We start from the raw sequence: 115,343 nt of genomic DNA, 5'->3' as shown, positions 1-115,343 counted from the left end.
AAAAGCATCTGACTACTTAAAAGTAACAGCAGCGTTACCTAAATCACTAGCTGTACTCTGTATGACGATATCTGGTTTTGTATTAAATCCGATTCTTCACATAGATTTAACAAGTGTTTCTTTAGCAGGTGCATTATTATTGCTTTTGTTAACTGAGGATGAGTACAAACCTGAAGAGGTTTTTAAACAGGTGGAGTGGGGAACATTATTTTTCTTTATCGGTTTATTTATGTTAATTGGAGGTCTTGAAGAGGTTGGAATAATCGATGAATTAGCTAGGGGCCTAGTGTTTTATACTGAAGGTGATTTACCGAAGACTTCTATGTTAATTCTTTGGATGACAGGAGTGTTATCAGGTTTTGTAGATAATATCCCGTTTGTAGCGGCAATGATCCCAGTTATAACAGAATTCCAGGATTATGGTATGACAAATCTCGATCCTTTATGGTGGTCATTGGCACTAGGTGCTTGCTTAGGTGGAAATGGAACGTTGTTAGGTGCAAGCTCAAATTTAGTTGTCGCAGGATTAGCAGCCAAAGAAAAAGAGCATATAAGCTTTATTGAGTTTCTAAAGGTAGGTTTCCCAATAGTGATCATATCTCTTTTTATTTCATCTATTTATATCTATTTTAGATATCTAATTCATTTTACAAATTAAATACAGTTACATAAATATAAACTTATCGCTCAAACTAAGTAATAATAAACTGCATGCTGATAAGGAGGCCATATTATGGAGTGGTTTCTAACCATTGTGGCTCGTACACTTTTTCTTTATTTCTTAATCGTTATTATTTTTCGTTTAATGGGTAAAAGGGAGATTGGAGAATTAAGTATACTCGATTTAGTGGTTTTTATTATGATCGCTGAAATGGCTGTTACAGCTATTGAGGACGAAAAAGATCCATTAATTCATACAGTTGTTCCAATGACCTTATTAATGATTATTCAAATCTCTCTCGCCTACTTGTCTTTGAAAAACCAAAAAATTAGACATCTATTAGATGGAAAACCAACAATCATCATAAATCGGGGAAAAGTGGATGAGCATGCCATGAAAACACAACGTTATAATTTTGATGATTTAATGACACAATTACGCGATAAAAATATTAGTAATGTGGCCGACGTCGAATTTGCCATTTTAGAGCCAACTGGCAAACTTTCAGTAATAGAAAAACAAAAAAAGCAAAAAAAGCAACCTGAGCTGCAGGTGCCACTAATTGTTGATGGACAGATAAATGAAGACAATTTAAAAGTAATTGACAAAAATAATCTATGGTTAAGGCAGCAGCTTCGTAAATTAGGATATAAAGATATTAGTGCAATATCATTATGTACCTTTGGAAAAGGGATTTTTTTTATTGATATAAAGGATGAAAAAAAATAGAATATCCTATTTACTGAGGATAGGGATAAAACCATACTTTTTTTCGCCTGTTTATTAACCTGTTGTTTTCAATTTACTACTATTTTTAAAAGTAACAGGATACAAAAAATCGACAGCTAGGTCATATAGCTGTCGATTTTTTGTATTGGCAATTATTTAACAGGTATTAATTTTGCTAAAAATCCACCAACATAAGGTATCCGTTTCACTTCATCTTTTTCCACTAAATTCAAAACAAATAACAGCAAGCAGTAGATGATGGATGTAACTGTTAATGCTGATATTAACCGAAGAATACTTGAAGAATTAAGGATTACATTTTCGTAAAATAGGTAACCAGCTACTCCAGAAATGACCATAGTCAAACCACTTTTTATATAATCCTTCACATATATAGTGAATGGTATAACCTTCATTACAGTTGCGAAATGTAATAATGTAACAAGCATGATACCAATTACTATTGCTAAAGCTGCTCCCATAATTCCCAATGAAGGTCTTGTTGCTAAGGCAAAGATTAAAGCGGTTTTTACTGCAGATCCTATTAGGCTATTGATCATTGCTGCTTTAGCTAAGTCCAATGCTTGTAAAACAGCTTGTAATGGGCCTTGGAAATAGTAGAAAATAAAAAATGGCGCCATTACTTGAACGAAAATGGCTGATTTACTACTACCATACATAACAGTCATCAATGGTTCAGCAAAAACATATAACACAACACAAGAAAGACCACCACTTACAATCGATAATCTAATCGCCTGCTGAAGTCGATGCTCAACAAGCTTAAGTTGATTTTGCGCCATTGCTTCACTAATTGCAGGAACCAATGAGGTAGAAAGAGAATATGTAATAAAAGAAGGTAACATAAGTAATGGTAGTGCATAACCAGTTAGTCCACCATATTGACTTGTTGCAACAGCTGTTGCAACACCGGCTATGGCTAGACTATTTGCTACAACGATAGGTTCAAAAAACCATGCAATGGATCCTATGAATCTGCTTCCAGTAGTTGGTAATGCAATACTCATTAATTGTTGAAAAGTATCTTTACCATTTTTAGCAGATTTAAAAAACTTTCTTCGGATTCTCATTTTTTTCTTGAGCTTAAACATGGTTAAAAGGTAAATAAGAGAAACTAATTCTCCGATGACAGCAGAAATCATAGCACCAGCCGCCGCATATTCAATTCCGTATGGTAGGAAAGCACTTGTTAAGATGGCTACTAATGAAATCCTAACAATTTGTTCTAATACTTGAGAAACAGCAGCAGGGCGCATGTTTTGTTTTCCTTGAAAATAACCGCGAATAACTGACGAGATCGCAACAATTGGTACAACTGGTGCAATCGCATATAATGGCCATACTGTTCGACTATCCCTAAATAATTCAGCTAGGTAAGGTGAAAGAAAAAACATTGTTGGAGTGAAGATTAAGCTAAGCAAACCTGTAATAGACAATGAAACAACAAGAATTTTCTTTATCTTTCTTTGATCTCCCTGAGCTTCAGCTTCAGCAACTAATTTTGATATCGCTACAGGTAAGCCAAGTTGTGTAATGGTAATAGTTAAAACGAGTGTAGGAACAGCCATCATATATAAACCTACACCTTCTTCACCGATAAATCTTGCAACAACAATTCGATTAATAAAGCCTAAGACACGTGTGATAAATCCTGCTAATATTAAAATAAGCGTTCCTTTTAGAAACGTTTGCTTTGACATTCCTTTCCCCTGCCTTCTCAAATAACGTGTAATGCTATACAATTACTATATGCACAGGATTAGGCCAAGCATGACAAGTTCTGTATAGAATATATGAACACTGAAAGTTTACATAAGAATTTTTAATAAGGAGAGGTTATATGGACAAGCAACCATTTGATAGTTTTAGAGATCATGTAAAGCCAGCGATAAGAAGCAAGCTAGAGGAATTTATATTGTTAGGCTATCGTGATGTGTCAGAAGAGAAGGTATGGAACTTCTTGAAAAATAAAAAATGGAGAAAAACTCCTGAATTGTTTGTCCATGAAGTTGTTCGTGATGTTTTGTCACTTAAAGTAGGTGACTTCATGAACTATGCAACAGTCGAATCGTTTAAAAAAGATAACTGGTTTGATAGTGATGAAGGAAAAGATCTACTAAAAGGTCTTATTTAGCATTGCTTCCATTCAATATAAAAGCGTATAATTTTTTAGTGTAGAAGTTAACAGTCAAAGATTTTTTACCATACTATTTCAATTACAATATTTTTATGTGATTTAAGGAGGATACATAATGATAAAGCGAGGACGCATTATTGCGTTTTTTCTACTAGTCCTTGTTGTGGGAAGCTTAATTGGTATGAACACAAACAAAGTGACAAATAACATTATTTTAGGGTTGGATTTACAAGGTGGCTTTGAAATCCTTTATGAAGTTTTACCAGCAAATGATGGTGATGAAATAAATAGAGAAGTTTTAGTAAGTACTGTAAATGCTCTACAAAGACGTGCAAACGTTCTTGGGGTAAGTGAACCAAATATTCAAATTGAAGGTGAAGACCGTATTCGCGTTCAGCTTGCAGGAGTTAGTGACCAAAATAAAGCTCGTGAAATATTATCTACACAAGCAGAATTAACATTTCGTGATTATGAAGATAAAGAAATGTTAAATGGCTCTGATTTAGTTGAAAGTGGTTCTAAGCAGTCATTTGATGAAAATGGTGCTCCAAATGTAGCAATTAAGCTTAAAGAAGCGTCAAAGTTCAAAGAAGTAACACAAGAGATTGTCGGAAATGCCCCATATAACCAACTAGTAATTTGGTTGGATTATGAAGAGGGTGATTCTTATCAAGAAGAAGTGACAAAAGAAAATCCTAAGTTTCTTTCAGCACCAAATGTAGATCAAGTTTTTAATCAAACAGATGTAACAATAACAGGAAACTTTACAATTGCTGAAGCACAGGATTTAGCAAATCTACTTAATGCGGGATCACTTCCAGTAAAGTTAGACGAGCTATATTCAACATCAATTGGTGCACAATTTGGAGAGCAGGCACTTGACCAGACAGTACTTGCTGGGATAATCGGGATTTCTGTTATCTTCTTATTTATGCTTTTTTTCTATCGTTTACCTGGTATTATTGCAGTTATCACATTATCAACATACATCTATGTTATTCTTCAGGTCTTTGATTGGATGAACGGTGTATTAACATTACCGGGAATAGCGGCACTTATCCTTGGGGTAGGTATGGCAGTTGACGCAAATATTATTACATACGAACGGATAAAAGAAGAATTAAAGCTAGGTAGAACAGTTCGCTCAGCCTTTAAGGCCGGAACGAGACGTTCATTTGCAACAATCTTTGATGCAAACATAACTACGATGCTTGCAGGAGCTGTTTTATTCTTCTTCGGTACAAGCTCTGTTAAAGGTTTTGCAACAATGTTAATCATTAGTATTGTTGTTAGCTTTTTAACGGCTGTTTTCTTAACACGAATTCTACTTGCGTTATTAGTTGAAAGTCGTTGGTTAGATAAAAAGAAAGGTTATTTTGGTGTTAAAAAAGAACATATACTTAGTATAGAAGATACTGATGATGATACGATTGCTCCAACTCAATTTGATAAAGTTGATTTCTTAAAACACCGTAAAAAGTTTTTCATGTTATCTTCGGTTTTAGTTGTAGCGGGTTTTATCATTCTACTTATTTTTAAATTAAACTTAGGTATAGATTTTGCTAGTGGTACACGAATAGAGGTTTTAGCAGATAAAAGTTTAACAGCAGAAGAAGTAGAAACAGAAATGGCTAAACTAGATATAGAGGTTGATGATGTTGTTCTTGCTGGAAACGAAAACGAGGTTGGTGTTGCTCGTTTTAAAACGGTTTTAGATCAACCAAAAATTGCTGAAGTGAAAAATCACTTTAAAGAAAAATATGGCTCAGAACCAAATGTTAGTACTGTATCTCCAACAGTTGGTGAAGAACTAGCTAGAAATGCAATGCTAGGAGTTCTTATTGCGTCAATTGGTATTATTATTTATGTATCAATTCGCTTTGAGTTTTATATGGCATTAGCATCGATTGTGGCGCTGTTACATGATGCATTCTTTATTATTGCCTTCTTCAGCATTACTCGACTAGAGGTTGATATTACGTTCATTGCAGCAGTCTTAACAATAGTCGGTTACTCGATAAATGATACGATTGTCACCTTTGACCGGATTAGGGAACTTCATAAGAAGAAAAAGGTTAAGACAATCGAAGATTTACAATTTATTGTTAACAGAAGTTTACAGCAAACATTTACAAGATCAATCAATACTGTTCTTACGGTTGTAATAGCAGTTATAGCTTTAATGATTTTCGGTAGTTCATCAATAACAAACTTCTCCATTGCCTTGTTAGTAGGATTAGTTTCTGGAACATATTCATCTTTATTTATTGCTGCACAGCTATGGTTAATTTGGAAAGGGAAGCAGCTAACTAAGAAAAAAGATGTTCCATCTAATATAAGTGATGAACCACAAATCTAAATAATTTTTAGGGTCACCCCTCTTTTAAATGTAGAAATAGTGATGAAATTAGCTCACTAAACAATACATATAGAGGGGATGACCCTTATTTATTCATAAGAGTTGGTTATTATATGGATAACAGTTAAAGAGGTGGAATAAATGAATAACAAAGATCGTTTTAAGCAAGCTGAATTTGCAGCAATGATAGGGGTTGTAGGAAATATCATTTTAGCAATTATAAAGGGAGTAGTTGGTGTTATATCTGATAGTCGCGCTTTGATCGCTGATGCCGTTCATTCAGCATCAGATGTTGCTGGCTCCCTAGCTGTTTTTATAGGTGTGCGTGCTGCCAAACAACCCCCTGATGAAGACCATCCTTATGGTCATGGTAAGGCGGAATCAATTGCTGCAATAATTGTAGCTGTTTTGTTATTTTTAGTTGGCTTAGAAATTGGAAAATCTTCAATTGAAGCATTTTTTCATGAAATTGAAGCACCAAAGCTTCTTGCTATTTATGCTGTTATCTTTTCAATTGTTGTAAAAGAATGGATGTTTCGATACAAGTTTAAATTGGGTAAAAGAATAAAAAGTGATGCAATCATTGCAAATGCTTATGAACATCGCTCAGATGTTTATTCTTCAATAGCTGCTTTAATTGGAATAGGTGCAGCTATTGTTGGTCAGGAGATAGGTATAGATTGGCTTGTGTATGCTGATCCTGTTGCAGGATTATTTGTTGCCATTTTAGTCATTAAGATGGCGTGGAAACTTGGTTCAGAATCTATCCATACAACTTTGGACCATGTATTACATGATGAAGATATTACTGAACTTAAAGCTACGGTAAGTCAGATAAGTGGAATCAAAAAAATTGATGAACTATTTGCACGTGAACATGGGCATTATGTCATTATAGATATAAAAATATCAGTTGATCCACATATAACCGTAGAAGAAGGTCATAACATTGGAAAGCTAGTGAAAGAGAAGTTAATGAGTGAACATGAGCATGTACAAAATGTACTTGTGCATATTAATCCATATTCACCATAAAAAGTTTGGAGGAATTTAGATGAAACGTCAGTGGAGTCTTGTTGTAGCTATCATTTTTGCACTAATTATTGCACTTTTTGCCGTAATAAATGTTGAGCCTGTTCAGGTTGATTATTTGTTTGGAACATCTGAATGGCCATTAATTTTAATTATACTAGGATCTGTCCTGATGGGAGGATTCATTATTGCATCTGCAGGTGTTGTGCGAATTTTATCTGTACAGAGAAAACTTAAATCAACAGAAAAAGAAAATATAAAATTAAAAGAAGAGCTAGAATCCTTAAAAGGAGAACAAGTTTCTTTACCAAATAATGAAGTTCAGAACGAGGAAGAAAAGCAATCTGAGAATTCCTAAATTGAATCTACAACAGTTGGAATATAATACTTAAATTGAAACCCCTTGATCACTCTTGTATAATGGGATGGTTGAGGGGTGAAACTATGTTAAAAGCAAAAACAAGATGGTTGGTACAACCAACTGATGAATCTTTGATTAATACATTAGTAGAAGAATTATCGATTACTCCACTTGTAGCGTCATTACTCGTTAATCGTGGAATTCATTCAACCCATGGAGCTCGTGAATTTTTACAAATAGAAAAACAAGATTTTCACGATCCTTATTTATTAAAAGATATGGACAAAGCTGTTCTCCGAATAAAAACAGCTATTGAAAATAATGAAAATATCCTTGTGTATGGAGATTATGATGCTGATGGTGTTAGTAGTACTACAGTATTGTTAACAACTTTAAGAAAAATTGGAGCACAAGCTGACTTTTATATTCCAAACCGTTTTACTGAAGGTTATGGTCCTAATGAGGCTGCGTTTAGACAAGCACATCAAAAAGGCTTCTCATTAATCATAACTGTAGATACAGGAATAGCAGCAATCCATGAAGCTGCCATTGCTAAAGAGCTTGGAGTTGATTTAATTATTACTGATCACCATGAACCAGGTCCAATTCTTCCGGATTCATTTGCAATTATCCATCCAAAACAACCAGGATGCTCTTATCCTTTTAAAGAATTAGCTGGAGTTGGTGTAGCTTTTAAATTGAGTCATGCGCTTTTAGGAGAAGCTCCAACAGATTTATTAGAGGTGGCTGCGATTGGAACTATTGCTGACCTTGTTACTCTTCACGGTGAAAATAGATTAATTGCAAAAAAAGGAATTCAACAACTAAAGTCAACAAAACGTATTGGATTAAAGGCGTTGTTGAAAATTGCAAATGTAGATCAAAAAGATATAACTGAAGATACAATTGGCTTTGCGATCGGCCCAAGAATTAATGCTGTAGGTAGGTTACAGTCAGCTGATCCTGCTGTTGATCTCCTTTTGTCAGATAATGAAGAAGAAGCTTTTATGATTGCAGAAGAAATTGATTTATTAAATAAAGAAAGACAAAAGTTAGTTAATACAATGACTGAGGAAGCAATCGCAGAAGTGGAAAATAAATTTCCTATTGAAAATAACCCTGTCTTAATTATTGCAAAAGAAGGCTGGAATCCAGGAGTAGTAGGAATTGTTGCATCTCGACTTGTAGAGCGTTATTACCGACCAACAATCGTGTTAAGTATCGATCATGAAAAGGGAATTGCAAAAGGCTCAGCCCGAAGTATTACTGGCTTTGATTTATTTGAAAATTTATCTACATGTAGAGAGATCTTACCACATTTTGGCGGACACCCAATGGCCGCTGGTATGACTTTACAGCTAGAAAACGTTGATATCCTTCGAGAAAGATTAGTAGAGCTCGCTAAAAATCAATTAACGGATGAAGATTTTACTCCAGTAACTAAAGTTGATGTGAGCTGTATGCTAGAAGATATTTCTGTTAAATCTATAGAAGAAATGCAACAGCTGTCACCTTTTGGAATGAATAATCCAAAGCCGATTGTTCAAGTTGAAAATGTTACACTAGCAAATATTAGAAAAATTGGCGCAGATCAAAACCATTTAAAATTAGTTTTTGCACAAAAAGAACATCAGCTTGATAGTGTTGGATTCGGATTTGGACATATACATGATGAACTATCACCTGCAGCAACACTATCAGCAATAGGTGAGCTAACAATTAACGAATGGAACAACCACCGTAAGCCTCAAATCATGCTACAGGATATTAAGGTAGATGAATGGCAACTTTATGATTATCGTGGTACTCGTAATGTAGAAAAGCTTATCAAAACAGCTAATTCTGAAAATCTTACCTTTATAACTTTTCAACCTTTTACATTTGAATCAATGAAAAGTAAAGTGTTACTAAATAGCATTCATTTAGTTGAAACAATAGAAGATGCAGAAAAACTTAATGTGAAAAATAAAAATATTGCTTTAATAGATATACCTGTATCATCAGAGCATATCGAATCACTCTTTTTACAAGGAAAGCCAGATCGTATTTATTCTGTTTTTATGCAAGAAGCCGATCATTTCTTTGCTACAATTCCTACTCGTGAACACTTTAAGTGGTATTATGGCTTTTTATTAAAAAAAGGAACATTCAACTTAAACGAACAAGGAGAATTACTAGCAAAACATAAAGGATGGTCAAAAGAAACAATTGAGTTTATGTCACAGGTGTTTTTTGAGCTGAAATTTGTTACAATAGAAAATGGTGTTATTTCGACAAATTCCTCGTCTCAAAAAAGAGATTTAGGAGAATCGGAAACCTATGTACAAAAACAGATGAAAATAGAGTTAGAAAAAACGTTATTATATACATCATATATGCAGTTAAAGCAATGGTTTGAAGAACGATTTCAATCGGCTGATCAAGATGCACATATGAATGTATAAGGAGGACATTGGAAAAATGGATTTAAAGCAATTCGTAACAGTCGTACCTGATTATCCAAAACCAGGAATCCAATTTAAGGATATTACAACTTTAATGGATAACGGAGATGCGTATAGATATGCTACAGATCAAATTGTAGAATATGCTCGTGAAAAGCAAATTGATCTTATCGTTGGTCCTGAAGCTCGTGGGTTTATAATCGGATGCCCAGTAGCGTACTCATTAGGTGTAGGTTTTGCTCCTGTTCGTAAAGAAGGGAAATTACCTAGAGAAGTAGTTCGTGTAGAATACGGCCTTGAATATGGTAAAGATGTTTTAACAATCCATAAAGACGCTATCAAACCAGGTCAACGAGTATTAATTACAGATGATTTACTTGCAACAGGAGGAACAATTGAAGCTACGATCAAGCTTGTTGAAGAGCTTGGTGGAGTTGTAGCTGGGATTGCTTTCTTAATAGAACTATCTTATTTAGATGGACGTAAGCTATTAGATGGTTATGAAGTATTAACGTTAATGACTTACTAATTGTTTGAAAATTAAATAATAAAACAGAGAAATTTTTTCGGTGTTTTCTAAGTGGAATATCGAAGAATTTCTCCTTTCTTTTAATTTTTAAAGAGCACTCTCATGGGTGCTTTTTTTATAAAGGCTCTTTTAATTTATTGGCTCTGTTAAACATTGTTGTTGATTTCCGTTACAGGCATTCGCTTTCCGCGGGCGGTCCGGGAGCCTCCTCGGCGCTAGCGCCTGTGGGGTCTCCCTTTGACACGCTTCTCTAAGCAGGAGTCTCATGCCTTACACTCCAATCAACAGTGTGCTAAAAATCAACATTAAGCTTTAACATAGCTAATTTATTATATGGTTTGGAGATCAACATTTTAGAATAAGAGCCGATATGAATAACAATACTTCTCTTATTTACATAAGGTTGTTTCACCATCATGATTCTCCTCATTCGTTTACCTTTCATTAGAGAATACATGACTTTATTTGTAGCTACCTTTAAAAGTGAGGAAAATAGTATCTAATTATTCTTCGAACCAGTATTTGGTTTCTTAAAAAGAATGAATTCTCTTTACATCTTCTCAATTTTTATTGATAATAGTTACAATATAGTAAAATTTCTAAAAGTAGGATCTAAGGACTATTCTTCATAATTAAAACCCAATTGAAAAGCTTGGTTAAATATATTCAGGTTTACAAGACGTATTCACTCCGAATTAATGGAGTTCAAATAAAGTTTTCATTATAAAAAAGGTGATTTCATGGCTAACGAACAAGTTTTATCTTCTGAACAAGTAATTGAAAAGGCAAAGCGGTATTTATCAACTGAGGATACTGCTTTTATTCAACGAGCCTACGACTATGCAGAAGAAGCACATCGAGAGCAATTTCGTAAATCGGGTGAACCATATATTATACATCCCATTCAAGTAGCAGGGATATTGGTAGACTTAGAGATGGACCCTTCAACAATTGCTGGAGGATTTCTGCATGATGTTGTAGAGGATACTGAAATAACGCTAGATGACTTGCGTAAGGAGTTTAGCGACGAAGTAGCCATGCTCGTTGATGGAGTAACAAAGCTAGGTAAAATTAAATATAAATCAAAAGAAGAACAACAAGCAGAAAATCATCGTAAAATGTTTGTTGCGATGGCCCAAGACATACGAGTAATCTTGATTAAGCTTGCTGATCGTCTTCATAACATGAGAACGTTAAAACATTTACCACAAGAAAAGCAAAGAAGAATTTCAAATGAAACATTAGAAATCTTTGCTCCTTTAGCACACAAATTAGGTATTTCTAAAATCAAATGGGAACTAGAAGACACATCATTACGTTATCTTAACCCTCAACAATATTATCGAATTGTTAATTTGATGAAAAAGAAACGACAAGAACGTTTAGAATATTTGGATGAAGTGATTAATGAGGTTCGAGATCGTGTTGATGATGTAAATATTGAAGCGGATTTTTCAGGAAGGCCTAAACACATTTACAGTATTTATCGGAAAATGGCACTTCAAAATAAACAATTCAATGAAATTTATGATTTATTAGCTGTAAGGATTGTCGTTAATAGTATTAAAGACTGCTATGCAGTGTTAGGGATCATTCATACATGTTGGAAGCCAATGCCTGGTCGTTTTAAAGATTATATTGCCATGCCAAAAGCTAATATGTATCAATCACTTCATACAACTGTTATTGGGCCAAAAGGAGATCCTCTTGAAGTTCAAATTCGTACGATTGAAATGCATCAAATTGCTGAGTACGGAATAGCAGCACATTGGGCATATAAAGAAGGAAAAGAAGTTGACGAGAAATCAACTTTAGAGAAAAAACTAACATGGTTTAGAGAAATTTTAGAATTTCAAGATGATGTAACGAACGCAGAAGAATTCATGGAATCATTGAAAATTGATTTATTTTCAGACATGGTCTTTATCTTTACACCAAAAGGAGATGTAATTGAACTTCCTTCTGGATCAGTTCCGATTGATTTTGCTTATCGTATTCATTCTGAAATTGGTAACAAAACAATTGGTGCAAAAATCAATGGTAAAATGGTCACATTAGATTATAAGCTAAAAACAGGAGATATTATTGAAATCCTTACGTCGAAGCACTCTTATGGACCAAGTCAAGATTGGTTAAAGCTAGCACAAACTTCTCAAGCAAAAAACAAAATTCGCCAATTCTTTAAAAAGCAACGACGTGAAGAGAATGTTGAAAAAGGTAAAGAAATGGTTGAAAAAGAAATTAAGAATTTAGATTTTGATGTAAAAGAAATCATGACGATTGATAATCTTCAGCGTGTAGCAGAGAAATTTAACTTCTCAAATGAAGAGGATATGTATGCTGCAGTTGGGTATAACGGTGTGACTGCATTACAGGTTGCTAATCGTTTAACAGAAAAGTGGCGTAAAAAGCGTGATCAAGAAGAACAAGAGAAAAATGTTCGTGAAGTAATAAATGAAGCTAAGCAAGTAACATCAGTAACATCAAGAAGACGTGATGCCGGTGTACAAGTTAAAGGTATTGATAACTTGTTAATCCGCTTATCAAAATGCTGTAACCCTGTACCAGGTGATGAAATTGTAGGATTCATTACAAAAGGTCGAGGTGTTTCTGTTCATAGAGATGATTGTACAAATGTTCATACAGATGACGCAAAAGAACGTTTAATAGATGTAGAATGGGAAAATCAACCTTCTACAAGTCGAAAAGAATATAATGTGGAAATTGAAATCCTTGGTTATGATCGCAGAGGTTTATTGAACGAAGTACTTCAGGTAGTTAATGAAACAAAGACAAATATTTCATCTGTATCTGGAAAGTCTGATCGAAATAAGGTTGCGACAATTAATATGACCATATCGATTTCAAATATTAATCATTTGCATAAAGTTGTAGAAAGAATTAAGCAAATTTCTGATGTTTATTCTGTACGAAGAATGATGAATTAAGGAAAGGTAAGGTATTGTTCGTGAAAGTTGTGATACAAAGAGCTAAAAAGGCAAGTGTTACCGTTTCTGGTGAAGTAGTAGGATCTATTGATAACGGTGTTATGGTCCTAGTTGGGGTTACACATGAAGACACTGAAAGCGATGCTGAATATCTTGCAGATAAAGTTGCTCATTTACGAATATTTGAAGATCGTGATGGGAAAATGAATGATTCTTTATTAGATGTTAATGGACAGGTTCTATCGGTATCTCAATTCACTTTATATGGAGATTGTCGTAAAGGTAGACGTCCAAATTTTATGAGTGCTGCAAAGCCAGATATTGCAAACGAACTTTATACTCTATTTAATAAAAAGTTAAAAGACAAAGGACTTCAAGTTGAAACAGGTACTTTTGGTAGTATGATGGATGTTCAATTCACAAATGTTGGACCTGTTACATTAATTCTTGAAAGTAAATAAAGGTTGTTTTTGTAAAGTCAAGCCTGTGGGGGCCCGACCTTTTCTCTAAACACGCAGGTGTCTTCCGCTGCATTACACTATAGTGAGAAAAGAGCCTTAAAATAATCAAAATAAAAAAGGTTACTCGTTCCATTTGGAATGAGTAACCTTTTTTGTATAAGACGACAAATGATCTATTTAAAATATTGTGTTAGTCCATTATAGATACCTTGTGCTGCTCGTTCATGGTACATGGAAGAAGCAATTGTTAATTCCTCTGTTCTGTTACTTAAAAATCCTAATTCTAGTAATACAGCAGGACCTTTGTTTTCACGGATAACGTGGAAATTACCAAATTTCACTCCTCGATCTCTAAGTTTTGCTTGTTTTACTAATTCAACATTCATTTTTGATGCTAATGGTGCATCCTTTAATGAGTTGTAATAATAAGTTGTTGTACCAGAAGCACTGCTATCAGTTGTACTGTCAAAATGTATGCTGATAAATGCTTGGGAATTTCTGTAGTGTGAAGTACTTACTCTTGAGTTTAAACTAATATAAGTGTCATTTGATCGAGTAAGAAATACATTTGCTCCTGCAGACTTTAATTTATCGTATACAAGTTTTGCAGTTGATAAAGTTATATTTTTTTCGAACGTACCTCGTGACCCAACGGCACCACTATCTTGCCCACCATGACCTGGGTCAATGACGATTGTTTTGTTTTTTACATATTGTTCAGAACCAGGTTTAGTAATAGGAGAATTGACTCCTATTGTTTCAATAACCCAACCTGCAATATACGCAGTCTTGTTATTGCCAACATTAATTTTGTACCATTCTCCAGATTTTCCTATAATGTTATAGGTTTCTCCTAATTTTGCTCTTTTGACGATTGAGTGACTTGTTGATGCTCCAGAACGGATATTTGTTCCATCAAAAATAATTTTCACCTGTTCTGTTGAAGAAGCTGGTGTTTCCTTAACTGGAGTCGGTGTTGCTGTTTTCGTCACATACCAACCTGCTACCCAACCAACCTTGTTCGCTCCAAAGCTAATTTTGTACCATTTATTTTTTTCCTCTAAGATGGTAACCTTTGTTCCTTTTGTGACAGCCGCAATAACTTTGCCACTTAATGATCCATTGTCCCTTACATTCAAGGAAGTAGCTGTTACTGTTCCATTTGACGTTGTATTTGTTGGTGTCTGTGGAGTAGTGGTTGTTTCTTTTGGCGTTTCTGCAGGGTTTGACGCACTTACTTTTATGTAATCACTATGAACCCAGCCTTTGATGCTATTTGTCTCAACATATGCCCAATCACCCTGTTCCTTCGTGATAACAACAGCTGCATTTTTCTTTAAGCTACCAATTTTTGCTCCTTTTGTCGAAGCAGAATTCCTAACATTAAGAGAGGTAGCAGTAACTGTAGCTGTTTTTTTAACAGAAGGACTAGTACTTGGATTGCTACTGGGTGCTGTATTTTTAATTGTTACAAATTGGGAAGATACCCAGCCTTGTTTACCAGAATATGAAATTTTAACCCAAGCTCCACTCTTCTCTAAGTAAGTGGCTGATTTTCCATTATCAAATACACCGATTACCGAAAAAGTTGTTCCAGGACCTGAGCGAAATCTCAAACCTGTCGCATTTGATGTGACAGTTGAACTTTTCGAAACATTTTCTGATGATGCTGGTTTTTGAGAGGCAGTTTGTTTCTTCTCGGTTACAAGCCACCCTGCTACCCAGCCTGTCGAATTGCTAGATAATTTAATTTTAATCCACTCGTTTTTCTTCTCTACCACATCATATGTTTGTCCCGATTTAACTTTGGCTATAACTGAATATGTAAGACCAGCACCACTTCGAACATTTAATAAATCAACCTTTATAGTGACCTGATCATTTGTAGCAGATGTTTTCACAGTCATAAACAATGAAGAAGTTAACAGTACTGTTAAACAGATGGATACTGTTAAAAGTTTGCGAATCAATGATAAATCCTCCTTTATTAAAATGCTAATATAACCATTTCTCTACTTATATCGACATTCCTTTTAAAATTTGAAATAAAATCTTCCAATATAGGAAAAGATATTTAAGAAAATAACTTCATTTAAGCTTTTTGTTGATTTGTGAAGAGTTTCTTCGAGGAAACTAAATTATCTGGAGAAATCATACTAAAAATATGGAGGAGAAATGAATATGAGAAATAGTGAAAAAGGTGACATCTCTCATTCAACACGTGATGTGTTTGGAGTAAATCTTCATGATTTTATGATGAAAGAACAAAATGATACTTCATATGAGCTTGCTTCAGAGTTCGGTATATCACTTGGAGATGTTAAGAAATTAAAAAAACATTTAAATCGTTCTTGACAATGTACTGCAAAGATACGTATGATAAGATAAAATTCGATAATAACTTTTATGTTGAAATATACATATCTTTTATGAACCATTGAGGGAGAAAAGTAAGTAAGAATACACATGACTAGAGAGGAAATGTCTTAGGCTGAAAACATTTCTACATGATGACTTATTGAAAAACACTCCTTAGGTTTCTCTCTGAAAAACATCATGTTTAGTAGGAGCTGAACGTTACAGGCGTTAACTGTTTGAGTGGAGATAGATAATACTATTTCAACTAGGGTGGAACCACGGGTATAACTCTCGTCCCTACATTATTGTAGAGACGGGAGTTTTTTTGTTGTTTTGAACCATTTCGAAAAATAAAAACTACAGCTCGGGTAACTACCCAGATCATATAGCATTTGTGTATTGGAGGAGAAAAGTAATGTCATTCCAGATTCCTAGAGGTACTCAGGATATATTACCTGGAGAAGTTGAAAAGTGGCAGTATATTGAAAATACTGCTCGTGATTTATGTAGTAGGTATCAGTATAAGGAAATACGTACACCAATATTTGAACATACAGAATTATTTTCACGTGGTGTTGGTGAGAGTACTGATATTGTTCAAAAAGAAATGTATACCTTCCAAGATCGAAAGGGAAGAAGCATTACACTAAGACCAGAAGGAACGGCATCAACTGTGCGTTCGTTTGTTGAAAAGAAGCTTTATGCTAATCCATCACAGCCAACAAAGCTTTATTATATTGGACCAATGTTTCGTTATGAACGCCCACAAACAGGTCGTTTTCGTCAATTTGTTCAGTTCGGTATTGAAGCACTTGGTAGTAATGACCCGGCAATTGATGCAGAAGTTATTTCACTTGCAATGAATTTATATGGAACACTAGGTCTTAAAAGCTTAAAGCTAGTGATCAATAGTTTGGGTGATACTGCAAGCCGTACAGCTCATCGTGAAGCTTTAATTGCCCATTTTGAACCTCGGATTAATGAATTTTGTTCAGATTGTCAAAATCGATTGCAACAAAATCCATTGCGTATTTTAGATTGTAAAATAGATCGCGATCATGAGTTAATGAGTTCAGCTCCTTCTATTCTTGAATTTTTAAATGAAGAATCTAAGACTTATTTTGAAAAAGTGCAACAATACTTAACAGCAAATGGAATTTCATTTGAAGTTGATCAGAATCTTGTTCGAGGGCTTGATTATTATAATCATACAGCGTTTGAAATTATGAGTGATGCAAAAGGATTTGGTGCAATTACTACTCTTTGTGGAGGTGGTCGCTATAATGGACTTTCTCAAGAGATTGGTGGTCCAGAGACACCGGGCATTGGGTTTGCACTTAGTATTGAGCGTCTATTATCAGCACTAGAAGCTGAAGGTGTAGAGTTACCTATTTCATCAGCAATAGACTGCTATATTGTGACAATGGGAGATCAAGCAAAAGATCGTGCTGTTTCATTGCTTTATGACATGAGAAATGCAGGTTTTAAAGCGGAAAAAGACTATGAAGATAAAAAGATGAAAGCTCAATTTAAAGCAGCAGATCGCCACAATGCAAAATTTGTTGCCGTTTTGGGTGATGATGAGTTAGAAAAGAATGTGATTGCAGTAAAAAATATGGATACAGGTGAGCAAGAAGAGATCGGAATAGATCGATTAATTTCATATTTAAAACAAAATTCTAAGTAATGTATTGAAAGGTGAGGGTTACATGTTTGGTCGTACATATTATTGTGGAGAAGTACCTGAAACTTCTATTGGAGAAAAAGTTATATTAAAAGGTTGGGTTCAGAAACGTCGAGATCTTGGAGGAGTCATTTTTATTGACCTTCGTGATCGTACTGGAGTTGTTCAAGTTGTTTTTAACCCCGAAATTTCTGAAGAAGCATTACAAATAGCTGAAAGAGTTCGAAGTGAGTACGTATTAGATATAACTGGGAAGGTTGTTCTTCGAAGTGAAGAAACAATTAACCCGAATGTACCTACAGGTAAAATTGAAGTGATTGTTGAAAGTGTAACAATCGTAAATGCTGCAAAAAATCCACCTTTCTTGATTGAAGATAAGTCAGAGGAAGTATCAGAGGATGTTCGTTTAAAATATCGTTATTTAGATTTAAGAAGACCAGCATTATTTAATACAATTCAAATGCGTCATAATGTCACAAAATCAATGCGTAATTTCTTGGATGAAAAAGGATTTTTGGATATTGAAACACCTATTTTGACGAAAAGCACTCCTGAGGGAGCTCGTGATTATTTAGTGCCAAGTCGTGTTCATGATGGTGAATTTTACGCATTGCCACAATCGCCACAAATTTTCAAGCAATTATTAATGGTTTCCGGTTTTGATAAATACTATCAAATTGCTCGTTGTTTCCGTGATGAAGATTTAAGAGCAGATCGTCAACCTGAATTCACGCAAATAGACATTGAAGCATCTTTTATGAGTCAAGATGATATTATGGCTATGACAGAAAAAATGATGGCAAGAATTATGAAAGAAACAAAAAATATTGATATTGAATTACCACTTCAAAGAATGTCTTATGATGAAGCGATAAATCGATTTGGTTCAGATAAGCCTGATACTCGTTTTGGTTTAGAGCTTGTTGATGTTGCTGAGGTAGTTAAAGACAGTGGCTTAAAAGTATTTAACACAGTAGTAGCAAACGGTGGTCAAGTAAAGTCTATTAATGTTAAAGGTGCTGCTGATAAATATTCAAGAAAAGATATGGATGCTTTAGCAGAATTCGTGGCACCATATGGCGCTAAAGGTTTAGCTTGGTTAAAGGTTGAGGAAGATGGATTGAAAGGTCCAATAATCAAGTTCTTTACAGAAGAAGAACAAAAAGGACTTCTACAAACGTTAGAAGCTACAGTGGGAGATTTATTAGTATTTGTTGCTGATAAAAAATCTGTTGTTGCTGACGCTCTAGGTGCTCTTCGTATGAAGCTAGGAAAAGATTTAAAACTTATTGATGAAAGTAAATTCAATTTCTTATGGGTAATTGATTGGCCATTACTTGAATATGATGAAGCAACAAAACGTTATTATGCTGCACATCATCCATTTACAATGCCAGCTAGAGAAGATATCGGATTATTTGAAACAGATCCTGGAAAAATGAAAGCACAAGCATATGACATTGTTCTTAATGGTTATGAGTTAGGTGGAGGATCAATTCGTATATTTGAAAAGGATATTCAGGAGAAAATGTTTAAGCTACTTGGTTTCTCTGAAGAAGAAGCAAAAGAGCAATTCGGTTTCCTGCTTGAAGCATTTGAATATGGAACACCACCACATGGAGGTATTGCTTTAGGTTTAGATAGACTTGTCATGCTTTTAGCAGGTCGAACAAACTTAAGAGATACAATTGCGTTCCCAAAAACAGCTAGTGCAAGTGACTTACTAACAAATGCACCTAGTGCTGTAAGTGAAGCACAATTAGAGGAATTAAATATAGAGCTTCGTGATTAATTCCTGTTATAAGAGCTTCCAAGAGTATTGAACTGTCATATGTAATTTGCTATTATTTAATTAAGAAATAAATAAGAAGTTACAAATAAAAAGTCCTGATGTGTTCGTTGTACACCTAGTTTTGACCTAACATTATAGATTCGGGAGCTTGTTGTTTCTACATGTAGTAAATGCCTTTTATTCAAAGCGAGGACTTACAACCATCTAGAATAGAGCACCCACCTGCTAAGGGCGGGATCAAAACGAGGGAAACGGCAACGGCATAATTGGGACTAATACATATAGAGTCAAAAATTCCAGAGCTGGAAAATTGACTCTTTTATTTTGCAATTTTTTTTAATTTTTACAAGTGTAATAACTATTTAGTACATTAGATATACCTACAAAGCCTCTATAAAATACTTGCATTTCCGTCTGTGTATGATATATTCGTTTTCAGGTAAAAATACTGTCATTATATAGATCGACTATAAGTGAAAAAATGGATTAAATGGAGTTGAATTTCTTGTTACATCAATTTTCTCGTAACGAATTAGCTATAGGTACAGAAGGTTTAAATATTCTTAAAAACAGTACAGTTGCAGTCCTAGGTATTGGAGGCGTTGGTTCTTTTTCTGCTGAGGCTCTAGCTAGATCTGGTGTCGGTAAACTAGTTTTAGTTGATAAAGATGATGTTGATATCACAAATGTTAACCGACAAATTCATGCACTAGTTTCAACTGTGGGACAACCTAAAGTAGATTTAATGGAAGCAAGGGTAAAAGATATTAACCCTGATTGTGAAGTAATATCGCTAAAAATGTTTTATACAGAAGAAACATATGAACAATTTTTTGATCACAATATTGATTATGTAGTGGATGCATCTGATACGATTTCATATAAAATTCATCTTATGAAGGAGTGCCTAGAAAGAAACATTCCTATTATTTCAAGTATGGGTGCAGCAAATAAAATGGATCCAACAAGGTTTCAGGTTGCTGACATTTCTAAAACACACACAGATCCTATTGCGAAGGTTATTCGTACACGATTAAGAAAAGAAGGAATTCAGAAAGGAATTAAAGTTGTATTCTCTGATGAAAGTCCTATTGTCATACGTGAGGAAGTGCGAAAAGAGGTTGGGAATGATGCGGCACAAATCCGTAAAGCGAAAATGCCACCATCATCAAATGCATTTGTACCTTCAGTAGCAGGTTTAATTATGGGAGGATATGTTATTACAGATCTTCTAAAAGATATAAAAATAACACGAGTTAAAGATGAAAAGAAATAATAAAGGAGGCTGACATGTTTCAGCCTCTTTATAGTTAGTTATAATATTTTTTAGGGAATGTGTCATCGCTCATTTTTTGTGCTTGACTAATCATTGACATTAGTAGCTTATAGTCATGTTCAATATGCTGCTTTTTTTGTAATAGCTGTTCATACTTAGCTTCAAGTTCAGAGTGTTTTTTCCTAAGTTGTTCATTCTCTATTTTTAGTTGTTCTTGTTCATTCTTTATATCATGATCATTCTTTGTTTGTTCATGACTTAAAAAGTTTATACAATCACTTAATGTAATGTCTCTAAAATCCTGGTCAGAATTTGATGTTAGAGCATCATTCGATAATGCTAAATTGTGACTTAATTTCTGTTGTGTGAGTATATTGTCTTTTTCTTGATGAATGTTTTTTCTTAGTTTTTTGGCATGTTCTACTTCTTTTTTATAATGCTTCCTTACTTCTGCATTCCACCGGTAACCACATGCTGCTGATGTTCTATTTAAATGATCACCCACTTCGTCAAATGCAGCCACCTGAGTGCTTCCTTTTTGAATATGTTGTAATACAGTCTGAGCTAATAGCAGATCATCTTCACTTGACCAAGCATCTTGTCTAACCTTCATGATACCCTCCTTTGCGTTGTTTATTATTTTCCCTTAGCGTTTCCTGATAAAATCATATTATTACGATGTGTAAATAGGAAAGCAATATAGCTTTTGATCGAACTGTTGAAAACCGCTCACTTTTAACATTACTTATTTTGTTACGGTCTTTATCTAAGGCTATTTTCGCAAACTTTGTTGCTTTTATTTACTCGAGAAATCAGCACAGTAGTAAGTCTAGTGGCATCTTTTCTTCATAAAATGGTAGCTTTATATGCGGAAATACGCTGTTACTACTGTATGTTTTGGTTACATAGCAACAATCTTTCAGAAAAGAGCCTTATCTAATCTCTATGATTTGAAAGATTTATCCTACACTATATAATCAAATAAGAAGGTTTTTTAAACAGTGCTATTCTGTGGTGAAGAATGCATTTTATTGCATAATAGATATCCATTTTTATGATGAAAAAGATGCTATAGAATTGATTGGAGTGTTAACAATGAATGGGGAGCCACTTGCTTATCGTATGAGACCAACAACAATAGATGAAATTGTTGGTCAGAAAGATATAATTGGACCACATACAAGCTTATATAAAATGATTAAAAATGGTTTTGTTCCATCTATGCTTTTATATGGTGAACCAGGTATCGGAAAAACGTCAATTGCATTTGCTATTGCTGGTACAACCAGTATTCCTTTTATCGCATTAAATGCAACAACAGCTGGAAAAAAGGATGTTGAAGCTGTTGTTGATGAAACTCGTCTTACAGGAAAGGTTATTTTATTTTTAGATGAAATTCACCGATTTAATAAAGCACAACAAGATTATTTATTACCACATGTTGAACGCGGAGATATCATATTAATTGGTGCAACAACTGAAAATCCATTTCATGACGTAAACCCGGCGATTCGAAGCAGATGTGGACAAATAAAGCAGCTCACTCGATTAACGACTGATAATATAAAGGAATTACTTAACAAGGCTTTAAAAGATGAGCAAAAAGGTCTTGGAAAGTTATCAATTAAAATTACTAATGAACAAATAGATAAAATTTCCTTTGGATCTAACGGTGATGCAAGGAAATCTCTAACATTGCTAGAATCAATCGTATATGCTTCACCGAGAGAGAGTTCCACTTATTTAATCGATGATGAAATTATCCAAGATATGATTGGTCGAGTGGGTGTATATGGTGATAAAAAGGGATCTAATTTTTATAATCTGTTATCAAGTCTTCAGAAAAGTATTCGAGGAAGTGATGTAGATGCAGCACTTTATTATTTAGCTCACTTACTTGAAACGGGTGATTTAGTTGCAGTAAACCGAAGATTACTTGTTATCGCCTATGAAGATATCGGATTAGCTGATACATCAATAGGTAACAATGTGTTGGCAGCTGTTACCTCGAGTGAAAGATTAGGGCTCCCAGAGGCAAGAATTCCTTTATCAGTAGCAGTAGTTGAAATGTGTTTATCATCTAAATCGAATTCAGCGTACAAGGCGTTAGACATGGCCATAAATGATGTTCGAAATGGAAATGTTGGAGACATTCCAAAGCACTTGAGAGATGGTCATTATGCAGGTGCAAAGGATTTGGGGCATGTTGGTTACAAATATCCTCATGATTTCCCAATTGGAACATTTGGTGGATGGGTTCAACAGGATTATCTACCAACTAAACTTCTAGGAACAAAATATTACCGACCAATAGAAGCAGGTGAAGAAAAACGACTTGCTGGAATTTATAAGAAGCTTGAGCAATTTAAGAAAGAAAACAAATAAGTTACAGTTGAATGTCCAAGTTGTATAGTCGGTTTTAGTGCTAACCATAAGGATAATATGCTATAATGGCAAGTGTTCAAAGAAGATACTATTATAAATTAGTTTTTTTTATAAAAGTCAGTGTAACTAAATGTAAGGTTAAATAACAGCCTTCTAGCCGTCTTGCCTTATGCCTGTCGGGTCTAAACAAGGCGCCTTCGCTTTTCGTTGTCTAGCTACAGGCGCCATCGGCTCGAGGGAAAAACAACATCCTTTTTCCTAGGTCATAAGTCAATTAGGAATAGAAGGTAAAAAGCACCTTCTTTTCCTAATCGCCTTATGCTTGTCGCCGATAGGCAGGCGCCTTTCGCTTTTCATTGTCTAGCTGCAGCGCCTAGCCCCTCGGGGTCATAAGCAAGGCGCCTTCGCTTTTCTTAGTATGGGAGGGTTTTTATGGCGAATAATATGACAGAAACGATCTTTAAATGGGTTGTTTATTTTATAGGTTTACTGATTATGTCGTTAGGTATTGTATTGACGATTAAAGCGGAGTTAGGTGTTTCTTCCTGGGATGTGCTTCATATTGGATTGTATTATCAATTTGGTTTAACAATTGGTTCATGGACGATCATAACAGGTGTGTTTGTTTTATTGATTGCAACGATATTGATGAAAAGAGTTCCACAACTGGGTGCTTTTATTAATATGATAACTATAGGAATTTTTATTGATTTATATTTATTATTGCCTTTCCTTCATACGCCTCATTCGTTTTTAGGTCAATTGCTGATGCTTCTAATAGGTATTGTTGTTTTATGCTACGGTATGGGTTTATATATATCTGCAAAATGTGGTGCAGGACCCAGAGATAGCTTAATGATGGCCTTAGTTGAAAAAACAGGTAAATCTATAACAGTTATTAGAGGTAGTATTGAAATTATTGTCTTATTTTTCGGTTGGCTTTTGGGTGGACCTGTATTTATTGGAACGATTATCACAACTTTATCTCTAGGGTACATGGCAGGTGTGATGATTCCATTTTGTGAAAAATCAACAGATAAACTCTTCAGTGAACTTTTTAAACAAAATAAAAAAATATTTGAAAAAGTTTGCTAGGGTCGTAAATCTTAAGGGGGATATTATGAAAATATCAACAAAAGGACGTTACGGATTAACAATTATGATAGAGCTAGCGAAACAGCATGGAGAAGGACCAACATCATTAAAAAGTATTGCTCAGACACATAATTTATCAGAGCATTATCTTGAGCAGCTTATTGCTCCATTAAGAAATGCCCGTCTTGTTAAAAGTATTAGAGGAGCATATGGTGGCTATATTTTAGGAGATGAGCCTGCTAACATAACTTCAGGAGATATTATCCGTGTTTTAGAAGGGCCAATAAGTCCTGTTGAAGTTCTAGAGGATGAAGAGCCAGCAAAAAGAGCACTTTGGATTAGAATTCGTGATGCTGTTAAGGATGTACTTGATAACACAACACTCGAGGATCTTGCTAGCTATACAGACGGTGAACAAGAACCTTATATGTTTTATATTTAATGTTATTACTATGATTAGGTTTTCTAGAAACGAGTGTATAGAAAGGAGGGGATGTTGATGAAACGAATATACCTTGATCATGCTGCAACTTCCCCGATGCATCCAGAGGTAGCTGAGAAAATGTTCTCTATGATGAAAGAGAGCTATGGCAATCCTTCTAGTATTCATTCATTCGGTAGAGAAGCAAGACGAATTCTCGATGAAGCTAGACGAAGTCTTGCAAAAACAATTAATGCAAAACCAGCAGAAATAATTTTTACTAGTGGTGGTACTGAAGCTGATAATTTAGCTATTATAGGTACAGCTCTGGCGAATCAACATTTAGGAAAACATATCATTACGACAGATATAGAGCATCATGCAGTTTTACATGCGTGTAAATATTTAGAAAAAATCGGATATGATATCACTTACTTACCTGTAGATAAATCTGGCATGATTTCTTTAGAAGATTTAACGAATAACCTGACTGATCAGACAGTGCTTGTTTCAATCATGTATGGAAATAATGAAGTTGGCGTTATTCAGCCTATAAGGGAAATTGGTCACATCTTAAAAAAACATCAAGCATTTTTTCATACAGATGCGGTACAAGCATATGGAATTGAACATATAGATATAACTGATTTGAGTGTAGATTTACTATCTGTTTCTTCCCATAAGATAAATGGACCTAAAGGAGTAGGTTTTTTATATGCTAAAGCAGGCCTTAAACTTCAGCCTTCACAATACGGAGGAGAACAGGAGTTAAAAAGAAGAGCTGGGACTGAAAATGTTCCTGGTATTTTTGGCTTTCAGCTTGCTGCTAACCTGTCATTAGCAACACAAAAACAAAAATCAGAGAACTATAATGCCTTTAAGCAGGAAATGATATCAATTTTTCAGGAACATCAGCTTATGTTTGAAGTAAACAGTCCAAATGACGGCTTACCACATGTGTTTAATGTCTATTTTCCTAAAACGAATATCGAATCATTACTAGTAAATCTAGACTTAGCTGGAATTGCTGCATCAAGTGGTTCAGCATGTACGGCAGGTTCAATTGATCCCTCCCATGTATTAGTTAGCATGTATGGTAAGGAATCAGAGCGAATTTTATCATCTATTCGTTTTAGCTTTGGATTAGGTACAACTAAAGAAGATATTCAATATGCAGCACATGAAATTTCAAAAGTGATTAAAAAAGTTACAGCATAGAGTAAAACTGGAGGTGAAGAGATGAATAAAGATCCTAAAGATACAAGAGTTGTTGTTGGGATGTCTGGTGGAGTAGACTCCTCAGTAGCAGCTCTTCGTTTAAAAGAGCAAGGTTATGAAGTTATAGGAATATTCATGAAAAACTGGGATGATACAGATGAAAATGGCGTATGTACAGCAACAGAAGATTACAATGATGTGATTGAAGTTTGCAATCAGATTGGAATTCCCTACTACGCGGTGAACTTTGAAAAGCAGTATTGGGATAAAGTATTTACCTATTTCCTAGATGAATACAAAGCAGGAAGAACACCTAATCCTGATGTTATGTGTAATAAAGAAATTAAATTTAAAGCATTTTTAGAGCATGCTATGTCACTAGGTGCTGATTATTTGGCAACAGGTCATTATGCTCGTGTTGAGTATCGTGATGGAGAATACAAAATGCTTCGTGGTATCGATGACAACAAAGATCAAACCTATTTCCTAAATCAATTAAGTCAAGAACAGCTTTCAAAGGTAATGTTTCCATTAGGAGATATTGAGAAGCCATTAGTACGTGAAATGGCAAAAAAAGCAAACCTAGCAACTGCAACTAAAAAAGATAGTACGGGAATTTGTTTTATAGGTGAAAGAAATTTCAAAGAATTTTTGAGTGGCTATTTGCCTGCACAACCCGGAATTATGCAAACACTAGATGGTGAAGTAAAAGGTAAGCATGATGGACTTATGTACTATACAATTGGACAGCGCCACGGATTAGGAATTGGTGGTAGTGGTGATCCTTGGTTTGCTATTGGTAAGGACTTAGAGAAAAATGTATTGTATGTTGATCAAGGTTTCCATAATGAGCTTTTATATTCTGACTCAATCACCGCAACAAATATAAGCTGGGTATCAGACTCTCAACCTACAGAATTATCTTGTACAGCAAAATTCCGCTATCGACAAGAAGATAATGAAGTGTCAGTAGAAATGATAGATGAAAAAACAGCAAAGATTTCGTTTAAAAAGCCTATACGAGCTGTAACACCAGGACAAGCTGTTGTATTCTATGACGGTGAAATTTGTCTAGGTGGAGGAACAATTGATGAGGTATATAAAGAAGACAAGAAGCTTTGGTACGTTGGATAACTGAGAAAATAGGGGGGTGACGCTGTTAAGTGGAGTCAGCCCCTTTATATTGTGATTTAAATCTTGAAAATTTGTTAGACAAAGGTTTTCAGTTAAATCTTAGTTTTTGGATTTCAGTTAAGGCATTCGCTTTCCCGCTCTACGCAGGAGCTTCATGCTTTCACTTCAACAACAAAGTGTATACCAAACAACATCATACAATTTACATAAAAAATACTTGAAAGTGGGTAACAAAATGGATAACAATCAACTTGGTATCGAAGCTATGCAAAAAGGTAATTTTGAAGAAGCAGCAACAGCATTTTCTAAAGCTATTGAAGAACAACCTGCAGATCCAATTAGTTATGTAAACTTTGGGAATTTATTATCAGCAGTGAATGAACTTGAAAAAGCCCTTAAATTCTATGAAAAGGCTATTGAAATCGATGAGAATACAGCAACAGCATATTATGGAGCAGGAAATGTATACTTTAATCAAGAAAACTATAATGAAGCAAAAAACATGTATGAAAAAGCCTTAAGAAAAGGCTTAGATAACGGTGACCTTCATTTTATGCTCGGATTGTGTATGCTGCAAATAGATCAACATCGATTAGCATTACCATACTTCCAAAGAGCAGTAGAGTTAAATGAAGATGATGCTGATGCGAGGTTTCAATATGGTTTATGTTTAGCGCAGCTTGAGTTAATAGATGAAGCAATGATTCAATTTCAAACTGTAGTAACATTAGATGAGCAACATGCAGATGCATTTTATAATCTTGGAGTAGCATACGCATTTAAAGAAGACACAATTAAAGCGAAAGAAATGCTAGAAAAAGCGTTAATGATACAGCCGGACCATATGCTAGCTGGACATGCTTTAAACATAATAGGTGAAAATAAACAGTAGTAGTTGCATTAGAGGGGAGTATGGTGTCATGCAGGAAAGTGCGGATTTATTTGCGGAAAATGAAAAATTTGTGAAGGGCTTAGTGAAGGTTGTTATTTTTCACAATGAACAGAATTTATATTCTGTCTTAAAAGTAAGAATTCATGAAACAAGTGAGAATATTGAAGATAAAGAAATAACAGTTACTGGATATTTCCCACTCCTGCATGAAGATGATACATACACCTTTTTTGGTTCATTTACAAACCATCCTAAATTTGGTTTGCAATTTCAAACTGAGCATTTTCGAAAAGAAATACCTCAAACAAAGGAAGGAATCGTTCAATATTTATCGAGCGATCTTTTTAAAGGAATTGGAAAGAAAACCGCAGAAGCAATTGTTGATAAATTGGGTGAATCAGCTATTTCAAAAATTCTTCAGAATCCTTCTATCCTCGACGAAATTCCTAAAGTAAACAAAGAAAAAGCGAAACAATTAGTTGAAGCACTTGTTTCTCATCAAGGTCTTGAACAAGTAATGATTTCACTAAATCAAGTGGGATTTGGTCCACAGCTTGCTATGAAAATATATCAAACATACCAAGACCAAACGTTAGCAATCATCCAGGAAAACCCCTATCAATTGGTGCAAGATATAGAAGGGATAGGGTTTGTACGAGCTGATGAACTAGGTCAGCAAATTGGTATATCAGCAAAAAGCTCTGAAAGAATTAAAGCTGCTTGTCATTATATTATTGAACACTTATGTTTACAGGATGGTCATGTTTATATAAAAGTGGATCAATTAATTATAAAAACGAAAGAGCTACTTGATCATTCAAAAAAAGGTCTCATTCATGAAGAAGAGATTGCTAATGAAATTATTTCCTTAGGTGAAGAAGGAAAAATGATTGTTGAGGAAGATCGTGCATATTTACCTTCTCTTTATTTTGCTGAACAAGGATTAGTGAAAAATATCAAAAGAGTTTTAGATCAACAAGAGTACGAAGAGCTTTTTCCTGAATCTGAATTTTTGTTATCTCTTGGAAACCTTGAAGAACGGTTAAAGGTCCATTATGCACCAACACAAAAAGACGCCATTCAAAAAGCACTCATGTCACCAATGCTTTTGTTAACAGGTGGACCTGGAACGGGTAAAACAACAGTTATTAAAGGGATTGTAGAACTTTATTCAGACTTACATGGTTGTTCATTGGATCCCTCAGATTATAAAAAGGAAGAACCATTCCCTATTCTTTTAGTTGCACCAACAGGTCGAGCTGCTAAAAGAATGAGTGAAGCTACAGGACTATCAGCTGTTACAATTCATCGCTTATTAAAATGGAATGGTGCCGATGGCTTTGAACATGATGAGAATAACCCAATTGCAGGAAAATTACTCATCGTAGATGAAGTATCGATGGTTGATATTTGGATAGCAAATCAGTTATTTAAAGCTTTACCTGAAAACATTCAAGTTGTCATGGTAGGTGATGAAGATCAACTTCCTTCCGTAGGTCCTGGTCAGGTTCTTAGAGATCTATTAGCTTCTTCAACCATACCTACTGTGAGGTTAACTGATATATATCGACAAGCAGAAGGATCATCCATTATTGAGCTTGCACATGAAATCAAAAAAGGGAATTTGCCACAAAATATTACGAAACCAACCTCTGATCGTTCTTTTATTCAGTGTTCACAATCACAGATGAAAGAGGTTATTGAAAAAGTAATAAAAAGTGCAATAAATAAAGGGTATTCTGCAAGGGACATTCAAATTTTGGCTCCAATGTATAAGGGACCTGCTGGTATTGACCAATTAAACAAACTTCTACAGGAACTTTTTAATCCCAAGACACCTGGTAAAAGAGAAATGAAGTTTGGTGAAGTTATTTATCGGAATGGTGATAAAATTCTTCAATTGGTAAACCAGCCTGATCAAAATGTTTTTAATGGAGATATCGGAGAGATCGTGTCCATTTTCTATGCGAAGGAAAATACAGAAAAAGAAGATATGATCGTTGTTGCATTTGATGGAAATGAAGTCACCTATACAAAACAGGATTTTAATCAGTTTACACATGCTTTTTGTTGTTCTATTCATAAATCACAAGGAAGCGAATTTCCAATTGTAATTTTACCTATCGTTAAGGGTTATTATCGAATGCTACGTCGAAATTTAATTTATACAGCCATAACGAGAAGTAAACGATCACTGATTCTTTGTGGTGAGAGAGATGCTTTACAATGGGGAATTTCGAATAATGAGAGCTCCGAAAGACAAACAAGTCTGATGTTAAAGCTAAATAAAGATGGAACAGAAATGATCATTGATGAATTGCAAAAAGAATTACCATTCCCTGTAGAAGATGCAAATATTGGCATGGAAAACGTTACACCGTATGACTTTATGGAGGTTAGTGAATCATAAAAATGTTCGAAAGAGGTGGAGCTACTTTGCGAACATATTCAAAGCTTAAAGGACTTCCAGTGTACAGCACCAGCAGTGCTGACCTTCTTGGTCATATAACGAATTTATGCGTATCTACCCAAGGCTTTATCATCGGACTTCTTATGGAAGGAAAGGGTCTTTTCCATCGTGATCGTTTTTTACCTATTGAATCTATACATGCAATTGGTGATCATGGTGTAATGGTTGATGAAGCTGAAAATTTATTAACAATTCATGATCTAAAGAAAAATTATACGTATAACACTTACAGTGATCTTCAATACAAATCAGTTTTAACAAAAGAAGGAGAAAAACTTGGTTTGTTGGAGGACGTATATTTTTCAGAGGAAATGGGCACAATTGAGGCATACGAGTTGACGGACGGTTTTTTTGCTGACATCGCTGAAGGAAAAAAAGTGGTTAAGGCTAGCGGGGAGCCGCTATCGATAAGCAAAGATGCGATCGTCATAGACTTTTAAGAATGTAAAAGAGGTGTGCCCGTTTGTTTTCATGTCCGAATTGTAAAAGTAAAGATCTTGGGAAGATAGGTGTAAATCAATATTACTGCTGGAGCTGCTTTATTGAATTATCTGTCACTAAAGGGAAAATATTAACACATCAAGTTGAGGAAGATGGCACATTAAGCTCACTTGATGATTTGTTTTCAGATGATGAACGATCAATAAGCATGTAAAGGGGAGATTGATTTTGAAACGTACTGTAACCTCATTAATGTCTTTAGGATTAGGTGCTGCAGCTTATCATTTTGCTCGCAACTCTAACATGACAAATAATCGTTCAATGAAAAAAATGAAAAAACGTATGATGAAAATATTTTAATATTTCTTTAGGGAGCTGACTGTTCAGCTCTCTTTTTCATATTTATAGTAAATGCAACATGTATAAAATGTCTCCTTCCTTTAAAGAATAAATGGATAGAGGAGGGAGTTTCTTGAGAGAACAACAAATAAAATGGTTATTACGTATCACTATTTTATTGCTCGGATTACTTACAATATATGTCTTTTTCAAACTTTATAATATATGGGCTCCCTTTTTTCTTATGTTCAAAGCCATATTTATCCCTTTCTTAATAGGAGCTTTTATTACATATCTTTTACATCCAATAATTGAGAAATTACATCGTACAGGTGTTCCAAGACCAATTTCAATCTTAATTATTTATTTGCTCTTTTTCGGTTCTATTGGTTACGGTTTTTATAAAGGAATTCCTGTACTAGTTAATCAGCTTCGGGATTTATCAGAGAATTTCCCACAGCTTTCTGCAGCGTATTCTGAATGGGTTGATTCTATTCATGATCAAACAAACCGCTGGCCTAATGGTATTCATGAACGGATTGATCAACTATTTGCAAAAACAGAAGCATGGTTAGCGTTAACTGTCGAGAATGTTATTAGCAGTTTAAAAGGGATTTTCGATTATATGCTATTAATCGCCATTATCCCATTTCTAGTGTTTTATATGCTGAAAGATTATGATCAAATTAAAAAAGCTGGGTGGTATTTAACTCCTAGAAAATGGCGTAGTGAAGCCATTCAATTTTTAAAGGACATTGATCGCTCGCTAGGAAATTATATTAGAGGACAATTATTTGTTTGCTTTATTATTGGGTTACTTGCGTTTATTTCATTATGGTTTTTTGATGTGAAATACCCCTTAATTCTGGGATTATTAATTGGTGTAACCAACATTATCCCTTATTTTGGACCAGTAATTGGAGCAGTTCCTGCCTTAATCATAGCAGCAACAATGTCTACACAAACAATTATAATTGTTGTTGTTATCATATTGTCTTTACAATTTATTGAGGGAAATATTCTAGGACCATTAGTTGTAGGTAAAAGCTTGCACATGCATCCAATCATTATTATGCTCGCATTATTGTCTGGTGGTGAAATTGGCGGGATTGTTGGATTGATGATAGCTGTTCCCATTGTAGTAGTGTTACGTGTGATGATCCTTCACCTTGTATTACTGAGAAGACAACATTGACATTTATCGCATGCTTGTCTATAATTCACGATAGAATATTGAATATTGCAATCACAATGATGGAAAAAGATGTTGTTACCGCCTTTTCAGAGAGGAATTTCCTTGGCTGTAAGAAATTCTAGGTAGGCACAGCAAAAAGCTATTCCTAAGTGCAGAAAAACCTGCCGTTATAACCACGTTACGGTTATTAGAGGTGATGAACATAAGTCACGCATTTTTCTTTCTAACTTTTGCCTATTGGCTAGTAGTAAAGAGATTCTTGCGTGCAAGTTCATAATCAGGGTGGTACCGCGAGTTTACTCTCGTCCCTGTGCAAAGATGGATTTCTTTACACAGAGACGAGAGTTTTTTGTGTGATTTATGTTTTATGCAATTAGAAAACACATAATTGAAACTATTGATAACAAATGAGGAGGATACATATGAGAAATTTACAATCAGCAGAAGTGCGCCAAATGTTTTTGGACTTTTTCAAAGAAAAAGGGCATGGTGTAGAGCCAAGTGCTTCTCTAGTACCACATGAGGACCCTACATTACTTTGGATTAACAGTGGTGTTGCGACATTAAAAAAATATTTTGATGGGAGAGTTATTCCTGCCAATCCAAGAATTTGTAATGCACAAAAATCAATTAGAACAAATGATATTGAGAATGTTGGTAAAACTGCTAGACATCATACATTCTTTGAAATGCTAGGTAATTTTTCAATTGGAGATTACTTTAAGGTTGAAGCTATTGAATGGGCTTGGGAGTTCTTAACAAGTGAAAAATGGATTGGGTTTGATGCTGATAAGCTTTCAGTAACGATACACCCTGAAGATACCGAAGCATTTGATATTTGGAAAGATAAAATTGGTGTTCCTGAGGAGCGAATTATTCGCTTAGAGGGTAACTTTTGGGATATAGGTGAAGGACCTAGTGGACCAAATACCGAGATCTTTTATGATCGAGGAGAAGAATACGGAAATGATGTACATGACCCAGAATTGTATCCAGGTGGAGAAAATGAGCGGTATTTAGAAGTGTGGAATTTAGTATTTTCTCAATTTAATCATAATCCAGATGGAACATACACTCCACTTCCAAAGAAAAACATTGATACAGGAATGGGACTTGAAAGAATGGTCTCTGTTATTCAAAATGTTCAAACGAACTTTGACACAGATTTATTTATTCCAATAATTCGTGCAACAGAGGAAATATCAGGTGAGCAATACCGTACTGATAAAGATAAAGATGTTGCATTTAAGGTTATTGCTGACCATGTCCGTACAGTAAGCTTTGCCATTAGTGATGGAGCTCTACCTTCTAATGAAGGCCGTGGATATGTTCTTCGACGTTTATTAAGAAGAGCAGTTCGGTATGCGAAACAAATTAATATTAATCGTCCTTTTATGTATGAATTAGTTCCAGTTGTAGCAGAGATTATGGTCGATTTCTATCCTGAAGTGAAAGATAAAACAGAATTTATTCAAAAAGTGATTAAAAATGAAGAAGAACGTTTTCATGAAACACTAAATGATGGTTTGGCAATTCTTAGTGAAGTAATCAAAAGTCAGAAAAAGCAAGGTAAAGATATCATTCCAGGAGAAGATGTTTTCCGTTTATATGACACTTACGGATTTCCAGTTGAGTTAACTGAGGAATATGCAGAAGAGGAAGGAATGAAGGTTGATCAAGCTGGTTTTGAAGAAGAAATGGGTCGCCAGCGTGATCGAGCTCGTGCAGCAATTCAAAAAGTTGATTCTATGCAAGTACAAAGTGGAGTGCTCGGAGAAATAAAGGAAAAAAGTGAGTTTGTTGGTTATAACCAATTAGAGATTGAGCAAGCAAAAGTTATGGTAATCATTAAAGATGGAGAACTTGTTCATAAAGCTTCTGAAGGAGAAGAAATTCAAGTTATCCTTGATACAACACCTTTTTATGCTGAAAGCGGTGGACAAATCGCAGATGAAGGAACACTAATCAATAGTAAAACACATGTTAAAGTAAAAAATGTTCAAAAAGCACCAAACGGACAAAATCTTCATCTGGTAGTAGTTGAAAGTGGTACTTTACAAACTGGTGACACGTTTAAAGCATCTGTTACAAAAGCAAATCGTAGTGGTATTGTTAAGAATCATACTGCAACCCATTTATTGCATCAAGCATTAAAAGATGTGTTAGGCGAACATGTAAACCAAGCAGGATCATTAGTTACTGCTGATCGTCTGCGCTTTGATTTTTCTCATTTTGGACAAGTAACACAAGAAGAATTATCTATGATCGAACATAATGTTAACGAACAAATTTGGAAGAGCATTTCTGTTCAAATTGAGCTAAAATCCCTTGCAGAAGCTAAAGAAATGGGTGCGATGGCGTTATTTGGCGAAAAGTATGGAGAGGTAGTTAGAGTAGTCCAAGTGGGCGACTACAGCTTAGAGCTTTGTGGTGGTTGTCATGTAGATAACACAGCAACAATTGGTTTATTTAAAATTGTAACTGAATCTGGAATCGGTGCTGGAACTAGACGTATTGAAGCTGTAACAGGTAAAGCAGCTTATCAAGTTATAAATGAACAATTACAGAAACTCGCAGAAGCTTCAGAGCTGTTAAAATCAAATCCTAAAGATATTACAACAAGAATTAGTGGCTTACTTCAAGACTTCAGATTACTTCAACGAGAAAATGAATCATTAAATTCTAAACTTGGAAACTTAGAAGCAGGTAATATTGTAGATCAAGCTAAAACGATTAATGGTGTAACACTTCTTGCTGCCAAAGTGAATGCTAAGGATATGAATAGTCTACGTGGAATGATGGATGACTTGAAAAATAAGCTGCAATCAGCTATTGTTGTTCTCGGAGCTGCTGAGGATGGTAAAGTGAATTTAGTTGCAGGAATAACGAAGGATTTAGTAGATAAAGGCTACCATGCAGGAAAACTTATTAAAGAAATTGCAGAACGATGTGATGGAAAAGGTGGCGGTCGCCCAGAAATGGCTCAAGCAGGTGCTAAAAATCCTGAAAAACTGGACGGAGCACTTAAATATGCTGAAGAATGGATTGAATCCGTTTTATAATTAGTAAAAGTAGTGTAAAATAAAGGTAAGATTGGACAAGCAGATTTCTTCTTAAGAATCTGGGAAAGAGGTGCGAAGGTGAGTTCATTTGATAAAACGATGAAATTTAATTTCTCTGACGACTCTGTCGAAACGAATGTAAACGAAGTCCTTTATACTGTATACGATGCATTACAAGAAAAAGGCTATAATCCAATAAATCAAATTGTGGGCTATTTGCTTTCTGGTGACCCAGCCTATATTCCTCGTCATCGTGATGCAAGAAATCTAATTCGCAAGCTTGAGCGGGATGAATTAATTGAGGAGCTAGTTAAATCTTACTTACAAAAACGGATTTGATCTTTTGTATCTAAAGTATCTGTTCTGTAAAAAATGAAATGTAAATTTGTATATTGATGGGCTGAATTAATTAGAAACTGCAATAAATGCTCTAAATTATTCAGTTCCAATCTTTATACAATAAAATCGAGAGGCATATTATGCGAATACTTGGATTAGATTTAGGAACTAAAACATTGGGAGTAGCCGTTAGTGATGAATTGCGCTGGACAGCACAAGGAATTGAAACGATTAAAATCAATGAAGAAGGTCGAGACTATCAACTGGGAAGACTTTCTGAACTAATTAAACAGTATGAAGTTGAGAAAATTGTCCTTGGAATGCCTAAAAACATGAATGGAACAATTGGACCAAGAGCGGAAGCAAGTCAATCTTTTGCTGAAATACTAACAAAGAAGTTTAATCTTCCTGTTATCCTATGGGATGAGCGGTTAACAACAATGGCTGCTGAAAAAATGCTAATCTCTGCAGATGTTAGTCGAAAAAAAAGAAAAAAGGTTATAGACAAAATGGCTGCAGTGATGATATTACAGGGTTATTTAGATAGCTTAAACTAGACAAAAATTATTATGAGGTGAAGAATTCATGGATCACGGAGAAAAACAAATTACAGTTATAGATGAGAATGGCAATGAACAATTATGTGAGGTTCTTTTTACATTTGAGTCAGAGGAATTCAAAAAATCTTATGTGTTATACTATCCACTAGGTGCAGAAGAGGACGATAGCGAAGAAATTGAAATTCATGCTTCAAGCTTTAACCCACATGCAGACGGTGAAGATGGAGAGCTAGAGCCAATTGAAACGGAAGAAGAGTGGGACTTAATTGAGGAAATGTTAAATACATTTCTTGATGAAGAAGAAGAGCAAGAATAAGCATAAAAAGTGCGATAAGAGATATACTCTTATTGCACTTTTTTTTGTCTAACTTTATCAAAGTAATCAAAATGGGCAATTTCAAATCGTATTTTACATGTCATGTTAAAAATATTGCCGAATAATCATGAACATTGTAGTATAATAGTTGTGGTGAGAGGAGGATACACATGTCTGAAAATCCAAAAAAAGATTCATTCCGAAAAAAGTTATTAGAGAAACATAATGAGGCAAAGGTTGTTCGGAGAATTGTTCTTTCCGTATTTATTATTCTTTTAATTGTTTTTTCCGGATTAATCGGAGGTGGCTATCTCTATATTAAATCTTCGTTAGAGCCAGTCGATCCAACTGATCAAACGCCTGTTGATGTGACGATACCAATTGGTTCATCAGTTTCGTCAATATCAAAAATTCTAGAAGAAAATGATATTATAAAAGACGATCGTGTTTTTAAATATTATATTAAATTTAAAAATGAATCTGGTTTTCAAGCAGGTGATTACCAGCTGAAAAAATCAATGACATTTCAAGAAATTATAGCTAGCATAAAAAAAGGGAAAGTCATGGATGATGTTGTATTCCAAGTGACAATTCCAGAAGGAAGACAACTAACAGAAATAGCATCAATTATTTCTAACAATACAAACTATTCAGAAGATGAGATTTTTGATAAATTAAATGATAAAAGCTTCATCGAATCTATGAGAGCTGAATACCCTGATTTGCTCACTGATGATATATTCAAGGAAAATGTTAAGTATCCACTCGAGGGTTACTTATTTCCTGCAACATATCCTTATTATCAAGAAGAACCTACAATTGAAGAGATTCTAGAACCGATGATCACAAAAATGAGTGAAGTTGTTGCAAAATATATTCCGCAACTTCAAGAAAAAAATATGAGTGTTCATTACTTTGTAACAATGGCATCTCTAATTGAGGAAGAAGCAACTGAAAAATCAGATCGTGAGAAGATCTCAAGTGTTTTTTATAACCGTATTGATAAGAATATGATGCTACAAACAGATCCAACTGTTTTATATGCATTAGGTGAGCATAAGGACAGAGTGTTATATAAAGATTTAGAAGTGGATTCGCCATATAATACTTATCAAAATACTGGACTTCCACCTGGACCTATTGCAAATGCTGGTGAAATGTCTTTTGTTGCTGCACTTAGCCCTGAACCGACAGATTTCTTATATTTCCTAGCAACAAAAGAAGGGGAAGTAATTTTCACAAAAACGCTAGAAGAACACAACAAAGCAAAGAATGAACATATAATTAATAACTAACATTATTTCAACAAAGGGAACGTGAATTATTATTCGCATTCCCTTTGTTGTTGTGGTAAAATATATCGAGTTGTTATTTGGATTGTACTATTTGATATAATCATACAAAAAGAGTTCTCAGGATATGGGGCTCTTCTTTTTAGGTAGAATATAGATTATTCGACAAAGTTCATCAGCAGTTGTATAAGCAGGAGGGCAATCATGTTAAATGAAGATGTGCTAACGTATGTTGAAAGCTTGATTCCAGAACGTCCTCAATACGTGGAACAAATTGAAGAGTTTGCTTTAAAGCATGATGTGCCAATAATGGAGAAATCAGGTATAGAGGTATTGTTATTGTTGTTAACAATGCAACAGCCAAAGAAAATATTTGAAATCGGGACAGCAATTGGTTATTCAGCAATAAGGATGGCTTTATCTTTACCCAATACCCACATTGTTACTGTGGAGCTTGATGAAGTTAGATATAAGCAAGCAGCACTTCATATAAAAGAATTAGGACTAGAGAATCGTATTAAATTATTCTTAGGTGATGCACTATTATTATCAGATGATATTAGCAAGCATGGCCCATTTGATGCGTTTTTTATTGATGCAACAAAAGCAAAATATAGTAAGTTTTTTGATTTATATGAACCAATGTTAACAAAAGATGGAATTATATATACTGATAATGTTCTTTTTAAGGGTACAGTTGCTCGAGATCGTTCAGAATTAAAAACGAGAAGACAACGAACTCTTGTTAGAAAACTTGATGAATATAATCAAATGCTTTTTTCAAAGGAAGGCTATACATCAACAATGATTCCCGTAGGTGATGGTCTTGCAGTTACAAGAAGAAAAGAAGTGTAAAGAGGTGTACAAAATGAAAAAGCCAGAATTATTAGTGACTCCTAAAAAGGTCGAAGACTTTTTACCTTTAATTGAAGCAGGTGCTGATGCATTTATAATTGGTGAGCAAAAATTCGGTCTTAGGTTGGCTGGAGATTTTTCAAAGGACGATATTAAGAATGCTATCGGCATTGCTCATCAGCATGGAAAAAAAGTGTATGTTGCAATGAATGCAATTTTTCATAATGAATTAGTTGATGAGTTAGGTGAATATTTACGTTTTCTAAGTGAAGTGAAAGCAGATGCAGTTGTTTTTGGTGATCCAGCTGTTCTTATGATGGCTAAGGATGCTGCTCCTCGGATGAAGCTACATTGGAATACAGAAACAACAGCAACAAACTGGCACACGTGTAATTATTGGGGAAGAAAAGGATCACAACGGGCTGTGCTTGCTAGGGAGCTGAGCATGGATGCAGTAGTTGAGACAAAAGAACATGCAGAAGTTGAAATAGAAGTACAAGTACATGGAATGACATGTATGTTTCAATCAAAACGATCATTATTAGGCAACTATTTTGAGTACCAAGGAAAAAAATTAAAAATAGAAAAGCCTGATACAAAAGAGACGATGTTTTTATTTGATCCAGAAAGAAATAATAAATATCCAATATTTGAAGATGCAAATGGAACTCATATAATGAGCCCTAACGATATTTGTATTATAGATGAACTTGGTGAAATGATTGAAGCAGGTGTGGATTCTTTTAAAATTGATGGTGTTTTGCAAACATCAGATTATATTGTTGAAGTTACGAAAAAATATCGTAAAGCAATAGATTTATTTGTTTCGAATGGTGATGAATATGAAGAGGTTAAGGATGACCTTTTAAATGAGATTGAAAATCTACAGGCTAAAAATCGCCCGTTAGATACAGGATTCTTCTTTAAAGAAACAGTATATTAATTTAATGAATCGGTTGAATGTTAAGCCTTTCATTTTGAACATAAAGGGAGTGAAAAAATGACAACTGTAGTTGATAAAATATCGAGCATAGTCGATGGTAAGCGTGTAATTACAAAAAAACCTGAATTATTAGCACCTGCCGGAAACCTTGAAAAATTGAAAATTGCGGTTCATTATGGTGCTGATGCAGTATTTATTGGTGGACGTGAATATGGTTTAAGATCTAATGCAGACAACTTCTCACAAGAAGAAATGGCTGAAGGAGTTCAATTTGCTAATAAATATGGTGCGAAGATTTATGTAACAACAAATATATTTGCTCATAATGAAAATATGACAGGCTTAGATGAATATTTAATAGGTCTTCAAGATGCAGGAGTTACAGGGATTATCGTTGCTGATCCATTAATTATCGAAACATGTAGAAAAGTTGCACCTAAGCTTGAAGTACATTTAAGTACACAGCAATCTCTATCAAACTGGAAAGCAGTTCAGTTTTGGAAAGAAGAGGGGCTAGAGCGTGTTGTATTGGCACGTGAAACAAGTGCTGAAGAAATTAAAGAAATGAAAGAAAAAGTTGATATTGAAATTGAGGCTTTTGTTCATGGAGCAATGTGTATTGCCTATTCTGGTCGATGTACATTAAGTAACCATATGACAGCACGTGATTCTAATCGTGGTGGTTGTTGTCAATCATGTCGCTGGGATTATGACTTATTTAAACTTGAGGATAATCAAGAAGTTGAGTTATTTGATAAAGAAGATGCACCTTTTGCGATGAGCCCAAAAGATTTAAATTTAATTGAATCTATACCTAAGATGATAGAGCTAGGAATCGACAGCTTAAAAATCGAAGGTCGAATGAAATCTATTCATTATATTGCAACAGTTGTTAGCGTATATCGTAAAGTAATTGATGCTTACTGCGCAGATCCAGACAATTTTAAAATTGATATTGAATGGCTTAAAGAACTAGATAAATGTGCAAACCGTGAAACAGCTTCAGCCTTTTTTGAAAGTGTTCCTGGTTTTCAACAACAGATGTTTGGTAATCATAGTAAAAAAACAGTGTATGATTTTGCTGGTCTTGTATTAGATTATGATCAAGAAACAAAAATGATTACTTTACAACAACGTAATCATTTTAAACCGGGTGAAACAGTCGAGTTTTTCGGACCAGAAATTAAGAACTTTACACAAACAATAGAGAAGATATGGGATGAAGATGGAAATGAGCTTGATGCAGCTCGTCATCCACTACAAATTGTAAAATTCAAAGTAGATAAACCTGTCTTCAGTAACAACATGATGCGAAAGGGGTTCTAACTACTATGGCGAAGAAGCCGGTTGTAATCGGTGTAGCTGGAGGCTCTGGCTCGGGAAAAACGAGTGTGACGAAAGCAATATATGAGCATTTTAGAGGTCATTCAATCTTGATGCTTGAACAAGATTATTATTATAAAGATCAAAGTCATCTGCCTTATGAGCAAAGATTAGATACAAATTATGACCATCCATTAGCTTTTGACAATGATTTACTAATAGATCATTTAAAAACATTACTAAGTCATGAATCAATTGAAAAACCAGTTTATGACTATAAATTGCATACAAGATCTGAAGATGTTATAGTTGTGGAGCCTAAGGATGTTATAATTCTTGAAGGTATCCTTATTTTAGAGGACGAGCGTTTGCGTGACTTAATGGATATTAAGCTTTATGTGGATACTGATGCGGATCTTAGAATCATACGGAGAATCCTTCGGGATATTAAAGAGCGTGGACGTTCGATTGATTCGGTTATTGAACAATATATAACTGTTGTAAGACCGATGCATAATCAATTTATCGAGCCGACCAAACGATATGCAGATATTATCATCCCAGAAGGTGGGCATAATCATGTTGCAGTTGATTTAATGGTCACAAAAATTCAAACAATTCTTGAACTAAAGGCAATTTTGTAATAACATAGCATAGATAAAGTCTACTGTGATCATATTATGTATAAGTACAATTTTTATGGAAAATCTTAATAGGGCACATTGATGCCCTGATTTTTTACATATCATCAGATTTGGGGTTCTACATTTTGTTCACCATATATTTGAATTACTGACATAATAATTTTTAGTCATTTTTCTAAAAGAATTTTCACCTAGATTATACATATGTAGTATGCAATCTATAGTATGTTTTCATAGATTTAGCAATATTACAATGACTCAGTACGACATGGACAGTCTACTAGAAGGAGTGGAACAAACATGGCACAAGATAAAGTTTTTCCAATGACAAGAGAAGGTAAAGATAAGCTTGAGCAAGAGCTTGAATATTTGAAAACGGTTAAACGTAAAGAGGTAGTTGAAAGAATTAAAATTGCACGTAGCTTTGGAGATCTTTCTGAGAACTCTGAATACGATTCAGCTAAAGAGGAACAAGCCTTTGTTGAAGGTCGTGTTACAACACTAGAAAATATGATTCGAAATGCAAAGATTATTGAAGGTGAAGCTGATACAAGCATTGTTGCTTTAGGAAGAACAGTTGCTTTTACTGAATTACCTAATGGTGATAAAGAAACGTATACAATCGTTGGTAGTGCTGAAGCTGATCCGTTCGAAGGTAAAATCTCTAATGACTCACCTATTGCTAAAAGTCTTATGGGTCGCAAGGTAGGAGATCAGGTGACTGTTCAAACACCTGGCGGAGAAATGCTTGTTAAAATCGTAGAAATTAGCTAATACAGGTTTATATAATGAACACCTCGTCGAAAATGATGACGAGGTGTTTTTTATTGGTTTAAAATACCTTGGAAACATGTATGAATATAGCAGATCATTTGTACGCAACGGACACAGTTACAAGGAGGGGTGTTGGAATATGATATCAAAAAGAAGGTTTCTAACTTTAGGAATTGTTATCATTATCTGTTTTTCTTTTTATTTATATCGATTAGCTGATTTACAATTAATCAACACAGAGTCATTTACAGATAAGGGAATAAATCTTGTTCAGGAGAGTGTTAATCAACGTACACAAGAAGTTTTAATTGATGATGGAAGAGGACGATTTGTTGATCGAAATAACGTATCATTAAAAAAAGATGCAGAGCCATCACTTGTGCTGTTTCCTTTTTTAAAAGATATTTCTTGGTCAAGTGATAAGCTCTCTAATTTAGTGAATGTGCCTAGTACAGAGTTAGAAAGACTTGTTCAAAATACAAAAGAGCCCATTGTTCTTTCAAGTAAAGATGGTGTGGAATTAACTAATAAAGATTTAAAGGAAATAAATGAGCTAGAGATTCCAGGTGTATTTGGTATTTTTCAACAAACAACAATAGATGAATCTGTTGCAGACCACATTATAGGGATAACAGGAGAAAATGCAGAAACATTACGTGAGAAATACCCAGATCGCAGTGATTTATCATACAAAACGAAAATTGGTGTGACTGGCTTAGAAAAAACATTTGATGAATTTTTATTACCAGATGCAGAAACTAAACTCTTATATCATGTTGATGGAGACGGAAATCCGCTTTTTGGGGTAAATGTTAAGTATATTGCTGACTCTAATCCTTTCTATCCAGTAACAGTAGAAACTACGATCGATAAAGACATTCAAGAAGTGGCAGAAGATATATTAACAAATCAGAATGTTGAGAATGGAGGGCTTGTTCTTCTTGATATCCAAACAAATGAGGTTTTAGCAATGGTGAGTAAACCAGATTTAGATCGATCTCATTCTAGTACCTTAACAAACCATATGATTCGACCATTATTTCCGGGGTCAGTTTTTAAAACTGTCATTTCTGCTGCTGCAATTGAATATGGTTTAGATGATGCGAACCGAAAATTTAATTGTAATTTAAATCTTTATGGAGAAGATGATGGGGGACAGGATGATGGATTATTATCGTTCGAAAGAAGCTTTGCGAAAAGTTGTAACTATACTTTTACAACATTAGCAAAAGAGCTTTTGAAAAAGGACCAAAATGCGATTGAGGATATAGCAGGAAAACTTGGATTAATTGGTCACATAGGTTGGAGCGGAGAAGTGTTTCATTATGATCAATTTAAGCAATTTCCTGATGAAATGGCTGGAAGTATATGGGGAGATGAAACAGATAAAAATGTACCCCGTGCAATTGACCAAACCGCTATAGGACAAAAGGATGTAAAGCTATCACCAATGGCTGTAGCAAATATGATGGCGACAATTGCAAGAGGCGGACAAAAACATGAGGTTCGCATCGTAGAAAATATATTATATAAAAATGGAACAAATATGTTTTCATTTACGTCTAACAAACTAGAAGGAGAAAATATTTCACCATATACAGCATCAAGGCTTCAAGAATTACTAAGGCTCGTTGTAACTGATACAGAAGGAACAGGTAGAAGGTTTCAATCTTCTCCTTTTGAGGTATCAGGAAAATCAGGAACTGCACAAACCGGGAAGAAAAATATTGAAGGTGAAACACTTTATCATAAGTGGTTTGCTGGTTTTTTTCCATCTAATAATCCAAAGTATGCACTTGTAGTTGTAGAGATGGATACAACTAGTGCCAACGCTGGAACAAATGCTGTTTTTTATGATATGGTTGCAGAACTAGCCAAATTTTAAATAAAGAATAGTATACAATGTGTTTTTAGTTGTTTTCACATAAATTTTTGCTCTTGAATTTATAAGGAATGGAGTGTCTAAGGCTCTTGACTTCCTTGCCATTCTACTAGGAAAGGTCCTAGAACCCCCTAGCAGAAGTTAATGAGACTTGAGTATTCCCAGAGCTTTTCTTATGTCTGGAGCTAAATGAATGCTGTTTCCTAGGTACCAAAAGTAAAGGGTTTTACAAAATCAGCTTTATAAAAGGCTCTTTTCGCAAACTTTGTTGCTTATAAGCATTGTATTAAGTATAGTGGCATCTTTTCTTCATAAAAAAGTAGCCTTTATGCGAAAATACACTGTTTCTACTGCATATTTTGGTTACATAGCAACAATCATTCAGAAAAGAGCCTTATAAAAACATTTTGTGTAGAGAATATGAAACTTATGGCTTAGGTTAAACGACTAGATAGAAAAAGGTCTTAATGCTAGAATTAGACAGAAGGTATGAGGGACAAAGGAGTGTAGGAAATTGAGTAATTATCAAATTAATAACTCTCGTTATGAAAAAAGGGATAAACGTAGAAAAACGAATGTTGTATTAAACACATTAATTGGGCTCGTTTTTGTTCTTATTCTTGTTATTGGCTCTCAGCTTATTTTTGGGGATAGCGGAGCTGAAAAAACAGCAAAATATAATGAACAACCAGATATTAAGCTAGCTAGTGAAGAAAATAAGGCAGAACAAGATGATTCTAATGAAAAGACAGCTGAAAATGATGATAAATCAGAAGATAAAGACTTAAATGAAGATGAAGGTATAGAGGAAGAAGCTAAAGAAGATGAAGAGACTGAAGAGGATTCATTTGAGCAAGCAACAATAACTGAGGGAGAACCTGGTTCCGAGATTGCAGAAACAATTGAAAATCCCGCTTGGTCGCCTATTGGAACTTCTCAAACTGAACCACATTCAGCAAACTATACAAAAGGGTCACAAGATTGGAATGAAATGACAAAAGCACTTAGCTATGCAACAGGAATTCCAGAATCAGATATGATTATTTGGTTCCTCGGAAATAATGGTGGACCAAATGATGCAGCTGGAACAATCTCTCCTAAAGACAAATCAGTGAAATATAAAGTTTATATAACTTGGGTTGAAAATAATGGATGGAAACCTACTAAAATAGAAAAGCTGAACTAACAAGAGACTGGGACATAATTAAAGAAATCATTCAAAAAGAGGAATAAACCTAAATCCAGTTAAGTTGAAAGAAACAAGTTCGTTCCATTGCGCTGCAGACATAAGATTCGCCGGGGAGGAAGCTAAGCCTCCTCGTAAGCTGCGCACCTGTGGGGTCTCAGCCTTTCCTCTGCACCCGCAGGAGTCAAATGTCTTCCGCTCCATTACACTAGTTCTTAAAAATAGTATGCAAAATCAAAAAACATTGATGACTGCAAATAAAAACCCGAACTATTAGGCGAATGTTTAATTTACATATCACCTAATAATTCGGGTTTTTCATTAGCTTAAAAATTTATGTCCCATCCTCTTTTTTTAATGCTTATAAATATTATCAAGATTAACATGTCTGTAGGTAGAGGACAACACTTACCACGTTACTGACTAGATGCCTTAAAATGAACAACAGCGCTGTACAGTCTTTTGCCTTCCTCAGATATATACATTTGGTGTGTGACTGAATGTACTGTTAGCAAGATTGCCTGATTATGTAGAATTTGATCATTTATCTTCTTCTCGAGTTCTTGAATGGAAAATGCTTCAAAAAACTCAACTTTATCTTTTATAATATCTAACTGAAAGTTCATGCTCCACCTCCATCAATCTAAAAATAAATATACCAAAGAGTTCAGAAGATTTACAGTGATATACCGTGTAGATGCTGATATAAAAATCAGAGTCTTGCTTTGTAAGAGTATAATATGTACACTTCTAATTGAAGACGGAATGGTTGATGTAATAAGCATATGACTATTTTGGATAGATACATAATGGAAGGATTTGAAGACATTGAGAATCGCAATAATAGGTGCAATGGAAGAAGAAGTTACAATTCTTAGAGATCAATTAGATAATCGAGAACAAGAGGTTATTGCAAATAGTGAATTTACAAAAGGCACATACAATGGTGTGGAAGTAGTGTTATTAAAGTCTGGTATTGGTAAAGTTAATGCTGCTTTAAGTACAACATTACTTTTAGATCGCTATAAACCAGATTATGTTCTTAACACTGGCTCTGCCGGTGGATTTCATTCTTCATTAAACGTTGGAGATGTTGTTATATCAACTGAGGTTAGACATAATGACGTAGATGTTACAGTGTTTGGTTATGAATATGGTCAAGTACCAGGTTTACCAGCAGCATATGTACCAGATCAAAAGCTAGTTGATATCGCTGTAACAAAAGCAGAAGAAATTAGTGATATTCAAGTCGCAAAAGGTCTTATTGTAACTGGAGATTCATTTTTAAATGATCCTGTAAAAGTAGAATTTATTCGTAGTAAATTTAAGGATCTTTATGCAGGTGAAATGGAAGCAGCAGCAATTGCTCAAGTTTGTCATCAATTTGATGTTCCATTTGTAGTAATAAGAGCATTATCTGACATTGCTGGCAAAGAATCTAATGTTTCCTTTGATCAATTCCTAGATCAAGCTGCAAAGCATTCTGCTAATTTGGTTTTGAAGATTGTTGAAGCCATTTAATCGTGTATTTTACGTAACATGAGCAAACCCTTAAAAACAGATGATAAACGAGGAGACTTCCCTTGTTTCATCATCTGTTTTTTTGGTTATTCATTTACATAGCTCTACAATAAGTATGAATGAATTTATGCCTTAATTATTGATATGGTGAAATTTACATGGTTAGTTATCTACTAGAATATGTTATTGTTTATCTATGACATAATAAGTAGGTGAATTGATAATATGAGTAAAAAAAGTTTACAAGCACTTGTTATTGATTTTAAAAATTATGCGTTTGTACTATTGGCTACAAGTGTATTTTTATATATAGGTGTTATTTTACCTGATCAAGGAAAAGAAGAATTCTACGACGTGATATTAATGCTAACGACGGCTTTGTTTTTAATAGGCTCCTTCGTTTGTTTTAAGTTCTCTCTAAAATATAAAAAGCAAATAGATGCACAAGAAGAAAATGTTTAAATAACTCAAATTATGAAATGCACCCCAATTGTTAGTTACAACTAACAATTGGGGTGCATTTTTTTTTGCCAGTGACGAGTTCAGTTAAAATATCGTTTGAAAGTTCAGAAAATATAATCTTTTATAAAATTAAAAAAATCTATTTACAGATATGGTAATTATGGATACAATTACCATTGTAAAATAAAAATGAAAACTAGGGAGGTCGAAGAAAATGAACAAGTGTACAAAAATTAAAACAATGCTTAACAAATTTAATATGTTCTTAATCGACCATAACGGTGAATCCCTTTAATTTATGTTTTCGTAATATGTATCTTAAACAGACGGGAAGTACGCTCAGGTTGATTGGAAAGACTTGTGCGCTATAATTGAATATTTATATCGTCACAGGTTGCCTGTGGCGATTTTTATATTCTTTTTACATTGTTTAAGTGGGAAGTGAAATAAGAATTCTTCACAAGAAGGAAGTAGTAACCTCTTAAAAAGATTTGGCAGCCTGTGTATATGCATCCAAAGATGTGTTAAATGCTTTTAAGGAGGTGATACCACATGACAATTAATTTATTTTTCATTACATTAACTTTTTCTGTATCTAAAAGAAATCAATCAAAACAAGAATTTGAGAAAAATGAGCAAGTTCAACAGAAAATGAAACAATTAAGAGAAAAGGAATACGAACTTTTCCGTAATATGTAAGTACATTATTTTTTTATTTTATAAAAATTTTTGGAGGCGATGAAAATGATTAAAATCGAATTATTACTACATTTAACTGTTCAGAAGGACACTGCCTAGCTAATTAAGCTACGTCATTTCATTTAACTTAAAATAAAAATGATAAGAAAAAGAGAAGGAATAAAATACTCCTTCTCTTTTAACTTAGGTGTATTATTCTTTTTTGCGATTTCTTTTCTCCTTTTCAGCTCGATAAAACTCATGAAACATTTTCATAAGTGCTCGTTTCTCAATCCGTGAAACATAGCTCCTTGAAATACCAAGTTCTTTTGCAATCTCACGTTGGGTTTTTTCCTTTTTTAAATCTAAACCAAATCTTCCAACAATGACTTCACGTTCTCTACCATCTAAAATATCGATATATTCCTTTACTTTTTCTAATTCCATATTAAGTTGTATTGTTTCTATAACGTCTTCATTTTCAGATTTCAGGACATCAATCAAGCTAATCTCGTTTCCTTCTTTATCCTGACCAATCGGATCATGCAAAGAAACATCTTTTTTTGTCTTTTTTAATGCTCGTAAATGCATAAGGATTTCATTTTCAATACATCGAGCAGCATATGTTGCCAATTTAGTGCCTTTTCCTTGTGAATAGCTTTCTATCGCTTTTATCAATCCAATTGTGCCGATTGAAATTAAATCTTCGGAGTCTTCCCCTGTGTTTTCAAATTTCTTCACAATATGAGCAACGAGGCGTAAATTATGTTCAATCAAAAGGTTTCTTGCATATTCATCTCCCTCTGACATTCGCTGCAAATATTTCTTTTCGTCTGTTGCAGACAAAGGTTGTGGGAAGGCATTATTTTTTACATAAGATACTAAGAACACTAATTCTTTTACAAAAAAACCTAGTGCAGTAATGAGCCCTGACATACCTCCACCTCCACTAAAACTTTATGTAGGCTATTGCCTATAAGTTATGTGTATGTGAGAGATAGCTTGTTTGTGTCTGTACACATAAAGAAGTTATCTTTTTGATCTAAAAATCTTTATCTTTAAAGAATGAATCTACACTGTTTTATTTAGTCATGCCCTGCCGAAAAACATTGCCATTAGCTTAAAAAGTTTAAAATATTGATTATTTTCTTCGTAGATTTGGGTTTAACGCCTAAACTTATCCTAAGCAATGTACATATAACTAATTATATAGATGGGTATTTAAGGGAGGTTTCTTATATGGTGGGTTATTCACCTTATGGTCCAGGTCCGTATCCATACTATCCAACACAAGGAGCAGTTGGATATGGTTATTGGTACGCCTTTATTGTTGTATTGTTAATTCTATTGCTTGTTATTGGTGGAGGCTACTATTATTACAATTATTATCGATAAACAATTAAGGGATGACTAGATTCTAAAGTCATCCCTTGTAAGGTTTGTTTCTTTCATAAAAATGATCTAGAGGTGCATGAAAAGTAATGGTATAATTAACATTCTTGGTTAGATGTGGATACATAAATAATAGATAAGTTAGTGTAGTGGTTAATAGGAATGGACAACATAAAAAAAGGCTGTTTTCGTAAACTGTGTAGCTATATAAATGTTTTAGAGAAGGGTGTTATGTGCTACAGTATACTCACTTTCCACAGAGCGGACGATGAGCTTACTCGACGTGCAGTGCCTGTGGGATCTCTCTTGTACCGCTGCTTCGGTAGGAATTTTAAAATGTTTATGATGAAGAACTATAAAAACAACAATTTCAGAGAAAAGAGCCAAAAAAAAGAGCCGTCTACCGGCATGTATATAAGCTTTTAAGAAGAAGCTTTTAAAACATGTCCTAAAGATCGGCGTTTAATTTCCATAGTAATTAATTCTATAAAATCATCATGTAGTTTCATTTCAGTTGCTTTATAATAAGATTCAATTAATAATTCGTCAGAAAGTTTACGCATGGTTGATGGCCAACTGCTTGGCTCTACACCTCCTAACAGGTAGTAACGCAACTTATTTGCGTTAGTGAAATTTGTTATATATTGTTATTGATTTAAATTTAACATGAATGAGAAGATAGAACAACCGTTCTGTTATCCACAGTTGTAAGTGGATAAGCTGTGGGTATGTTGTTTATAACAGTGAAAAAACGAATCGTTACAAGGGGTATAATGTGTATAATATTATCCACAACTGTTGAAGAGAGTCGGAAAATGTCGAAAAGTTTTTGTGTTTTCTAAAAACATTTTTGCATATATTATAAGTTTGTTTTGAAACTATGACTTAAATTCGTTATGATGTAAGATGGCAAAAAAATGATAATGAGGTGCTGAAACTCATGCTACGACAATTTTTACCTGGTGAATATGTGAAGAGTATTTATCATATCTCACCTAAGAAGCTTAAAGAAACCGGAATTAAAGGGATTATTACAGATTTAGATAATACGTTAGTTGAATGGGATCGACCAAATGCAACACCTCAACTATTAGAATGGTTTAAAGAATTAAAAGATCAAGGAATGAAAGTTACAATTGTTTCAAATAACAAAGAAGCTCGTGTGAAATCATTTTCAGAGCCTTTAAATATCCCCTTTATATATAAAGCGAGAAAACCTATGGGTAAAGCTTTTATAAAAGCTGTAAAAGATATGAATTTAAAAAAAGAAGATGTTGTTGTAATCGGTGATCAGTTATTAACAGATGTTCTTGGTGGAAATCGAAATGGTTTTCAAACGATACTGGTTGTTCCTGTTGCTTCCACAGATGGTTTTTTCACAAGGATAAACCGACAAATAGAACGTAGAATTATGGATAGCTTAAAGCGAAAAGGTATGATTCAATGGGAGGAATAAAAGCGTGTTAGAAGATCAATTTTCATGTGTAGGCTGCGGAGTCGCTATTCAAACTGAAAATGAAGAAAATTTAGGTTATGCTCCACCAAGTGCTTTAGAGAAGGAAGAGGTAATATGTCAACGTTGCTTCCGATTAAAAAATTATAATGAGATTCAAGATGTTTCATTAACAGATGATGATTTTTTAAAAATCTTACATGGTATCGGTGAAACAAAAGGATTAATTGTTAAGATTGTTGATATATTTGATTTTAATGGTAGCTGGCTTCAAGGAATCCATCGATTTGTAAAAGGTAATCCAATTTTGTTAGTTGGAAATAAAAGTGACATATTACCAAAGTCAGTTAAGAAGCAAAAGTTAATTAATTGGATGAAAAGAGAAGCAAAAGAATTAGGATTAAAACCTATTGATGTTTGTTTGGTTAGCTCTGCAAAAGGGCATGGAATTAGAGAGGTTGCAGAATTGATTGATCAATATCGCGAAGGACAAGATGTCTATGTTGTTGGTTGTACAAATGTAGGGAAATCGACATTTATTAATCGAATGATTAAAGAAGTAACTGGAGTTAATGATGTTATTACCACTTCTCATTATCCTGGTACCACATTGGATTTAATTGAAATTCCACTTGATAATGGAGCAGCTCTTTATGATACTCCTGGTATAATAAATCACCATCAAATGGCACATTATGTAGACAAGCGTGATTTAAAATTACTAAGTCCTAAAAAAGAAATTAAGCCTATGATTTTCCAATTAAATGAAAAACAAACATTGTACTTTGGGGGCTTAGCACGTCTTGATTATGTTTCAGGAGGAAAGGAAGCATTAGTTTGCTATATTCCTACTGATTTGAAAATACATCGCACAAAACTAGAAAATGCCGATGATTTATATGAAAAACATGCTGGAGAATTATTATCTCCACCTAGACAAGAAGATGTTGATACATTTCCTAAACTAATACCTCATGAATATACGATTAAAGAAGCAAAAACAGACATTGTTTTTTCTGGTTTAGGATGGGTTACAGTAAATAATCCGGGAAAAAAAGTTGTAGCATATGCTCCTAAAGGTGTAAATGTAACTTTAAGGAAATCGTTAATTTAATTGAGGAGAGTATATAACATGGGGAACTTATATGGTCTTATCGGATGTCCTGTTGAACATTCTATGTCACCAAACATTCATAATGATGCATTTAAGGAAAGAAAACTTGATGGATATTATCATGCATTTCATGTTGAACAAGATCAATTAACAGAATCTGTTAAGGCTTTAAAGACTCTTGGGGTTAAAGGATTCAATGTAACAATTCCACATAAATTATCAATTATTCCACTTTTAGATGAACTACATGAAACAGCACAAATTGCAGGAGCTGTAAACACAGTTATTCATAAGAATGGTCGATTAATAGGATATAACACTGATGGAAATGGCTATGTTAGATCTTTAAAGGATGTAGTGAGAAAGCCATTAGGTGAACAAAAGATTCTACTAATTGGTGCTGGTGGTGCAGCAAGAGGTATTTATTTCACTCTCACGCATCAAGGCTGTCAGCATATTGATTTATGTAATCGAACTGTTTCAAAGGCTGAGGAATTGGTACAGCAATGTCCTTTTCCAAATACAAGCACATCATTAAGCTTAACCCAAGCCGAACAACAATTAGGAAGCTATGATATTATCATCCAAACAACAGCAGTTGGGTTACATCCTAATATAGACCAAAAGCCAATTAGTTTAAAACATGCAAAATCAACTGCAGTTGTTAGTGATATTATCTATAATCCGATTAAGACAGCATTACTTCAAGAAGCAGAACTTTTAGGTTTAACCGTCCACACAGGTGTTGGGATGTTTGTTCATCAGGCAGCACTAGCATTTGAATTATGGACAGAACAAAAGCCTTCTGTAGAGAAAATGACCGCGATAGTAATGGACAAACTAGGAGGTACTAAAACATGTTAAAAGGAAAACAGAAACGTTTTTTACGATCAGAAGCACACCACTTAAGCCCAATCTTTCAAGTAGGTAAAGGTGGAGTTAACGAAAATATGGTTAATCAAATTTCCGAAGCTTTAGAAGCACGTGAGCTTTTAAAAATTTCAATCCTACAAAATTGTGAAGAAGATAAAGATACTGTTGCACAAGAAATTGTAAAAGGAACAAAAGCAGAGCTTGTACAGATTATCGGAAATACAATTGTGTTATATAAAGAATCAAAGGAAAATAAGAAACTTAATTTACCTCAATAAAATGAAAGTAGGTGGAAGGGATTGACTAAAAAAATTGGAATTTTGGGCGGAACATTTGATCCACCCCATTTTGGGCATCTGTTAATTGCAAGTGAAATTCTTAATAATATGCAGTTATCAGAAGTCTGGTTTATTCCTAATCAAATTCCACCTCATAAAACAGAAAAACATTTCTCAGATAGTAGGCATAGGCTAAACATGCTCAAACTTGCTTTAAAGGATCATGATCAATTTAAAATAAATACGGTAGAATTAGAGCGTGAGGGTCCGTCATATACATATGATACAATTCACATATTGCGTGAGCAGTACCCGGAATATTCCTTTCATTTTATTATCGGTGCTGATATGATTGAATTTCTTCCTCATTGGCATAAAATCGATGAAATCATTAAGTTAGTTTCATTTATTGGTGTAAAAAGACATGGGTATAAGACGGAAACGGACTATCCAGTAAAAGAGATTAAGATCCCGATGTTTGATGTTTCTTCTACGATGCTTAGGGAGCGTTTAAATAAAAATGAAAGTACTGCTTATCTTTTACCGGAAGATGTGAAAAGATATATTGAGGGGAATCATTTATATGGAACGAGATAAAGCATTAAAAATAGTGGAAAAGCAGTTAACCGAACATAGGTACATCCATACAATTGGTGTAATGGAAACGGCTATTCATTTAGCGGAGAAATATGGTGAAAATCTCAAAAAAACAGAACTTTCAGCAATTTTTCATGATTACGCTAAATTTCGACCTAAAGATGTGATGAAACAAATAATTATTGAACAAAAGTTTTCACCCTTACTTTTAGAGTATAATAGTGAATTATGGCATGCACCAGTTGGAGCATTTCTCGTTGAAAAAGAAGTGGGGATAAGTGATGCAGACATATTAAATGCTATAAAGTTTCATACATCAGGTCGATCTCATATGTCTTTACTGGAAAAGATTATATATGTTGCAGACTATATTGAACCCGGTAGACATTTTCCAGGTGTAGAAGAAGTAAGAGAACTTGCTGAGGAAAGCTTAGATAAAGCTTTAATAAAATCATTACAAAATAGTATTATGTTTTTACTGAAGAAAAATCAAGCTGTTTATCCAGACACGATTTCAACATACAATTGGTTAGTATTAGAAGGAGGAAGAACTATTTAATGAGAGAAAGAGATATTTTAACAACAGTAGCAAAAGCAGCAGATAGCAAACGTGCAGAGGATATTATTGCACTTAATATGAAGGGGATTTCTTTAATAGCAGATTATTTCCTAATTTGCCACGGTAACTCTGATAAACAAGTTCAAGCCATTGCAAGAGAAATTAAAGAGCAGGCTGCTGAGGAAGGTATTTTTGTAAAACGTTTAGAAGGCTTTGATGAAGCTCGTTGGATATTAATTGATTTAGGAGATGTTGTTGCACATGTCTTTCATAAAGATGAAAGAGGTTATTATAACCTTGAACGTCTATGGGGTGATGCGCCAACTGAGGATTTAGTGAGTGAACTAAATCAATGATTTACCAAGGATTTGCCTATATCTATGATCAGCTCATGAAAGATGCGCCATATGATCAATGGGCAGAATTAATTCTTGAAGTTTTTTCTAAGTATCAACCGAACACTAAGAATGTTTTAGACATTGGTTGTGGCACAGGTGAAATCGCTGTTCGATTGGCAAAAAAACAATTCAATGTCACTGGTGTCGACCTAAGTGAGGATATGCTCACTGTAGCTCAGGCAAAGGCTGAGAAGAACAAAGTCAATATGTTGTTCCTACAGCAAGATATGCGTGAGCTTACAGGCTTCACAGAGCGATCTGATGCGATTACGATTTGTTGTGACTCTTTAAATTATTTAAGAACGATATCGGACGTAAAATCAACGTTAGAAGCTGTTTATAATCAATTGAATGATAATGGATTGTTTATTTTTGATGTTCATTCACTTTATAAAATTCATAATGTTTTTGCAGATGCAACATTTGCTGATCAAGACGATGATATAAGCTTTATCTGGAGTTCGTATCTTGGAGAAGAAGAAAACAGTATTGAGCACGATCTTTCTTTTTTTGTTAAGCAAGGTGAATTCTATGAGCGGTATGATGAACTGCATTACCAGCGAACATTTGATATCGAACAATACAAACAATTATTACAATCTGCTTCCTTTGAAATTGTGAAGATATGTAGTGATTTTCAATTAAATGAAGACCCTACACCAACAACTGAGCGAATCTTTTTTATTGCAAGGAAAAAATAAGGAGTTCTCCATTAAAAGGAGAACTCCTTATTTTTTGTATTGGCTCTGTTAAACTTTGTTGTTGATTTCCGTTACAGGCATTCGCTTTCCCGGGAAAAAATGCAGTTCGTTTTTTCCTAGGGAAGAATAATGAAAAATCCCAACTACCGGCTTTTTCAAAGGACCATTCTTCCTAGGTCCTGAAGCCTCCTCGTAAGCTGCGCGCCTGTGGGGTCTCCCTTTGACACGCTTCTCTAAGCAGGAGTCTCATGCCTTTCACTCCAATCAACAAAGTGTTAAAAAATCAACAATAACCTTTAACATAGCCCTTGTATTTGTAATCTTGTTAGTTCATTTTTGTAAGAAAGCTAAAAAAAATTTTGAAAAAGCAGGATTATGGTTAATTGTAGAGAATTATTTATGTGTTATTGTTTTGAATTGTACTGAAACTTCCTCAATATCTTCATAATATTTCTCATGTGTTACCTGAAATACTTTATTAAACATATCTCCGATTTCATTTTCTAACACTTTAATGCCTTTTCCTGTTACTCCACCTTTAACACATACTTTTTCCTGTAATGTTGGAAGTGTATAGATTTCTGTTTCAAGTAATTTTCCCATACCAACAATCATTTCACTTGCTAATAAAACAGCTTGATCTTTAGTGATCTCTGTTTCAGCTACTGCACTATCCACAAATTGCTGAAGTAAAAAGCTAAAAAAAGCAGGACCACAGCTAACGATATCTGATGCTACTCTTGTTACGTTATCTTCTATTTGAACTGGGTTTGAGACCTGCTCAAATATCTCTTCAATCGCACATTGTGTTTCTTTATGACATGATTTTCCATAGGTAAGTAGTGATACACCTGAGAAAGCTCTGTTCGTAATACTTGGGATTGCTCTGGCTACCTGACATTTAACAAGTGATTCAAGCTGTTCAACACTGATAGGACTAGTAATAGAGATTATACATTTGTTCGGTGTTAACAGGTCATCTAGATCCTTTAAAAGGGGGTGAATATCCAATGGCTTTACACAAATAAATACAATATCAGAACGTTTTACTACATCTTCTGCAGTTTCCATTAAGTGAAGATTTGAATATTGTTCCTTAATAGTAGCAGCCTTAGCAAGTGTTCTATTTGTCATATAAATAAAAGAAGGTTTAATAGCTCCCGACTCTATAAAGGATTCGATTAAAATTCTCCCCATATTACCTGTTCCAATAAATCCAATGTTCAATGGAAATCCCCTCCTTAATATGCAATTCTCTCATACACGATATGTTGGTTATTGACTATTTATGATTAAAAATAATCGAGATTTGAATGTGAAATGTTGGATTGTATTAGCTTGGAGCTTCTTCTTTAAAAGTCAAATTCAAAAACTAAAAACCAAGTTTACTTCTTTTTAACTATATTATTTAAGGAGATTAAATAGAATGGAATATATTAAAAATAACAAAAAATGGATTTTGGTATTGATTAGCTTATTCATAGTGGTGACTTTTGGTTATTACTTTTTTGCAGATCAATCAGAGAAAATTGAAATGATTGAAGGAGATCATGAATTGGATCGTATTTCACAAGAAGACGAGGAAACCTTTGAACTAAAAATGGAGGGGAATGAAGGTATTGATCAAGAACCAAACGTAATTATAGTAGATATAAAAGGAGCTATTTATAAACCTGGTGTTTATGAAATTGAAGCAGATGCAAGAGTTCATCAAATAATAGAAAAAGCTGGAGGGTTAAATAGTGATGCAGATGAAATTGCAGTTAACTTAGCTGCTCCTTTACAAGATGGAATGGTTCTATATATCCCTAAGAAAGGTGAAACCGAAGTAAATCCCTTCTTAAGTCAGAAAGGGGGGCTAGATAATGATCAGGAGGTACAAAAGGTAAACATTAATACAGCAACGATCGAAGAGCTTCAAACATTAACAGGAATTGGTCCAGCAAAAGCTGAAGCAATTATGACATATAGAGAAGAAAATGGATTATTTCAGTCCCCTGAGGAGCTACTAGAAGTAACAGGAATTGGCGATAAATCATATGAAAAATTAAAGGAAGAGATTTTAGTAAAATAGCTATTGATCATAAAATGGAAATTCACCCTCGAAAAATACAAAAATAATAAATTGACGAAGTATAAGCATTCTCGATAAACTTAAAAGCAGAAATATGTCGAGTGGAGGAGTTTTAAGTGAGTCGAATTTCTTGGGATCAATATTATATGACACAAAGTCATTTATTAGCTTTAAGAAGTACTTGTACAAGATTAGCTGTTGGTGCAACAATTGTAAGAGATAAACGAATCATAGCGGGAGGATATAATGGCTCAATTGCAGGTGGTGTTCATTGCTCTGATGAAGGTTGCTATGTAATTGATAACCATTGTGTTAGAACAATACATGCTGAAATGAATGCGTTACTACAGTGTGCAAAATTTGGTGTGCCAACCGAAGGTGCAGAAATATATGTCACACATTTTCCATGTCTCCAATGCTGTAAAGCTCTTATACAAAGCGGAATTAAAACAGTATATTATGCGGTTGACTATAAAAACCACCCATATGCAATTGAATTATTTTCCCAAGCTGGTGTAAAGGTAGAACACGTTAAATTAGAAAAAGAATATCCAGATCAAAATACTCAGAAAAAAAGAGAATTTGTTACTGGTTTATTAAACAAATTATCACAAGATAATATCAATCAAGATGAAATGAACTCATTACAAAATGAAGCTGACCGTCTTTTCCGCTAAAATAACAAGAGCAGTGTCTTGGTCATCTTCGTACAAAGGAAAGCAAATGATTATAACACATTGTTGCTAAATGGTCTGAAGTTTGAATACGCTAGAGCTAGATAGCAAAACCCAATAAAGTTTTTGAACCTTCTGATCTAAAAATAAGGACTGGCTTTTAAAAAGAAGCCAGCCTTTATATCTTTTTCACAATTAGATTAAAGCTTTGAATAAGAGGTGTTTACTAATAAAAGGAAATTTATTATTTTATGCAATAGCTGCCAGCTTAGCTATATTAGTAAGTCGTTTTGACTTCCATCCCCTAGCTATTATCTCTACATGCTTTTACCTCGTTTTTTTCCTTGTGAAAAATAGATTGCCACTCTTTGTGTATTGTTTATTGACGATTATCACTTATCTCGGAGTTTTTCATGTTACTGAAATTAGTAATAAAACTTCCTTACAAGGAGGTGAATATACTTCTATAGGAGAAATAATCACGATTCCTACGATAGACGGTAATTTTTTAACAGGAACAATTCAAAACCCACAAGGAGAGAAGTTAGTTTTCTCATATGTTTTAAAAACACAAAATGAAAAGCATTTATATAAAAAACTTGAATCTGGCAACAGCTGTACATTTAAAGGTGAATTACAGATTCCTAAATCACCCACAATGCCGAATGCTTTTAATTATAAACAATATTTGTATGATCATCATATTCATTGGAAGTATCAAGTGAAAGAAATTGAAAACTGTTACTCTACTAATCGTGGTGTAATGAACACACTAGTAAATTTAAGAAAATCAGGTTTAAATTTGGTTGAAAGAAACTTTTCAAAAACATCTGTTGGTATTGTGCAGGCGCTTATATTTGGTGAAAGACATTTACTTCAGGAAGATATCGAACAAGCTTACCAGGAACTTGGTATTGTTCATTTATTAGCCATATCAGGGTTACATGTTGGCCTTTTAGTAGGTGGTATCTATTTTTTACTGATCTTCTTCGGTATAACTCATGAAAAATCAAAGATTATTATGATTATTTTTTTACCAATTTACATGGTTTTGACAGGAGGAGCACCATCTGTGTTAAGAGCTTCTATGATGGTCATTATTTATTTTGTTTTACAACTTTTAAAACAAAAAGTTCCACCGTTAGATGTGATCAGTTTTACATATTTATGTTTATTATTTATAAATCCTTATTATCTATTTCAAATTGGATTTCAATTATCATTTGTTGTCAGCTTTGGTTTATTGTTGTCTTCTAGAATACTACAGTATTTCACTAGTTGGATTTTAAAATTAACAACTGTTTCTCTCATTGCACAGATTTGTGGAATTCCATTATTGCTATCAAATTTTTATGAATTTTCTCTTATCAGTTTACCGATGAATATGATCTTTGTACCTTTTTATTCTTTTATTATTTTACCCTTAGCCATCGTAGCAACTTTTACCTTATCCATTCCTTTCATAGGTCCTCTTTTTGTGTATTTGATAACATCACTACTTGAACTATCTCATCAACTTGTTCTTTTTGCTTCTACTATTCCTTTAACAATTACAACAGGCAAACCTTCACTGATCTTCTTATTTTTTTGTATAGTCCTTTTATTATTACTATTTATACGATATGAAAAAACAAAGAAAGGGAAAACGTTAATTTTACCAACAATGCTTCTTTTGCTCCTTTTTGTATGCCAAGCTCTTGGTCAAAAAATGAATTCAGTCGGTCAAGTGCTTACAGTAGATGTTGGACAAGGTGATTCGATATTTATACAGCAACCATTTAATGGAGGGACATTTTTAATTGATACTGGTGGAAAGGTTTCATTTCCAAAAGAAGAATGGGAGAAGTCTAATAGATCATATTCCATCGTCAAATCTGTTACTGTTCCTTATTTAAAATCTATTGGAGTAACAAAACTAAATGGTTTATTTTTAACTCATGGTGATTTTGATCATATAGGGGAAGTATTAACCCTGATGGACGAAATTAAAATTGAACAAATCATTATCCCTATAGGATTTGAACGAGGTGAGCTTGAGGAAAATATAATAAACAAAGCCTTTGAAAAAGGAATAAACATAAAAGAAGTCAAAAGTGGTGATCAGTTAAACTACAAAGATCTTTCATTTCATGTTGTTTCTCCAAATAAACTCACAGAAAGTAAAAATAATGATTCTCTTGTTTTATGGGCAAAAATTGGAGGTCTTAAGTGGGTGTTTACTGGTGATGCAGAAATCAATAGTGAAGAACTAATGATAAAATCATATCCATCTTTAAAAGCAGATGTAATGAAAGTTGGCCATCATGGTAGTAAAGGTTCAACTTCTGAGAAATTCCTTGATGCAATTGATCCGTCTTATGCAATCGTCTCAGCAGGTTATAACAATCGATATCAACATCCTCATAAAGAGGTAGTTGATAAGCTATTTAAAAGAAATATAAACATACTGAGAACAGATTTGGATGGTGCGGTTTTATATCGTTATAAAGGAAATAGTGGAACATTTTTGACACATCCACCATATGATGAAGTAAAATAACGAAAACGTAAAAGAGACTGCTTATAGCAAGCAGCCTCTATGTAAGAGTACACAAGATATTAAGAACCGATTAATTTAATAACAGTCGCAATGATAAAAATTGTCGCGAAGAATCCAAATGAAGCAATAAAACCTACTCCAGAATCAACAGCGTCATTACGTTTACTTTGGACGTTTTTTTCAAATTCGTTCACTGTTACCCCTCCTATATCATACTTAGTATAAGCGATTAATTTTAAAAAATCTACAGTAGGATAACACTTATTTAGCAATCAGGCTATTATTCCCAACTTTACTATATTTGATAACCGATAATTATGGTTCGATTGGCTACAATAAGATGAAATCGTAGTATCGTTTCTATTTAGGTACCTAGGACCTGAAGACGGAACGTTCACATAGATAAGAGAGAATTGACCTGTTCATGTGTCAATTCTCTTTTTCATACATACAAAATCATTTTTGAAACTTGCCAAACAACTGTTTTCATTTTACCATGAATGAAGGGCTCTAGTTAAATGTCCCTGAATTATTTTGGACAGTTCTCTAAAGCTAATGAATGAGAAGAATGATGGGAGTAAAGTAATGATCTTTAATATATGGAAAAATATAAAGAAAAAGAATTTAGCACCAGTTTATTTATTAATTGGTAAAGAGTCCTTTTTAATGCAGGAAACTGTTCAATATATAGTAGAAGCTGGAGTACTTGAAGAGGAAAAGGATTTTAATTTGTCTGTTTATGATATGGAGGAAACACCAATTGAAACAGCCATTGAAGATGCTGAAACATTGCCATTTATGGGTGAAAAAAGAGTTGTTATTGTTAAAAATCCTTTGTTTTTGACAAGTGAAAAGAAAAAGGAAAAAGTAGAACATAACATCGAAAAACTAGAACAATACATACATTCACCAGCACCTTATACAGTGCTTGTATTTATGGCTCCGTATGAAAAGTTGGACGAGCGAAAAAAAATTACCAAATTAGTAAAAAAACAAACTGAAGTAATTGAAATGAATTCTTTGTCTGATAGTGATACTAAAAACTGGATGTTGGATATAGTAGAACAAGAACAAATATCACTTGAAAAAGACGCAATGGAAGAGTTAATTATGCTTACAGCAGGGGATTTAATGATGATTCATCAAGAGTTAGGAAAGCTAAGTACATATGTAGGGGCAGAAGGGGTCATTACATCTGAAACAGTTAGGTTATTAGTTGCTAGAACGTTAGAACAGAACATTTTTGATTTAATTGAACATGTTATTCATAAACGAAGTAAAGATGCATTACAAATTTTCTATGATTTGTTAAAAAATAATGAAGAGCCAATTAAAATTCTCTCTTTATTAGTAACTCAATTCAGATTAATTTTACATGTAAAAGAATTATCTAACATAGGATACGGACAGCAGCAAATAGCTAATACGGTAAAAGTGCATCCATTTAGAGTGAAATTAGCTTTACAGCAAGCAAGATTGTTTTCAACAGATGAATTAGCTCATCTTTTAATGGAGCTTGCAGAAGCAGATTACGAAATGAAAACTGGTAAAAAAGATAAACAGCTTTTATTAGAGCTATTTTTATTAAAGCTATTTGATGAAAAGTCATTAACATAAGCTGGATTCTGGAAGGTTTATGATTGATTGTTGAAAAGCTATATAAAAAAATTAATTTTATATCTATAGAAAAATAAAAAACGATCCTAAGTGGGATCGTTTTTTTTGTATAAGAATGAAAACAATGTTTGTCCTTCTTATAATTACGCAGTTAATCCGTTAACACTTTTAGCTAAACGTGATTTGTAACGAGCAGCAGTGTTTTTATGAACTAATCCACTTTGTGCAGCTTTATCAATTCGTTTGTTAGCTTCAACAAGTGCAGCTTTTGCGTTATCAGCATCGTTAGTTAAAACTAATGCATCTACTTTTTTAATAGCAGTACGCATAGCAGATTTGATTGTTGAGTTATGTGCATTACGCTCATTGCTAGTTTTTACGCGTTTGATTGCAGATTTAATATTTGGCATATATTTCACCTCCTAAGAAGTAAATCGAGATCTATTTTACTCGATCATTACCTTTACATGAACAAAAGATATTCTATCAAACAGACATGTATATTGCAATACTAATGTAAAGGAAATTACATTGAAACAGGTATTTTTTACGTATTTTTATTTTTAATGTTCTACTTATCTCGTTAAAGATCCAAAAGATTGCGGTTTCAAGTCTTAATTCCATTAAACATGGGAATGTTTCCTAGCAGATATGGCAAACATATGACAAGGAACTAATTGGGAGGTATTTTTATGGGAAAGTCTTTAGATTTAAGTTCATATTCAGTAAGAACGGATTTGGCTGTTGAAGCAAGAGCAATGGCACTTGAACAACAAATAACTGCGAGTGGAACAGAAGCAGTTGATCAAAGTCATATTTCTGGAGTTGTTATAAAAGAATGGGATGAAGAGGGAATTAGTATCTCTTCAATTGATATTGATGATGAAGGTGCAAATGTTGTTGGGAAAAAACCAGGAAAATATTTAACCCTCGAAGTACAAGGAATTAGACAAAAAGATACAGAGTTGCAGGAAAAAGTAATTGAGGTATTTTCAAAGCAATTTAATCATTTCTTATCAAATCTGGGCATTTCTAAAGATGCAAGCTGCTTAGTAGTTGGACTTGGGAATTGGAATGTTACACCTGATGCACTAGGTCCTTTAGCTGTTGAAAATTTACTAATAACAAGACATCTATTCAAACTACAGCCGGAAAATGTTCAAGAGGGTTTTAGACCTGTCAGCGCTTTAGCTCCTGGTGTTATGGGAATAACAGGTATTGAAACGAGTGATATTATTTCTGGAGTTATTGAACAATCTAAGCCAGATTTTGTTATAGCAATTGATGCGCTAGCAGCTCGTTCAATAGAGCGAGTAAATACAACTATTCAAATATCAGATACTGGTATTCATCCAGGATCTGGAGTCGGTAATAAGCGAAAAGCATTAAGTAAGGAAACATATGGAATTCCTGTAATTGCTATTGGCATACCTACTGTTGTTGATGCTGTATCCATTACAAGTGATACGATCGACTTTATTCTAAAACACTTTGGTCGAGAAATGAGTGAAGGAGATAGACCTTCAAAATCATTAACTCCAGCCGGATTGAGCTTTGGTGAACGTAGAGTTTTGACTGATGAAGATTTACCTAGCGAAGAGCATCGCCAACAATTTTTAGGTATTGTTGGGGGTCTTGAGGATGAAGAAAAAAGAAAATTAATTCATGAAGTTTTATCACCATTAGGACATAACTTAATGGTTACTCCTAAAGAAGTTGATACATTTATTGATGATATGGCTAATGTCATTGCTAGTGGTTTGAATGCAGCTCTTCATCAACAGGTAGATCAAGATAATTCAGGAGCTTATACTCATTAAATCAATGTTCTACTTCCTTATGCTTAGTCATACAATTTAGTAGACAAGCATAAGGAGGATTACTGTAATGAAGCGAGCTCATACTAGTCGAAATAATATGGTCGTAACACTAAATGGGACAAGCATTAAAAAAGGGTTCATTGTTAGCTTCATCTTACTATTTATGACGTTTTTGCTATCGGGAATATTAACATCCTTGAAACCAGAATATAGATTAACATCATCGTCAATAAATGATTTAACAACTAATATTGATGGAGAATCGTTTTTGCAGCTTTTAGGTGCAGAAAACCGATATTTTGCATCAGCATTACCTGAGCAGACAGAGCCTATAAAACTTTCGTCTCTAATTTTTACAGTTGCGACAAGCATTAATCCAGATGATCCAAGAAGTCTTCTGGGTCGTGAGCTTCCTGGCTTTTCATTATTTGATAGTGAAATTGTTGTTGCAGGAGATGGAACAAATTATACGAATATGCCATATGAATCACCACCACCAACTGAGGTTCTTGAACAAGAAAGAGAAGCTTCGATCAATAAAAATGATGTAGTCAATGAGACAAATGATGAACCAAAAGCACCACCAGCACTAACAACAGGTGATAAGAAGGTTGTTTATATTTATAACACACATAATACAGAGTCATATCTGCCTTTATTAGAAGGTGAGAAAGATCCAAATCGAGCCATACATTCGAAGGCAAATGTCACATTAGTTAGTGAGCTATTAGGAAAAGCTCTACAAGATCAAGGGATAGGTTCACAAGTCGAGGAAACAGATGTACAAGCCAACCTGAAGCAAAAAGGCTGGAATTACGCAAAATCGTACACTGCTTCTAGACCTGTTGTACAAGAAGCAATGGCTAGTAATCAGGAATTAAAGTATCTCATTGATATTCATCGTGACTCGCAAAGAAAAGATATCACAACAATTAAAATCGGCGATAAAACCTACGCGAAAATTGCTTTTGTTATTGGTGGCGATAACCCAACAGCTGAAAAGAATGAGAAAATCGCGAAAGAGCTTCATGCTTTACTAGAGAAAAAGTATCCTGGATTAAGTAGAGGGATATTTGAACAAGCTGGTAAAGGAGTTAACGGAGTTTACAATCAAGATTTATCGAGTAACGCTCTTCTGTTAGAGTTTGGTGGAGTTGATAATAATTTAGATGAACTGAAAAATTCAGTAGCAGCTATATCTGATGTGTTTAGTGAATTTTATTGGCAAGCTGAGAAAGTGAATACACAAACATCTGAGGAAAAAAAGTAAGAACATTGTGAGGGAAGCAAAATGATAAAATTTATGCTCAAAAGTTTTATACTTTGCTCGGTGCTTCTTTTTGGAGTGTTAATTGGCATGCAGCAAGCTAATCAAGGTATGATAAAGATGAAGGGATATAATGACCCAGATTTTCAAGGAGCATTTCAAGTTGATAGTGAAAAAACTGGAGAGTTTGATGCTTCAATCCTTGGTAATGAAGTGACAAGTCAAGATCTACAACAAAAACAAGAGCAACTGGAACAAATTGAAGCATTTAATTTTTTCTCTCATATTGGAAAGCAGTTTGCTAATATCGTAAGTCATGGGATATCGACTTTGGTCGATTTATTTGCACAATGGATTAATGGATTTTTAGAATGATACAATAATGCTGATAGGGGGTTAGATTGATAACCTATTCTATCAGCTTTTTTGTTTATAGAAGAACAATGTATACAGTCTATTGGGATATTTTCCTCAAAGAATCGAAACACTTTTTCTAAGACATAAAGAAGACATTAGCAAAAGGTTTACAGAAGATAGTACGCTGTATTTATCTAACTCACATTGTGTACTTATTTTTTATCCATTGAATCTTGCTAGGCCTATTGATATAATGAGAAATAGTGTATTCGTAAGCTATGTAGGAGTGAAGAAATAATATGAATAAAGACGAAAAGTTAATAAGGCAGTCGAGAATCCGTAATTTTTCGATTATTGCCCATATTGATCACGGAAAATCGACTTTAGCAGATCGTATTTTAGAAAAAACATCTGCTTTAACTCAACGTGAGATGAAAAACCAATTATTGGACTCTATGGATTTAGAGAGAGAACGCGGAATTACGATCAAATTAAATGCTGTTCAGTTAAAATATAGAGCAAAAGATGGAGAAGACTATACTTTCCACTTAATAGATACACCAGGACATGTTGATTTTACCTATGAAGTTTCACGTAGTTTAGCTGCTTGTGAAGGTGCGGTGTTGGTTGTTGATGCTGCTCAAGGTATTGAAGCTCAAACTCTTGCTAATGTGTATTTAGCTCTAGATAACGAATTAGAAATTTTACCTGTTATTAATAAAATTGATTTGCCTAGTGCTGAACCTGAGCGTGTGCGAACAGAAATTGAAGATGTTATTGGCTTAGATGCTTCTGAAGCTGTTTTAGCATCTGCAAAAGCTGGTATTGGTATTGAAGAAATACTTGAACAAGTGGTAGAAAAAGTTCCTGCACCAGAAGGAGATCCAGAAGGGCCATTAAAAGCACTTATTTTTGACTCTTTATATGATGCATATAGAGGTGTAGTTGCGTACATCAGAGTTGTTGAAGGAACTGTAAAGGTTGGACAAAAAATTAAAATGATGGCAACGGGTAAAGAATTTGAAGTAACAGAATTAGGTGTCTTCACACCTAAACCCGTCCAACTAAAAGAATTAAATGTTGGTGATGTTGGATTTTTAAGTGCAGCCATTAAAAATGTTGGAGATACCCGTGTTGGTGATACAATTACGAGTGCTAAAAATGGTGCTACAGAAGCGCTACCTGGTTATCGTAAACTAAATCCAATGGTTTTCTGTGGTTTATATCCAATTGATACATCAAAATACAATGACTTACGTGAAGCATTGGAAAAGCTTGAGTTAAATGATTCGTCTCTTCAATTTGAACCTGAGACATCTCAAGCATTAGGATTTGGTTTCCGTTGTGGTTTCTTAGGATTGCTACACATGGAAATCATACAAGAGCGTATTGAACGTGAATTTAAAATTGACTTAATCACTACTGCTCCAAGTGTAATATATGATGTTCATCTAACTGATGGCGAATCACTGCGTATTGATAATCCTTCTAATATGCCTGATCCACAAAAAATTGATCGTATTGAAGAGCCTTATGTAAAAGCTTCAATTATGGTTCCGAATGATTATGTTGGTTCAGTAATGGAGTTATGTCAAAAGAAGCGTGGAAATTTCATTGATATGCAATATTTGGATGACATTCGTGTCAATATTAATTATGAAATTCCTTTATCAGAAATTGTTTATGATTTCTTTGATCAATTAAAGTCCAGTACTAAAGGATATGCATCATTTGATTATGAATTGATCGGATATAAAACATCTACATTAGTGAAAATGGATATTCTTTTAAATGCAGAGAAAATTGATGCATTATCATTCATTGTGCATCGTGATTCAGCATATGACAGAGGTAAAATCATTGTTGAAAAATTAAAAGAATTAATACCTCGTCAGCAATTTGAGGTACCGATTCAAGCGACAATCGGACAAAAAGTAGTTGCTAGATCTACAATTAAAGCTATGCGTAAGAACGTACTTGCAAAATGTTATGGTGGAGATATTTCACGTAAACGTAAATTACTTGAGAAACAAAAAGAAGGTAAAAAACGAATGAAGATGGTTGGATCTGTAGAAGTGCCACAGGAAGCGTTTATGGCAGTACTTCGTATGGATGAAAGCTGATTTCTTAATTTGTACTACACAACATGATATAATTTGCATCTGCAAAGAAATCTGATAGCCGCAGCCTAGTCTGCGGCTTATTAATTAGAAGGTGAAAATATGATTCAGTCAGCATACATTCACATCCCTTTTTGTCATCATATTTGTCATTATTGTGACTTTAATAAAGTGTTTTTTAAACAACAGCCTGTAGACGAATATATTGAAATGCTTATAAATGAGATGCACCATGCGACAGCTCAAAGAAAGCAGAATATGTTGAAAACAATATTTATCGGTGGAGGAACACCTACTGCTTTAACAGCTAAACAACTTGATCGGCTATTAGAAGGAATTACAAAAGAGCTTCTTCCAACAAAAGAGCTGATTGAATTTGCAGTAGAAGCAAATCCTGGAGAGCTTACGAGCGAAAAGCTGCATGTATTAAAAAACGCTGGAGTAAATCGCTTGAGTATAGGTGTGCAGAGTTTTAATGATGAGCTTTTAAATAAAATCGGTCGAGTCCACAGAAGAGATGATGTATTCCGAACCATTAAGCAAGCAGAGGAAGTTGGGTTCGAAAATATGAGTATTGATTTAATGTATGGACTTCCAGGACAAACTGTTGAGGATTTTAAAGCATCCTTAGAAATTGGCTTTAGCCTAAATGTAAAACACTTTTCTGCTTATTCATTGATTATTGAACCAAAAACAGTTTTCTATAATCTTATGCAAAAAGGAAGGTTATCATTGCCTCCTCAAGAGCTGGAAGCACAGATGTATGAGATAGCGATGGAGGAGATGGAAAATCATGGATTTGCACAATATGAAATAAGTAATTATGCGATCCCTGGTTTTGAAAGCTTTCATAATCTAACCTATTGGAATAACGTAGATTATTATGGATTTGGTGCAGGTGCTCATGGATATGTTGATGGAGTGAGAACATCGAATATAGGGCCTGTTAAAAAATATATAGACAGTATTAAGGAAAAGGGTAATGCTTATAATAGTGAGCATGTAGTGAGTTTGAATGAGAAGATGGAAGAAGAAATGTTTTTAGGTTTACGAAAAACTGCAGGTGTTAATAAAGAAGCATTCTACAATAAATTTTCCATCGAACTAGATCGTCAATTTGGTGAGAAAATTAAAAAGCAAGTTGAACTTGGGTTAGTGAAAGATGATGGTGTTAGCATCAAATTAACACATAAAGGTAAGCTTTTGGGTAATGAAGTTTTTCAGGAGTTTCTTCTAACATAAAGGCTATGTTAAAGCTTAATGTTGATTTTCAGCACTTTGTTGATTGGAGTGCAAGGCATGAGACTCCTGCTTAGAGAAGCGTGTCAAAGGGAGACCCCACAGGCGCGCAGCTTACGAGGAGGCTCCCGGACCTAGGAAGAATGGTCCTTTGAAAAAGCCGGTAGTTGGGATTTTTCATTATTCTTCCCTAGGAAAAAACGAACTGCATTTTTTCCCGGGAAAGCGAATGCCTGTAACGGAAATCAACAACAAAGTTTAACAGAACCAACATAAAAGATAAGAAGATTATAAACGAATCTAAAAACAGTGTTTATCCGAAAAAATATTAAGAGATTATAATTGACATTTTAATTCGGTTTTGATAACTTTTTATATATATTTAGCACTCGCTTGTATAGAGTGCTAACAGAGGTGATGAATAGTTGCTTACAGATCGCCAATTATTGATACTTCAAGTAATTATTGATGATTTTATCCATTCAGCACAGCCAGTCGGTTCTCGAACATTAGCAAAAAAAGACGAAATTACGTTTAGTTCTGCTACAATTAGAAATGATATGGCTGATTTAGAGGATTTAGGATTTATTGAAAAAACTCATAGCTCTTCAGGTCGTGTTCCGTCAGAAAAGGGCTATAGATATTATGTTGACCATCTGCTGGCACCACAACGTTTGACAAAAACAGAGGTTTCTCAAATTAAGTCGATTTACGCTGAGAAAATTTTTGAATTGGAAAAGGTTGTACAGAAATCGGCGCAGATTTTGTCAGATTTGACCAACTATACATCAATTGTTTTAGGTCCTAAGGTGAATGAGAATCGCTTGAAACGTATTCAAATTGTACCTATTAATTATGAAACAGCAGTAGCTATCATTGTTACCAATACAGGACATGTTGAAAATCGGACAATTACTTTCCCAGGTGCGCTTGATCCAAGTGAAATTGAGAAAATGGTTAACATTTTAAATGAAAGATTATCAGGAGTTCCATTGGTTGATTTACAGGATAAAATCTATAAAGAGGTTGTAACTGTATTAAAAGATCATATTGATAACTATGATATTCTCCTTAAAATGATGGCTGGCTCATTAACGATGGATGCTAGTGAAAAGATTTATTTTGGTGGCAAAACAAATATGCTTAGCCAACCAGAGTTTGCTGATATTGGTCGAATTCGATCATTATTAACGATGATTGAGCATGAAGATCAGCTTTATGGATTATTAAAATCTAATCATCCGGGAATTTCTATTAAAATTGGTAAAGAAAATGATAATATGGCAATGGAGAATTGTAGCTTAATTACAGCGACATATTCATTAGGAACACAAAAGTTAGGTACAATTGCTGTTCTGGGGCCAACAAGAATGGAGTATTCACGAGTAGTAAGTTTATTAACGCGAATGACAAATGATTTGTCCAAAACGTTAACAGATTTGTATCATGAATCATAAGCTTGGCTATATTGTAGTGGATGGGATAGAGATATTCCATCCGATTGCCATGCTTAAATGATAGATTAACCATAATGATAAATACTACTTACTTTAAGGGAGGTGAATATCGTGTCAAATGAAAAAAACGTTGCAGAACAAGAGGAAACAGTAGAAAATGTCAATACTGAAGCAGAAGTTGAAATACTTGATGCAGATGATGTTGTTGTTGAAGAGACGTCAGAAGAAGTTGATGAATCAACAGCTAAAATTGCAGAGCTTCAAGCAAAGCTGGACGAAACTGAAAATAAAATGCTTCGTGCTCAAGCGGACTTCGACAATTTTAAAAGACGTAGTCGCTTAGATCAAGAAGCTGCTAAAAAATACCGCGCACAAAGCTTAGTATCTGAAATCTTACCTGCTCTAGATAGTTTTGATAGAGCGTTACAAATAGAAGCAGCCAATGAACAAACAAAATCGCTGCTACAAGGTATGAATATGGTTTATAATCAATTAGTTCAAGCTTTACAAAATGAAGGTGTTGAAACAATTAAATCAGTAGGAGAAGAGTTTGATCCACATCTACATCAAGCAGTCATGCAAGTAGAGGATGAAAATTTCGACTCAAATACTGTTGTTGAAGAGCTTCAAAAAGGATACAAATTAAAGGATCGAGTTATTCGACCTGCAATGGTGAAAGTCAATCAATAAAAAATAATCTTACATATTAGGAGGTTCTATATTATGAGTAAAATTATCGGTATCGACTTAGGTACAACAAACTCATGTGTCGCAGTATTAGAAGGCGGAGAACCAAAAGTGATCCCAAATCCAGAAGGTAATCGTACAACTCCTTCTGTTGTTGCTTTCAAAAACGGCGAACGTCAAGTTGGTGAGGTTGCAAAACGTCAATCTATTACTAACCCAAATACGATTATGTCAGTTAAACGCCATATGGGTACTGACTACAAAGTTGAAGTAGAGGATAAAAACTTTACTCCTCAAGAAATTTCAGCAATTATTCTTCAACATTTAAAATCTTATGCAGAAGAATATTTAGGAGAGCCTGTTACTAAAGCTGTTATTACAGTTCCAGCATATTTTAATGATGCTGAGCGTCAAGCAACTAAAGATGCAGGTAAGATCGCTGGCTTAGAAGTTGAACGTATTATTAACGAACCAACGGCAGCTGCTTTAGCATATGGTTTAGATAAAACAGATGAAGACCAAACAATCCTAGTTTATGATTTAGGTGGCGGTACGTTTGACGTATCAGTACTTGAACTTGGTGATGGTGTATTTGAAGTACGCTCAACAGCTGGTGATAATCGTCTTGGTGGAGATGACTTTGACCAAGTTATTATTGATTATTTAGTAGCTGAATTTAAAAAAGAAAACGGCATTGATCTTTCTAAAGATAAAATGGCGTTACAACGTTTAAAAGATTCAGCAGAAAAAGCGAAAAAAGATCTTTCAGGTGTAACTTCAACTCAAATTTCTTTACCATTCATTACAGCTGGAGAAGCAGGACCACTTCACTTAGAAGTTAGCCTTTCTCGTGCGAAATTTGATGAGCTTTCATCAGGTTTAGTAGAAAGAACAATGGGACCTGTTCGTCAAGCACTTAGTGATGCAGGTCTTTCAGCTAATGAAATTGATAAAGTAATCCTTGTTGGTGGATCAACACGTATCCCAGCTGTACAAGAAGCGATTAAAAAAGCACTTGGCAAAGAGCCTCATAAAGGTGTAAATCCTGATGAAGTTGTTGCACTTGGTGCATCAATTCAAGGTGGAGTTATTACTGGTGATGTAAAAGACGTTGTGTTACTTGACGTAACACCACTTTCACTAGGAATTGAAACAATGGGTGGAGTGTTTACAAAGCTTATTGAAAGAAATACAACAATTCCAACTAGTAAATCACAAACTTTCTCTACAGCAGCTGATAGCCAAACAGCAGTAGATATTCATGTATTACAAGGTGAGCGCCCAATGTCAGCAGATAACAAAACATTAGGTCGTTTCCAATTAACTGATATTCCTCCAGCACCACGTGGAGTACCTCAAATTGAAGTATCATTTGATATTGATAAAAATGGTATTGTTAATGTTCGTGCAAAAGATTTAGGCACAAACAAAGAGCAAGCTATTACAATCAAATCAAATACTGGTTTATCAGATGATGAAATCGAACGTATGGTTAAAGAAGCAGAAGAAAATGCTGATGCTGATAAACAACGTAAGGAAGAAGTTGAGCTTCGCAATGAAGCAGATCAATTAGTTTTCCAAACTGAGAAAACATTAAAAGATCTTGAAGGCAAAGTTGACGAAGAGCAAGTAACAAAAGCAAATGAAGCTAAAGACGCTTTAAAAGCTGCGATTGAAAAGAATGAATTAGAAGAAATCAAAGCGAAAAAAGACGAGCTTCAAACAATTGTTCAAGAACTTTCAATGAAGCTTTATGAAGAAGCAGCACAGCAAGCTCAGGCACAACAAGGTGGAGAAGCTGGGAAAAACAACGATGATGATGTTGTAGATGCTGAATTCGAAGAAGTTAAAGATGACGACAAAAAATAAGTCGCAGTAAGGTGAAAGTCAAAGTCAGGCTTGTCTTGACTTTGACTTTTTTTGATAAAGGAAAACTTGTTATTCGTTAAACATGGAGCACAACTATATGTTGCTTTTCCTTCCTTTAGAGTGATACAATTTACCTTATGTGAGAAAAATCGGGAGTGAGAATCTATGAGCAAGCGTGATTACTATGAAGTCCTCGGGTTAAGTAAGAACGCGGGTAAAGATGAGATAAAAAAAGCATATCGAAAGCTTTCTAAACAATATCATCCTGATATTAATAAAGAAGCAGATGCTGTGGACAAATTTAAAGAGATTACAGAAGCTTATGAAACATTAAGTGACGATCAAAAGAAATCTCATTATGATCAATTTGGACATACGGATCCTAACCAAGGCTTTGGTGGTGGAGCTGGATTCGGTGGCGAAGGCTTTGGCTTTGAAGATATTTTTAGCTCAATCTTTGGCGGTGGCACGAGAAGACGAGATCCAAATGCACCACGACAAGGTGCGGATTTACAATACACGATGACGTTAAATTTTGAAGAAGCGGTATTTGGAAAAGATACAACAATTGAAATTCCTCGTGAAGAAACTTGTGAAACATGTGATGGATCTGGGGCTCAAAAAGGAACGAAGCCAGAAACATGTACACACTGTGGTGGAAGCGGTCAATTAAGTGTTGAACAAAATAGTCCATTTGGACGTATTGTCAATCGCCGAGTATGTCACCACTGTGAAGGTACTGGTAAGATGATCAAACACAAATGTGGAACTTGCCGTGGAACTGGAAAAGTGAAAAAACGTAAAACAATTTCAGTTAAAATTCCAGCAGGTGTAGATGATGGTCAGCAATTACGAGTATCAGGACAAGGTGAACCTGGTGTTAATGGGGGGCCTCCTGGAGATCTTTACGTAGTATTCCATGTAAGAGAGCATGAGTTTTTTGAAAGAGATGGAGATGACATTTATTGTGAAATGCCATTAACATTTGCTCAAGCTGCACTTGGTGATGAAATAGAAGTACCAACACTACATGGTAAAGTAAAACTAAAAGTTCCTGCAGGTACACAAACAGGCAAGAAGTTCCGTTTAACAAACAAAGGTGTGCCAAATGTTAGAGGTTACGGTCAAGGTGATCAATACGTTATCTTACGTGTCTTAACGCCAACAAATCTAACAGAGAAACAAAAAGATTTATTAAGAGAATTTGCTGAAATCAATGGAACGACTCCTGATGAGCATGAAGAAAGCTTTTTTGATAAAGTAAAGCGTGCTTTTAAAGGAGAATAATTTTTCTTTATTAATGGACAAATGAAAGATAGAAGGATTGGAGTTGGTAGATATGAAGTGGTCAGAATTAAGTATTCACACAACACAAGAAGCAGTAGAACCCATTTCAAATATATTGCATGAGGCTGGAGCAAGTGGCGTTGTTATTGAAGATCTTGCCGATTTAATAAAAGAACGGAGCACTGCCTTAGGTGAAATCTACCAACTTGATCCAACTGATTATCCTGAAGAAGGTGTACTTGTTAAAGCTTATTTACCAGTGAATAGCTTTTTAGGAGAAACAGTTGATGGCATAAAAGCATCAATCAATAATCTGTTAGTTTTTGATATTGATTTAGGGAAAAATCATATTACGATCAGTGAAGTGAATGAAGAAGAATGGGCAACTGCATGGAAAAAATACTATCACCCTGTGAAAATTTCTGAAAAATTCACCATTGTGCCAACTTGGGAAATATATGAACCAGTTAGTTCTGATGAATTAATTATTGAGCTTGATCCAGGAATGGCATTTGGAACTGGAACACATCCTACAACAGTGCTGTGTATACAGGCGCTAGAGAGAACTGTTCAAAAAGATGATACAGTCATTGATGTTGGTACAGGATCAGGTGTATTAAGCATTGCCGCTGGGTTACTTGGTGCTAAACATATCGAAGCTTATGATTTAGATCAGGTTGCAGTTGATAGTGCCCGCTTAAATTGTAAATTAAATAAAGTACAACAAATTGTTTCAGTTTCACAAAATAATTTGTTAGATGGTGTTGAAGGTCCTGTAGATTTAATTGTGTCTAACATTCTTGCTGAAATTATTGTTCGCTTTATAGATCAAGCATATGATGCACTAAAAAAAGATGGAACATTTATAACATCAGGCATTATCCAAAATAAAAAACAAGAAGTGAAAGATGCACTTATAAATGCTGGATTTACGATAGAAGAAACAATGGTAATGGAAGACTGGGTAGCGTTTATTGCTAAAAAGAAATAAATAAGGGGTCTGACCCCCAGGAACTAAGGTGGCTGCGGTGCAAAGGTATTTTATTAATGAAGAAAAAGCAAATGTAGAATCGAATATTATGGTTACAGGTGATGATGTTCATCATATAACACGTGTTTTACGTATGCAGCCTGGAAGCAAAATTGTCTGTTGTACAAGTGATGGTTTTGAGGCTCTTTGTGAAATAGTTGAATTTACCAATGACCAGGTGAATTGTTCTGTATTAGAATGGATGACAGTGAATCGTGAATTACCTGTTTCTATAACCATTGCGAGCGGGTTGCCTAAAGGGGATAAGCTTGAATGGATTATTCAAAAAGGCACCGAGTTAGGTGCTTCTTCATTTATCCCTTTTAATGCTGCTCGTTCAATAGTAAAACTAGAGCCGAAAAAGGTTGGGAAAAAGGTTGAACGTTGGGAGAAAATTGCGAAAGAAGCTTCAGAGCAATCATATCGAAATCTTATTCCAACCGTTTCAGAACCTAGTTCGTTTGATTCATTATTAAAGAATTCAAATAGCTATGATGTGAAAATAGTTGCTTATGAAGAATCAGCAAAACAAGGTGAAAAGAAAAACTTAGTTCAGGCATTTGATCAATTAAATGACGGTGCTTCTTTGTTGGCAGTTTTTGGACCTGAAGGCGGATTAACCGAGCAAGAGGTAAAAAAGCTTGAAGAGCAGGGTTTTTATATATGTAGTTTTGGTCCAAGAATATTAAGAACTGAAACTGCTCCATTATATTTATTATCAGCGGTTTCTTATTATTTCGAATTATTGAGGTGAGGTATAATGCCTACAGTTGCATTTCATACATTAGGTTGTAAAGTAAATCATTATGAAACAGAAGCAATATGGCAGTTGTTTAAAGATGCAGGCTATGATCGTACTGAATATGAACGTGTTGCAGATGTGTACGTTATTAATACATGTACTGTTACAAATACCGGTGATAAAAAAAGCAGACAGGTTATTCGTCGTGCGATTCGTAAAAATCCTGATGGAGTTATTTGTGTAACAGGTTGTTATGCTCAAACCTCACCTGCGGAGATAATGGCGATTCCGGGTGTTGATATTGTTGTAGGTACACAAGACCGCACAAAAATGCTTGAGTATATCGAACAGTTTAAAGAAGAGCGTCAACCAATCAATGGTGTTAGAAATATTATGAAAACACGTGTATATGAAGAACTTGATGTGCCTTCATTTACAGATCGTACAAGAGCATCTTTAAAGATTCAAGAAGGTTGTAATAATTTCTGTACATTTTGTATTATTCCATGGGCACGTGGTTTAATGAGATCTCGTGATCCTAAAGAGGTTGTAGCACAAGCACAGCAGCTTGTGAATGCTGGTTATAAGGAAATCGTGTTAACAGGTATTCACACAGGTGGATATGGGGAAGACTTAAAGGATTATAATTTAGCGATGCTATTACGTGATCTTGATGAACAGGTAGAAGGTTTGAAGAGAATCCGAATTTCGTCAATTGAAGCGAGTCAAATTTCAGATGATGTTATCGATGTTCTGAAAAAATCAGATAAAGTAGTAAGACATCTACACATTCCAATTCAATCTGGTTCTGATACTGTATTGAAACGTATGCGTAGAAAATATACAATGGAATTCTTTGCAGAGAGATTAGATCGTCTAAAAGAAGCTTTACCTGGTTTAGCCATCACTTCAGATGTTATTGTAGGATTCCCTGGAGAAACAGAAGAAGAGTTTATGGAAACTTTTAATTTTATAAAAAAATATCAGTTTTCTGAGCTACATGTTTTTCCGTATTCAAAACGCACAGGAACACCTGCTGCGCGTATGGATGATCAAGTAGATGAAGAAGTGAAAAACAACCGAGTTCATCGCTTAATAGAGCTTTCCGATCAATTAGCAAAGCAATATGCATCACAATTTGAAGATGAAGTACTAGAGGTTATTCCTGAAGAGAAATTCAATAAGGAATCTAATAATGATCTATATGTTGGTTATACAGATAATTATTTAAAGGTAGTATTTCCTGCAAATGATGAGATGATAGGCAAAATTGTAAAAGTTAAAATAACAAGAGCAGGCTATCCATATAACGAGGGCCAATTTGTAAAAGTAATGAACGAACAATTGGAAATTAGCGGAGATATACGGTTAACATCTTAAATAATTGAAAATTGATGCCTGAAATGGTGATCAATAATATAAATAGAAAAAAGGGTTGGCATCTGCTAATCCTTTTTTCTATGGAGCTATGTTCAATAGTGAGGTAAATAGAATGATTTATTGGTAACCATTTATAAATGACTAAAAAAATAGTTATAAGTACAAATTAAATTTGTACTCGTTTTTATTTATGTAAAATGATAAGATGTAAGAGGTCGGACAACTATAGGTTAAGGAGATGTGATACATATGTCAAAGATAGCAAACATGATAGATCATACAGCTTTAAAAGCAGATACAACAAGAGATGTAATCGAAACACTATGTCAAGAAGCTAAGGAATATCAATTTGCTTCTGTTTGTGTTAATCCTACATGGGTTAGTTTAGCAGCTGAGCATTTAAAAGGAACAGATGTAAAAGTTTGTACAGTTATTGGGTTTCCGTTAGGTGCAAACACACCTGAAACAAAAGCCTTTGAAACAACAAATGCAATTGAAAATGGGGCAACTGAAGTTGATATGGTGATCAATATCGCTGCATTAAAGGATAAAAATGATGATTTAGTAAAGCGTGATATTGAAGCAGTTGTTAAAGCAGCTGGAAATAAAGCATTGTCAAAGGTCATTATTGAAACGAGTTTACTAAATGAAGAAGAAAAAATTAGAGCTTGTAAAATAGCAGTTCAAGCAGGTGCAAATTTTGTTAAAACATCAACAGGATTTTCGACTGGTGGAGCAACTGTTGAGGATATCGCTCTTATGAGAAAAACTGTAGGACCTGATATAGGTGTTAAAGCTTCTGGTGGAGTAAGAGACACTGAGGGTGCAGAAGCATTAATAAAAGCAGGAGCTACACGTATTGGTGCTAGTTCAGGTGTTGCAATTAGTAAGGGTGAAGTTTCAAATTCAGATTACTAAGTTTAATGCTATGTTATAAGCACAAACGTTTTTCTTCACTAAACATAGAATAAATGTATTATTTAGACAACTTAATAAAGTAATAAGTTTTTGCTATATCAGTTGACCTATATAATACCTTATATTATAATGGCAAAGTACATGTTTTGTTATAGCATGTTTTATTTAAAGATGTCGATTGGTTGTATTCGGAGGGAGGGAAAGAGAATGTCAAAAACGGTCGTTCGTAAAAACGAGTCGCTTGAAGATGCTCTTCGTCGTTTTAAACGTACTGTATCTAAAAGTGGTACAATACAAGAAGCTAGAAAGCGTGAATTCTATGAAAAGCCTAGCGTAAAGCGTAAGAAAAAGTCTGAAGCAGCTAGAAAGCGCAAATTCTAAAAGAGGGTGTACGTATGAGTCTTCTTGAACAATTGAATCAAGATATGAAACAAGCGATGAAAAACAAAGAAAAAGACAAACTAGCTGTCATTCGTATGGTTAAGGCTGCTTTACAAAATGAAGCAATAAAGTCTAGTCATGCTGAATTGTCTAATGAAGAAGAATTGACAGTGCTTTCTCGCGAACTTAAACAACGTAAAGACTCCCTCCTAGAATTTAAAAATGCTGATCGTTTGGACTTAGTTGAAAAAACACAAGCAGAGATCGATATATTAGTCGATTATATGCCTGAACAGCTTTCCGAAGAAGAAGTTTCTGAGATTGTTAAACAAACGATTTTAGATGTAAATGCAACTTCTAAGGCGGATATGGGGAAAGTTATGGGAGCACTCATGCCCAAAGTTAAAGGTAAAGCAGACGGAAGTCTTGTAAATAAGCTTGTGCTACAGCAGCTATCATAAATAATTAAGACATCTTGTATAAAATGCAAGATGTCTTTTTATTAGGCTCTTTTCTGAAAGATTGTTGCTATGTAACCAAAATATGCAGGAGAACCAGTGTGTTTTCGCATATAAGCCTACTATTTTATGAAGAAAAGATGCCACTAGACTTATTACAATGCTGATTTCTTTGGGTATTTATAAGTATAAGTTTGCAAAAACAGCCTTTTATTATGACTAAATAAGAATAAAACTTGTATTTAGTTTTTGTGTTGGTCTTAGCATTGAAGAAAATCTAATGCTTATTGTCTATCAAACGTTAGATTATCTCCCTAAGCCAACAAAGGCGCTTGATTTTTTCTTACATAGTGAGACTTGAATTTTAAAACAAAGTAAATACTAGGAAGGTTATTTGTTAGAGTTCTTAGCTTAGGCTATGATAGCTTAATGTTGAGTTATCGCACTTAGTTGAATGCCTTTAACGAAAATCATTAACAATGTTTATGCACCTTATTTTTAGAAGGTACGTTTTCTTGTAGAAAAGATTCTTCCGCTATATTCGATATGGTGCTGTATCCTTTAGAATTTTAAACCCTAATGTTTATGAGAATAGCTCTTGTAAATAAAATTAATAATAAAAGTATGAAACTAATTAGGTATCATATACGTATTAAGATTATGCAGATTAGGAAGGAGGTAAACGATGAGAAAGTATTTTTTCTTGCTCATGATTATTATGGGTCTGGTTTTAAGTGTTTTTACTGGTTTTAATAATGAATTAAAAGCTGATTCAAATCAAAAAGTGTATATTATTCCTTTAGAAGACACAGTTGAAAAGGGACTTTCGCAATATATTGAACGAAATATTACTGATGCTAAAGAACAGGGTGTTGACCATATAATCCTTGAGATTGATACACTAGGCGGTGCAGTAGATGGTGCAATGGAGATTGCGGATACCTTGAGATCAAGTGATATCCCAATAACAGCTTTTATAAACAGAAGAGCAATTTCTGCAGGAGCTTATATTGCATTAAATGCAGACCAAATCTATATGGTTCCAGGTAGTCAAATGGGATCTGCAGCTGTTATTACTGGTGATGGTAACGCCGCTGATGATAAAGCGCAATCATTATGGTTATCTGAAATGAGAGAATCAGCAGAACGAAATGGTCGTGATCCTAAATATGCATTAGCAATGGTTGATAAAGATGTTGATGTTCCTGAGTTTGGTGCTGGCAAAGGTGATTTATTAACTTTAGAAACGAAGCAAGCAGTACAGGTTGGATATGCTGAAGGAGTTGCAGAGGGCAGAAAGGATTTATTAAATCAGCTGAATTTATCCAATGCAACAATATTAGAGGCTGAGGAAAGTTTTGCTGAGAAAGTAGCAAGATTTATTACAAATCCAGTTGTTGTTCCAATTTTACTTTCAATTGGAAGTATAGGACTTGTTGTCGAGCTTTATTCACCTGGTTTTGGAATTCCAGGTTTTATGGGTTTAGCATCTTTATTACTATTTTTCTATGGACATTTAGTGGCAGGACTTGCGGGACTAGAGTCTCTACTCCTATTTATTTTAGGAATCATCTTAATAATAGCTGAATTATTTGTACCGGGTGGTATAATGGGGATATTGGGCTTTGCAAGCGTGATCGGAAGTCTTTACATCGCTTCAGGTAATTTCATACAAATGACGATCTCACTATTGATTGCTTTTGCTGTGTCCGTTCTTGTTTCTATCTTATTAGTAAAGGTGTTTGGAAAACGTATGAATATTTTTAAACGATTAATTTTGCGTGACTCAACAAATACTGAAAGTGGCTATGTTTCAAGTAAAACGAGAAACGAATTAATAAATGTCGAAGGTGTTGCATTGACCACACTGAGACCAGCAGGTACTGCAATAATAGGTGATGAACGCTTGGATGTTGTAACTGAAGGTAGTTATATTAATAAAGGACAAAAAGTAAAGGTAGTGAAGGTTGAAGGCTCACGTATTGTTGTGAGAGAATTATAGAGGTTAGTTCAACAATTAAAGAGGTTATTACTTCTTACATGTCAGGCTTATCATTTTTATTAGGAGGAAAACAATGGATGCTTCAGCAATTTTAGTATTAGGACTTGTTATATTAGGTTTAATCTTTTTAGGTGTTTTCTTTACATTTGTACCAATTGCTCTCTGGATCTCTGCACTAGCAGCAGGAGTAAAGGTAAGTATTTTCACATTAATTGGGATGAGATTACGAAGAGTTATCCCGAGTCGAGTAGTTAACCCATTAATCAAGGCTCATAAAGCTGGGTTAGATGTAACAACTAACCAACTGGAAAGTCACTATCTAGCAGGTGGTAATGTTGACCGAGTAGTTAATGCACTTATTGCTGCTGAGAGAGCAAATATTGAATTAACGTTTGAGCGCTGTGCTGCTATTGATTTAGCAGGCCGTGATGTATTAGAAGCTGTACAAATGAGTGTTAATCCTAAAGTAATTGAAACACCATTTATTGCCGGTGTTGCAATGGACGGGATCGAAGTAAAAGCAAAAGCTAGAATCACAGTTAGAGCAAACATTGAACGCCTAGTTGGTGGTGCGGGTGAAGATACAATCATCGCGCGTGTTGGTGAGGGTATTGTAAGTACTATTGGTTCATCTGATAATCATAAAAAGGTATTAGAAAATCCTGATTTAATTTCTCAAACTGTTTTAGGAAAAGGGCTGGATTCTGGTACAGCATTTGAAATTCTGTCGATAGATATTGCTGATGTTGATATCGGTAAAAACATTGGTGCTGAGCTACAAACAGAGCAAGCTGAAGCAGACAAGAAAATTGCTCAAGCGAAAGCGGAAGAAAGAAGAGCAATGGCTGTAGCACAAGAACAAGAAATGATTGCACGTGTTCAAGAAATGAAAGCGAAGGTTGTTGAAGCAGAAGCGAAAGTACCTCTTGCAATGGCTGAAGCGCTTCGTTCTGGAAACATTGGCGTAATGGATTATATGAACATAAAGAATATCTCAGCAGACACTGATATGAGAGATTCAATTGGTAAAACAAATCAAAATAGTAATGATCACGAGGAATATTAATCATTAAGCTATTAACAAGTAAGTGGGTTTGATGATATCCATCAAACTCATCTTTTCCTCATTATAAGGAGGGAGAAATAAATGGATATATCAGATATATTTGGAAATCCAATAGTATGGGCATTTCTTGCTTGGTTATTTTCGAGAATCTTTACCTCTGGAAAAGAGGATGCAAGTAAGAAGAAGCCTGAAAGTCCAACAGAACGTCCAACACATATTGAACCAAGACAAAATGATCATACACGCCCAAGTCCAAGGCGAAATCCAAGCCCAAGGCCAAACACAAGACCATCTACAAGATCAAATCCAAAGCCTGTTATGACAACTGTTGAAACAAGGAAAAGGGAACAAAAGCCTTCTCTTCAAACTGTTCAAGAGGCTTATGAGAAAATGAAAGTAGAATCATTTGATAAGGTCGAGCATGTTGAAATCATTAAGGAAGAACCAAAAAGGGTTCGTAGTGTTGTAAAAGAGACTACACCTAAAATAAAAGGTAATATAAAAAGGAACACACTTTTAATCGATCAACAAAAAGCAGTACAAGGTGTTATTTGGAGTGAAGTACTCGGACCATCAAGAGCAAAAAATCCTCATTACACAAGAAATAGAAGACATTTTTAACTTCTCAAATAATGATGTTATAAGACTCACTTTTCTCTCATACATATGAGATGAAAGGGGGTCTTTTTTTATGGCAAAAAAATGGCGCCAGCAACTAACAAGATGGATTACCAACACAATCGAACTACCGCCCGATGTCATGATGGATCTTCCTAGAATAACGATGGTTGGACAGATTCATATTTACATAGAAAATCATCGAGGACTTCTTACGTTTACTGATACGGAACTACGTCTTCTGTTAAAACAAGGTCAACTTTTAATTAAAGGTGAAGCCTTTGTCATAAAGACGATTCTACCGGAAGAAATTCTACTAGAAGGAAAGATAGATCAAGTTCTCTATCTGGATGCTACGTAAGGTGCTCCATAAATTTTCTAGGCTCTTTTCTCAAAAATTGTTGTTTTAACGAATGAATTCGAAATGAATTTACCAAAGGAATCAAATGTTATATAAAGCATAATCAGGTAAAGCGCTTAAAGCAAAAGGCTAAAACGTAAAAAAGCAATGAATTATAAATAAACAATTTTTTGCGAAAGTAGCCTTTCATCAGGTAGGAATAAAATTGTCTGCTGTAAATTTCACAGCAGACACACATTCCATTACTATCATTCGTTTTTTAATAGGGGGATGAATTATGAAAAATCAATGGACGAGTTACTTATTTGGCATATTAAAAGTAAGTATCGAGGGAAGAGGTACTGAAAGGTTTCTAAATGATTGCATACGATCTAATATAGCTGTGTGGAATGTACATAGAAGCGGAGTAGATGGTTTAAGTTTTTTCATTCGACTTCAAGATGTACATGCCTTAAGAGACGTAGTAAGACGTAATGAGTGTAAGTGTAGATTTGAGAAAAGATTAGGACTTCCTTTTTTAATGAAGCGTTCTTGGCGCAATAACGGATTTGTTATGGGTTTTCTCGCCTTCTTTGTATTAATTTTTATTTTATCAAATATGATTTGGGGAATTGAAGTGGATGGTGCTTCGCCTGAGACTGAGCATTTAATTAAGAAGGAGCTTTCTAGAATTGGGGTTACATCAGGAAAGTTTCAATTTTTTGTAGAAAATCCAGATGATATTCAGAAAACCTTAACAGATAATATTCAGCAAATCACTTGGGTTGGTGTAGAACTAACAGGTACAACATATCATTTGAAGGTTGTAGAAAAAAATCAACCGGAAGAAGAAAAACTTGTTAGTCCACGACATATTGTTGCGAAAAAAGAAGCAGTGATTAAAAAAATGTTTGTTGAACAAGGTCAACCAGTGACAACCTTAAATGAACATGTTGATAAAGGGCAAATCTTAGTTTCAGGTCTAATTGGGAAAGAAGATGATCAAAAGGAAGTTGCCGCTAAAGCGGAGATATTCGGTGAAACCTGGTATAAATCAACAATAACAATCCCAATAAACACGACTTTTCAAGTGTTAACTGGGAATACTAAAGATAAGTTTTACCTTAAATTCGGTTCATTTCAACTCCCGATTTGGGGATTTGGTGAATCAGGATTTACTTCCTACGAGCTAGAAGATGATATATACGATCTGAAGTTTCTAGGATTTTCTTTACCATTAGGTTTTCTTAAAGAAACTTATCTTGAAAAAGAAGAGGTCGAAAGAAAATATACACTTAAGCAAGCAAAAGAAGCAGCTCTTGACCAAGGTCGTAAAGACATTGAGGATAATTTGGTGGAAGATGAAAAGGTGATTGGAGAAAAAGTTTTGCACGAGACGAAGGAGAATGGTAAAGTTAAATTAACCGTTCTTTACCAAGTGTTGGAGAACATTGTAAAAACTACACCAATTGTTCAGGGAGACTAAAGAATGCCAGAAGAATTAGTGACAATGAATCAAACAGTAGATAATCCAAATGAAGCTATTGCATTGTTTGGGAATAATGATGTACATCTTAAAAGAATTGAAGAAGAATTAAGCGTATCAATTGTAACAAGAGGTGAAGGAGTATTCGTTTCAGGTGATTCAGAAAATGTGAAACTTGTTGACGATCTTCTAAAATCACTACTTGTTATCATCCGAAAAGGAATTAACATAAGTGAACGAGATGTGATTTATGCAATTAGTATGGCAAAAGAACAAAGCTTAGATCAGCTCGAACAGTTATACGTCAAAGAAATAGCTAAAACTGCTAAGGGTAAATCGATACGAGTTAAAACACTGGGACAGCGCCATTATGTTTCTGCTATTCAAAGCAAGGATCTAGTGTTTGGTATTGGACCTGCTGGAACAGGAAAAACGTACTTAGCTGTAGTGATGGCAATTAATGCAATGAAGCTTGGATCAATTAAACGAATAATCTTAACACGCCCTGCTGTTGAAGCTGGGGAAAGTCTTGGATTTTTACCAGGAGATCTTAAGGAAAAAGTTGATCCTTATTTAAGACCTTTATATGATGCTCTACACGATGTGTTAGGTATGGAGCATACACAAAGGCTTATTGAAAGAGGAACAATTGAAATTGCACCATTGGCTTATATGAGAGGAAGAACATTAGACGATGCTTTTGTTATTTTGGACGAGGCTCAAAATACAACACCAGCACAAATGAAAATGTTTCTTACACGTCTAGGATTTGGTTCAAAGATGGTTATAACCGGTGATATTACCCAAGTTGATTTACCAAAGGGAGTTAAATCAGGTTTATCAGTAGCAAAAAGCATTCTTAATGATGTAAATGGAATATCCTTCATCACGCTAGAACAATCAGACGTTGTAAGACATCCACTTGTAGCCAAAATTATCTCGGCTTATGAAAATACTAATGAAGGATCGTGACCCGGAGACCCGAATTCGGGTCACTTTTCTTTTCTTAGAGTTTACGACTAAAAACGATACATAGAGAAATTAGAAGAATAACATAGCTTATCTTATTTTTATGATAATGATGTAATAAAAGAGGATTGATACAAAGTAATAGCTTTTACCTATTATTAATAGGTGGAAAGCTCATTTTTTTCTACTTTTTTTGTCATATTTTGTCTTAAAGGTTGAACATTTTTCGATAAAAGGAAATAATGAAAGATAGTATGTATGTAGATACTGTTTATCATTATATGAAGATGTTTAGGGTGGTGTGCTTACTATGAAGAAGAATCCAAAGAAGGAAAAGCAAAAAACGAGTAAACTTTGGAAACTTAATGACCATAAGTTTCTTCATATTTTTTTATATGGTATTTTAGCTATTATCCTGTTTGTTGCTCTTTACAGCAATGTTAAGCCTGAGACCTTGGATATTGAGCTTTTTACAGTATCAGAACAAACAATTTATGCGCCAACTACTGTTGAGGATAAAATAGAAACGGAGAGAAAGCAGCAAGAAGCATATGATGCAGTTGAAGATCAATATGTGTTAAAAAAAGAGATCACAGATAAGCAGGTAGATCTTATATCTTCTATTTTCGATACTATTATCGAGGTGAAGAATGAGGTAGACACTAAACCAGCAGTAGATGAAGAAGAATCAACGTTAACACCAGAGGAACAAGTTAAGAAATTACAAGGAAAGCTTACATCTTCCATAAATGATAAAATACCTGGTGAAACATTTTTGCCACTTATAAAAGCTAGTGATGCTGATTTAAATATGGCAAAAGACGCAGTTGTAACCGCTGTTAATAATATTATGAGTAAAGAAATTCCAATTGTTCAATTATCTGAAGCTAAAAAGCAAGTAGATGAAGAATTGCAATATACTCCTCTCCGCTCAGAGGTATTACAATCAGCAACTGTTTTAGGTAAATTTGCAATTACTCCTAATTATGTATTTGATTTAAAAGCTACGGAAGAAAAAAGGCAGCAATCAGTTGATGCAGTCAAAGTAGCACAAATTAAACAAGGACAAATTTTGGTTGAAGAAGATGAATTAATTAATAGAGAAATTCACCGAAAGCTTGGGTTAGTCGGTTTACTTGATGATCAGCAATCATACAAACCATTTTTAGGCTTAGCATTACTCATTTTGTTAATTTTGGCTGGTGTTATTTATTATTTTGAGAAAAAAGATAGTCCGATATCAAAGAGAAATAATTCACTTCTTTTATACTGTTTGATATTTGCTATTACAATTTTATTAATGAAAATTGTAAGTTTATTTCAGAAAATTGATTACACACATATCGGTTATATAGTTCCTGTGGCCATGGGAGTTATGTTGATTAAGTTATTAATAAATGAGCGATTAGCCATTTTAACAAGTATGATTTTTGCTGTGTGTGGAAGTGTAATTTTTAACGAGGGAATAACAGGTAGTTTTAATTTTTCAATAGGTGTATACTACTTATTCGGATGTCTCGCGGGTGTGTTATTTTTAGGTGAGCATAATCTTCGTTCGAAAATATTACAAGCTGGATTGTTTGTAGGCGGAATAAATGTTATTGTTCTAACAGCTATTATGCTGATAAGGAACGGATCATATTCAAATGTTGAAATTAGTTCCTATTTTGTAATGGCATGTGTTTCTGGTCTTGTGTCATCAGTTCTAACAATTGGATTTATGCCGTTTTTTGAAACTGGCTTTGGAATTTTATCTACTATGAAGTTAATTGAACTTTCGAATCCAAATCATCCATTACTGCGTAAAATTTTAACTGAGACACCTGGTACATATCATCATAGTGTAATGGTAGCAAATTTATCAGAATCAGCATGTGAAGCAATCGGAGCAAATGGGTTACTTGCAAGAGTAGCTGCTTATTATCATGATATCGGGAAAACAAAACGCCCACAGTATTTTATTGAAAATCAAATGAATATTGAAAATCCACATAATAAGCTTTCAGCACAATTAAGTAAAAATATTATTATTTCGCATGTTACTGATGGTGTTGAGATGCTCAGAAAACATAAAATGCCAAAGGAATTTGTTGATATTGCTGAACAACATCATGGCACTACATTATTAAAATATTTCTACCATCAAGCAAAAGAATCAAACGATTCAATTTATGAAGATGAATTTCGTTATCCAGGACCTAAGCCACAAACAAAGGAAATTGCTATTATATCAATTGCTGATAGTGTAGAGGCGGCTGTTCGTTCAATGTCAAATCCAACACCAGAAAAAATAGAAAAGCTTGTTAAATCAATCATCGCAGATAGATTACAAGATAATCAATTAGATGAGTGTGATTTAACATTAAAAGAATTAGATATTATTGCAAAGTCATTTTGTGAATCACTTAAAGGTATATTTCATTCTAGAATTGAGTATCCAGAATTATCAAAAAAACAGAAGGTGAAATAGAGATGAGACTAATCATCGATAGTATAGATGAAACAAGTGAATTAACAGAAGAACAGGTTAAAACAGTTGAGGATCTTCTGCAGTTTGCAGCAGAAACTGAAAATGTAAAACATGATGCAGAGGTATCAGTCACATTCGTTACAAATGAACGTATACAAGAAGTAAACCGTGAATTTCGGGATAAAGATCAACCGACTGACGTTATCTCCTTTGCCTTAGAAGAAATGGGTGAGGGAGAGCTAGAAATCATCGGGTTAGATCAACCTCCAATGTTAGGAGACATCATCATTTCTATCCAACGCGCAAAAGAGCAAGCAGAAGAGTATGGTCATTCGTTTATAAGAGAGCTGGGTTTTCTAGCTTGCCATGGTTTTCTCCACTTATTAGGTTATGATCATATGAATGAACAAGATGAAAAAGAGATGTTTACTAAACAAAAGGATATCTTAAATAGTTATGGACTTAAAAGATCCCAAGACCTCTGAATGGAAGCGTTTCTATAAAAGTTTTAAATTTGCTTGGAACGGAATTTTCCAGACTTTTAAATCTGAGCGGAATTTTCAGATACATGTTTACATTTCAAGCCTGATGATCATTCTTGGTTTTTATCTGAAATTTACCATGTTTGATTGGGTAGTCATTTTGTTTTTAATAGGTGGAATGCTTGCTTTAGAGTTAATGAACACGGCAATTGAGCATGTTGTAGATTTAATTACTGAGGATTATAACCCGATTGCCAAAGCAGCAAAAGATGCTGCAGCAGGAGCTGTTTTGGTATATGCGATTTTATCGGTTATAATTGGAGTAATTCTTTTATTAAGACATATATGAAACAAAAAAGGCACTATTTAGTGTATTGTGGACAAATTCAGAAGATTCTTACAATTGGATGACAATTTCCAAAATCACGTGAAAATAATGATGATATTAGGTAAACTATAAGAAGAATCATCATTCGGTAAAGAGAAAGGAAGAAAATCTAGTGAACATTGAACAACTCATCGAAGAAGCAAAAGCGGCAAGGGAAATGGCTTATACACCATACTCAAAATTTAAAGTAGGAGCTGCTTTGATAACGAATGATGGAAAAATTTATAAAGGCTGTAACATAGAAAATGCTGCATATAGTATGTGTAATTGTGCAGAGCGAACAGCTATTTTTAAAGCTTACTCAGAAGGAGATAAGCAGTATAAGGCGATAGCTGTAGTTGCGGATACGAAAAGACCAGTTCCACCCTGTGGGGCCTGTCGTCAAGTTATTGCAGAGCTTTGCCCGAAAGATATGAGAGTTATATTAACTAACCTACAAGGTGATATAGAGGAATTAACAGTATCAGAATTATTACCAGGTGCTTTTTCAGCGGAGGATTTACATGAATAAAAATGAATTCAAATCAGGTTTTGTTTCAATAATTGGAAGACCAAACGTAGGAAAATCAACGTTCATCAATCGTGTAATTGGTCAAAAAATTGCTATTATGAGTGATAAGCCACAGACAACACGAAACAAAATCCAAGGTGTGTACACAACAAACAATTCTCAAACAATTTTTATAGACACTCCAGGTATTCACAAACCAAAGCATAAACTTGGAGACTTTATGATGAAGGTCGCTCAGAATACGTTAAAAGAAGTTGATTTGATTCTCTTTATGATTAATGCTGAAGAAGGATTTGGTCGTGGTGATGAATTTATCATCGACAGACTGAAAGAAACAAAAACACCAGTATTTCTAATCATCAACAAAATTGATCAAATTCATCCTGACCAACTACTGCCTTTAATTAGTCAATATAAAGATATGTATCCTTTTAAAGAAGTAGTTCCAATTTCTGCACTTGAAGGTAATAATATCGATACCTTGTTAAAGCAAATTGATATGATTCTTCCAGAAGGTCCGCAATATTATCCAGCTGATCAAGTAACAGATCATCCAGAGCGGTTTATTATTACAGAGCTTATTAGAGAAAAGGTATTACATTTAACGAGGGAAGAGATACCGCATTCTATTGCTGTAGTGATGGATACACTGGAACGTCGGGAAAACAATCAATCTATATATGTAGGTGCAACCATTATAGTTGAGCGCGACTCGCAAAAAGGTATTGTCATTGGAAAACAAGGTAGTATGTTAAAAGAAGTGGGAAAAAGAGCTCGTGTTGATATCGAAGCATTGCTAGGTTCAAAAGTATTTTTGGAGTTATGGGTTAAGGTTCAAAAAGACTGGAGAAATAAAGCATCTCAACTTCGTGATTATGGATTTAGAGACGATGAATACTAAAATTTGAAATTCACTTTTGAAAAATTAGTGCACCTTATACAAAGATTCATGATTTTAGAGTATTCATTAAATTGATTAACAAATATTGTTTAACATGAAATGAAGAAGAAAAGGTCAAGATAAATATATGAAATTGGATATTGCTTGCTAGTCTTAACAACTGAAAGGTGGGGTTTTTTATGTTGGATTTTACCTGGAAGGTTTTTTCACAAACAGGTAGCATTGATACGTATCTTCTTTTTAAGGAAATGGAAAAGGAGAATGATGACGGACCCGATTATCAAGATGATGAACTAGCTGAAATAGATTTTCCAATTTCCTGATCTTGCCTGATACCTTTGGAAGGTGAAGGAAATTTGCTTCAAAAATGTGAAGGAATCGTAATCCGTTCTATTGATTATGGTGAGACAAACAAAATTATTACAATATATACGAGAGAGTTAGGAAAAGTTGGGGTTATGGCAAGAGGTGCAAAAAAACCAAATAGTCGCCTTACGTCAATTACCCAACTTTTTACGTATGGAACATTTATGTTTCAAAGATCGAATGGATTAGGAAGTCTCCAGCAAGGAGAAATTATCCATTCACTAAGAGGAATTAGAGAGGACATTTTCCTTACTGCATATGCCTCTTACATATCAGAATTATTAGATAAAAGTACTGAGAACACAGAGAGAAATCCTTATCTTTTTGAATTATTAAAACAAACACTTATCTATCTTGATGATGAAGTTGATCCTGATATATTAGTCAATATTTTCGAAATGAAAATGTTGTCTGTATTGGGATTGAATCCTCAGTTAGACAGTTGTACTGTTTGTGGTAATAAAGATGGAAACTTTCATTTTTCAATTAGAGAAGGTGGATTTATTTGTCACCTTTGTTATCAGAAAGATCCTTATAGACTACCTATCTCACCAATGACTGTAAAATTACTTAGATTATTTTATTATTTTGATTTAAACCGTTTAGGAAATATATCTGTTAAACCAGAAACAAAAAAGGAATTAAAAAATGTAATACAAGCCTACTATCAAGAATTTTCTGGTCTGACGATAAAATCAAAGCGTTTCTTAGATCAACTTGACTCATTAAAAGGCAAACTATAATAATTGACTTTTGATATCATTTCGATTAAGATGCAAATATAATTAAACGAATTATAATGCGTTGAAGGAAAGAAGTATTTACGTTCCCCAATGGAAGCGACCTTAGGATGGTGTAAGCTAAGGATTGGCACGTAAGGAAGGGCATTCCGGAGCAGGAATTTTTTAAAAGTGGCTTATTATATAAGCAAATAGGGTGGAACCGCGGGTATACTCTCGTCCCTATGTCATTTGTTTGGCATAGGGACGAGGGTTTTTTTGTGTTTAAAAAGCCGGTTGCTTGTTCTACAAATAATATTTTATTACTAACTAATGGAGGTGTTTTTGAATGAATATTCAAGAAATGATTTTAACGTTGCAAAAGCATTGGTCAGATCAAGGTTGTGTACTGATGCAGGCATATGATACAGAAAAAGGTGCAGGAACTATGAGTCCATACACATTTTTAAAAAGTATAGGACCTGAACCATGGAAGGTTGCTTATGTTGAGCCATCAAGACGACCTGCTGATGGCCGGTACGGAGAGAATCCTAATAGACTTTATCAGCATCACCAATTTCAAGTGATTATGAAACCATCCCCTGATAATATTCAAGAGTTATATTTGGATTCATTACGTGCATTAGGTATTGATCCTTTAAAGCATGATATTCGTTTTGTAGAAGATAACTGGGAAAATCCTTCTCTAGGTTGTGCAGGTTTAGGTTGGGAAGTATGGCTTGATGGAATGGAAATTACACAATTTACTTATTTCCAACAAGTTGGTGGTTTGGAATGTAAACCAGTTTCTGCTGAAATTACATATGGAATTGAAAGGCTCGCATCATATATACAAGATAAGGAAAATGTTTTTGATCTAGAATGGACAAAAGGCTACACAGTGAGAGATATCTTCTTAATGCCTGAATATGAGCATTCAAAATATACATTTGAAACATCTGATACTGATATGCTTTTTCAGTTGTTTTCTACTTATGAAAAGGAAGCTATTAGACAAATGGACGTGGGACTTGTACATCCAGCATATGATTATGTCCTGAAATGCTCACATACTTTTAATCTTTTAGATGCAAAAGGAGCTATATCTGTTACTGAGAGAACAGGATATATTGGACGGGTGCGAAACTTAGCGCGTAAAGTAGCTAAGACATTTTATGACGAAAGAGAAAAATTAGGATTCCCAATGTTACATGAGAAAGGAGGAGAACATAATGAGTAAGCAAGATTTATTAATAGAAATTGGATTAGAGGAATTACCAGCTCAATATGTCACACCTTCTATGAATCAGTTAGAAGATAAAATAACAAAATGGCTTGAAGAAAAAAAGCTATCTCATGGAGAAGTAAAAACATTTTCAACACCAAGAAGATTAGCAGTCCAAATAAAAGATGTGGCTGATAAGCAACCTGATATTGAAGAGGAAGCAAAAGGTCCAGCTAAAAAGATTGCTTTAGATGGTGAAGGAAATTGGTCTAAAGCTTCAATTGGTTTTACTAAGGGGCAAGGTGCATCAGTTGAGGATATTTACTTTAAAGAAATAAATGGTGTAGAATACGCACATGTCCAAAAACATATAAAAGGTCAAGAAACGAAAACTTTATTAATCGAAATGAAGCAATTAATTATTGGCTTAACTTTCCCTAAAAATATGCGATGGGGAAGCAATGATTTACGATATATCAGACCAATTAAATGGATTGTAGCACTATTTGGAAATGATGTTATTCCATTTGAGATTGCAGGTATTGAGACAGGTTCATATACGTATGGACATCGCTTTCTAGGAAATAAAGTGGAGGTTGCTTCTCCGTCTCTATATGAAGCAGCTTTGTTAGAACAATTTGTTTTAGCTGATCCTGTTAAACGTAAACAAGCAATTACGTCTCAGCTTTCAGAAATTGAAGCTGAACAAAAGTGGATTATTCCAATCGATGAAGATTTACTCGAAGAAGTTAATAATTTAGTTGAATACCCTACTGCTTTATTTGGAAAGTTTGAATCTGAGTATTTAACATTACCAGATGAAGTTCTAGTTACTAGTATGAAGGAACATCAAAGATATTTTCCTGTAAGAAATCAAGAAGGTGAGTTACAGCCTTTCTTTGTTACTGTGAGAAATGGTGACCATAATCATCTTGAAAATGTAGCTCGAGGAAATGAAAAGGTATTACGAGCTAGATTATCTGATGCGAATTTCTTTTACAAAGAAGACCAAAAACTTAAGATTGAAGATGCAGTACAGAAATTAGATAAAATTGTCTTTCATGAAGAATTAGGAACTTTAGGAGAAAAAGTTAAGCGTGTTGTTAAGCTATCTGAAACACTTGCTAATCAGCTACAAATTAATTCTGAAGGAAAAGAAGATATTAAACGTACAGCATCTATTTGTAAATTTGACTTGGTTACTCATATGGTATATGAATTTCCTGAACTACAAGGTAAAATTGGTGAGAAATATGCTAGGATTTCTGGAGAAAAAGAAACAGTTGCTGCTGCAATAAATGAACATTATATGCCAAGACATGCAGATGATGCTGTACCTTCTTCAGATATTGGTGCTATTGTTTCTTTAGCTGATAAACTTGATACAATTACAGGGTTTTTTGCGATAGGCAAAATACCAACAGGCTCTCAAGATCCTTATGCATTAAGACGACAAGCAAGCGGAATTGTACAAATATTACGCTCAAAGAACTATAAACTAGAACTTCCTCAATTATTCAGCTCAGCGCTTGAGTTGTTTGGTGATAAAGTCTCACCAGATACTAAAAAAGAAATGGTAGCATTCTTCAAACTACGATTAAAATACCTTCTAGCGGAGGATTCTATTCGCCATGATTTAATAGATGCTGTTCTAGAGTCATCTTACCTTGAGGTAACGTCATTAACTGAACGTGCAAGATTACTAAAACATGCTTCAGATCAACAAGAATTTAAGGAAACAATTGAAGCACTAGCACGTGTTATGAATATCGCTAAAAAAGGTAGTGCACAAGAAATCAATGAGTTGTTATTTGAATCAGAGTATGAAAAAAAGCTATATGAGGTGTACAATATTTCATCAGAAAAAATAGCTGGTTATAAAGAAGTAGGTCAAGAGGAAGAAATTTTTAAAGTGCTAGCCAGCTTAAAGCCAGTTATTAATGATTATTTTGATCATACGATGGTCATGGCTGAGGACGCAAAAATTAAAGAAAATCGTTTAGCTCAAATGGTAGCTATTTCAGAGTTGATTGAGTCATTTGCTAAAATGAATGTAATTTTAGTGAAATAATTAAACTACTGTAAACGAAGAAAAGAACTGTCTACTAATAAGTCAGTTCTTTTTTCGTATGCTAAAACAAATTGCTTTTCAAATCCCATAGAAAGTATATAATAATTTTATATAGTATAACCTATTGTCTAACTGATTATATTCATTTAGTCAGATAATACCGATTGACGAATTGATTAATTAATAATCAGCTTACTTTTGCAATTTTCCCGAAAAAATATAAGATAGAAAATAATTCAGATATGATAATTAAAAATGAAGTTTATATTTATGAATGTAATTTGGAAAGGCTCTTTTCTGAAAGATTGTTGCTAATAATCGTTAATATTTGTTGTAACCAGTGTGTTATTGCATAAAAGGGGCGATTTGTAGAAGAAAAGATGCCACTAGACTTTATACAAAGTTGTTTTCATCAGGATTCAAAAAGCAACAAAGTTTACGAAAACAGCCTTTGGAAAAAAGTTTTTTAAAGTAAGGTGGTGAGTCAAATAGAGCTTAATAAACGTCAAGAGAAAATTGTGGAGATAGTAAAAGGAAATGGACCGATAACAGGGGAACAAATAGCAGATCAGTTAAATTTAACGAGAGCAACATTGCGCCCGGATTTAGCTATATTAACGATGACTGGGTACTTAGATGCCCGGCCACGTGTAGGATATTATTTCACTGGTAAAAAAAATAATCAGCTTCTAACAGATGAGCTAAAGAAATTGAAGGTTAAGGACTATCAATCTATTCCAATTGTTGTGAGTGTAAATGTTTCAGTATATGATGCGATTTGTACGATGTTTTTAGAGGATGTAGGAACATTGTTTGTTGTTGATGATCAATCGATTTTAGTTGGAGTGCTATCACGAAAAGATTTATTACGTACAAGTATTGGCAAACAAGAATTAACAACAATACCTGTTAATATTATAATGACAAGAATGCCTAATATTACAGTTTGTAGACACGAAGATTTAATTTTAGATGTTGCACATGTTTTAATAGATAAGCAAATCGATGCGTTACCAGTTGTAAAGGATACAGAAAAAGGATTAGAGGTAATTGGAAGAGTAACAAAAACAAATATGACAAAAATACTGGTTAGCCTTGCAGTGGAATAAAAGCAGCTAGCAAACGGAAATGGGGATATAATAAATGAGTTATCGATTAATTTATGTTGTATCTGATTCAGTAGGAGAAACAGCAGAGCTGGTTGTTAAGGCAGCTGCAAGCCAATTTAACGGAGCGTCAGCCAATACGAAAATTAAAAGAATTCCATATGTCGAAGACAAAGGTACTATATTAGAGGTTATTTCATTAGCGAAACAGGACCACGCTATTGTTTGTTTTACAATGGTTGTTCCTGAATTAAGAGATTATTTAATGGAGGAAGCGAATAAACAAGGTGTTGTTTATTACGACATTATCGGTCCTTTAATAGATAAGATGGAAACTTCATATGGTATTTCAGCAAAATATGAGCCAGGCCGTGTTAGAAAACTAGATGATGATTATTTTAAGAAGGTGGAGGCGATTGAATTCGCCGTCAAATATGATGATGGACGAGATCCAAGAGGTATTTTAAAAGCCGACATCGTATTAATAGGTGTTTCAAGGACGTCAAAAACACCATTGTCACAATATCTCGCTCATAAGCGCTTTAAGGTTGCGAATGTACCGATTGTACCAGAAGTTGAACCACCAGAGGAATTATATAAAGTTTCAGCACAAAAATGTATTGGTCTTCGAATCATGCCTGAGAAATTAAATCATATCCGAAAAGAAAGATTGAAATCATTAGGATTGAATGATGAAGCCTTTTATGCAAATATTGACCGAATACGAGAAGAACTAGATTATTTTGATAAAGTAGTAAATCGAATTGGTTGTCAAGTTGTAGATGTTTCAAATAAAGCTGTTGAAGAAACAGCAAATATCATTGCGAATTTCATGAATAAGCAAAATGGCAATTTTTAAAGAATTTGTGGGTGACTTATTGGTAATTAACTATTAACATAAGTCACCCATATTTTTTATGGTGAAAAAATCATTTCTAAGAAGCTTCCTTTGCGAAAAAAACTTACCGTATGAAGGTGTGATTGACCCAAGGGGTTTACTCTTTTCTAAATTATTAGTACTTAAATGGGGATTAGTTGCTTATACTTAGATTTAGGAGAAAAAAACAATAGAAATTTGACGAACTTTGTATTATAATAAAAAATTGTGATAAAAAGTTATTTTTTAGGTTTAGAACTTGACATCTAGGAATAAACTATTAATTGTAAACTGTCAAGAAATACACAGAAATAATTTTCGACAAAAAAGGATTTTCGTTCTTTTTCTAGAATATTAACTTACAGTAGTATTGTTAAGAAGGATTATCCCGGAGTGATGTAGAATAATGAACTATGCCGAAAAAAATATAGGGATTTATGTTGATGCTGATGCTTGTCCAGTCAAGCAGGAAGTAATGGATATTGCAGGGAAGTATAAAATAGATGTTACTTTTGTAGCATCCTATAACCATAGTTCTGATAAAACATATGGTGGAAAATGGGTGTTTGTAGACACTGGTAAAGAAGAAGCAGATTTATACATAGTCAATCATGTAAATAAACATGATATTGTTATTTCACAAGATATTGGTTTAGCAGGTTTATTGCTAAGAAAAAATGTTATTGTCGTTACTCCTCGGGGTAAACAATATACAGAAGCTAATATTGAATCAGCCCTGCAGTTTCGATATTTATCAGCTATGGAGCGTCGTAGTGGTAAGTACACTAAAGGTCCAAAAAAGTTCACTGCTGAAGATACAATAAATTTTATCACAACAATCGAAAAAATTTTGTCGAAAGTTGCAGGAGATTTTAAATAAATATTGAATATCTCTATTACGGAGTTGTTAGTATGGGAAATCGAATTCCCGAAGAATTAATCGAGAAAATCCAACGAACTTCTGACATTGTTGATGTGATAAGTGAATATGTTCAACTGAAGAAACAAGGACGTAACTATTTTGGCTTATGTCCATTTCATGGAGAAAAGTCCCCTTCGTTTTCAGTTTCAGCTGATAAACAGATTTTTCACTGCTTTGGTTGTGGTGCGGGTGGGAATGTTTTTTCCTTCTTAATGCAGCATGAGAATTATTCTTTTATAGAAGCTGCCCAACACGTTGCTGATAAAGTTGGCATTGAGTTACCTACCGAAATCACAGCAAATGATCAGGAGCGCAATATTCCTAAAGATGCTGAGAAAATGATCGAAGCTCATGAACTCTTAAAGAAATTTTACCATCATTTATTGGTAAATACAAAAGAGGGTCAAGAAGCATTAGATTATTTATTGAATAGAGGCTTTACTCGAGAAACAATTGATACATTTGAAATTGGTTATGCACTTGATTCTTGGGACTTTATATCAAAATTCTTGGTAAAAAGGGGTTTTAGTGCTGATTTAATGGAGGAAGCTGGATTATTAGTCAAGAAAAATAATTCTGATGACTATTTTGATCGCTTTCGAAATAGAATTATGTTTCCTATAACAGATCATCATGGTATGACAATTGCGTTCTCAGGGAGAGTGCTCGGAGACGAGAAGCCAAAGTATCTGAACAGCCCTGAAACAAAAATATTTAATAAGAGCAAGATACTCTATAATTTTCACAGAGCTAGGGTACATATTCGTAAAAATCAACAAGCTGTTCTTTTCGAAGGCTTTGCTGATGTTATATCTTCTTCTAGATCTGGTGTAGAGAATGCTATAGCAACAATGGGAACTTCGCTAACTGAAGAGCAGGCAAAAATTTTAAGAAGAAATGTATCAGAGATTGTGATTTGTTATGATTCAGATTCTGCAGGAATAGAAGCAACGAATCGAGCAGCTAAGATCTTACAGAGTGTTGGATGTCATATAAACGTTGCGATGATTCAAGATGGTTTAGACCCTGATGACTACATCAAAAAGTACGGCTCTGAAAAGTTTAAAAACGATGTAATAGGGGCAAGTGTACCTCTAATGACGTTCAAGATGAGCTATTACAGAAGAGGCAAAAACCTCCAAAATGAAGGCGAACGATTCCAATACATTGAGAATATTCTTGGTGAGGTCAGCCAATTAAAAAGTGCAGTTGAAAAGGAAATCTATTTGAAGCAGCTTTCTAAAGAATTTGATTTATCAATGGATGTTCTAAAAGAACAGCTTAACCAGAAGAAGCCTAAACAAGAATCTGATCATTCTTCAAATGTAAAAAAGGTTCCACAACAGGTGAAGCGCAACCCAATTGCAAGGAAAAGCCTGTTACCAGCCTTTCACACTGCAGAACGAATGTTAATTGGTTATATGCTAAGAAGTAAGGATCTGTCTCAAAAGGTATTAGAACGACTTGGACTTCAATTTAATATTGAAGAGCATAAAGCTATTGTTACTTATCTATATGGTTTTTATGAAGAAGGAAATGAGGAAAATGTTAGTTCGTTTCTTTCAAGATTACCAAATGCAGAATTACAAGATATTGTATCCAACATTGCGATGATTACATTAAACACTGAAGTAAGCGAACAAGAGTTATCAGATTGTATAAAACAGGTGTTGAATCATCAAAAAATGTTAATGATAAAAGAAAAAGAAGCTGTTAAAAATGAAGCTGAAAGAAATAAACAGTTCAAAGAAGCAGCTCAAATAGCAATGGAAATTATTCAATTAAAACAAGCTTTAAAGTCATAAAAAGTAAGCTGAAGTGAAGAGGTAAGTATTAATAAGTGTGTTACCTATAACACATTCAAGATATATCAAATATACCGCTACACAGAAATCCAGTGGCTTATCTTATAACTTGGTAAGTTTGGAAGGAGGGGTTCCTATGGCTGATAAACAGACCCATGAAACGGAAGTAACCTTTGAACAGGTGAAAGACCAATTAACAGAAATCGGGAAAAAACGTGGAGTATTAACATACGAAGAAATCGCAGAGCGTATGGCAAACTTCGAAATAGAATCAGACCAAATGGATGAGTATTATGAATTTTTAGGTGAACAGGGTGTTGAATTGTTAGGTGAAGCAGGAACAGAGGCTGATCCCAATGTTCAAGAGCTGGCAAAAGAAGAAGAATTTGATTTAAATGATTTGAGTGTACCACCAGGCGTTAAAATAAATGACCCTGTACGTATGTACTTAAAAGAGATCGGTCGGGTAGATCTTTTATCTGCAAACGAAGAAATTAATCTTGCTAAACGTATTGAAGAAGGTGACGATGAAGCAAAGCGAAGACTTGCAGAAGCAAATCTAAGACTTGTTGTAAGTATTGCTAAACGATATGTTGGTCGTGGAATGCTTTTCCTTGATTTAATTCAAGAAGGTAATATGGGTTTAATGAAAGCTGTAGAAAAGTTTGATTATAGAAAAGGTTATAAATTTAGTACGTATGCAACATGGTGGATACGTCAAGCAATTACACGTGCTATAGCAGATCAGGCACGTACAATTCGTATTCCAGTTCATATGGTTGAGACGATCAACAAATTAATTAGAGTTCAACGTCAGTTACTTCAAGATCTTGGAAGAGAACCAACTCCAGAAGAAATTGGAGAAGACATGGAACTAACTCCTGACAAGGTTAGAGAAATCCTTAAGATTGCTCAAGAACCTGTTTCACTTGAAACACCAATTGGTGAGGAAGATGACTCACACTTAGGTGATTTCATTGAAGATCAGGACGCAACTTCACCTTCTGAACATGCTGCATACGAACTGCTGAAAGAACAGCTGGAGGATGTACTTGACACGTTAACAGATCGTGAAGAAAATGTATTGCGCCTGCGTTTTGGTCTAGATGATGGCAGAACCAGAACTCTTGAAGAAGTTGGTAAGGTGTTCGGTGTAACTCGTGAGCGTATTCGTCAAATAGAGGCAAAGGCGCTTAGAAAGTTACGTCACCCTAGCCGTAGTAAACGTCTAAAAGACTTTTTAGAATAGAAGGCGGACTTATGTCCGTCTTTCAGTTTGTAATAATATAACTTACTCTGACATATACACGATGATGTGAAACAACTTAAAATTTATCATTTACAAGCCATATATGTCTTCTTTAAAATAAGAGTAACAATGATTAAGGATGGCTAAGATGGATAAAGATAAAAAAAACATTATAATCAATGAAATTCATCAATGGAAAGACAATAAACTTTTACCTGAAACCTATTGTGACTTTTTGTTAGCTCTCTATACTGAAGGCAACCAAGAAAATAATGAACATGTTGAAGTGAAAAAAAAGAAAAAAAGAATATCCTTAATTGATGGCTTTTTATATGCTTTTATTATGATCTTAGTAATAGCATCTCTTTTTACTAATTTTACTGAAATTACCTACTTAATGCAAATGGTTATCCTAAGTTTTTTACTCATTGGATCTTCACTTGTTACCGCTTACTTTATTAGAAAAGGCAAATCTTTTCAAGGGCCTTTAAGCTTAACTTTTATACAATTATTAATTTCCTCCATTGCATTATCTGATTTTTTTGCAAGCGGAAATGATTTTATACTAGGATTGATCGTTATTAGTAATTGTCTAGTCTGGTTAACTTTTGGTGTTATTTTAAGAATTCTTTATCTATCTATAAGTGGAATATTAGGTATAGCTGTTTTTGTAGTTGCTATTATATTATAATGAATTTTAGTAGGTTAAGTATGTCAATAAAGATTTATGAAGTTTGCTCATAAATGTCTGTTTTTTGTCTAAAGTGTGAAAAACATAAAGATGTTATAAGATAGGTCTTTTACTTATCATAAAATTACAGTAAAATAGAGGTTGTTTATAAAGACTATTTTCGCAAACTTTGTTGCTTTTTAATTACTTGTAGAAATAGCTGTTTATAGATACTTGTTGCATCTCTTCTTTAATAAATGGTACTATTATGTGATGAAAACAATGTTTCTACTGACGATTTTAGCTATTATTATAGCAGCAATCTTTACAGAAAAGAGCTCTTATAAAAAACAAGTGTACTTATGAAACTTATCTATTAGTACTATGCAGTAAACCTATTACCTACACAAAGAAAACGCTCTATTAGTTCAAATGACTGAGAAGTAAAACTCAGAATATGATTTCTAATAGCGACATTAGTTGGGATTTTAGTCCACTAATGGAAGATTCACATTTACATAAGGGAGGTTACATGATGAATCGCAATCCACTTATTCCATTTTTATTAATCGCACTCTTAGGAATCGGCCTTATGTTTCTTTTATCATTCAAAGGTCTTGGCGATCATGAAGAATTAGCAAATGGGGAAGAAGAACCAAAAACAGAGGATGTTGCAAATGCATCTCCGGAAGAAATTTACCAGCAAAACTGTATTACTTGCCATGGTGAAAACTATGAAGGTGGCGCAGGTCCAGCACTAGTTGGTATTGGTGACAATTTGAGTGTAGATGAAATAAAGAAAACACTTAAAGAGGGTAAAGGAATTATGCCAGCTAATCTAGTTCCAGATGAGAAGTTGGATGAAATGGCAGAGTGGGTATCACAAATTAAGTAAGTTTTATTTGAGAACCGCGTATCCAATTACTATTAATTAATGTTAATTATCGTAAATAAAAGAAAAGTCCTTTGCTTCTGTGAAGGACTTTTTTTATACTTTATAGCATGTACTTACCCTATCCAGCTAAAAACTACAGCAAGAATAAAGGTGTTTATAATTTAGCTAAATTGAATACCTTAAAGATAAATCACATTCTATAGAAATTTGGTGACATAAATGAATGAAATGAACCTATCGAAAAGACTTGAAACAGTAGCTCGATTTATACCAGAAAACGCAGTGATGGCAGATATTGGATCAGATCATGCCTATCTTCCTTGCTTTTCAATTTTACAAGGTAAAGCTAGATTAGCAATTGCCGGGGAAATTACTTCTGGACCTTATGAATCAGCAAAAAATCAAGTAATAAAAACTGAACTTCAAAATGTTATTTCTGTAAGACAGGGAGATGGTCTATCAGTTATCAAAGAAGAAGATCAAGTTGATTGTATTACAATTGCTGGTATGGGTGGAGGTTTAATAAAGAAAATACTTGAAGAAGGAAGTTCAAAGCTTACTACTGTTAAAAGATTAATTTTACAGCCTAATATTCACTCTATTTATATAAGAGAATGGCTAGTAGAAAACAATTGGGAACTTGTTGATGAAGAAATTATTGAAGAAGATGATAAAATTTATGAAATACTTGTAGCTGAAAAAGGTAATACAAAAAAACCTTATAAAGGTGTATCTTTTCATGCTGGTCTTCTATTAGGACCAATTTTAATTGCTAAAAAAACAGATGTTTTTAAGAAGAAGTGGCTCCATGAGAGTACTCATTGGAAGGCAATCATTAAACAGCTTGAGCAATCAGGACATACATATAATAATAATGAAAAATATAGAGATTTAACTGAGAAAATTAAGCTTGTTGAGGAGGTTTTAGAATCTTGAAAAAATCACCAAATGGATTTGAGGTCATTCAATTATTTGAACAATTTTCTCCAAAAGCCTATGCAGTAGAGGGAGATAAAATAGGGCTACAAATTGGTACATTAAATAAGAAGATACATAATGTTATGATTACCCTAGATGTTGTTGAATCAGTGATTGATGAAGCAATTGAGAAAAGCGTTGATTTGATTATTGCTCACCATCCTCCAATTTTTAGAGCGATAAAAAAACTTACAACCGATTCTACATATGGAAAAATGATTGAGAAGTGTATAAAGCATAACATTGCCATTTATGCAGCACACACTAACTTAGATATAACAAATGGTGGAGTGAATGATCTATTAGCGCAAGCTCTTGGCTTATCACAACTGGATGTACTTGTTCCGACTTATGAGGACAAGTTAAAGAAGTTAGTAGTATTTGTACCTTCAACACATGAAAAGCAGCTTAGAGAAGCGTTAGGAGAGGCTGGTGCAGGACATATAGGAAACTACAGTCATTGTACATTTGCTACAGAAGGAGAAGGTGGGTTTTTACCGCTTGATGGTACTAATCCATATATAGGTAAAAAGGGAAATTTAGAATATGTTTCTGAATCTAGAATTGAGACAGTGTTTTCAACATCAATAGAGAAGAAAGTGATTCAAGCAATGCTAAAAGCACATCCCTATGAAGAGGTTGCTTATGATATTTATGCTCTCGATCAAAAAGGATTAACTCTAGGTCTAGGAAGAATAGGCGTTTTACCAGAAGAATTAACACTTGCAGAATTTGCGGAACATGTTAAAAAATCTCTTGAGGTAGAGCGAGTTCGATTGGTTGGAGATCCGAGTAGTAAGATCAAAAAAGTTGCAGTTTTAGGTGGAGATGGTAATAAGTATATACAGCAAGCGAAATTTAAGGGAGCAGATGTATATGTAACAGGAGATTTGTATTTCCATGTTGCACATGATGCACTTATGATGGATTTGAATGTGGTTGATCCTGGACACCATGTTGAGAAGGTTATGATTAAGGGAGTATCAGCTAAACTTAGTTCTATGTGTATTGATAAGAACTTTGATGTTGATATTTTTGGATCTGAAATTGATACAAATCCGTTTAAGTTTATTTGATTGTTATATTTCACAACAGAGTTGTGCTTAGCACACTCTTTTGTTTTTACAGAGATAGAACCAAATATACAAAGAGGATGTCTCATTAAGAAAGTTTTAGCAGACTAAACCAATATGTTTACTCTCTTTGCGTAACTTTTTGAGACATCCTCTTATTTATTTATTTTTAATTTTAACTTTAGGTAATATTTTTGATAAAGGAATTTCATGATTTAAAACCCAAGTTGTATCATCTTCAGGGTTAAATTGTTCAAGAAATTGTATGACCTTTTTTGTAATTGGTGTAGGTGTGGAAGCTCCTGCCGTTACAGCAACAGTTTTTACATCTTTTAACCATTCTAGCTTTAATTCACTTAAGTCAGAAATTCGATAGGCTGTTGTACCAGCAATTTGTTCTGATACTTGTGCTAATCGATTAGAATTGTTACTCTTCGGATCTCCAACAACGATTGTTAAATCAGCTTCGCCTGCTTGCTCTGCAACAGCTTCTTGGCGAACTTGTGTTGCTAAGCAAATTTCCCGATGAACTTCAACATGAGGAAACCTTTCCTTTACTAGTTCCATTATATCGGCTACATCCCACTGACTCATCGTTGTTTGATTCGTAACGATGATTTTTTCACTATCTATATTAAGTTGTTCAACATCCTCAATCGTTTCTACAAGATGCACAACATGTGGTGCAACACCTACGGCACCCTCAGGCTCTGGATGGTTTTTCTTACCAATGTAGATTATGTGATAGCCCTGGGCTTCTTTTTCACGAATTAAATCATGTGTTTTTGTTACGTCAGGACATGTTGCATCAAGTGTGATGAGACCCTTTGCTTTCGCAATTTCCCTAACCTCTGGAGAAACTCCATGAGCAGTAAAAACAATTGTACCTTTATCAACTTTTTCTAAAATCTCTAAACGGTTATTACCATCTAGAGTGATAATACCATCTTCTTCAAAAGCATCTGTAACATGTTTATTATGAACAATCATTCCTAAAATGTAGATTGGTCTTGGTAAAGTTTTATCTAAAGCGGCGTTTTTTGCGATTACCATTGCATCAACAACACCATAACAATATCCACGAGGTGCGATTTTTATAACGTTCATTTATATTGCCTCCTTAAGAGATCACATCGAGAGTTTTTAGTACATGGAAAAAAAGCCGTAAAAACGGCTCTTTACTCTCACAATCTCTTAATATTATATCGAAGATTGGGGTAGATTACAAAGAGGAATAATTAGATATACATTTTAGGCATCGAGTTTTTGGAGGAAGTAGAACGTTTTTTGGGTTTACTTGCTGATCCTGCTTGATCAGAATTACTTTTTACATCTGAATCATTTTTAGCAGTATTTGCTTTTTTCTTCGTTTTTCCTTTTTGCGAAGTTGTTTTGCTAACACCTTCTGTTTCTGAATTGTTTTCAACCGATTGGTCAGCTTTAACATCTTCATCTGTTGTTGATTGCTCAGCATCACTTGAACTATTCAATTCACGGTAAATTTTCATCATAGCTGGCAAATTTTTTACAAGTGGACCATACTGTTGAACCATAGGAGTAACCTGCTGTGCCATCCCTAACATTTTTTGTACATTACCGAGCATACCGGAGATATTAGATGGATTCATAAGTCCTTGTAGTGAGCCAGTAGCCCTTGAAGCACTAGTTGCTGCATTGGCTGCTCCTGTAAATGCTTGTGGATTAACAGCACCGCCTGCAACACCTTGTGAGCTTCCAGGCATTATACGAGAGAGTATACCTTTTAATCCTCCTCCACCACCTCTTGAAGCTACTTGTTGACCAATTTGCTGGCCACCACCCATAAATGAGCGTTGAAATGGTTGTTGACTTATAGGGAATTGCCCCTGTTGTGGGAGAAAACCTCTAGGATTCATAGGAGGCATAGGTCTTTGTTGAAACATGTAAATCCTCCTTTCAAAGTACATATACCTAACATAGACTATGCATTCTAACAGCTAATGGTTCTTCTTTACCTTTACGCTATTTTAAAGGTTAGTGTGTTTGTATGTTAACGTATGAGGCACTAATCTTCAGAGGAAAGTGAATATCTTTAACGAAAATGAAGAAGATTGTTTAACTGCGTTTTATTTTTAAAGGATGAACAATTCCAGGTATACGTAGCTACTGGTAAAATCTAGTTTGAGTTTTTCAGTGTATCGGTTATAATGTAATGATGGATTGATAAGGTACACTTGGGAAATAAAGGTGATTCTTATCTTAAAGGAGATGAAACGGATGGAGTCTACAAAATTCGAACGGTTTTCATTAAAGCCGTTTATAATAGAAGCATTAAAAAAGGAATTGAAGTTTTCTGAACCAACTGAAATACAGGAGAGAGTGATCCCGTCAATTTTAAATGGTGAAAGTGTTATTGGACAATCTCAAACAGGTACAGGTAAAACACATGCTTACTTGCTTCCACTACTCAATAAAATTGATACTGAGAAAAAAGAAGTTCAACTTGTTATTACAGCCCCAACTAGAGAACTAGCCATTCAAATCTATAATGAAGTAAATAAAGTTATTCCTTTTTCAAATGAGGAGATAACATCTAAATGTTTTATTGGTGGAACTGATAAGCAGCGTACTATAGAAAAATTAAGAAACCAGCCACAAATTGTTGTTGGAACACCTGGTAGAATCAAGGATTTAGTTCAAGAAAATGCTCTTATTATCAATAAAGTAAAAGCCCTTGTTGTCGATGAAGCAGATTTAATGCTTGATATGGGATTTATTAAAGAAGTTGATATGGTTGCTGGTCAAATGCCGGAGAATCTGCAGATACTCGTATTCTCTGCAACAATTCCAGAAAAATTAAAACCTTTCTTGAAAAAATACTTAGCAAATCCACGTTTTACACATGTTGCTCCTAAACAAGCAACAGCTGCTAAAATAGAACATGTTCTAGTACCTACCAGACATCGAGATAAAATGAAGTTAGTTCATGATATTCTTGTATCATTTAATCCGTTTGTAGCAATTGTTTTTACAAACACGAAGAAAAAAGCTGATGAAGTTGCCGATTATTTATTAGAAAAAGGCTTAAAAGTAGGACGTATTCATGGAGATTTATCTCCTCGTGATCGTAAAAAGATGATGAAACAGATAAATGATTTGGAATTTCAATATGTTGTTGCTACAGATTTAGCAGCCCGTGGGATTGATATAAAAGGTGTAAGTCATATCATTAATTATGAAATACCAACAACAGAACTCGATTTCTACATCCATCGTGTTGGACGAACAGCACGTGCTGGTAGTTCAGGAATTGCAGTAACGCTTTTTGAAACTTCTGATGAAGATGCTTTAAATAAATTAGAAAAATTAGGTGTTGAGTTTGTTAATAAAGATCTTGTCGGTGGAGAATGGAAAGATCTTGAAGATCGCAAACGACGTCAAAATAGAAAAAGAGTAACTGATGATGCTGATGCTTTGGCGAAAAGTATTGTACAAAAACCTAAAAAAATAAAGCCGGGCTATAAAAAGAAAATGGGTCGCGAAATGGAACAAATTAAAAAAAGAAAGAGAAGACTTGATCGAAAAGGTAAGTAAGTATAGGGGGAAGAGTTATGCTTAAAATAGGATCACATGTTTCCATGAGTGGGAAAAAAATGCTATTAGCCTCTAGTGAGGAAGCTGTCTCTTATGGATCAAATACATTTATGATATACACTGGTGCACCTCAAAACACGAGAAGAAAGAAAATTGAAGATCTAAACATTGAAGCAGGACAAGCTCATATGAAGGAAAATGGAATAGAGGAAATTATTGTACATGCTCCTTATATTATCAATATTGGAAACTCAACAAATCCAGCAACTTTCCAATTGGGTGTCGATTTCCTTCGTTCAGAAATTGAGCGTACACATGCTTTAGGTGCAAAACAAATTGTTTTACATCCTGGTGCCCATGTTGGTGCTGGAGCTGATGTTGGCATTCAGAAAATCATTGAAGGCCTAAATGAAGTTCTCGAACAAAACCAAGAGGTTCAAATAGCGTTAGAAACAATGGCTGGTAAAGGCTCTGAATGTGGTCGTTCATTTGATGAATTAGCCAAAATAATTGATGGAGTTACACATAATCAACATCTATCAATATGTTTTGACACGTGTCATACACATGATGCTGGATATGATATTGTAAATAACTTTGATGATGTATTGAAAGAGTTTGATTCGATTATTGGAATCGATCGTCTAAAGGTACTTCATATCAATGATAGTAAAAATCCAATGGGTGCTAGTAAGGATCGTCATGAGAATATTGGTTTTGGACATATTGGTTTTGAAGCGTTAAACTCAATTATTCACCATCCGTCATTAATGGATGTTCCAAAAATACTTGAAACACCATTTGTTGGTGAAGATAAAAAGAATAAGAAAGTTCCATATAAATATGAAATTAACATGTTTAAAGACAAAACATTTGATAAAGGTTTATTGGAGAAGATTGCTAATCAATAATAAGAAGGTAAAGTCAGTTCTTAACAGGAACTGACTTTTATTTTTGATGAAACGATAAGTAGTTGATGGAAAATATGTTAATTTTATTAATTTGTGAACTTCTGGAAAATTTGATTAACTTGTTGAGCTGTTTGTGGAGATGTAATCTTTGCAATTTGAGTTAATAGCTGTTTTCTTTCATTAACATTGAATATATTTATATTTTTCCCATTCATCGATTTCACGACTTGAGCTGCTTGAGTTTTCTCTATAGAAACATTAAACTGTTTGGCATATTGCATGAGTTCCTCTACTGATATATTGTTGAGCTTCTGATTAATTATTTTTTGAAATAACACCATTATCAAACCTCCTCTCACACAATGTATGAAGTTTCTTTGATAAGGTGCAGATTTTTTTACCGATTTTTCTCTTTACATTTTTTGAAGAAGTGAGTATAATTTTTATGTTATAAGTTAGATATTATTTATAGATATTAAATCGGAACGATTCTTAATTTGTAGGAGATGAAGTTCAATGAATCAACCTGTTATTGAGATAAATAATCTTAATTTCACATATGAACGTACAAAAGTGTTAGAAGATATTAATCTAACTGTAGAACAAGGAAGCTTTTTAGGGTTGGTTGGTCCAAATGGATCTGGAAAAACAACATTGTTGAAATGTTTATTAGGTTTATTAAAGCCACAGAATGGTGAGGTCAAGCTGTTTGGTCAACCAATTCAAAAATTTAAAAACTGGCATGAAGTAGGGTTTGTTTCACAAAAAGCAAATAGCTTTAATACTGGTTTTCCAGCTTCAGTTTTTGAGGTTGTTTCAAGTGGATTAACATCTAAGCTTGGTTTATTTACATTCTTGGGAAAGAAGGATCGTCAAACAGTACTTAATGCCATTGAAGCTGTTGGGTTAAAGGAATTTACAAAACGTAATATAGGAGAGCTCTCCGGTGGTCAGCAGCAAAGAGCCTTTATTGCAAGAGCGATAGTAAGTGAGCCAAAATTATTAATTTTAGATGAACCAACTGTAGGTGTGGATGCACAAACAGTTCAAAACTTTTATGAAATGCTAATGAAGCTGAATAGACAAATGGGGATAACGTTGATTTTGGTTACACATGATGTTGGAACGATTACAGATAAAGTGACTCATGTTGCTTGTATTAATAAGCATCTTCATTTTCATGGCAAATCAGAAGAATTTGAATCACTTAAAGAAGATGAAATGTCAGATTTTTATGGCCATTCTGTACACGTGTTAACACACTCCCATTAATGGAGGATATGAAAAATGTTTAGCAGTCTTTTTGAATATGAATTTTTACAAAATGCATTTATGTCAGGACTATTAATAGGTCTAATTGCACCACTTCTTGGTGTTTATGTGGTTGTTAGAAGAATGTCATTAATAGCTGATGCTCTAAGTCATGTCACCCTAGCTGGGATTGCAGCAAGTTTACTTTTAGAAAAAAAGTTCACAGCATTTGCAGGGTTAAATCCAATTTATCTTGGTATGGGTTTTTCAGTAGTAGGTTCATTACTTGTAGAAAAATTACGAGCGGTTTATAAGCATTATCAAGAACTAGCGATTCCAATTATTTTATCAAGTGGAGTAGGAATTAGTGTTATCTTTATTTCTCTTGCAGATGGATTTAATACAGATTTATTTAGTTATTTATTTGGAAGCATTAGTGCAGTAAGTCGCACAGATTTATATGTAATCATTGCTGTTTCTGTTTTTGTTATAGCGATCATTTTCCTGTTATATAAAGAGCTGTTTCTTTTATCGTTTGATGAAGAACATGCTACAGCATCAGGTATAAATGCAAAGTGGATTCATTTTATTTTTATCTTACTTGTAGCATTAGTTATTGCTAGTTCTATGAGGATTGTTGGGATCTTGCTTGTATCATCATTAATGACTTTACCGGTTGCAGCTAGTATTAGAATTGCAAAGGGCTTTAAGCAAACAATCTTCTTTTCTGTACTATTTGGTGAAATATCTGTTATTATTGGATTATTCCTATCCTATTATTTAGATTTAGCACCAGGGGGAACAATTGTCATATTATCCGTATTTATCTTAGTAATAACAATTTTATGGACTAAATTTACAAAGGGGAAAGTTTCATGAATGTTCAAGAAGCTCTCGACTTACTGAAAGAAAAAGGCTATAAATATACAAGTAAAAGAGAAGAGATGTTGCAGTTATTTGCAGATTTTGATAAATATCTAACAGCAAAAGATGTTTTGGAATCGTTAAAAGATGATTATCCTGGATTAAGCTTTGATACGATTTATCGAAACTTATCTCTATTTGCTGATTTAGGCATTTTTGAAATGACTGAATTATCCGGAGAAAAACATTTTAGATTTACTTGTGATTCGAAACATCATCATCATCATTTTATTTGTCTTAAATGTGGTAAAACTAAAGAAATTCCTGGTTGTCCGATGTCCCAACTACAAGGAAACTTATCAGGTTATGATATAAGTGGACACAAGTTCGAAGTGTATGGTAAATGTCCGCAATGTCATTAAAATATGTATGTCTTACAGAATGTGAAAAGGGCTCTGACTTATGTCAGAGCCTTTTATCTTTTATAAAATCTTTACTTCATACCATTGATTTACCCAATTTTTCGCTTCTAACCAGTTATTAACACGAATAACATCCTTGGGAATTGGGTCTTGATTGTAAGGTGTATTAAATAAGATAACAGGAATATTATGCTCTTCGCTAATCATACATGCGTTATCATGCTTGTCTTCAAAAAAGATAGATATGTTATTATTTTTAACAGCTTCCAGCTTATTATGAGTTCCGATTAATTCAATGTGATGGTAATAAAGATCTTTGTCTTTAAACCAATTATAAGTAATGTCTTCTAAATGTTTTCTCCTTGCACTAATAAATAGAAGCTTATGTTGATCTTTCCATTCATCTAATACAATTTTAGCATGATGAGCAAGTGGTGCTTCCTTGTAGATTATAGGTTCAAATTCATCCATCCATTTCCAAAAATCAGCTTCAGTAATATTTAAGATCTTTGTTAGGTCATATTGTTTTAAATCATGATATGTTAGTGATTGATTGAATGATTTATTTAAATAAGGTACAAAAGTTTGTGGATCAGTTACAGTCCCATCAATGTCTATTCCAAGTCGCAACATAAGTAAGTCTCTCCTTTAATTAAATCCTAGTACATAGTGTACCATAATGGCTTTTTAAACGAACAGAAAAGTTTTACAGTTATAGTTCTTTACTTATAGCTCATAATAATAAATGCTCCTTTACATTAGAAAGGAAGGGATCTTAATGGCAGACGAAAATAAGTTCAATGAACAAGAACGTGATCGTTTTGATAACCCTAATTACAAGGGAATTACGCCACTAGATCGAGAAATTGAGTCTGATTATGAAACAGAATCAGCTGCGGAAATTGCGGCTCCAATTAATATGAGAAATGAATATGCTAATGTTAACACAGAGGCAGATGAAGTGGCAGGAGAGGGTAGAGGAATGGGCTTTTTAGCTCTTGCTTTATCGATTATCTCATTATTTATTTTACCTGTAATTTTAGGAGCAGCAGGTATTATCGTTGGCTTTATTGCAAGAAGAAGGGGAGCAACTGGTACTGGTGCATGGGCAATAGGTATTGGTGCAGTATCAATTATCCTTGGAATTTTTATCACACCATTCTTTTAAATGGTAAAGGTTAAATGAAAGGGATTGACCATTTGCTGGTCAATCCCTCATTTTTGGTATATTCCTAAAAGGAGGATGATTGGTATGAAAGACAAGAAGGCAATAGCTACTCATAATGGAGTAAATGAGACCATTTTTGAAAAAGAAGCTACTGAGGCAAATATGGCTATTCAAAATCAATTTTACGGAGAGAAACATCTAGAAGATGATATTGATACTTCTTTATCAATGAATAGTAATATTGGGGCAGTTCTCCTACCTGAGGAACATGAAGAAGAATAGTGTAGTGTAACGAGTGAAATAAAAATAAGGAATCGGTTGAAACCGATTCCTTATTTTTATTATGAATTTAATTTTTCTTTTTCAGCTGCTTGTTTTGCATAATGTTCTTCAGCAATTTTATCAATTTCTTTTTTAAGTTCTTCTACCATTGTTTCTTCAGGTACTTTACGAACGATTTGACCTTTTCGGAATAATAGACCTTCACCGCGTGCTCCTGCAATACCAATGTCAGCTTCACGTGCTTCTCCTGGTCCATTAACTGCACAACCTAACACAGCAACTTTAATAGGAGCTTTAATTTTTGAAATATATTCTTCTACCTCATTTGCAATGCTAATTAAATCAATTTCGATTCGTCCACATGTAGGACAAGAAATCAAAGTAGCCGCATTTGCTGCTAAACCAAAGGACTTCAATAATTCTCTAGCAACTTTTACTTCCTCAACTGGATCGGCGCTTAAAGAAATACGTAAAGTGTTACCAATTCCCTTGTTTAAGATAACTCCTATTCCAGCAGCACTTTTTACAGTACCTGCAAACAATGTACCTGATTCGGTAATACCTAAATGTAAAGGATAATCAAAAGCTCTAGCTGCTTTTTCATAAGCTTCAACTGCTAAATTAACGTCAGATGCTTTCATTGAAACGATAATATCATGGAAGTCTAGATCTTCTAGAATTTTTATATGATGAAGTGCACTTTCAACCATTCCATCTGCTGTTGGATAGCCATACTTTTCTAGAATTCTTTTTTCAAGTGAACCAGCGTTAACACCTATTCTAATCGGAATTTTACGTTCTTTGGCAGCTTTAACAACTGCCTCAACTTTTTCTTTTCTCCCAATATTACCTGGATTAATTCTGATTTTATCTGCTCCACCTTCGATTGCTTTTAGAGCAAGCTTATAATCAAAATGAATATCGACCACTAGTGGAATATTAATACGTTTTTTTATATCTGCAATAGCATTTGCTGCACGTTCATCAGGACATGCTACACGAACAATTTGGCAGCCAGCTTCTTCTAATCTGTTTATTTCAGCAACAGTAGCTTCGACATCATGTGTTTTTGTTGTTGTCATACTCTGTATAACAACCTCATTATTTCCACCAATTGTTAAGCTTCCCACTTTTACTGGACGGGTTTTTGTACGATGTATGATTTCACTCACGTGTAAATCGCTCCTTAAAAATAAGTTTATTGCTTTTTGAAACTACAAAAATGAAATGAACTTTAAACATGCTATAAAATTTGTACTCCAAAACTCATTTTACAGGGAGGCTTACTAAAAGACAAGGAACAACTATTGTTTATAATTTGGAAAGCGATATATTTTTCCGGTTATGATTGAGTTTGCTTTTGTATCAGAATTAAGCTCTTCAAAATCCTTACTTATTTGTTCAATAGATGCAGGCAACATATTATGATATTTTTCAATGATTGTTAAGACTGTGTCACCTTGTTGGACCTTCTGCTCAAAATAATCGATTTTAGTGGTTGTAGATGTTGATGTTGGGTTTACAACAGGAATTGTTTTGTTATCTGAAGCAGCTTGACTGACTGCAGGAAGAGTACCAATTTGAAAGTCATAGTAGATGATATAACAAAGAAATAGACCAATTAATAAAAGGGAAAGTCGCTTCAAGATAATTTCCTCCAATTTTTTTTAATAAACTTCTATATTCTATGCTTGTCCTAACAAAATATGTCAGGGAAAAGCCGAATTTTATTAATTGGAGTTAATATTTAAGGCTGTTTCCATAAACTTTGTTGTTTTTATAATCATGTTGGAACCAACTCTGTATAAGGTCTAGTGGTATTTTTTCTTTTACAAATTGCACCTTTTATGCGATAAAACACTGGTTACAACAGATAATGACGTCTATTAGCCACAATCCTTCAAAAAAAGAGCCATATTTAATAAGCTTCACAAGAATTTTATAACGGCAGTCAATACAAAAAGTTTGAGAGGAGGTTTTAACATGAAGAGTTAAAAAGGATTCAAGAAATGATTATAAAAAGAATTAGAGAAAAAGACTCAAACACCTTTAAAGCGGTAAAATCTGTTATCTAAAATTATTAAAAATATTCACAGTAATATAAACAAAAACCTTGGAAGTTGAACTGCACCCCAATTGTTAGACACCATCTAACAATCGGAGGTGCAGTTTTTCTATGGCCA

General features: G+C 34.2%; 113 protein-coding genes, 1 other RNA gene, 2 pseudogenes and 2 other annotated features (1 of these 118 running past the window's edge). Of the genes and pseudogenes, 100 read left to right on the top strand and 16 right to left on the bottom strand.

Going from position 1 to position 115,343, the window contains the following annotated elements:
* Both FS935_RS13475 and FS935_RS13470 read left to right on the top strand, forming a co-directional pair.
* Positions 1 to 658, top strand: the 3' portion of a protein-coding gene (locus FS935_RS13475) for an ArsB/NhaD family transporter (protein WP_146949136.1). It extends 635 nt beyond the left edge of the window; 658 of the gene's 1,293 nt are visible here — the last part of the coding sequence; its start codon lies off the left edge, out of view; the stop codon is at positions 656 to 658.
* A 75-nt stretch (positions 659 to 733) separates the two neighbouring features.
* Complete coding sequence (locus FS935_RS13470) at positions 734 to 1,390, top strand: DUF421 domain-containing protein (protein WP_146949135.1); 657 nt, start codon at positions 734 to 736, stop codon at positions 1,388 to 1,390.
* A 152-nt stretch (positions 1,391 to 1,542) separates the two neighbouring features.
* Here FS935_RS13470 and spoVB read toward each other — a convergent pair whose 3' ends face one another.
* Positions 1,543 to 3,111: a stage V sporulation protein B gene (gene spoVB / locus FS935_RS13465; protein ID WP_146949134.1), complete on the bottom strand. Its 1,569-nt coding sequence runs from the start codon at positions 3,109 to 3,111 to the stop codon at positions 1,543 to 1,545.
* A gap of 140 nt (positions 3,112 to 3,251) precedes the next feature.
* On the opposite strand from spoVB, the gene FS935_RS13460 reads away from it, so the two are divergent.
* From FS935_RS13460 to FS935_RS13435, 6 genes are all read left to right on the top strand, one after another.
* Entirely contained in the window at positions 3,252 to 3,545 is a 294-nt protein-coding gene (locus FS935_RS13460) for a post-transcriptional regulator (RefSeq protein ID WP_146949133.1), read from the top strand.
* A 121-nt stretch (positions 3,546 to 3,666) separates the two neighbouring features.
* Positions 3,667 to 5,907 carry a protein translocase subunit SecDF gene (gene secDF, locus FS935_RS13455; RefSeq protein WP_146949426.1) on the top strand — a complete coding sequence of 747 codons (2,241 nt, stop codon included), beginning with the start codon at positions 3,667 to 3,669 and terminating at the stop codon, positions 5,905 to 5,907.
* Positions 5,908 to 6,048: 141 nt separating this feature from the next.
* Positions 6,049 to 6,942, top strand: a complete 894-nt coding sequence (locus tag FS935_RS13450) for a cation diffusion facilitator family transporter (protein ID WP_146949132.1) — start codon at positions 6,049 to 6,051, stop codon at positions 6,940 to 6,942.
* Positions 6,943 to 6,961: 19 nt separating this feature from the next.
* Positions 6,962 to 7,297, top strand: a complete 336-nt coding sequence (locus FS935_RS13445) for a LapA family protein (protein ID WP_146949131.1) — start codon at positions 6,962 to 6,964, stop codon at positions 7,295 to 7,297.
* An 86-nt stretch (positions 7,298 to 7,383) separates the two neighbouring features.
* Positions 7,384 to 9,744 carry a single-stranded-DNA-specific exonuclease RecJ gene (gene recJ, locus FS935_RS13440; protein WP_146949130.1) on the top strand — a complete coding sequence of 787 codons (2,361 nt, stop codon included), beginning with the start codon at positions 7,384 to 7,386 and terminating at the stop codon, positions 9,742 to 9,744.
* A gap of 16 nt (positions 9,745 to 9,760) precedes the next feature.
* Positions 9,761 to 10,273, top strand: coding sequence for an adenine phosphoribosyltransferase (locus FS935_RS13435; protein WP_146949129.1), 513 nt, complete (start codon positions 9,761 to 9,763; stop codon positions 10,271 to 10,273).
* 292 nt (positions 10,274 to 10,565) lie between these two features.
* On the opposite strand, the gene FS935_RS24225 is transcribed toward FS935_RS13435, so the two are convergent.
* A complete protein-coding gene (locus tag FS935_RS24225) occupies positions 10,566 to 10,688 on the bottom strand; it encodes a hypothetical protein (RefSeq protein WP_275669616.1) in 123 nt (40 codons plus the stop codon).
* A 325-nt stretch (positions 10,689 to 11,013) separates the two neighbouring features.
* Between FS935_RS24225 and FS935_RS13430 the strand changes: the two genes are divergently transcribed.
* Together FS935_RS13430 and dtd are read left to right on the top strand one after the other, a co-directional pair.
* A complete protein-coding gene (locus FS935_RS13430; protein WP_146949128.1) occupies positions 11,014 to 13,221 on the top strand; it encodes a RelA/SpoT family protein in 2,208 nt (735 codons plus the stop codon).
* Between the two features lie 20 nt (positions 13,222 to 13,241).
* Positions 13,242 to 13,682: a D-aminoacyl-tRNA deacylase gene (dtd, locus tag FS935_RS13425; protein WP_146949127.1), complete on the top strand. Its 441-nt coding sequence runs from the start codon at positions 13,242 to 13,244 to the stop codon at positions 13,680 to 13,682.
* A 173-nt stretch (positions 13,683 to 13,855) separates the two neighbouring features.
* On the opposite strand, the gene FS935_RS13420 is transcribed toward dtd, so the two are convergent.
* Positions 13,856 to 15,652 (bottom strand): N-acetylmuramoyl-L-alanine amidase family protein, encoded by a 1,797-nt coding sequence (locus FS935_RS13420; RefSeq protein ID WP_146949126.1) that lies wholly within the window; start codon positions 15,650 to 15,652, stop codon positions 13,856 to 13,858.
* Positions 15,653 to 15,863: 211 nt separating this feature from the next.
* On the opposite strand from FS935_RS13420, the gene FS935_RS23665 reads away from it, so the two are divergent.
* From FS935_RS23665 to FS935_RS13400, 5 genes are all read left to right on the top strand, one after another.
* Complete coding sequence (locus FS935_RS23665) at positions 15,864 to 16,037, top strand: hypothetical protein (RefSeq protein WP_168714486.1); 174 nt, start codon at positions 15,864 to 15,866, stop codon at positions 16,035 to 16,037.
* Positions 16,038 to 16,110: 73 nt separating this feature from the next.
* Positions 16,111 to 16,342: a binding site (T-box leader), on the top strand.
* 113 nt (positions 16,343 to 16,455) lie between these two features.
* Positions 16,456 to 17,727, top strand: a complete 1,272-nt coding sequence (gene hisS, locus FS935_RS13415) for a histidine--tRNA ligase (RefSeq protein ID WP_146949125.1) — start codon at positions 16,456 to 16,458, stop codon at positions 17,725 to 17,727.
* Positions 17,728 to 17,749: 22 nt separating this feature from the next.
* Entirely contained in the window at positions 17,750 to 19,516 is a 1,767-nt protein-coding gene (aspS, locus tag FS935_RS13410) for an aspartate--tRNA ligase (RefSeq protein WP_146949124.1), read from the top strand.
* Positions 19,517 to 19,605: 89 nt separating this feature from the next.
* Positions 19,606 to 19,793: non-coding RNA, 6S RNA (ssrS, locus tag FS935_RS13405), on the top strand.
* Positions 19,794 to 20,021: 228 nt separating this feature from the next.
* A complete protein-coding gene (locus FS935_RS13400) occupies positions 20,022 to 20,792 on the top strand; it encodes a tRNA threonylcarbamoyladenosine dehydratase (protein ID WP_146949123.1) in 771 nt (256 codons plus the stop codon).
* Positions 20,793 to 21,188: 396 nt separating this feature from the next.
* Here FS935_RS13400 and FS935_RS24545 read toward each other — a convergent pair.
* Positions 21,189 to 21,405 (bottom strand): annotated as a pseudogene (locus FS935_RS24545) (RsfA family transcriptional regulator); the annotation flags it as partial.
* A 482-nt stretch (positions 21,406 to 21,887) separates the two neighbouring features.
* Here FS935_RS24545 and FS935_RS13390 point away from each other — a divergent pair.
* The 23 genes from FS935_RS13390 (at position 21,888) to FS935_RS13280 (ending at position 45,558) form a co-directional block, all read left to right on the top strand.
* Positions 21,888 to 23,177: a replication-associated recombination protein A gene (locus tag FS935_RS13390; protein ID WP_146949425.1), complete on the top strand. Its 1,290-nt coding sequence runs from the start codon at positions 21,888 to 21,890 to the stop codon at positions 23,175 to 23,177.
* 432 nt (positions 23,178 to 23,609) lie between these two features.
* Complete coding sequence (locus FS935_RS13385; RefSeq protein WP_146949121.1) at positions 23,610 to 24,272, top strand: YczE/YyaS/YitT family protein; 663 nt, start codon at positions 23,610 to 23,612, stop codon at positions 24,270 to 24,272.
* Positions 24,273 to 24,297: 25 nt separating this feature from the next.
* Positions 24,298 to 24,714, top strand: a complete 417-nt coding sequence (cymR, locus tag FS935_RS13380) for a cysteine metabolism transcriptional regulator CymR (protein WP_146949120.1) — start codon at positions 24,298 to 24,300, stop codon at positions 24,712 to 24,714.
* Positions 24,715 to 24,771: 57 nt separating this feature from the next.
* Positions 24,772 to 25,911, top strand: coding sequence for a cysteine desulfurase family protein (locus FS935_RS13375; protein ID WP_146949119.1), 1,140 nt, complete (start codon positions 24,772 to 24,774; stop codon positions 25,909 to 25,911).
* A 21-nt stretch (positions 25,912 to 25,932) separates the two neighbouring features.
* Positions 25,933 to 27,045: a tRNA 2-thiouridine(34) synthase MnmA gene (mnmA, locus tag FS935_RS13370; protein WP_146949118.1), complete on the top strand. Its 1,113-nt coding sequence runs from the start codon at positions 25,933 to 25,935 to the stop codon at positions 27,043 to 27,045.
* A 235-nt stretch (positions 27,046 to 27,280) separates the two neighbouring features.
* Positions 27,281 to 27,937, top strand: coding sequence for a tetratricopeptide repeat protein (locus FS935_RS13365; RefSeq protein ID WP_146949117.1), 657 nt, complete (start codon positions 27,281 to 27,283; stop codon positions 27,935 to 27,937).
* A 28-nt stretch (positions 27,938 to 27,965) separates the two neighbouring features.
* On the top strand, positions 27,966 to 30,347 hold the full coding sequence (gene recD2, locus FS935_RS13360) for an SF1B family DNA helicase RecD2 (RefSeq protein WP_146949116.1): 2,382 nt from the start codon (positions 27,966 to 27,968) through the stop codon (positions 30,345 to 30,347).
* 26 nt (positions 30,348 to 30,373) lie between these two features.
* The gene (locus tag FS935_RS13355) at positions 30,374 to 30,847 is read left to right on the top strand and encodes a PRC-barrel domain-containing protein (protein ID WP_146949115.1); all 474 of its coding nucleotides are present in this window, start codon (positions 30,374 to 30,376) and stop codon (positions 30,845 to 30,847) included.
* Between the two features lie 23 nt (positions 30,848 to 30,870).
* Positions 30,871 to 31,062, top strand: a complete 192-nt coding sequence (locus tag FS935_RS13350; RefSeq protein WP_146949114.1) for a YrzR-like zinc ribbon domain — start codon at positions 30,871 to 30,873, stop codon at positions 31,060 to 31,062.
* A gap of 14 nt (positions 31,063 to 31,076) precedes the next feature.
* Entirely contained in the window at positions 31,077 to 31,208 is a 132-nt protein-coding gene (locus FS935_RS13345) for a YrzQ family protein (protein ID WP_146949113.1), read from the top strand.
* Between the two features lie 112 nt (positions 31,209 to 31,320).
* Entirely contained in the window at positions 31,321 to 32,382 is a 1,062-nt protein-coding gene (locus tag FS935_RS13340; protein WP_146949112.1) for an AI-2E family transporter, read from the top strand.
* Positions 32,383 to 32,804: 422 nt separating this feature from the next.
* The gene (gene alaS / locus FS935_RS13335; protein ID WP_146949111.1) at positions 32,805 to 35,444 is read left to right on the top strand and encodes an alanine--tRNA ligase; all 2,640 of its coding nucleotides are present in this window, start codon (positions 32,805 to 32,807) and stop codon (positions 35,442 to 35,444) included.
* Between the two features lie 78 nt (positions 35,445 to 35,522).
* Complete coding sequence (locus FS935_RS13330; protein ID WP_146949110.1) at positions 35,523 to 35,783, top strand: IreB family regulatory phosphoprotein; 261 nt, start codon at positions 35,523 to 35,525, stop codon at positions 35,781 to 35,783.
* A gap of 140 nt (positions 35,784 to 35,923) precedes the next feature.
* Positions 35,924 to 36,340, top strand: a complete 417-nt coding sequence (gene ruvX, locus FS935_RS13325) for a Holliday junction resolvase RuvX (RefSeq protein WP_146949109.1) — start codon at positions 35,924 to 35,926, stop codon at positions 36,338 to 36,340.
* Between the two features lie 28 nt (positions 36,341 to 36,368).
* Entirely contained in the window at positions 36,369 to 36,659 is a 291-nt protein-coding gene (locus tag FS935_RS13320; protein ID WP_146949108.1) for a DUF1292 domain-containing protein, read from the top strand.
* A 170-nt stretch (positions 36,660 to 36,829) separates the two neighbouring features.
* Positions 36,830 to 37,954 carry an endolytic transglycosylase MltG gene (gene mltG / locus FS935_RS13315; RefSeq protein WP_146949107.1) on the top strand — a complete coding sequence of 375 codons (1,125 nt, stop codon included), beginning with the start codon at positions 36,830 to 36,832 and terminating at the stop codon, positions 37,952 to 37,954.
* A 201-nt stretch (positions 37,955 to 38,155) separates the two neighbouring features.
* The gene (locus FS935_RS13310; RefSeq protein WP_146949106.1) at positions 38,156 to 38,806 is read left to right on the top strand and encodes an O-methyltransferase; all 651 of its coding nucleotides are present in this window, start codon (positions 38,156 to 38,158) and stop codon (positions 38,804 to 38,806) included.
* A gap of 13 nt (positions 38,807 to 38,819) precedes the next feature.
* Entirely contained in the window at positions 38,820 to 39,749 is a 930-nt protein-coding gene (locus FS935_RS13305) for a peptidase U32 family protein (protein ID WP_146949105.1), read from the top strand.
* A 57-nt stretch (positions 39,750 to 39,806) separates the two neighbouring features.
* Positions 39,807 to 41,075: a peptidase U32 family protein gene (locus FS935_RS13300; protein ID WP_146949104.1), complete on the top strand. Its 1,269-nt coding sequence runs from the start codon at positions 39,807 to 39,809 to the stop codon at positions 41,073 to 41,075.
* Between the two features lie 5 nt (positions 41,076 to 41,080).
* On the top strand, positions 41,081 to 41,716 hold the full coding sequence (gene udk / locus FS935_RS13295; RefSeq protein ID WP_146949103.1) for a uridine kinase: 636 nt from the start codon (positions 41,081 to 41,083) through the stop codon (positions 41,714 to 41,716).
* Positions 41,717 to 42,016: 300 nt separating this feature from the next.
* The gene (gene greA, locus FS935_RS13290) at positions 42,017 to 42,490 is read left to right on the top strand and encodes a transcription elongation factor GreA (protein ID WP_146949102.1); all 474 of its coding nucleotides are present in this window, start codon (positions 42,017 to 42,019) and stop codon (positions 42,488 to 42,490) included.
* A gap of 139 nt (positions 42,491 to 42,629) precedes the next feature.
* Entirely contained in the window at positions 42,630 to 44,375 is a 1,746-nt protein-coding gene (locus tag FS935_RS13285; protein ID WP_146949101.1) for a peptidoglycan D,D-transpeptidase FtsI family protein, read from the top strand.
* Between the two features lie 511 nt (positions 44,376 to 44,886).
* Positions 44,887 to 45,558: a YrrS family protein gene (locus tag FS935_RS13280; RefSeq protein WP_240050911.1), complete on the top strand. Its 672-nt coding sequence runs from the start codon at positions 44,887 to 44,889 to the stop codon at positions 45,556 to 45,558.
* A gap of 416 nt (positions 45,559 to 45,974) precedes the next feature.
* On the opposite strand, the gene FS935_RS13275 is transcribed toward FS935_RS13280, so the two are convergent.
* On the bottom strand, positions 45,975 to 46,184 hold the full coding sequence (locus FS935_RS13275; RefSeq protein WP_146949100.1) for a DUF2536 family protein: 210 nt from the start codon (positions 46,182 to 46,184) through the stop codon (positions 45,975 to 45,977).
* Positions 46,185 to 46,386: 202 nt separating this feature from the next.
* Between FS935_RS13275 and mtnN the strand changes: the two genes are divergently transcribed.
* The 3 genes from mtnN to FS935_RS13260 all read left to right on the top strand — a co-directional run bounded on the left by mtnN (position 46,387) and on the right by FS935_RS13260 (position 48,240).
* A complete protein-coding gene (gene mtnN, locus FS935_RS13270) occupies positions 46,387 to 47,079 on the top strand; it encodes a 5'-methylthioadenosine/S-adenosylhomocysteine nucleosidase (protein WP_146949099.1) in 693 nt (230 codons plus the stop codon).
* A gap of 225 nt (positions 47,080 to 47,304) precedes the next feature.
* Positions 47,305 to 47,541, top strand: coding sequence for a YrhC family protein (locus tag FS935_RS13265; RefSeq protein ID WP_146949098.1), 237 nt, complete (start codon positions 47,305 to 47,307; stop codon positions 47,539 to 47,541).
* Between the two features lie 552 nt (positions 47,542 to 48,093).
* Complete coding sequence (locus tag FS935_RS13260) at positions 48,094 to 48,240, top strand: YrzI family small protein (RefSeq protein ID WP_146949097.1); 147 nt, start codon at positions 48,094 to 48,096, stop codon at positions 48,238 to 48,240.
* A gap of 192 nt (positions 48,241 to 48,432) precedes the next feature.
* Here the strand turns inward: FS935_RS13260 and sigK are convergent, their stop codons facing one another.
* Positions 48,433 to 49,155 (bottom strand): RNA polymerase sporulation sigma factor SigK, encoded by a 723-nt coding sequence (gene sigK / locus FS935_RS13255; RefSeq protein ID WP_146949096.1) that lies wholly within the window; start codon positions 49,153 to 49,155, stop codon positions 48,433 to 48,435.
* Positions 49,156 to 49,458: 303 nt separating this feature from the next.
* On the opposite strand from sigK, the gene FS935_RS23440 reads away from it, so the two are divergent.
* Entirely contained in the window at positions 49,459 to 49,614 is a 156-nt protein-coding gene (locus FS935_RS23440; protein WP_158638608.1) for a hypothetical protein, read from the top strand.
* A gap of 419 nt (positions 49,615 to 50,033) precedes the next feature.
* Here the strand turns inward: FS935_RS23440 and FS935_RS13250 are convergent, their stop codons facing one another.
* Positions 50,034 to 50,174, bottom strand: a complete 141-nt coding sequence (locus FS935_RS13250; protein WP_146949095.1) for a sporulation histidine kinase inhibitor Sda — start codon at positions 50,172 to 50,174, stop codon at positions 50,034 to 50,036.
* Between the two features lie 377 nt (positions 50,175 to 50,551).
* Between FS935_RS13250 and FS935_RS13245 the strand changes: the two genes are divergently transcribed.
* From FS935_RS13245 to FS935_RS13210, 8 genes are read left to right on the top strand one after another with little or no spacing between them, the layout of a single operon-like run.
* Complete coding sequence (locus FS935_RS13245) at positions 50,552 to 51,067, top strand: YqeG family HAD IIIA-type phosphatase (RefSeq protein ID WP_146949094.1); 516 nt, start codon at positions 50,552 to 50,554, stop codon at positions 51,065 to 51,067.
* Between the two features lie 4 nt (positions 51,068 to 51,071).
* The gene (gene yqeH / locus FS935_RS13240; RefSeq protein WP_146949093.1) at positions 51,072 to 52,178 is read left to right on the top strand and encodes a ribosome biogenesis GTPase YqeH; all 1,107 of its coding nucleotides are present in this window, start codon (positions 51,072 to 51,074) and stop codon (positions 52,176 to 52,178) included.
* Between the two features lie 18 nt (positions 52,179 to 52,196).
* Entirely contained in the window at positions 52,197 to 53,042 is an 846-nt protein-coding gene (gene aroE, locus FS935_RS13235; protein ID WP_146949092.1) for a shikimate dehydrogenase, read from the top strand.
* Complete coding sequence (gene yhbY / locus FS935_RS13230; RefSeq protein WP_146949091.1) at positions 53,036 to 53,329, top strand: ribosome assembly RNA-binding protein YhbY; 294 nt, start codon at positions 53,036 to 53,038, stop codon at positions 53,327 to 53,329. The genes aroE and yhbY overlap by 7 nt, the downstream gene beginning before the upstream one ends.
* A gap of 21 nt (positions 53,330 to 53,350) precedes the next feature.
* Positions 53,351 to 53,926, top strand: a complete 576-nt coding sequence (locus tag FS935_RS13225; protein ID WP_146949090.1) for a nicotinate-nucleotide adenylyltransferase — start codon at positions 53,351 to 53,353, stop codon at positions 53,924 to 53,926.
* The gene (gene yqeK, locus FS935_RS13220; protein WP_146949089.1) at positions 53,913 to 54,485 is read left to right on the top strand and encodes a bis(5'-nucleosyl)-tetraphosphatase (symmetrical) YqeK; all 573 of its coding nucleotides are present in this window, start codon (positions 53,913 to 53,915) and stop codon (positions 54,483 to 54,485) included. Before FS935_RS13225 ends, yqeK begins: the two co-directional genes overlap by 14 nt.
* Positions 54,485 to 54,841, top strand: coding sequence for a ribosome silencing factor (rsfS, locus tag FS935_RS13215; RefSeq protein WP_146949088.1), 357 nt, complete (start codon positions 54,485 to 54,487; stop codon positions 54,839 to 54,841). The genes yqeK and rsfS overlap by 1 nt, the downstream gene beginning before the upstream one ends.
* On the top strand, positions 54,838 to 55,584 hold the full coding sequence (locus tag FS935_RS13210; RefSeq protein WP_146949087.1) for a class I SAM-dependent DNA methyltransferase: 747 nt from the start codon (positions 54,838 to 54,840) through the stop codon (positions 55,582 to 55,584). Before rsfS ends, FS935_RS13210 begins: the two co-directional genes overlap by 4 nt.
* Before the next feature lie 393 nt (positions 55,585 to 55,977).
* On the opposite strand, the gene comER is transcribed toward FS935_RS13210, so the two are convergent.
* On the bottom strand, positions 55,978 to 56,811 hold the full coding sequence (gene comER / locus FS935_RS13205) for a late competence protein ComER (RefSeq protein WP_146949086.1): 834 nt from the start codon (positions 56,809 to 56,811) through the stop codon (positions 55,978 to 55,980).
* Positions 56,812 to 57,010: 199 nt separating this feature from the next.
* Between comER and FS935_RS13200 the strand changes: the two genes are divergently transcribed.
* The 3 genes from FS935_RS13200 (at position 57,011) to FS935_RS13190 (ending at position 60,871) form a co-directional block, all read left to right on the top strand.
* Positions 57,011 to 57,658, top strand: a complete 648-nt coding sequence (locus FS935_RS13200; protein ID WP_146949085.1) for a helix-hairpin-helix domain-containing protein — start codon at positions 57,011 to 57,013, stop codon at positions 57,656 to 57,658.
* Between the two features lie 116 nt (positions 57,659 to 57,774).
* Entirely contained in the window at positions 57,775 to 58,335 is a 561-nt protein-coding gene (locus FS935_RS13195) for a ComE operon protein 2 (protein ID WP_146949084.1), read from the top strand.
* Between the two features lie 205 nt (positions 58,336 to 58,540).
* Complete coding sequence (locus tag FS935_RS13190) at positions 58,541 to 60,871, top strand: DNA internalization-related competence protein ComEC/Rec2 (protein WP_275669614.1); 2,331 nt, start codon at positions 58,541 to 58,543, stop codon at positions 60,869 to 60,871.
* Positions 60,872 to 60,930: 59 nt separating this feature from the next.
* Here FS935_RS13190 and FS935_RS13185 read toward each other — a convergent pair whose 3' ends face one another.
* Positions 60,931 to 61,065, bottom strand: a complete 135-nt coding sequence (locus tag FS935_RS13185; protein ID WP_146949082.1) for a YqzM family protein — start codon at positions 61,063 to 61,065, stop codon at positions 60,931 to 60,933.
* A gap of 391 nt (positions 61,066 to 61,456) precedes the next feature.
* Here FS935_RS13185 and holA point away from each other — a divergent pair, with 391 nt between their 5' ends.
* A complete protein-coding gene (gene holA / locus FS935_RS13180; protein ID WP_146949081.1) occupies positions 61,457 to 62,488 on the top strand; it encodes a DNA polymerase III subunit delta in 1,032 nt (343 codons plus the stop codon).
* Between the two features lie 143 nt (positions 62,489 to 62,631).
* On the opposite strand, the gene rpsT is transcribed toward holA, so the two are convergent.
* Positions 62,632 to 62,898 (bottom strand): 30S ribosomal protein S20, encoded by a 267-nt coding sequence (gene rpsT / locus FS935_RS13175; RefSeq protein ID WP_146949080.1) that lies wholly within the window; start codon positions 62,896 to 62,898, stop codon positions 62,632 to 62,634.
* Between the two features lie 282 nt (positions 62,899 to 63,180).
* Between rpsT and gpr the strand changes: the two genes are divergently transcribed.
* The 39 genes and pseudogenes from gpr to FS935_RS12980 all read left to right on the top strand — a co-directional run bounded on the left by gpr (position 63,181) and on the right by FS935_RS12980 (position 104,692).
* A complete protein-coding gene (gene gpr, locus FS935_RS13170; RefSeq protein ID WP_146949079.1) occupies positions 63,181 to 64,308 on the top strand; it encodes a GPR endopeptidase in 1,128 nt (375 codons plus the stop codon).
* Between the two features lie 67 nt (positions 64,309 to 64,375).
* Positions 64,376 to 65,578 carry a stage II sporulation protein P gene (gene spoIIP, locus FS935_RS13165; RefSeq protein ID WP_146949078.1) on the top strand — a complete coding sequence of 401 codons (1,203 nt, stop codon included), beginning with the start codon at positions 64,376 to 64,378 and terminating at the stop codon, positions 65,576 to 65,578.
* A 21-nt stretch (positions 65,579 to 65,599) separates the two neighbouring features.
* Positions 65,600 to 65,950, top strand: a complete 351-nt coding sequence (locus FS935_RS13160; RefSeq protein WP_146949077.1) for a YqxA family protein — start codon at positions 65,600 to 65,602, stop codon at positions 65,948 to 65,950.
* 281 nt (positions 65,951 to 66,231) lie between these two features.
* Positions 66,232 to 68,055 (top strand): translation elongation factor 4, encoded by a 1,824-nt coding sequence (gene lepA / locus FS935_RS13155; protein ID WP_146949076.1) that lies wholly within the window; start codon positions 66,232 to 66,234, stop codon positions 68,053 to 68,055.
* Between the two features lie 102 nt (positions 68,056 to 68,157).
* The gene (gene hemW, locus FS935_RS13150; RefSeq protein ID WP_240050919.1) at positions 68,158 to 69,294 is read left to right on the top strand and encodes a radical SAM family heme chaperone HemW; all 1,137 of its coding nucleotides are present in this window, start codon (positions 68,158 to 68,160) and stop codon (positions 69,292 to 69,294) included.
* A 422-nt stretch (positions 69,295 to 69,716) separates the two neighbouring features.
* A complete protein-coding gene (gene hrcA, locus FS935_RS13145) occupies positions 69,717 to 70,748 on the top strand; it encodes a heat-inducible transcriptional repressor HrcA (protein WP_146949074.1) in 1,032 nt (343 codons plus the stop codon).
* Positions 70,749 to 70,859: 111 nt separating this feature from the next.
* Positions 70,860 to 71,438: a nucleotide exchange factor GrpE gene (gene grpE, locus FS935_RS13140; protein WP_146949073.1), complete on the top strand. Its 579-nt coding sequence runs from the start codon at positions 70,860 to 70,862 to the stop codon at positions 71,436 to 71,438.
* A 33-nt stretch (positions 71,439 to 71,471) separates the two neighbouring features.
* Positions 71,472 to 73,304, top strand: a complete 1,833-nt coding sequence (gene dnaK, locus FS935_RS13135; RefSeq protein WP_146949072.1) for a molecular chaperone DnaK — start codon at positions 71,472 to 71,474, stop codon at positions 73,302 to 73,304.
* A 165-nt stretch (positions 73,305 to 73,469) separates the two neighbouring features.
* Positions 73,470 to 74,591, top strand: coding sequence for a molecular chaperone DnaJ (gene dnaJ, locus FS935_RS13130; RefSeq protein WP_146949071.1), 1,122 nt, complete (start codon positions 73,470 to 73,472; stop codon positions 74,589 to 74,591).
* Between the two features lie 52 nt (positions 74,592 to 74,643).
* A complete protein-coding gene (gene prmA / locus FS935_RS13125) occupies positions 74,644 to 75,582 on the top strand; it encodes a 50S ribosomal protein L11 methyltransferase (RefSeq protein WP_146949070.1) in 939 nt (312 codons plus the stop codon).
* A gap of 37 nt (positions 75,583 to 75,619) precedes the next feature.
* Complete coding sequence (locus FS935_RS13120; RefSeq protein ID WP_146949069.1) at positions 75,620 to 76,375, top strand: 16S rRNA (uracil(1498)-N(3))-methyltransferase; 756 nt, start codon at positions 75,620 to 75,622, stop codon at positions 76,373 to 76,375.
* 6 nt (positions 76,376 to 76,381) lie between these two features.
* On the top strand, positions 76,382 to 77,743 hold the full coding sequence (gene mtaB / locus FS935_RS13115) for a tRNA (N(6)-L-threonylcarbamoyladenosine(37)-C(2))-methylthiotransferase MtaB (protein ID WP_146949068.1): 1,362 nt from the start codon (positions 76,382 to 76,384) through the stop codon (positions 77,741 to 77,743).
* Between the two features lie 249 nt (positions 77,744 to 77,992).
* Positions 77,993 to 78,661, top strand: a complete 669-nt coding sequence (deoC, locus tag FS935_RS13110) for a deoxyribose-phosphate aldolase (RefSeq protein ID WP_146949067.1) — start codon at positions 77,993 to 77,995, stop codon at positions 78,659 to 78,661.
* A 207-nt stretch (positions 78,662 to 78,868) separates the two neighbouring features.
* Positions 78,869 to 79,042 (top strand): 30S ribosomal protein S21, encoded by a 174-nt coding sequence (gene rpsU / locus FS935_RS13105; protein ID WP_015595024.1) that lies wholly within the window; start codon positions 78,869 to 78,871, stop codon positions 79,040 to 79,042.
* A gap of 14 nt (positions 79,043 to 79,056) precedes the next feature.
* Positions 79,057 to 79,503 carry a GatB/YqeY domain-containing protein gene (locus FS935_RS13100; protein ID WP_146949066.1) on the top strand — a complete coding sequence of 149 codons (447 nt, stop codon included), beginning with the start codon at positions 79,057 to 79,059 and terminating at the stop codon, positions 79,501 to 79,503.
* 682 nt (positions 79,504 to 80,185) lie between these two features.
* Positions 80,186 to 81,502, top strand: a complete 1,317-nt coding sequence (locus tag FS935_RS13095; RefSeq protein WP_146949065.1) for an NfeD family protein — start codon at positions 80,186 to 80,188, stop codon at positions 81,500 to 81,502.
* Between the two features lie 73 nt (positions 81,503 to 81,575).
* Complete coding sequence (gene floA, locus FS935_RS13090; RefSeq protein WP_146949064.1) at positions 81,576 to 82,568, top strand: flotillin-like protein FloA; 993 nt, start codon at positions 81,576 to 81,578, stop codon at positions 82,566 to 82,568.
* Between the two features lie 81 nt (positions 82,569 to 82,649).
* Positions 82,650 to 83,189 (top strand): YqfB family membrane protein, encoded by a 540-nt coding sequence (locus FS935_RS13085; protein WP_146949063.1) that lies wholly within the window; start codon positions 82,650 to 82,652, stop codon positions 83,187 to 83,189.
* A gap of 70 nt (positions 83,190 to 83,259) precedes the next feature.
* A complete protein-coding gene (gene yqfC / locus FS935_RS13080) occupies positions 83,260 to 83,547 on the top strand; it encodes a sporulation protein YqfC (protein WP_146949062.1) in 288 nt (95 codons plus the stop codon).
* A gap of 277 nt (positions 83,548 to 83,824) precedes the next feature.
* Positions 83,825 to 85,012, top strand: coding sequence for a sporulation protein YqfD (gene yqfD, locus FS935_RS13075; RefSeq protein WP_146949061.1), 1,188 nt, complete (start codon positions 83,825 to 83,827; stop codon positions 85,010 to 85,012).
* Positions 85,013 to 85,015: 3 nt separating this feature from the next.
* Entirely contained in the window at positions 85,016 to 85,984 is a 969-nt protein-coding gene (locus FS935_RS13070; protein ID WP_146949060.1) for a PhoH family protein, read from the top strand.
* A 307-nt stretch (positions 85,985 to 86,291) separates the two neighbouring features.
* A complete protein-coding gene (locus tag FS935_RS13065) occupies positions 86,292 to 88,451 on the top strand; it encodes an HD family phosphohydrolase (protein ID WP_146949059.1) in 2,160 nt (719 codons plus the stop codon).
* 2 nt (positions 88,452 to 88,453) lie between these two features.
* Positions 88,454 to 88,936, top strand: coding sequence for an rRNA maturation RNase YbeY (ybeY, locus tag FS935_RS13060; RefSeq protein ID WP_146949058.1), 483 nt, complete (start codon positions 88,454 to 88,456; stop codon positions 88,934 to 88,936).
* Positions 88,908 to 89,282: a diacylglycerol kinase family protein gene (locus tag FS935_RS13055; RefSeq protein WP_146949057.1), complete on the top strand. Its 375-nt coding sequence runs from the start codon at positions 88,908 to 88,910 to the stop codon at positions 89,280 to 89,282. Before ybeY ends, FS935_RS13055 begins: the two co-directional genes overlap by 29 nt.
* 136 nt (positions 89,283 to 89,418) lie before the next feature.
* Positions 89,419 to 89,832, top strand: a pseudogene (locus FS935_RS13050) (cytidine deaminase); the annotation flags it as partial.
* Positions 89,825 to 90,733, top strand: coding sequence for a GTPase Era (gene era / locus FS935_RS13045; RefSeq protein ID WP_146949055.1), 909 nt, complete (start codon positions 89,825 to 89,827; stop codon positions 90,731 to 90,733). The pseudogene FS935_RS13050 and the gene era, both read left to right, overlap by 8 nt.
* Before the next feature lie 179 nt (positions 90,734 to 90,912).
* Positions 90,913 to 91,056, top strand: a complete 144-nt coding sequence (locus FS935_RS13040; protein WP_146949054.1) for a YqzL family protein — start codon at positions 90,913 to 90,915, stop codon at positions 91,054 to 91,056.
* A 33-nt stretch (positions 91,057 to 91,089) separates the two neighbouring features.
* Complete coding sequence (gene recO, locus FS935_RS13035; RefSeq protein WP_146949053.1) at positions 91,090 to 91,842, top strand: DNA repair protein RecO; 753 nt, start codon at positions 91,090 to 91,092, stop codon at positions 91,840 to 91,842.
* 52 nt (positions 91,843 to 91,894) lie between these two features.
* Positions 91,895 to 92,066, top strand: a binding site (T-box leader).
* A gap of 101 nt (positions 92,067 to 92,167) precedes the next feature.
* Entirely contained in the window at positions 92,168 to 93,058 is an 891-nt protein-coding gene (gene glyQ / locus FS935_RS13030) for a glycine--tRNA ligase subunit alpha (RefSeq protein ID WP_146949052.1), read from the top strand.
* A complete protein-coding gene (gene glyS, locus FS935_RS13025) occupies positions 93,051 to 95,114 on the top strand; it encodes a glycine--tRNA ligase subunit beta (protein ID WP_146949051.1) in 2,064 nt (687 codons plus the stop codon). The genes glyQ and glyS overlap by 8 nt, the downstream gene beginning before the upstream one ends.
* A 479-nt stretch (positions 95,115 to 95,593) precedes the next feature.
* Positions 95,594 to 96,223: a transcriptional regulator CcpN gene (ccpN, locus tag FS935_RS13020; RefSeq protein WP_146949050.1), complete on the top strand. Its 630-nt coding sequence runs from the start codon at positions 95,594 to 95,596 to the stop codon at positions 96,221 to 96,223.
* Between the two features lie 34 nt (positions 96,224 to 96,257).
* Positions 96,258 to 97,079 (top strand): pyruvate, water dikinase regulatory protein, encoded by an 822-nt coding sequence (locus FS935_RS13015; RefSeq protein ID WP_146949049.1) that lies wholly within the window; start codon positions 96,258 to 96,260, stop codon positions 97,077 to 97,079.
* A 424-nt stretch (positions 97,080 to 97,503) separates the two neighbouring features.
* Positions 97,504 to 97,977 (top strand): YaiI/YqxD family protein, encoded by a 474-nt coding sequence (locus FS935_RS13010; protein WP_146949048.1) that lies wholly within the window; start codon positions 97,504 to 97,506, stop codon positions 97,975 to 97,977.
* A 32-nt stretch (positions 97,978 to 98,009) separates the two neighbouring features.
* On the top strand, positions 98,010 to 99,824 hold the full coding sequence (gene dnaG / locus FS935_RS13005) for a DNA primase (protein WP_146949047.1): 1,815 nt from the start codon (positions 98,010 to 98,012) through the stop codon (positions 99,822 to 99,824).
* A gap of 136 nt (positions 99,825 to 99,960) precedes the next feature.
* Positions 99,961 to 101,073: an RNA polymerase sigma factor RpoD gene (rpoD, locus tag FS935_RS13000; protein WP_146949046.1), complete on the top strand. Its 1,113-nt coding sequence runs from the start codon at positions 99,961 to 99,963 to the stop codon at positions 101,071 to 101,073.
* Between the two features lie 148 nt (positions 101,074 to 101,221).
* Complete coding sequence (locus FS935_RS12995) at positions 101,222 to 101,764, top strand: hypothetical protein (protein ID WP_146949045.1); 543 nt, start codon at positions 101,222 to 101,224, stop codon at positions 101,762 to 101,764.
* A gap of 514 nt (positions 101,765 to 102,278) precedes the next feature.
* The gene (gene cccA / locus FS935_RS12990; RefSeq protein ID WP_146949044.1) at positions 102,279 to 102,638 is read left to right on the top strand and encodes a cytochrome c550; all 360 of its coding nucleotides are present in this window, start codon (positions 102,279 to 102,281) and stop codon (positions 102,636 to 102,638) included.
* Between the two features lie 219 nt (positions 102,639 to 102,857).
* On the top strand, positions 102,858 to 103,574 hold the full coding sequence (locus tag FS935_RS12985; protein WP_146949043.1) for a tRNA (adenine(22)-N(1))-methyltransferase: 717 nt from the start codon (positions 102,858 to 102,860) through the stop codon (positions 103,572 to 103,574).
* Positions 103,571 to 104,692 (top strand): Nif3-like dinuclear metal center hexameric protein, encoded by a 1,122-nt coding sequence (locus tag FS935_RS12980; protein ID WP_146949042.1) that lies wholly within the window; start codon positions 103,571 to 103,573, stop codon positions 104,690 to 104,692. Before FS935_RS12985 ends, FS935_RS12980 begins: the two co-directional genes overlap by 4 nt.
* Positions 104,693 to 104,848: 156 nt before the next feature.
* Here the strand turns inward: FS935_RS12980 and FS935_RS12975 are convergent, their stop codons facing one another.
* Positions 104,849 to 105,796 carry a 4-hydroxy-3-methylbut-2-enyl diphosphate reductase gene (locus FS935_RS12975; RefSeq protein ID WP_146949041.1) on the bottom strand — a complete coding sequence of 316 codons (948 nt, stop codon included), beginning with the start codon at positions 105,794 to 105,796 and terminating at the stop codon, positions 104,849 to 104,851.
* A gap of 131 nt (positions 105,797 to 105,927) precedes the next feature.
* A complete protein-coding gene (gene vrrA / locus FS935_RS12970) occupies positions 105,928 to 106,611 on the bottom strand; it encodes a VrrA/YqfQ family protein (protein WP_158638606.1) in 684 nt (227 codons plus the stop codon).
* Between the two features lie 334 nt (positions 106,612 to 106,945).
* Here vrrA and FS935_RS12965 point away from each other — a divergent pair, with 334 nt between their 5' ends.
* The gene (locus tag FS935_RS12965; RefSeq protein WP_146949039.1) at positions 106,946 to 108,262 is read left to right on the top strand and encodes a DEAD/DEAH box helicase; all 1,317 of its coding nucleotides are present in this window, start codon (positions 106,946 to 106,948) and stop codon (positions 108,260 to 108,262) included.
* A gap of 17 nt (positions 108,263 to 108,279) precedes the next feature.
* Positions 108,280 to 109,173: a deoxyribonuclease IV gene (locus FS935_RS12960; RefSeq protein WP_146949038.1), complete on the top strand. Its 894-nt coding sequence runs from the start codon at positions 108,280 to 108,282 to the stop codon at positions 109,171 to 109,173.
* A gap of 86 nt (positions 109,174 to 109,259) precedes the next feature.
* On the opposite strand, the gene FS935_RS12955 is transcribed toward FS935_RS12960, so the two are convergent.
* Positions 109,260 to 109,514, bottom strand: coding sequence for a DUF2624 domain-containing protein (locus tag FS935_RS12955; RefSeq protein WP_146949037.1), 255 nt, complete (start codon positions 109,512 to 109,514; stop codon positions 109,260 to 109,262).
* A gap of 175 nt (positions 109,515 to 109,689) precedes the next feature.
* Here FS935_RS12955 and FS935_RS12950 point away from each other — a divergent pair, with 175 nt between their 5' ends.
* The 3 genes from FS935_RS12950 to zur are packed head-to-tail and all read left to right on the top strand — an operon-like array spanning position 109,690 to position 111,710.
* On the top strand, positions 109,690 to 110,445 hold the full coding sequence (locus FS935_RS12950) for a metal ABC transporter ATP-binding protein (protein WP_146949036.1): 756 nt from the start codon (positions 109,690 to 109,692) through the stop codon (positions 110,443 to 110,445).
* 15 nt (positions 110,446 to 110,460) lie between these two features.
* The gene (locus tag FS935_RS12945) at positions 110,461 to 111,303 is read left to right on the top strand and encodes a metal ABC transporter permease (protein ID WP_146949035.1); all 843 of its coding nucleotides are present in this window, start codon (positions 110,461 to 110,463) and stop codon (positions 111,301 to 111,303) included.
* Positions 111,300 to 111,710: a zinc uptake transcriptional repressor Zur gene (gene zur / locus FS935_RS12940; protein WP_146949034.1), complete on the top strand. Its 411-nt coding sequence runs from the start codon at positions 111,300 to 111,302 to the stop codon at positions 111,708 to 111,710. Before FS935_RS12945 ends, zur begins: the two co-directional genes overlap by 4 nt.
* Before the next feature lie 60 nt (positions 111,711 to 111,770).
* On the opposite strand, the gene FS935_RS12935 is transcribed toward zur, so the two are convergent.
* Positions 111,771 to 112,343 (bottom strand): hypothetical protein, encoded by a 573-nt coding sequence (locus FS935_RS12935; protein WP_146949033.1) that lies wholly within the window; start codon positions 112,341 to 112,343, stop codon positions 111,771 to 111,773.
* A gap of 145 nt (positions 112,344 to 112,488) precedes the next feature.
* Between FS935_RS12935 and FS935_RS12930 the strand changes: the two genes are divergently transcribed.
* Both FS935_RS12930 and FS935_RS12925 read left to right on the top strand, forming a co-directional pair.
* Positions 112,489 to 112,878 carry a DUF4190 domain-containing protein gene (locus FS935_RS12930; protein ID WP_146949032.1) on the top strand — a complete coding sequence of 130 codons (390 nt, stop codon included), beginning with the start codon at positions 112,489 to 112,491 and terminating at the stop codon, positions 112,876 to 112,878.
* Positions 112,879 to 112,962: 84 nt separating this feature from the next.
* The gene (locus FS935_RS12925) at positions 112,963 to 113,160 is read left to right on the top strand and encodes a hypothetical protein (protein ID WP_146949031.1); all 198 of its coding nucleotides are present in this window, start codon (positions 112,963 to 112,965) and stop codon (positions 113,158 to 113,160) included.
* A gap of 59 nt (positions 113,161 to 113,219) precedes the next feature.
* Here FS935_RS12925 and ispG read toward each other — a convergent pair whose 3' ends face one another.
* Both ispG and yqfZ read right to left on the bottom strand, forming a co-directional pair.
* Positions 113,220 to 114,332 (bottom strand): flavodoxin-dependent (E)-4-hydroxy-3-methylbut-2-enyl-diphosphate synthase, encoded by a 1,113-nt coding sequence (ispG, locus tag FS935_RS12920; RefSeq protein ID WP_146949030.1) that lies wholly within the window; start codon positions 114,330 to 114,332, stop codon positions 113,220 to 113,222.
* Between the two features lie 132 nt (positions 114,333 to 114,464).
* Positions 114,465 to 114,806 (bottom strand): protein YqfZ, encoded by a 342-nt coding sequence (gene yqfZ / locus FS935_RS12915; protein ID WP_146949029.1) that lies wholly within the window; start codon positions 114,804 to 114,806, stop codon positions 114,465 to 114,467.
* Between the last annotated feature and the right edge of the window lie 537 nt (positions 114,807 to 115,343).

Origin of the sequence: Metabacillus litoralis, assembly GCF_007994985.1 — a bacterium.
Taxonomy (GTDB): domain Bacteria; phylum Bacillota; class Bacilli; order Bacillales; family Bacillaceae; genus Metabacillus; species Metabacillus litoralis.
Note: the sequence above shows the minus strand (reverse complement) of the source record. Positions and strands in the feature narration are given on the sequence as shown.

What these genes read in the sequence shown, in the direction of transcription:
- FS935_RS13265 (WP_146949098.1), top strand. Translation starts at nt 47,305, where the DNA reads ATGAGTAAAAAAAGTTTACAAGCACTTGTTATTGATTTTAAAAATTAT.
- FS935_RS13275 (WP_146949100.1), bottom strand. Translation starts at nt 46,184, where the DNA reads ATGAACTTTCAGTTAGATATTATAAAAGATAAAGTTGAGTTTTTTGAA.
- FS935_RS12930 (WP_146949032.1), top strand. Translation starts at nt 112,489, where the DNA reads ATGGCAGACGAAAATAAGTTCAATGAACAAGAACGTGATCGTTTTGAT.
- FS935_RS13210 (WP_146949087.1), top strand. Translation starts at nt 54,838, where the DNA reads ATGATTTACCAAGGATTTGCCTATATCTATGATCAGCTCATGAAAGAT.
- dnaK (WP_146949072.1), top strand. Translation starts at nt 71,472, where the DNA reads ATGAGTAAAATTATCGGTATCGACTTAGGTACAACAAACTCATGTGTC.
- ybeY (WP_146949058.1), top strand. Translation starts at nt 88,454, where the DNA reads ATGAGACTAATCATCGATAGTATAGATGAAACAAGTGAATTAACAGAA.
- dnaG (WP_146949047.1), top strand. Translation starts at nt 98,010, where the DNA reads ATGGGAAATCGAATTCCCGAAGAATTAATCGAGAAAATCCAACGAACT.
- FS935_RS13310 (WP_146949106.1), top strand. Translation starts at nt 38,156, where the DNA reads ATGTTAAATGAAGATGTGCTAACGTATGTTGAAAGCTTGATTCCAGAA.
- FS935_RS13305 (WP_146949105.1), top strand. Translation starts at nt 38,820, where the DNA reads ATGAAAAAGCCAGAATTATTAGTGACTCCTAAAAAGGTCGAAGACTTT.
- FS935_RS13250 (WP_146949095.1), bottom strand. Translation starts at nt 50,174, where the DNA reads ATGCGTAAACTTTCTGACGAATTATTAATTGAATCTTATTATAAAGCA.
- FS935_RS12995 (WP_146949045.1), top strand. Translation starts at nt 101,222, where the DNA reads ATGGATAAAGATAAAAAAAACATTATAATCAATGAAATTCATCAATGG.
- mnmA (WP_146949118.1), top strand. Translation starts at nt 25,933, where the DNA reads ATGAATAAAGATCCTAAAGATACAAGAGTTGTTGTTGGGATGTCTGGT.
- FS935_RS12945 (WP_146949035.1), top strand. Translation starts at nt 110,461, where the DNA reads ATGTTTAGCAGTCTTTTTGAATATGAATTTTTACAAAATGCATTTATG.
- yqfD (WP_146949061.1), top strand. Translation starts at nt 83,825, where the DNA reads ATGAAAAATCAATGGACGAGTTACTTATTTGGCATATTAAAAGTAAGT.
- hisS (WP_146949125.1), top strand. Translation starts at nt 16,456, where the DNA reads ATGTCATTCCAGATTCCTAGAGGTACTCAGGATATATTACCTGGAGAA.
- sigK (WP_146949096.1), bottom strand. Translation starts at nt 49,155, where the DNA reads ATGTCAGGGCTCATTACTGCACTAGGTTTTTTTGTAAAAGAATTAGTG.
- glyQ (WP_146949052.1), top strand. Translation starts at nt 92,168, where the DNA reads ATGAATATTCAAGAAATGATTTTAACGTTGCAAAAGCATTGGTCAGAT.
- FS935_RS13260 (WP_146949097.1), top strand. Translation starts at nt 48,094, where the DNA reads ATGACAATTAATTTATTTTTCATTACATTAACTTTTTCTGTATCTAAA.
- FS935_RS12975 (WP_146949041.1), bottom strand. Translation starts at nt 105,796, where the DNA reads ATGAACGTTATAAAAATCGCACCTCGTGGATATTGTTATGGTGTTGTT.
- FS935_RS13320 (WP_146949108.1), top strand. Translation starts at nt 36,369, where the DNA reads ATGGATCACGGAGAAAAACAAATTACAGTTATAGATGAGAATGGCAAT.
- yqeK (WP_146949089.1), top strand. Translation starts at nt 53,913, where the DNA reads ATGGAACGAGATAAAGCATTAAAAATAGTGGAAAAGCAGTTAACCGAA.
- rpsT (WP_146949080.1), bottom strand. Translation starts at nt 62,898, where the DNA reads ATGCCAAATATTAAATCTGCAATCAAACGCGTAAAAACTAGCAATGAG.
- FS935_RS13300 (WP_146949104.1), top strand. Translation starts at nt 39,807, where the DNA reads ATGACAACTGTAGTTGATAAAATATCGAGCATAGTCGATGGTAAGCGT.
- FS935_RS13100 (WP_146949066.1), top strand. Translation starts at nt 79,057, where the DNA reads ATGAGTCTTCTTGAACAATTGAATCAAGATATGAAACAAGCGATGAAA.
- rsfS (WP_146949088.1), top strand. Translation starts at nt 54,485, where the DNA reads ATGAGAGAAAGAGATATTTTAACAACAGTAGCAAAAGCAGCAGATAGC.
- FS935_RS13445 (WP_146949131.1), top strand. Translation starts at nt 6,962, where the DNA reads ATGAAACGTCAGTGGAGTCTTGTTGTAGCTATCATTTTTGCACTAATT.
- glyS (WP_146949051.1), top strand. Translation starts at nt 93,051, where the DNA reads ATGAGTAAGCAAGATTTATTAATAGAAATTGGATTAGAGGAATTACCA.
- FS935_RS13435 (WP_146949129.1), top strand. Translation starts at nt 9,761, where the DNA reads ATGGATTTAAAGCAATTCGTAACAGTCGTACCTGATTATCCAAAACCA.
- FS935_RS13365 (WP_146949117.1), top strand. Translation starts at nt 27,281, where the DNA reads ATGGATAACAATCAACTTGGTATCGAAGCTATGCAAAAAGGTAATTTT.
- FS935_RS12985 (WP_146949043.1), top strand. Translation starts at nt 102,858, where the DNA reads ATGAATGAAATGAACCTATCGAAAAGACTTGAAACAGTAGCTCGATTT.
- FS935_RS12950 (WP_146949036.1), top strand. Translation starts at nt 109,690, where the DNA reads ATGAATCAACCTGTTATTGAGATAAATAATCTTAATTTCACATATGAA.
- FS935_RS13065 (WP_146949059.1), top strand. Translation starts at nt 86,292, where the DNA reads ATGAAGAAGAATCCAAAGAAGGAAAAGCAAAAAACGAGTAAACTTTGG.
- recJ (WP_146949130.1), top strand. Translation starts at nt 7,384, where the DNA reads ATGTTAAAAGCAAAAACAAGATGGTTGGTACAACCAACTGATGAATCT.
- FS935_RS13200 (WP_146949085.1), top strand. Translation starts at nt 57,011, where the DNA reads ATGGAATATATTAAAAATAACAAAAAATGGATTTTGGTATTGATTAGC.
- FS935_RS24225 (WP_275669616.1), bottom strand. Translation starts at nt 10,688, where the DNA reads ATGGTGAAACAACCTTATGTAAATAAGAGAAGTATTGTTATTCATATC.
- FS935_RS12935 (WP_146949033.1), bottom strand. Translation starts at nt 112,343, where the DNA reads ATGTTGCGACTTGGAATAGACATTGATGGGACTGTAACTGATCCACAA.
- holA (WP_146949081.1), top strand. Translation starts at nt 61,457, where the DNA reads ATGATCTTTAATATATGGAAAAATATAAAGAAAAAGAATTTAGCACCA.
- FS935_RS12960 (WP_146949038.1), top strand. Translation starts at nt 108,280, where the DNA reads ATGCTTAAAATAGGATCACATGTTTCCATGAGTGGGAAAAAAATGCTA.
- FS935_RS13375 (WP_146949119.1), top strand. Translation starts at nt 24,772, where the DNA reads ATGAAACGAATATACCTTGATCATGCTGCAACTTCCCCGATGCATCCA.
- FS935_RS13085 (WP_146949063.1), top strand. Translation starts at nt 82,650, where the DNA reads ATGGATATATCAGATATATTTGGAAATCCAATAGTATGGGCATTTCTT.
- FS935_RS13390 (WP_146949425.1), top strand. Translation starts at nt 21,888, where the DNA reads ATGAATGGGGAGCCACTTGCTTATCGTATGAGACCAACAACAATAGAT.
- rpsU (WP_015595024.1), top strand. Translation starts at nt 78,869, where the DNA reads ATGTCAAAAACGGTCGTTCGTAAAAACGAGTCGCTTGAAGATGCTCTT.
- FS935_RS13285 (WP_146949101.1), top strand. Translation starts at nt 42,630, where the DNA reads ATGATATCAAAAAGAAGGTTTCTAACTTTAGGAATTGTTATCATTATC.
- vrrA (WP_158638606.1), bottom strand. Translation starts at nt 106,611, where the DNA reads ATGTTTCAACAAAGACCTATGCCTCCTATGAATCCTAGAGGTTTTCTC.
- ruvX (WP_146949109.1), top strand. Translation starts at nt 35,924, where the DNA reads ATGCGAATACTTGGATTAGATTTAGGAACTAAAACATTGGGAGTAGCC.
- FS935_RS13070 (WP_146949060.1), top strand. Translation starts at nt 85,016, where the DNA reads ATGCCAGAAGAATTAGTGACAATGAATCAAACAGTAGATAATCCAAAT.
- era (WP_146949055.1), top strand. Translation starts at nt 89,825, where the DNA reads ATGAATAAAAATGAATTCAAATCAGGTTTTGTTTCAATAATTGGAAGA.
- FS935_RS13095 (WP_146949065.1), top strand. Translation starts at nt 80,186, where the DNA reads ATGAGAAAGTATTTTTTCTTGCTCATGATTATTATGGGTCTGGTTTTA.
- deoC (WP_146949067.1), top strand. Translation starts at nt 77,993, where the DNA reads ATGTCAAAGATAGCAAACATGATAGATCATACAGCTTTAAAAGCAGAT.
- FS935_RS13245 (WP_146949094.1), top strand. Translation starts at nt 50,552, where the DNA reads ATGCTACGACAATTTTTACCTGGTGAATATGTGAAGAGTATTTATCAT.
- FS935_RS13430 (WP_146949128.1), top strand. Translation starts at nt 11,014, where the DNA reads ATGGCTAACGAACAAGTTTTATCTTCTGAACAAGTAATTGAAAAGGCA.
- aroE (WP_146949092.1), top strand. Translation starts at nt 52,197, where the DNA reads ATGGGGAACTTATATGGTCTTATCGGATGTCCTGTTGAACATTCTATG.
- FS935_RS13055 (WP_146949057.1), top strand. Translation starts at nt 88,908, where the DNA reads ATGGACTTAAAAGATCCCAAGACCTCTGAATGGAAGCGTTTCTATAAA.
- mltG (WP_146949107.1), top strand. Translation starts at nt 36,830, where the DNA reads ATGTCTGAAAATCCAAAAAAAGATTCATTCCGAAAAAAGTTATTAGAG.
- FS935_RS13385 (WP_146949121.1), top strand. Translation starts at nt 23,610, where the DNA reads ATGGCGAATAATATGACAGAAACGATCTTTAAATGGGTTGTTTATTTT.
- rpoD (WP_146949046.1), top strand. Translation starts at nt 99,961, where the DNA reads ATGGCTGATAAACAGACCCATGAAACGGAAGTAACCTTTGAACAGGTG.
- greA (WP_146949102.1), top strand. Translation starts at nt 42,017, where the DNA reads ATGGCACAAGATAAAGTTTTTCCAATGACAAGAGAAGGTAAAGATAAG.
- FS935_RS12925 (WP_146949031.1), top strand. Translation starts at nt 112,963, where the DNA reads ATGAAAGACAAGAAGGCAATAGCTACTCATAATGGAGTAAATGAGACC.
- cccA (WP_146949044.1), top strand. Translation starts at nt 102,279, where the DNA reads ATGAATCGCAATCCACTTATTCCATTTTTATTAATCGCACTCTTAGGA.
- alaS (WP_146949111.1), top strand. Translation starts at nt 32,805, where the DNA reads ATGAGAAATTTACAATCAGCAGAAGTGCGCCAAATGTTTTTGGACTTT.
- lepA (WP_146949076.1), top strand. Translation starts at nt 66,232, where the DNA reads ATGAATAAAGACGAAAAGTTAATAAGGCAGTCGAGAATCCGTAATTTT.
- FS935_RS23665 (WP_168714486.1), top strand. Translation starts at nt 15,864, where the DNA reads ATGAGAAATAGTGAAAAAGGTGACATCTCTCATTCAACACGTGATGTG.
- FS935_RS13470 (WP_146949135.1), top strand. Translation starts at nt 734, where the DNA reads ATGGAGTGGTTTCTAACCATTGTGGCTCGTACACTTTTTCTTTATTTC.
- FS935_RS13015 (WP_146949049.1), top strand. Translation starts at nt 96,258, where the DNA reads ATGAGTTATCGATTAATTTATGTTGTATCTGATTCAGTAGGAGAAACA.
- gpr (WP_146949079.1), top strand. Translation starts at nt 63,181, where the DNA reads ATGGGAAAGTCTTTAGATTTAAGTTCATATTCAGTAAGAACGGATTTG.
- recD2 (WP_146949116.1), top strand. Translation starts at nt 27,966, where the DNA reads ATGCAGGAAAGTGCGGATTTATTTGCGGAAAATGAAAAATTTGTGAAG.
- FS935_RS13450 (WP_146949132.1), top strand. Translation starts at nt 6,049, where the DNA reads ATGAATAACAAAGATCGTTTTAAGCAAGCTGAATTTGCAGCAATGATA.
- yhbY (WP_146949091.1), top strand. Translation starts at nt 53,036, where the DNA reads ATGTTAAAAGGAAAACAGAAACGTTTTTTACGATCAGAAGCACACCAC.
- mtaB (WP_146949068.1), top strand. Translation starts at nt 76,382, where the DNA reads ATGCCTACAGTTGCATTTCATACATTAGGTTGTAAAGTAAATCATTAT.
- zur (WP_146949034.1), top strand. Translation starts at nt 111,300, where the DNA reads ATGAATGTTCAAGAAGCTCTCGACTTACTGAAAGAAAAAGGCTATAAA.
- udk (WP_146949103.1), top strand. Translation starts at nt 41,081, where the DNA reads ATGGCGAAGAAGCCGGTTGTAATCGGTGTAGCTGGAGGCTCTGGCTCG.
- FS935_RS12955 (WP_146949037.1), bottom strand. Translation starts at nt 109,514, where the DNA reads ATGGTGTTATTTCAAAAAATAATTAATCAGAAGCTCAACAATATATCA.
- aspS (WP_146949124.1), top strand. Translation starts at nt 17,750, where the DNA reads ATGTTTGGTCGTACATATTATTGTGGAGAAGTACCTGAAACTTCTATT.
- FS935_RS13160 (WP_146949077.1), top strand. Translation starts at nt 65,600, where the DNA reads ATGATAAAATTTATGCTCAAAAGTTTTATACTTTGCTCGGTGCTTCTT.
- FS935_RS12965 (WP_146949039.1), top strand. Translation starts at nt 106,946, where the DNA reads ATGGAGTCTACAAAATTCGAACGGTTTTCATTAAAGCCGTTTATAATA.
- dnaJ (WP_146949071.1), top strand. Translation starts at nt 73,470, where the DNA reads ATGAGCAAGCGTGATTACTATGAAGTCCTCGGGTTAAGTAAGAACGCG.
- FS935_RS23440 (WP_158638608.1), top strand. Translation starts at nt 49,459, where the DNA reads ATGGTGGGTTATTCACCTTATGGTCCAGGTCCGTATCCATACTATCCA.
- floA (WP_146949064.1), top strand. Translation starts at nt 81,576, where the DNA reads ATGGATGCTTCAGCAATTTTAGTATTAGGACTTGTTATATTAGGTTTA.
- FS935_RS13010 (WP_146949048.1), top strand. Translation starts at nt 97,504, where the DNA reads ATGAACTATGCCGAAAAAAATATAGGGATTTATGTTGATGCTGATGCT.
- spoVB (WP_146949134.1), bottom strand. Translation starts at nt 3,111, where the DNA reads ATGTCAAAGCAAACGTTTCTAAAAGGAACGCTTATTTTAATATTAGCA.
- cymR (WP_146949120.1), top strand. Translation starts at nt 24,298, where the DNA reads ATGAAAATATCAACAAAAGGACGTTACGGATTAACAATTATGATAGAG.
- prmA (WP_146949070.1), top strand. Translation starts at nt 74,644, where the DNA reads ATGAAGTGGTCAGAATTAAGTATTCACACAACACAAGAAGCAGTAGAA.
- FS935_RS13040 (WP_146949054.1), top strand. Translation starts at nt 90,913, where the DNA reads ATGTTGGATTTTACCTGGAAGGTTTTTTCACAAACAGGTAGCATTGAT.
- spoIIP (WP_146949078.1), top strand. Translation starts at nt 64,376, where the DNA reads ATGAAGCGAGCTCATACTAGTCGAAATAATATGGTCGTAACACTAAAT.
- FS935_RS13460 (WP_146949133.1), top strand. Translation starts at nt 3,252, where the DNA reads ATGGACAAGCAACCATTTGATAGTTTTAGAGATCATGTAAAGCCAGCG.
- yqfC (WP_146949062.1), top strand. Translation starts at nt 83,260, where the DNA reads ATGGCAAAAAAATGGCGCCAGCAACTAACAAGATGGATTACCAACACA.